Source organism: Vagococcus sp. 211, from assembly GCF_056322705.1.
Genome location: NZ_CM150475.1, coordinates 865,070 through 980,412 on the forward strand (window position 1 = coordinate 865,070; position 115,343 = coordinate 980,412).

Annotated in this window: 112 protein-coding genes and 5 pseudogenes (2 of these 117 running past the window's edge); 93 read left to right on the top strand and 24 right to left on the bottom strand. The window is 36.5% G+C overall.

Annotated elements, in window-relative coordinates:
• On the bottom strand, window positions 1-198 hold the start of the coding sequence (gene yidC / locus ACVWM0_RS04305; RefSeq protein ID WP_476473396.1) for a membrane protein insertase YidC. Its footprint begins 744 nt before the window's first position; only the first 198 of its 942 coding nucleotides appear in the window; it begins with the start codon at window positions 196-198; its stop codon lies off the left edge, out of view.
• Between the two features lie 88 nt (window positions 199-286).
• Window positions 287-559 (bottom strand): acylphosphatase, encoded by a 273-nt coding sequence (locus ACVWM0_RS04310; protein ID WP_476473397.1) that lies wholly within the window; start codon window positions 557-559, stop codon window positions 287-289.
• 85 nt (window positions 560-644) lie between these two features.
• Between ACVWM0_RS04310 and ACVWM0_RS04315 the strand changes: the two genes are divergently transcribed.
• From ACVWM0_RS04315 to ACVWM0_RS04420, 22 genes are all read left to right on the top strand, one after another.
• Complete coding sequence (locus ACVWM0_RS04315) at window positions 645-1,406, top strand: TrmH family RNA methyltransferase (protein WP_476473398.1); 762 nt, start codon at window positions 645-647, stop codon at window positions 1,404-1,406.
• 120 nt (window positions 1,407-1,526) lie between these two features.
• Window positions 1,527-2,030, top strand: coding sequence for an HD domain-containing protein (locus ACVWM0_RS04320; RefSeq protein ID WP_476473399.1), 504 nt, complete (start codon window positions 1,527-1,529; stop codon window positions 2,028-2,030).
• A gap of 76 nt (window positions 2,031-2,106) precedes the next feature.
• A complete protein-coding gene (locus tag ACVWM0_RS04325) occupies window positions 2,107-2,439 on the top strand; it encodes a winged helix-turn-helix transcriptional regulator (RefSeq protein WP_476473400.1) in 333 nt (110 codons plus the stop codon).
• Between the two features lie 308 nt (window positions 2,440-2,747).
• Window positions 2,748-3,794, top strand: a complete 1,047-nt coding sequence (gene pheS / locus ACVWM0_RS04330; protein WP_476473401.1) for a phenylalanine--tRNA ligase subunit alpha — start codon at window positions 2,748-2,750, stop codon at window positions 3,792-3,794.
• 4 nt (window positions 3,795-3,798) lie between these two features.
• Complete coding sequence (pheT, locus tag ACVWM0_RS04335) at window positions 3,799-6,213, top strand: phenylalanine--tRNA ligase subunit beta (RefSeq protein ID WP_476473402.1); 2,415 nt, start codon at window positions 3,799-3,801, stop codon at window positions 6,211-6,213.
• Between the two features lie 71 nt (window positions 6,214-6,284).
• The gene (locus ACVWM0_RS04340; protein ID WP_476473403.1) at window positions 6,285-6,689 is read left to right on the top strand and encodes a hypothetical protein; all 405 of its coding nucleotides are present in this window, start codon (window positions 6,285-6,287) and stop codon (window positions 6,687-6,689) included.
• Between the two features lie 13 nt (window positions 6,690-6,702).
• Entirely contained in the window at window positions 6,703-7,449 is a 747-nt protein-coding gene (locus ACVWM0_RS04345; protein WP_476473404.1) for an NADPH-dependent oxidoreductase, read from the top strand.
• 36 nt (window positions 7,450-7,485) lie between these two features.
• Complete coding sequence (locus tag ACVWM0_RS04350; protein ID WP_476473405.1) at window positions 7,486-8,394, top strand: YitT family protein; 909 nt, start codon at window positions 7,486-7,488, stop codon at window positions 8,392-8,394.
• Window positions 8,395-8,616: 222 nt separating this feature from the next.
• Window positions 8,617-9,057 carry a MarR family winged helix-turn-helix transcriptional regulator gene (locus tag ACVWM0_RS04355; RefSeq protein ID WP_476473406.1) on the top strand — a complete coding sequence of 147 codons (441 nt, stop codon included), beginning with the start codon at window positions 8,617-8,619 and terminating at the stop codon, window positions 9,055-9,057.
• A gap of 27 nt (window positions 9,058-9,084) precedes the next feature.
• Entirely contained in the window at window positions 9,085-10,062 is a 978-nt protein-coding gene (locus tag ACVWM0_RS04360; protein ID WP_476473407.1) for a beta-ketoacyl-ACP synthase III, read from the top strand.
• Window positions 10,063-10,082: 20 nt separating this feature from the next.
• Window positions 10,083-10,328: an acyl carrier protein gene (locus ACVWM0_RS04365; protein ID WP_476473408.1), complete on the top strand. Its 246-nt coding sequence runs from the start codon at window positions 10,083-10,085 to the stop codon at window positions 10,326-10,328.
• 74 nt (window positions 10,329-10,402) lie between these two features.
• Window positions 10,403-11,365, top strand: coding sequence for an enoyl-[acyl-carrier-protein] reductase FabK (fabK, locus tag ACVWM0_RS04370; RefSeq protein ID WP_476473409.1), 963 nt, complete (start codon window positions 10,403-10,405; stop codon window positions 11,363-11,365).
• Window positions 11,366-11,377: 12 nt separating this feature from the next.
• The gene (gene fabD, locus ACVWM0_RS04375; protein WP_476473410.1) at window positions 11,378-12,319 is read left to right on the top strand and encodes an ACP S-malonyltransferase; all 942 of its coding nucleotides are present in this window, start codon (window positions 11,378-11,380) and stop codon (window positions 12,317-12,319) included.
• A 5-nt stretch (window positions 12,320-12,324) separates the two neighbouring features.
• Complete coding sequence (gene fabG, locus ACVWM0_RS04380; protein WP_476473411.1) at window positions 12,325-13,059, top strand: 3-oxoacyl-[acyl-carrier-protein] reductase; 735 nt, start codon at window positions 12,325-12,327, stop codon at window positions 13,057-13,059.
• 11 nt (window positions 13,060-13,070) lie between these two features.
• Window positions 13,071-14,315 (top strand): beta-ketoacyl-ACP synthase II, encoded by a 1,245-nt coding sequence (fabF, locus tag ACVWM0_RS04385; protein ID WP_476473412.1) that lies wholly within the window; start codon window positions 13,071-13,073, stop codon window positions 14,313-14,315.
• Window positions 14,312-14,779: an acetyl-CoA carboxylase biotin carboxyl carrier protein gene (gene accB, locus ACVWM0_RS04390; RefSeq protein ID WP_476473413.1), complete on the top strand. Its 468-nt coding sequence runs from the start codon at window positions 14,312-14,314 to the stop codon at window positions 14,777-14,779. The genes fabF and accB overlap by 4 nt, the downstream gene beginning before the upstream one ends.
• A 10-nt stretch (window positions 14,780-14,789) precedes the next feature.
• On the top strand, window positions 14,790-15,224 hold the full coding sequence (gene fabZ / locus ACVWM0_RS04395) for a 3-hydroxyacyl-ACP dehydratase FabZ (protein WP_476473414.1): 435 nt from the start codon (window positions 14,790-14,792) through the stop codon (window positions 15,222-15,224).
• Window positions 15,225-15,229: 5 nt separating this feature from the next.
• A complete protein-coding gene (locus ACVWM0_RS04400; RefSeq protein ID WP_476473415.1) occupies window positions 15,230-16,588 on the top strand; it encodes an acetyl-CoA carboxylase biotin carboxylase subunit in 1,359 nt (452 codons plus the stop codon).
• Window positions 16,589-16,608: 20 nt separating this feature from the next.
• Entirely contained in the window at window positions 16,609-17,496 is an 888-nt protein-coding gene (accD, locus tag ACVWM0_RS04405; RefSeq protein WP_476473416.1) for an acetyl-CoA carboxylase, carboxyltransferase subunit beta, read from the top strand.
• The gene (gene accA / locus ACVWM0_RS04410; RefSeq protein WP_476473417.1) at window positions 17,474-18,262 is read left to right on the top strand and encodes an acetyl-CoA carboxylase carboxyl transferase subunit alpha; all 789 of its coding nucleotides are present in this window, start codon (window positions 17,474-17,476) and stop codon (window positions 18,260-18,262) included. The genes accD and accA overlap by 23 nt, the downstream gene beginning before the upstream one ends.
• Window positions 18,263-18,367: 105 nt before the next feature.
• Window positions 18,368-18,706: a metal-sulfur cluster assembly factor gene (locus ACVWM0_RS04415; protein WP_476473418.1), complete on the top strand. Its 339-nt coding sequence runs from the start codon at window positions 18,368-18,370 to the stop codon at window positions 18,704-18,706.
• 283 nt (window positions 18,707-18,989) lie between these two features.
• On the top strand, window positions 18,990-20,024 hold the full coding sequence (locus tag ACVWM0_RS04420) for a DUF1002 domain-containing protein (protein ID WP_476473419.1): 1,035 nt from the start codon (window positions 18,990-18,992) through the stop codon (window positions 20,022-20,024).
• A 41-nt stretch (window positions 20,025-20,065) separates the two neighbouring features.
• On the opposite strand, the gene ACVWM0_RS04425 is transcribed toward ACVWM0_RS04420, so the two are convergent.
• The 3 genes from ACVWM0_RS04425 to ACVWM0_RS04435 form a co-directional block, all read right to left on the bottom strand.
• A complete protein-coding gene (locus ACVWM0_RS04425; RefSeq protein WP_476473420.1) occupies window positions 20,066-20,881 on the bottom strand; it encodes a carbohydrate ABC transporter permease in 816 nt (271 codons plus the stop codon).
• Entirely contained in the window at window positions 20,878-21,768 is an 891-nt protein-coding gene (locus tag ACVWM0_RS04430) for a carbohydrate ABC transporter permease (protein WP_476473421.1), read from the bottom strand. The genes ACVWM0_RS04425 and ACVWM0_RS04430 overlap by 4 nt, the downstream gene beginning before the upstream one ends.
• Window positions 21,769-21,836: 68 nt before the next feature.
• On the bottom strand, window positions 21,837-23,135 hold the full coding sequence (locus ACVWM0_RS04435; RefSeq protein ID WP_476473422.1) for an ABC transporter substrate-binding protein: 1,299 nt from the start codon (window positions 23,133-23,135) through the stop codon (window positions 21,837-21,839).
• Between the two features lie 567 nt (window positions 23,136-23,702).
• On the opposite strand from ACVWM0_RS04435, the gene ACVWM0_RS04440 reads away from it, so the two are divergent.
• Both ACVWM0_RS04440 and ACVWM0_RS04445 read left to right on the top strand, forming a co-directional pair.
• On the top strand, window positions 23,703-26,042 hold the full coding sequence (locus tag ACVWM0_RS04440) for a WxL domain-containing protein (RefSeq protein WP_476473423.1): 2,340 nt from the start codon (window positions 23,703-23,705) through the stop codon (window positions 26,040-26,042).
• Window positions 26,043-26,113: 71 nt separating this feature from the next.
• Window positions 26,114-27,214: a WxLIP family cell surface protein gene (locus tag ACVWM0_RS04445; RefSeq protein WP_476473424.1), complete on the top strand. Its 1,101-nt coding sequence runs from the start codon at window positions 26,114-26,116 to the stop codon at window positions 27,212-27,214.
• Window positions 27,215-27,395: 181 nt separating this feature from the next.
• Here the strand turns inward: ACVWM0_RS04445 and ACVWM0_RS04450 are convergent, their stop codons facing one another.
• From ACVWM0_RS04450 to ACVWM0_RS04460, 3 genes are read right to left on the bottom strand one after another with little or no spacing between them, the layout of a single operon-like run.
• A complete protein-coding gene (locus ACVWM0_RS04450) occupies window positions 27,396-28,583 on the bottom strand; it encodes a hypothetical protein (RefSeq protein ID WP_476473425.1) in 1,188 nt (395 codons plus the stop codon).
• A 13-nt stretch (window positions 28,584-28,596) separates the two neighbouring features.
• Entirely contained in the window at window positions 28,597-29,484 is an 888-nt protein-coding gene (locus ACVWM0_RS04455; RefSeq protein WP_476473426.1) for an ATP-binding cassette domain-containing protein, read from the bottom strand.
• Entirely contained in the window at window positions 29,474-29,869 is a 396-nt protein-coding gene (locus tag ACVWM0_RS04460) for a GntR family transcriptional regulator (protein ID WP_476473428.1), read from the bottom strand. Before ACVWM0_RS04460 ends, ACVWM0_RS04455 begins: the two co-directional genes overlap by 11 nt.
• 211 nt (window positions 29,870-30,080) lie before the next feature.
• On the opposite strand from ACVWM0_RS04460, the gene ACVWM0_RS04465 reads away from it, so the two are divergent.
• The gene (locus ACVWM0_RS04465) at window positions 30,081-31,517 is read left to right on the top strand and encodes an NCS2 family permease (RefSeq protein ID WP_476473429.1); all 1,437 of its coding nucleotides are present in this window, start codon (window positions 30,081-30,083) and stop codon (window positions 31,515-31,517) included.
• A gap of 302 nt (window positions 31,518-31,819) precedes the next feature.
• Window positions 31,820-33,037 (top strand): multidrug efflux MFS transporter, encoded by a 1,218-nt coding sequence (locus ACVWM0_RS04470; protein WP_476473430.1) that lies wholly within the window; start codon window positions 31,820-31,822, stop codon window positions 33,035-33,037.
• A gap of 26 nt (window positions 33,038-33,063) precedes the next feature.
• Here ACVWM0_RS04470 and ACVWM0_RS04475 read toward each other — a convergent pair whose 3' ends face one another.
• On the bottom strand, window positions 33,064-33,255 hold the full coding sequence (locus ACVWM0_RS04475) for a YjzD family protein (RefSeq protein ID WP_476473659.1): 192 nt from the start codon (window positions 33,253-33,255) through the stop codon (window positions 33,064-33,066).
• Between the two features lie 143 nt (window positions 33,256-33,398).
• On the opposite strand from ACVWM0_RS04475, the gene dnaE reads away from it, so the two are divergent.
• From dnaE to fur, 7 genes are all read left to right on the top strand, one after another.
• Window positions 33,399-36,731: a DNA polymerase III subunit alpha gene (gene dnaE / locus ACVWM0_RS04480; protein ID WP_476473431.1), complete on the top strand. Its 3,333-nt coding sequence runs from the start codon at window positions 33,399-33,401 to the stop codon at window positions 36,729-36,731.
• A gap of 199 nt (window positions 36,732-36,930) precedes the next feature.
• On the top strand, window positions 36,931-37,893 hold the full coding sequence (gene pfkA / locus ACVWM0_RS04485) for a 6-phosphofructokinase (RefSeq protein ID WP_476473432.1): 963 nt from the start codon (window positions 36,931-36,933) through the stop codon (window positions 37,891-37,893).
• Window positions 37,894-37,954: 61 nt separating this feature from the next.
• On the top strand, window positions 37,955-39,709 hold the full coding sequence (gene pyk, locus ACVWM0_RS04490) for a pyruvate kinase (RefSeq protein WP_476473433.1): 1,755 nt from the start codon (window positions 37,955-37,957) through the stop codon (window positions 39,707-39,709).
• A gap of 141 nt (window positions 39,710-39,850) precedes the next feature.
• Window positions 39,851-41,029, top strand: coding sequence for an MFS transporter (locus ACVWM0_RS04495; protein WP_476473434.1), 1,179 nt, complete (start codon window positions 39,851-39,853; stop codon window positions 41,027-41,029).
• Between the two features lie 57 nt (window positions 41,030-41,086).
• Window positions 41,087-41,632: a GNAT family N-acetyltransferase gene (locus ACVWM0_RS04500; protein WP_476473435.1), complete on the top strand. Its 546-nt coding sequence runs from the start codon at window positions 41,087-41,089 to the stop codon at window positions 41,630-41,632.
• A 55-nt stretch (window positions 41,633-41,687) separates the two neighbouring features.
• Window positions 41,688-42,629: a CvfB family protein gene (locus ACVWM0_RS04505; RefSeq protein WP_476473660.1), complete on the top strand. Its 942-nt coding sequence runs from the start codon at window positions 41,688-41,690 to the stop codon at window positions 42,627-42,629.
• Between the two features lie 110 nt (window positions 42,630-42,739).
• The gene (gene fur / locus ACVWM0_RS04510) at window positions 42,740-43,195 is read left to right on the top strand and encodes a ferric iron uptake transcriptional regulator (protein ID WP_476473436.1); all 456 of its coding nucleotides are present in this window, start codon (window positions 42,740-42,742) and stop codon (window positions 43,193-43,195) included.
• A gap of 51 nt (window positions 43,196-43,246) precedes the next feature.
• On the opposite strand, the gene ACVWM0_RS04515 is transcribed toward fur, so the two are convergent.
• From ACVWM0_RS04515 to ACVWM0_RS04530, 4 genes are all read right to left on the bottom strand, one after another.
• Entirely contained in the window at window positions 43,247-43,801 is a 555-nt protein-coding gene (locus tag ACVWM0_RS04515) for a cadmium resistance transporter (protein ID WP_476473437.1), read from the bottom strand.
• Window positions 43,802-43,828: 27 nt separating this feature from the next.
• Window positions 43,829-44,458: an MBL fold metallo-hydrolase gene (locus ACVWM0_RS04520; protein ID WP_476473438.1), complete on the bottom strand. Its 630-nt coding sequence runs from the start codon at window positions 44,456-44,458 to the stop codon at window positions 43,829-43,831.
• A gap of 64 nt (window positions 44,459-44,522) precedes the next feature.
• On the bottom strand, window positions 44,523-45,272 hold the full coding sequence (locus tag ACVWM0_RS04525; protein WP_476473439.1) for a MerR family transcriptional regulator: 750 nt from the start codon (window positions 45,270-45,272) through the stop codon (window positions 44,523-44,525).
• 100 nt (window positions 45,273-45,372) lie between these two features.
• Window positions 45,373-45,723, bottom strand: a complete 351-nt coding sequence (locus ACVWM0_RS04530; RefSeq protein ID WP_476473440.1) for a winged helix-turn-helix transcriptional regulator — start codon at window positions 45,721-45,723, stop codon at window positions 45,373-45,375.
• A 203-nt stretch (window positions 45,724-45,926) separates the two neighbouring features.
• Between ACVWM0_RS04530 and ACVWM0_RS04535 the strand changes: the two genes are divergently transcribed.
• From ACVWM0_RS04535 to ACVWM0_RS04545, 3 genes are all read left to right on the top strand, one after another.
• A complete protein-coding gene (locus tag ACVWM0_RS04535; RefSeq protein WP_476473441.1) occupies window positions 45,927-47,045 on the top strand; it encodes an S-(hydroxymethyl)glutathione dehydrogenase/class III alcohol dehydrogenase in 1,119 nt (372 codons plus the stop codon).
• Complete coding sequence (gene fghA / locus ACVWM0_RS04540) at window positions 47,045-47,884, top strand: S-formylglutathione hydrolase (RefSeq protein WP_476473442.1); 840 nt, start codon at window positions 47,045-47,047, stop codon at window positions 47,882-47,884. The genes ACVWM0_RS04535 and fghA overlap by 1 nt, the downstream gene beginning before the upstream one ends.
• Before the next feature lie 308 nt (window positions 47,885-48,192).
• On the top strand, window positions 48,193-49,542 hold the full coding sequence (locus tag ACVWM0_RS04545; RefSeq protein WP_476473443.1) for a hypothetical protein: 1,350 nt from the start codon (window positions 48,193-48,195) through the stop codon (window positions 49,540-49,542).
• A gap of 1 nt (window position 49,543) precedes the next feature.
• Here the strand turns inward: ACVWM0_RS04545 and ACVWM0_RS04550 are convergent, their stop codons facing one another.
• Both ACVWM0_RS04550 and ACVWM0_RS04555 read right to left on the bottom strand, forming a co-directional pair.
• Window positions 49,544-50,116 (bottom strand): hypothetical protein, encoded by a 573-nt coding sequence (locus ACVWM0_RS04550; protein WP_476473444.1) that lies wholly within the window; start codon window positions 50,114-50,116, stop codon window positions 49,544-49,546.
• A 79-nt stretch (window positions 50,117-50,195) separates the two neighbouring features.
• On the bottom strand, window positions 50,196-50,828 hold the full coding sequence (locus ACVWM0_RS04555) for a histidine phosphatase family protein (RefSeq protein WP_476473445.1): 633 nt from the start codon (window positions 50,826-50,828) through the stop codon (window positions 50,196-50,198).
• Window positions 50,829-51,118: 290 nt separating this feature from the next.
• Here ACVWM0_RS04555 and rpsB point away from each other — a divergent pair, with 290 nt between their 5' ends.
• The 16 genes and pseudogenes from rpsB (at window position 51,119) to rbfA (ending at window position 68,501) form a co-directional block, all read left to right on the top strand.
• Window positions 51,119-51,898, top strand: coding sequence for a 30S ribosomal protein S2 (gene rpsB, locus ACVWM0_RS04560; RefSeq protein WP_476473446.1), 780 nt, complete (start codon window positions 51,119-51,121; stop codon window positions 51,896-51,898).
• Between the two features lie 143 nt (window positions 51,899-52,041).
• A complete protein-coding gene (gene tsf / locus ACVWM0_RS04565; protein ID WP_476473447.1) occupies window positions 52,042-52,923 on the top strand; it encodes a translation elongation factor Ts in 882 nt (293 codons plus the stop codon).
• 120 nt (window positions 52,924-53,043) lie between these two features.
• Window positions 53,044-53,766: a UMP kinase gene (gene pyrH, locus ACVWM0_RS04570; protein ID WP_476473448.1), complete on the top strand. Its 723-nt coding sequence runs from the start codon at window positions 53,044-53,046 to the stop codon at window positions 53,764-53,766.
• Window positions 53,767-53,768: 2 nt separating this feature from the next.
• A complete protein-coding gene (gene frr / locus ACVWM0_RS04575) occupies window positions 53,769-54,326 on the top strand; it encodes a ribosome recycling factor (protein WP_476473449.1) in 558 nt (185 codons plus the stop codon).
• Window positions 54,327-54,483: 157 nt separating this feature from the next.
• Complete coding sequence (locus ACVWM0_RS04580) at window positions 54,484-55,260, top strand: isoprenyl transferase (RefSeq protein ID WP_476473450.1); 777 nt, start codon at window positions 54,484-54,486, stop codon at window positions 55,258-55,260.
• 14 nt (window positions 55,261-55,274) lie between these two features.
• Complete coding sequence (locus tag ACVWM0_RS04585) at window positions 55,275-56,063, top strand: phosphatidate cytidylyltransferase (RefSeq protein ID WP_476473451.1); 789 nt, start codon at window positions 55,275-55,277, stop codon at window positions 56,061-56,063.
• Window positions 56,064-56,086: 23 nt separating this feature from the next.
• Window positions 56,087-57,367 carry an RIP metalloprotease RseP gene (gene rseP / locus ACVWM0_RS04590; protein ID WP_476473452.1) on the top strand — a complete coding sequence of 427 codons (1,281 nt, stop codon included), beginning with the start codon at window positions 56,087-56,089 and terminating at the stop codon, window positions 57,365-57,367.
• A 15-nt stretch (window positions 57,368-57,382) separates the two neighbouring features.
• Window positions 57,383-59,071, top strand: a complete 1,689-nt coding sequence (locus tag ACVWM0_RS04595) for a proline--tRNA ligase (RefSeq protein ID WP_476473453.1) — start codon at window positions 57,383-57,385, stop codon at window positions 59,069-59,071.
• Window positions 59,072-59,150: 79 nt separating this feature from the next.
• The gene (locus ACVWM0_RS04600; RefSeq protein WP_476473454.1) at window positions 59,151-63,482 is read left to right on the top strand and encodes a PolC-type DNA polymerase III; all 4,332 of its coding nucleotides are present in this window, start codon (window positions 59,151-59,153) and stop codon (window positions 63,480-63,482) included.
• 145 nt (window positions 63,483-63,627) lie between these two features.
• On the top strand, window positions 63,628-64,101 hold the full coding sequence (rimP, locus tag ACVWM0_RS04605; protein ID WP_476473455.1) for a ribosome maturation factor RimP: 474 nt from the start codon (window positions 63,628-63,630) through the stop codon (window positions 64,099-64,101).
• A 19-nt stretch (window positions 64,102-64,120) separates the two neighbouring features.
• The gene (gene nusA, locus ACVWM0_RS04610) at window positions 64,121-65,260 is read left to right on the top strand and encodes a transcription termination factor NusA (protein WP_476473456.1); all 1,140 of its coding nucleotides are present in this window, start codon (window positions 64,121-64,123) and stop codon (window positions 65,258-65,260) included.
• A gap of 18 nt (window positions 65,261-65,278) precedes the next feature.
• On the top strand, window positions 65,279-65,575 hold the full coding sequence (gene rnpM / locus ACVWM0_RS04615) for an RNase P modulator RnpM (RefSeq protein WP_476473457.1): 297 nt from the start codon (window positions 65,279-65,281) through the stop codon (window positions 65,573-65,575).
• The gene (locus tag ACVWM0_RS04620; protein ID WP_476473458.1) at window positions 65,568-65,873 is read left to right on the top strand and encodes a YlxQ-related RNA-binding protein; all 306 of its coding nucleotides are present in this window, start codon (window positions 65,568-65,570) and stop codon (window positions 65,871-65,873) included. The genes rnpM and ACVWM0_RS04620 overlap by 8 nt, the downstream gene beginning before the upstream one ends.
• 12 nt (window positions 65,874-65,885) lie before the next feature.
• Window positions 65,886-65,994 (top strand): annotated as a pseudogene (locus ACVWM0_RS04625) (translation initiation factor IF-2 N-terminal domain-containing protein); the annotation flags it as partial.
• 194 nt (window positions 65,995-66,188) lie between these two features.
• Window positions 66,189-68,132: pseudogene (gene infB, locus ACVWM0_RS04630) on the top strand (translation initiation factor IF-2); the annotation flags it as partial.
• Between the two features lie 21 nt (window positions 68,133-68,153).
• Window positions 68,154-68,501, top strand: coding sequence for a 30S ribosome-binding factor RbfA (rbfA, locus tag ACVWM0_RS04635; protein ID WP_476473459.1), 348 nt, complete (start codon window positions 68,154-68,156; stop codon window positions 68,499-68,501).
• A 58-nt stretch (window positions 68,502-68,559) separates the two neighbouring features.
• On the opposite strand, the gene ACVWM0_RS04640 is transcribed toward rbfA, so the two are convergent.
• The 3 genes from ACVWM0_RS04640 to ACVWM0_RS04650 form a co-directional block, all read right to left on the bottom strand.
• On the bottom strand, window positions 68,560-69,987 hold the full coding sequence (locus tag ACVWM0_RS04640) for an HTH domain-containing protein (RefSeq protein WP_476473460.1): 1,428 nt from the start codon (window positions 69,985-69,987) through the stop codon (window positions 68,560-68,562).
• Window positions 69,988-70,246: 259 nt separating this feature from the next.
• Window positions 70,247-70,906 carry an amino acid ABC transporter permease gene (locus ACVWM0_RS04645; protein ID WP_476473461.1) on the bottom strand — a complete coding sequence of 220 codons (660 nt, stop codon included), beginning with the start codon at window positions 70,904-70,906 and terminating at the stop codon, window positions 70,247-70,249.
• Window positions 70,907-70,908: 2 nt separating this feature from the next.
• Complete coding sequence (locus ACVWM0_RS04650) at window positions 70,909-71,733, bottom strand: transporter substrate-binding domain-containing protein (protein ID WP_476473462.1); 825 nt, start codon at window positions 71,731-71,733, stop codon at window positions 70,909-70,911.
• Window positions 71,734-71,987: 254 nt separating this feature from the next.
• Here ACVWM0_RS04650 and truB point away from each other — a divergent pair, with 254 nt between their 5' ends.
• The 30 genes from truB to rplS all read left to right on the top strand — a co-directional run bounded on the left by truB (window position 71,988) and on the right by rplS (window position 103,460).
• Window positions 71,988-72,905 (top strand): tRNA pseudouridine(55) synthase TruB, encoded by a 918-nt coding sequence (truB, locus tag ACVWM0_RS04655; RefSeq protein WP_476473463.1) that lies wholly within the window; start codon window positions 71,988-71,990, stop codon window positions 72,903-72,905.
• 14 nt (window positions 72,906-72,919) lie between these two features.
• The gene (gene ribF, locus ACVWM0_RS04660) at window positions 72,920-73,858 is read left to right on the top strand and encodes a riboflavin biosynthesis protein RibF (protein ID WP_476473464.1); all 939 of its coding nucleotides are present in this window, start codon (window positions 72,920-72,922) and stop codon (window positions 73,856-73,858) included.
• A gap of 11 nt (window positions 73,859-73,869) precedes the next feature.
• A complete protein-coding gene (gene hemW / locus ACVWM0_RS04665; protein ID WP_476473465.1) occupies window positions 73,870-75,006 on the top strand; it encodes a radical SAM family heme chaperone HemW in 1,137 nt (378 codons plus the stop codon).
• 171 nt (window positions 75,007-75,177) lie between these two features.
• The gene (gene hrcA / locus ACVWM0_RS04670; protein ID WP_476473661.1) at window positions 75,178-76,212 is read left to right on the top strand and encodes a heat-inducible transcriptional repressor HrcA; all 1,035 of its coding nucleotides are present in this window, start codon (window positions 75,178-75,180) and stop codon (window positions 76,210-76,212) included.
• Window positions 76,213-76,242: 30 nt separating this feature from the next.
• Window positions 76,243-76,776: a nucleotide exchange factor GrpE gene (gene grpE / locus ACVWM0_RS04675; protein ID WP_476473662.1), complete on the top strand. Its 534-nt coding sequence runs from the start codon at window positions 76,243-76,245 to the stop codon at window positions 76,774-76,776.
• 48 nt (window positions 76,777-76,824) lie between these two features.
• Window positions 76,825-78,648 carry a molecular chaperone DnaK gene (dnaK, locus tag ACVWM0_RS04680; protein ID WP_476473466.1) on the top strand — a complete coding sequence of 608 codons (1,824 nt, stop codon included), beginning with the start codon at window positions 76,825-76,827 and terminating at the stop codon, window positions 78,646-78,648.
• A gap of 153 nt (window positions 78,649-78,801) precedes the next feature.
• Complete coding sequence (gene dnaJ / locus ACVWM0_RS04685; RefSeq protein WP_476473467.1) at window positions 78,802-79,953, top strand: molecular chaperone DnaJ; 1,152 nt, start codon at window positions 78,802-78,804, stop codon at window positions 79,951-79,953.
• 130 nt (window positions 79,954-80,083) lie between these two features.
• Window positions 80,084-81,034: a metal ABC transporter substrate-binding protein gene (locus tag ACVWM0_RS04690; RefSeq protein ID WP_476473468.1), complete on the top strand. Its 951-nt coding sequence runs from the start codon at window positions 80,084-80,086 to the stop codon at window positions 81,032-81,034.
• A 68-nt stretch (window positions 81,035-81,102) separates the two neighbouring features.
• The gene (locus ACVWM0_RS04695) at window positions 81,103-82,002 is read left to right on the top strand and encodes a DMT family transporter (protein WP_476473469.1); all 900 of its coding nucleotides are present in this window, start codon (window positions 81,103-81,105) and stop codon (window positions 82,000-82,002) included.
• Window positions 82,003-82,110: 108 nt separating this feature from the next.
• Window positions 82,111-83,544 carry an NADP-dependent phosphogluconate dehydrogenase gene (gndA, locus tag ACVWM0_RS04700; protein ID WP_476473470.1) on the top strand — a complete coding sequence of 478 codons (1,434 nt, stop codon included), beginning with the start codon at window positions 82,111-82,113 and terminating at the stop codon, window positions 83,542-83,544.
• Between the two features lie 127 nt (window positions 83,545-83,671).
• Window positions 83,672-85,384, top strand: coding sequence for an ABC transporter ATP-binding protein (locus ACVWM0_RS04705; protein WP_476473471.1), 1,713 nt, complete (start codon window positions 83,672-83,674; stop codon window positions 85,382-85,384).
• Window positions 85,385-85,386: 2 nt separating this feature from the next.
• Window positions 85,387-87,162 (top strand): ABC transporter ATP-binding protein, encoded by a 1,776-nt coding sequence (locus ACVWM0_RS04710; RefSeq protein WP_476473472.1) that lies wholly within the window; start codon window positions 85,387-85,389, stop codon window positions 87,160-87,162.
• 158 nt (window positions 87,163-87,320) lie between these two features.
• Complete coding sequence (locus ACVWM0_RS04715; RefSeq protein ID WP_476473473.1) at window positions 87,321-88,010, top strand: response regulator transcription factor; 690 nt, start codon at window positions 87,321-87,323, stop codon at window positions 88,008-88,010.
• On the top strand, window positions 88,010-89,536 hold the full coding sequence (locus ACVWM0_RS04720; protein WP_476473474.1) for a HAMP domain-containing sensor histidine kinase: 1,527 nt from the start codon (window positions 88,010-88,012) through the stop codon (window positions 89,534-89,536). Before ACVWM0_RS04715 ends, ACVWM0_RS04720 begins: the two co-directional genes overlap by 1 nt.
• Window positions 89,537-89,676: 140 nt before the next feature.
• Complete coding sequence (locus ACVWM0_RS04725) at window positions 89,677-89,994, top strand: putative DNA-binding protein (RefSeq protein WP_476473663.1); 318 nt, start codon at window positions 89,677-89,679, stop codon at window positions 89,992-89,994.
• A 12-nt stretch (window positions 89,995-90,006) separates the two neighbouring features.
• Window positions 90,007-91,440 carry a signal recognition particle protein gene (ffh, locus tag ACVWM0_RS04730; protein ID WP_476473475.1) on the top strand — a complete coding sequence of 478 codons (1,434 nt, stop codon included), beginning with the start codon at window positions 90,007-90,009 and terminating at the stop codon, window positions 91,438-91,440.
• Window positions 91,441-91,495: 55 nt separating this feature from the next.
• Window positions 91,496-92,038: a P-loop NTPase family protein gene (locus ACVWM0_RS04735; RefSeq protein ID WP_476473476.1), complete on the top strand. Its 543-nt coding sequence runs from the start codon at window positions 91,496-91,498 to the stop codon at window positions 92,036-92,038.
• Window positions 92,039-92,142: 104 nt separating this feature from the next.
• Window positions 92,143-93,588, top strand: coding sequence for an amidase (locus ACVWM0_RS04740; RefSeq protein WP_476473477.1), 1,446 nt, complete (start codon window positions 92,143-92,145; stop codon window positions 93,586-93,588).
• A 92-nt stretch (window positions 93,589-93,680) separates the two neighbouring features.
• Window positions 93,681-94,793 (top strand): hypothetical protein, encoded by a 1,113-nt coding sequence (locus ACVWM0_RS04745; protein ID WP_476473478.1) that lies wholly within the window; start codon window positions 93,681-93,683, stop codon window positions 94,791-94,793.
• Window positions 94,793-95,953, top strand: a complete 1,161-nt coding sequence (locus ACVWM0_RS04750) for a hypothetical protein (protein ID WP_476473479.1) — start codon at window positions 94,793-94,795, stop codon at window positions 95,951-95,953. Before ACVWM0_RS04745 ends, ACVWM0_RS04750 begins: the two co-directional genes overlap by 1 nt.
• Before the next feature lie 2 nt (window positions 95,954-95,955).
• Window positions 95,956-96,846: an ATP-binding cassette domain-containing protein gene (locus ACVWM0_RS04755; protein WP_476473480.1), complete on the top strand. Its 891-nt coding sequence runs from the start codon at window positions 95,956-95,958 to the stop codon at window positions 96,844-96,846.
• 91 nt (window positions 96,847-96,937) lie between these two features.
• The gene (rpsP, locus tag ACVWM0_RS04760; protein WP_476473481.1) at window positions 96,938-97,213 is read left to right on the top strand and encodes a 30S ribosomal protein S16; all 276 of its coding nucleotides are present in this window, start codon (window positions 96,938-96,940) and stop codon (window positions 97,211-97,213) included.
• Window positions 97,214-97,229: 16 nt separating this feature from the next.
• Window positions 97,230-97,475: a KH domain-containing protein gene (locus ACVWM0_RS04765; protein ID WP_476473482.1), complete on the top strand. Its 246-nt coding sequence runs from the start codon at window positions 97,230-97,232 to the stop codon at window positions 97,473-97,475.
• Between the two features lie 165 nt (window positions 97,476-97,640).
• Window positions 97,641-98,498, top strand: coding sequence for an SAM hydrolase/SAM-dependent halogenase family protein (locus tag ACVWM0_RS04770; protein ID WP_476473483.1), 858 nt, complete (start codon window positions 97,641-97,643; stop codon window positions 98,496-98,498).
• A gap of 15 nt (window positions 98,499-98,513) precedes the next feature.
• Entirely contained in the window at window positions 98,514-99,065 is a 552-nt protein-coding gene (locus tag ACVWM0_RS04775) for an ECF-type riboflavin transporter substrate-binding protein (RefSeq protein WP_476473484.1), read from the top strand.
• 58 nt (window positions 99,066-99,123) lie between these two features.
• Complete coding sequence (locus tag ACVWM0_RS04780; RefSeq protein ID WP_476473485.1) at window positions 99,124-100,830, top strand: energy-coupling factor transporter ATPase; 1,707 nt, start codon at window positions 99,124-99,126, stop codon at window positions 100,828-100,830.
• A complete protein-coding gene (locus ACVWM0_RS04785; RefSeq protein ID WP_476473486.1) occupies window positions 100,827-101,660 on the top strand; it encodes an energy-coupling factor transporter transmembrane component T family protein in 834 nt (277 codons plus the stop codon). Before ACVWM0_RS04780 ends, ACVWM0_RS04785 begins: the two co-directional genes overlap by 4 nt.
• A 66-nt stretch (window positions 101,661-101,726) precedes the next feature.
• On the top strand, window positions 101,727-102,257 hold the full coding sequence (gene rimM, locus ACVWM0_RS04790) for a ribosome maturation factor RimM (protein WP_476473487.1): 531 nt from the start codon (window positions 101,727-101,729) through the stop codon (window positions 102,255-102,257).
• Window positions 102,247-102,993: a tRNA (guanosine(37)-N1)-methyltransferase TrmD gene (gene trmD / locus ACVWM0_RS04795; protein WP_476473664.1), complete on the top strand. Its 747-nt coding sequence runs from the start codon at window positions 102,247-102,249 to the stop codon at window positions 102,991-102,993. Before rimM ends, trmD begins: the two co-directional genes overlap by 11 nt.
• A 119-nt stretch (window positions 102,994-103,112) precedes the next feature.
• Window positions 103,113-103,460: a 50S ribosomal protein L19 gene (rplS, locus tag ACVWM0_RS04800; protein WP_476473488.1), complete on the top strand. Its 348-nt coding sequence runs from the start codon at window positions 103,113-103,115 to the stop codon at window positions 103,458-103,460.
• 123 nt (window positions 103,461-103,583) lie between these two features.
• Here rplS and ACVWM0_RS04805 read toward each other — a convergent pair whose 3' ends face one another.
• The 4 genes from ACVWM0_RS04805 to ACVWM0_RS04820 form a co-directional block, all read right to left on the bottom strand.
• Window positions 103,584-104,714, bottom strand: a complete 1,131-nt coding sequence (locus ACVWM0_RS04805; protein ID WP_476473489.1) for a tyrosine-type recombinase/integrase — start codon at window positions 104,712-104,714, stop codon at window positions 103,584-103,586.
• A 339-nt stretch (window positions 104,715-105,053) separates the two neighbouring features.
• Entirely contained in the window at window positions 105,054-106,340 is a 1,287-nt protein-coding gene (locus ACVWM0_RS04810) for a hypothetical protein (RefSeq protein WP_476473490.1), read from the bottom strand.
• Window positions 106,341-106,557: 217 nt separating this feature from the next.
• Window positions 106,558-106,827: an ImmA/IrrE family metallo-endopeptidase gene (locus ACVWM0_RS04815; RefSeq protein ID WP_476473491.1), complete on the bottom strand. Its 270-nt coding sequence runs from the start codon at window positions 106,825-106,827 to the stop codon at window positions 106,558-106,560.
• A gap of 13 nt (window positions 106,828-106,840) precedes the next feature.
• The gene (locus ACVWM0_RS04820) at window positions 106,841-107,152 is read right to left on the bottom strand and encodes a helix-turn-helix domain-containing protein (RefSeq protein WP_476473492.1); all 312 of its coding nucleotides are present in this window, start codon (window positions 107,150-107,152) and stop codon (window positions 106,841-106,843) included.
• A gap of 290 nt (window positions 107,153-107,442) precedes the next feature.
• Between ACVWM0_RS04820 and ACVWM0_RS04825 the strand changes: the two genes are divergently transcribed.
• Window positions 107,443-107,655, top strand: a complete 213-nt coding sequence (locus ACVWM0_RS04825) for a hypothetical protein (RefSeq protein ID WP_476471743.1) — start codon at window positions 107,443-107,445, stop codon at window positions 107,653-107,655.
• An 88-nt stretch (window positions 107,656-107,743) separates the two neighbouring features.
• On the opposite strand, the gene ACVWM0_RS04830 is transcribed toward ACVWM0_RS04825, so the two are convergent.
• Window positions 107,744-108,145 (bottom strand): hypothetical protein, encoded by a 402-nt coding sequence (locus ACVWM0_RS04830; RefSeq protein ID WP_476473493.1) that lies wholly within the window; start codon window positions 108,143-108,145, stop codon window positions 107,744-107,746.
• A gap of 84 nt (window positions 108,146-108,229) precedes the next feature.
• Between ACVWM0_RS04830 and ACVWM0_RS04835 the strand changes: the two genes are divergently transcribed.
• The 4 genes and pseudogenes from ACVWM0_RS04835 (at window position 108,230) to ACVWM0_RS04850 (ending at window position 110,331) form a co-directional block, all read left to right on the top strand.
• Window positions 108,230-108,418 (top strand): hypothetical protein, encoded by a 189-nt coding sequence (locus ACVWM0_RS04835; protein WP_476473494.1) that lies wholly within the window; start codon window positions 108,230-108,232, stop codon window positions 108,416-108,418.
• Entirely contained in the window at window positions 108,406-108,573 is a 168-nt protein-coding gene (locus ACVWM0_RS04840; RefSeq protein ID WP_476473495.1) for a hypothetical protein, read from the top strand. The genes ACVWM0_RS04835 and ACVWM0_RS04840 overlap by 13 nt, the downstream gene beginning before the upstream one ends.
• Window positions 108,574-108,671: 98 nt before the next feature.
• Window positions 108,672-110,170, top strand: a pseudogene (locus tag ACVWM0_RS04845) (DEAD/DEAH box helicase); the annotation flags it as partial.
• Window positions 110,171-110,172: 2 nt separating this feature from the next.
• Window positions 110,173-110,331, top strand: a complete 159-nt coding sequence (locus ACVWM0_RS04850) for a hypothetical protein (RefSeq protein ID WP_476473496.1) — start codon at window positions 110,173-110,175, stop codon at window positions 110,329-110,331.
• Here the strand turns inward: ACVWM0_RS04850 and ACVWM0_RS04855 are convergent.
• The gene (locus ACVWM0_RS04855; RefSeq protein WP_476473497.1) at window positions 110,321-112,012 is read right to left on the bottom strand and encodes an ATP-dependent nuclease; all 1,692 of its coding nucleotides are present in this window, start codon (window positions 112,010-112,012) and stop codon (window positions 110,321-110,323) included. The genes ACVWM0_RS04850 and ACVWM0_RS04855 overlap by 11 nt on opposite strands.
• A gap of 55 nt (window positions 112,013-112,067) precedes the next feature.
• On the opposite strand from ACVWM0_RS04855, the pseudogene ACVWM0_RS04860 reads away from it, so the two are divergent.
• The 6 genes and pseudogenes from ACVWM0_RS04860 to ACVWM0_RS04885 form a co-directional block, all read left to right on the top strand.
• Window positions 112,068-113,639: pseudogene (locus ACVWM0_RS04860) on the top strand (AAA family ATPase); the annotation flags it as partial.
• 320 nt (window positions 113,640-113,959) lie between these two features.
• Window positions 113,960-114,103 carry a hypothetical protein gene (locus ACVWM0_RS04865; RefSeq protein WP_476473498.1) on the top strand — a complete coding sequence of 48 codons (144 nt, stop codon included), beginning with the start codon at window positions 113,960-113,962 and terminating at the stop codon, window positions 114,101-114,103.
• Between the two features lie 144 nt (window positions 114,104-114,247).
• Window positions 114,248-114,382 (top strand): hypothetical protein, encoded by a 135-nt coding sequence (locus ACVWM0_RS04870; RefSeq protein ID WP_476473499.1) that lies wholly within the window; start codon window positions 114,248-114,250, stop codon window positions 114,380-114,382.
• A gap of 28 nt (window positions 114,383-114,410) precedes the next feature.
• A pseudogene (locus tag ACVWM0_RS04875) lies at window positions 114,411-114,629 on the top strand (hypothetical protein); the annotation flags it as partial.
• A 16-nt stretch (window positions 114,630-114,645) separates the two neighbouring features.
• Window positions 114,646-114,786 carry a hypothetical protein gene (locus ACVWM0_RS04880; RefSeq protein WP_476473500.1) on the top strand — a complete coding sequence of 47 codons (141 nt, stop codon included), beginning with the start codon at window positions 114,646-114,648 and terminating at the stop codon, window positions 114,784-114,786.
• On the top strand, window positions 114,734-115,343 hold the 5' portion of the coding sequence (locus ACVWM0_RS04885) for a peptidoglycan amidohydrolase family protein (RefSeq protein WP_476473501.1). Its footprint extends 53 nt past the window's final position; only the first 610 of its 663 coding nucleotides appear in the window; it begins with the start codon at window positions 114,734-114,736; the stop codon falls past the right edge of the window. The genes ACVWM0_RS04880 and ACVWM0_RS04885 overlap by 53 nt, the downstream gene beginning before the upstream one ends.

Sequence of the window (115,343 nt, forward strand, 5' to 3'; positions counted from 1 at the left end):
GATAATCGCTAAACCAAAGTCTAATCCTAAATCAACAGCTAAGTAAGTAATAAGGTTACCCATAGGTTTGACAAGGAGGTTGTACATAAAGCCTTCACCTGTTGGAACACCTGAACTATCTGTTTTAACACATCCCGATAAAAATAATAACAAGCTGAACAAACCAGATGTTATAATCCACTTCTTTAATTTTTTCATTATTTTCTTCCTTTACATTAATATAGACAAGGATAACTATATCGAATAATTCCCCTTTTATCAATTAAAATCATAAAAAATTAATTATTTAATAAGTAATATCAAAGGAAGAAGATTCTTTGATATCAGGCTCCCAATCAATCTCTAAATGCTCGACTTTCCCCATTGGGCTTGGAGAAGCTTTGACACGTTTAATAAAGCGTAAGAGGTTGCCTTCTTCCCCCATAGCTTCTATATAAACACTCCCATTGGCTTGGTTTTTGACGCTTCCTGTGATGTGTAAGTCATCAGCTAGAATTTTTGTGGTAAAACGAAAGCCGACACCTTGTACTTTTCCTGTGACAATCATTGCTACTTTCATAATTATCCCTCAATTCACTTGTTTTTTATCATTATACAATGCTATTCTTGTTAAAGACAAATATGAAGAAATGATGGAGGACATCATGAAAGCGATCGAATCATTACAAAACCCAACTATAAAAGGCATCAAAAAATTACATAGAAAAAAATACCGTGACTTAGAGCAGTGCTATATAATAGAAGGAGAGCATTTAGTCGAAGAGGCTGTGGCCAATGGCGTGACCTTTAAATACTTAATGCTTAGAGAATCAGAAGTGGATAGTTACCAATCTTTCATTGACTACGTGGGGGAAGAGGCGTCTTATAGTGTAACGGATGGTATTTTGAAGAGCTTGTCTCAACTACCCAACCAACAAGATGTGTTAGGGGTTGTTTACAAAAAAGAAGCGGTCGAAATGGCTAAGGACCCAGGGAATTATCTCTTATTGGATAATGTACAAGACCCAGGGAATGTAGGAACCATGATTAGAACAGCTGACGCGGCTGGCTTCACACACGTCATACTTGGATCAGGCTGTGCGGATATTTATAGTTCCAAGGTCTTGCGTTCTATGCAAGGGAGTCAATATCACTTAATCATTGAAGAGAAGCCACTATTGGAAACAATAGAACAACTTAAACAACAAAACTATCTCATTATAGGAACAGAATTAAATGAAGAAGCGAAACATTTCAAAGAGGTGACAGTACCAGGGGCTTATGCGCTAGTTATGGGGAATGAAGGCCAAGGGGTTTCCAGAGACGTCTTGGAGGCAACGGATGTCAACACCTACATTCCTATTTTAGGTCAAGCAGAATCCCTCAATGTAGGCATTGCTGCAGGTATCTTAATGTTTAGTTTATAATTCTTAAAAACATATTAAGCCTGTTCGTGTGAGTGGCGTCTAGAGCAAACTCGTGTTAAAATAAAATAACTATCATTTTATAAACAAAATGATCATACTTTTTTGAAAGAATGTGAACCCGTGAAGATAAATTGGCAAGATAATCAAGAATATATGGCACTTGTAGCGGACTTAATGGCAACGGAAGATGTTCAGAGCCTGAGTGCTTTTAAACAACATCATTACTCAGACAGACTGTCTCATTCCATTAATGTTTCTTATCGTAGTTTCTTATTAGCTAAAAAATGGCGTGGTGACACTCGTGCAACGGCTAGAGCAGGCTTATTGCATGATTTATTTCATTATGATTGGCGTTTAGAAAAAATGGGAGAAGGAACACATGCTTATGTCCATCCTCGGGTGGCTTTGAGAAATGCTCGTAAATTAACAGATATTTCTCCTTTAGAAGAGGACATCATCGTTAAACACATGTTTGGTGCCACTATAGCACCACCACGATACAAAGAGAGCTACATTGTTACGTTAGTAGACAAGTATTGTGCGTGTGAGGAAGTTGTTGTTCCAATCTATAATAAATTTAAATTAAAAGCCACTAGTTACTTAGTTGGCGCAAAGATGGGATAAGTCGACATACTAGAATTGGTCGACTTTTTCCCTTATACTTATAGTATCAAGGTACAAAAATGAGTGGGGTGATGATATGGATTCGTGCAAAGAACGACAATTTCAACTTTGTCCCAAGTTCGAGAAAACATTCGACATACTAGGAAAAAAATGGAATGGCTTAATTATCGATGTATTACTAGAAGATGGTGCCCAGCGATTTGTGGAAATAGCCAACAAAATACCTGATGTTAGTGACCGAGTATTAGTGGAAAGATTGAAAGAATTAGAAGAAAAAGGCATTGTTAGCCGTGACGTTTATGGAGAAGAAGCTAAGAGAATAGAGTATTCTTTAACACATAAAGGTCAAGATTTAAAAGCGGTGATGAAAGAAATTCAAACCTGGGGTGACAAGTGGTTGGAAGTTTAGTTTGCTTTTTAATAAGTAATCTTGTAAACTTTAGGTAATATAGCAAAAGCGTTATAGGAAACAAGTACCTTATACAGAGCTTGAACAGGAAATTCTGCCTTAGACTGAAAGCAGATCAAGGGACTGGTGAGAGAAATTCACTTCCTTAGTTGTTTATGGCAACATAAACCGGTGAGTAACATCGTTATCAATTCGAGAGTATGAAGGTATTTAGGTATCTTTATAAATTAGGATGGTACCGCGAGACATCGTTCCTTTATATAAGGAATGGTGTCTTTTTATTTTGATGTCAGAAAGGAAAGAAAACAATGTCTTTAAAAGAAACATTAGAGAAATTAAAACATGATACAATCCAAAAGATAGAGTCAACACAAAACTTAGATGCATTAAATGAGATTCGTGTCCAAATTTTAGGTAAAAAAGGATCGATGACAGAAGTATTAAGAGGGATGAAAGATTTAGATCCAGAGATGCGCCCTGTGGTTGGTAGTTTTGCCAATGAAATCAGAGATCATTTAACCGGCCAATTAGAAACGAAAAAAGTAGAATTAGAAGAAGCTGCTATGGATGCAGCACTTGCTAAAGAAACCATTGATGTGACGTTACCTGGTAAAACTGTAAACAAAGGAACAGCACATATTTTAACGCAAATTATGGAAGAAATTGAAGATATCTTTATTGGTATGGGGTATCAAGTTATTGAGGGGTATGAAGTAGAGCAAGATCATTATAATTTTGAACGTATGAACTTACCAAAAGATCACCCAGCAAGAGACATGCAAGATTCATTTTATATAACAGATGAGGTACTGTTAAGAACCCATACTTCTCCAATTCAAGCAAGAACGTTAGAAAAACATGATTTTTCTAAAGGACCATTACGTATGATTAGTCCAGGTAAAGTCTTCCGTCGTGACAATGATGACGCAACGCATAGTCATCAATTCCATCAAATAGAAGGTCTTGTAGTGGATGAGAACATTACAATGGCCGACTTAAAAGGAACCCTTGAAGTACTAATGAAAAAAATGTTTGGTGAAGAGCGAAACATTCGTTTGCGCCCAAGCTACTTCCCATTTACCGAACCATCTGTAGAGGTAGATATTAGCTGTTTCAAATGTGGTGGAGATGGATGTAACGTATGTAAACAAACAGGATGGATTGAAATTCTTGGTGCTGGTATTGTCCATCCAAGCGTTTTGGAAATGTCAGGAATTGATGCAACCAAATACAGTGGCTTTGCTTTTGGTTTAGGACCAGATCGTGTGGCAATGTTACGTTACGGTGTGAATGATATTCGTTATTTCTATCAAAATGACACACGTTTTATTGAACAATTTAAGGTAAAGGGGTAGACAGATGTTAGTATCGTATAAATGGATTAAAGAACTGATTGATATAGAAGATATTTCACCTGATGTATTGGCTGATAAAATGTCACGCTCAGGTATTGAAGTAGAAGATGTAGTTGTACCACAAGATGGTTTGAAAAAAATTGTGGTAGGAGACGTAAAAGAATGTGTTCCTCATCCAGATAGTGATCATTTATCTATCTGCCAAATCGATGTTGGAGAAGAAGAACTTTACCAAATCGTTTGTGGTGCGCCAAACATAACGGATGGTAAAAAAGTTATTGTTGCATTACCTAATTCTCGCATTACAGGGAATGTTAAAATTAAAAAAGGGAAAATGCGTGGTGAGGCATCTCTAGGTATGGTTTGTGCCTTACAAGAATTAGGATACGCGGATAGCGTTGTACCTAAAGCTTATGCTGAAGGGATTTATTTCATGCCAGAAGACGCAACACCTGGGACCCCTGTTTTTGATTACTTAGATATGGATGATGCCATTATTGAATTATCTGTTACTCCTAACCGCGCCGATGCACTAAGTATGCGTGGTGTGGCTCATGAAATTGGTGCTATCTATGGAAAAGTTCCACATTTTCCTACAAAAGAATTAGTAGAAGATGCTGATTCAGCTATCAAAGATTACGTAACGGTTTCTGTTACAGACAAAGAAGACGTACCAACATACCGTATGCGTGTGATAAAAGACGTCACAGTGAAAGAAAGCCCGTTATGGTTACAAACCAAATTAATGAACTCAGGCATTCGTCCAATCAATAATGTGGTGGATGTGACGAACTATACCTTATTATTATTTGGCCAACCCCAACATGCCTTTGATTATGATAAATTAGCAAACAAAACCATTGAAACTCGTCGTGCAGTAGAAGGTGAAACTTTAGTAACCTTAGATGGTGAAGAGCGAACATTATCCACATCAAACATTGTCATCACAGATGGCACGTCACCAATTGCCTTAGCAGGTGTAATGGGCGGAGCGTCAACAGAAATAACAGATACGACAACAACCGTGGCTTTAGAAACAGCTTTATTTGACGCTGTAACAACACGTCGCACAGCTCGTAAATTTGGTTTGAGCAGTGAATCAAGTAAACGTTTTGAGCGAGGCATTAACGTAGCAACCATAGAAGAAGCAAGTGCTTACGCTGCAGCGATGATTGCTGAATTAGGTGAAGGTGTGGTTGTAACTGGTGAAGTAGTGAGCAACGAGATCGATGCAACACATGTGGAAGTTTCTATTACATTAGATAGAATTAACCATATTCTGGGAACAGAATTAAGCATTGAAACAGTTAACGCTATCTTCGATGACTTAGGTTTCGGGTACGCAGAAGAAGCAGGAACTTACACGGTATCAGTCCCACCTAGACGTTGGGATATTTCAATTGAAGCAGATTTAGTAGAAGAAGTAGCGCGTATCTATGGTTATGATAATTTACCTTCTACGTTACCAAGTGGCGAGGCGTTGCCAGGACACTTAACGCCAACCCAAGCGTTGACTCGTCATTTACGACAACATCTACAAGGGTGTGGTTTGGATGAAGCCATTAGCTATGCCTTAACAACAGAAGAATTAGCGACTCGCTTCATTAAAGAACCAAAAGACGTTGTGACATTAGACTGGCCAATGAGTGAGGAGCGTTCTGTTTTACGTCAAAACTTAGTGAGTGGCTTGTTAGCTAACATTAACTACAATATTGCGCGTAAGAACAAAGACGTGGCCTTTTATGAAATTGGCAATATCTTTGAAAAAACAACGGATGTGTTACCAAATGAAGTGAAACATGTGGCCATGGCTATTACTGGCTTATGGAAACAAAATGACTGGTTAGGTACAACGGAAGCTGTTGATTTTTATACGTTGAAAGGAATACTAGACAGTACATTGGATGAATTAGGTTTACTATCTGATACGGTTTATGCACCAACAAATGATTTAGTTGATATGCATCCAGGTAGAACAGCCAACGTTGTGATTAAAGATCAATTGGTTGGTTTTATTGGACAAGTTCATCCTGTCGTAGCGAAAGACTTAGACATCAATGATACTTATGTGTGTGAACTAGATTTAGCGTTATTGTTATCACTGGTAGAACCATCAATGACCTTTGTAGAAGTGGGCAAATACCCATCAATCAAACGTGATATGGCCTTACTAGCAGATGTAACAGTTTCAAATCAAGACATTGTAACAGTTATAGAAGAAAACGCTGGTAAATTCTTATCGGATATTCATTTATTTGACTTGTTCCAAGGTGAAAAATTAGGTTCTGGTAAAAAATCGCTAGCATATTCATTGGTATTCCAAAATAATGAAGCGACACTAGTTGATGAAGAGGTAACAAAAGCCGTGACTAAAATTACTGAAGCACTTAAAGAACAACTAAGTATTGAAGTAAGATAATTAGTAAAAGGCTTTGTTCTTGGAACAAAGTCTTTTCTTTTAGTCTTTTTGGTAGAAAAATGAGGGATAGTATGAAAAGGTCAAAAAACTTACAGGATAAGTTTATGCAAAGAATGTCTACAAGATATGGCGTGTGGGATAAACTAAATCAACATTTATTCGGACTTTTACTGATAGGTTTACTCATTGGTTTATTTGTTCCTATGGGATATGGTACCTTACTGTTAGTCATCCCACTTATCATGCTATATGTTCGTTTTTTTTCCAAGAATAAAGAGAAAAGATACCAAGAAAATAGAGCATATCAGTCTTTCATAAGACCGTTGACGTATCAATTGGATAAGTGGCGTTATAGAAAAGTTTATAAATTTGTCACTTGCCATAGCTGTCAGCAAAAATTACGGGTTCCAAGAAACAAAGGGCAATTAAAAGTGACTTGTCCCACGTGTCATACTATACATAATATAAAATCGTAAAGGGGATCCTACTATGAATGAAACAATCCGTACACAATTAAACCACAGAAGTATTCGCAAGTTTAAACAAGATGCTGTGCCACAAGAGATTATTACGCAGTTAGTCGATGTTGCAAGACACACTGCAACGAGTAATTTTATGCAATCATATAGTATCATTGGTATTAGCGATAAGGAGAAAATGACTGAACTTTCTCTTATTTGCCAACAACCTTACGTTGCCCAAGCGAGTCATATTTTTTTATTTGTAGCAGATCAGTATCGTAATGAAAAAATTGCTGAATCACAAGGTCAAGAAACAAGTGTCTTACAAAACATGGACCGTTTTATGATAGCTATGACAGACGCAAGTCTTGCGATTCAAAATGTTAACGTCGCAGCGGAAAGTCTCGGATTAGGGACGGTCTTTTTAGGAAGTGTTCTAAATGATGCGCCAGCGGTTGTTGATTTATTTAATTTACCTAAAATGACGTTTCCAATTTTAGGATTAGCCGTTGGATATCCTGACCAAGAACCACAGTTAAAACCACGTTTACCACAGTCATTAATGTATTTTGATAATAGTTACCCAGATGTTTTACCGTTAACAGAAGAATTAACTAAGTATGATAATGACGTGACACAATATTATGATTTAAGAGATGCTAACACGCGCGTGGATTCTTTTACGAAGCAAATTACTGATGGTATGAACCGTAAAATGCCAAAAAGATTAAATGTGTTAAAAGATATTCAGGCTCAAGGTCTGATTCAAGAATAACACGTCACACATTAGAGTATGAAGGGGGCAGTGAGGATGGGGAACATCACTCAAGCGTATAAGAAGAATGAGTTTATCAAAAAAGTAGCAATTATTATCCTTGCAGGGCTAGCCATTTCTGTGGCATTAAATATGTTTTTAATCCCTGCTAATGTGTTCTCGGCTGGTGTTAATGGCATTTCTCAACTGCTTTCCAGTGTCTTATTCATGCTATTTGGCATTCATGTGGATACAGGATTATTAATCTTTTTATTAAATATTCCAATTGCAGTATTGGGGTGGAAAAAATTAGGTAAAGCCGCAACGATTTACAGCTTAGTAACTGTATTGTCAGTCACGTTGATGACATTGATTATACCGATTCAAGAGGTGACAGATAACCCTATCCTAAATGGTGTGACGGGTGGTGTTTTAACAGGTCTAGCAGTGGGGTTAACCATGAAATATGGGTTTAGTACCGGTGGCATGGATATTGTTGCTTTAGTGATTGCCAAAACAACGGGTCGTACCGTGGGCTCTCTTATGTTTGGTATTAACTTACTGATTATTTTAGCAGCTGGCTTTATTTTTAGCTGGGAATCTGCTCTGTTTACCATTGTGTCGATTTATTGTACAACACAAGTGGTTGATAACATTCATACGAGTCATCAGAAAGTTACAGCTTTCGTTATGACGTCTGAAACAGAAGAAGCCATTGAAGCGATCCAAAGAGAATTGGTTCGTGGGATGACATTGCTCCCAGGGACAGGGGTTTATTCGAGAAAAGATATGTCGATTATTATGATTGTTATTACTCGTTATGAGTTGTATACCTTAGAACAGGCAGTGTATGACGTCGATTCAAATGCCTTTATTAATGTGTTACCAACTCAAAGTGTTATGGGACGATTTTTTAATGAAGATGATCAAAAAAAATTAAGAGAAGCCTTAAAAGAGAGCGAATAGCTCTCTTTTTTTTATTTTATAAAAGCTTTAATATCAAGGTTTTAGACGTGTTTAAATATCTTTTGTTATTAAAAAGATAAAAAAAGCTTGCAATTATATTTGCTAGCCCATATACTTTGATTATCAAATCATTTGATTATCAAACTATTTAATCCCGTTGCATTTTTATTTTTTTACCCATATACTTTGATTATCAAAGAAAATGTGAAGGTGGCATTAAACATGGACAAACAGACCAATTTAGTTAATGCCCAGCTGGTAAAAGTCTTTAACGATATTTTAGCGATTGAGGAAACAGAACTGAAAAAAAGTGATTTTTCAGATCTATCAATCAAAGAAATGCATACGATTGAGGCTATAGGTATGGGTAAAAGTAAAACAACAGGTGAGGTAGCCAAAGACTTATCTATTACGGTAGGGACATTAACGGTGGCTATTAATAATTTAGTCAAAAAAGGATATGTCGACCGAGTGAGAAGCGAAACAGATCGCCGCGTGGTGAGATTAAAGTTAACCAACCGTGGACGTTTGTTTTACAGATCACATCAACATTTCCACAAACAAATGGTTGAGGCAGCTTTATCAGATATGGCGATTGATGAGCAACACGCATTAGTCAAAGGTCTGCAAAGCTTGCATGAGTTTTTACAGAAATACTACTAAGAAGCAACAATAAGGAGTTATGAAGGCATGGGAATGTATCCTCAGATTACAAAAGTAGCAAAATATGTCCCTGATAATTCTGTATCAAACCATGACTTATCACAACTGCTTGATACGTCAGATGACTGGGTATTTTCTCGGACAGGTATCAAATCAAGACATATCAGCTTAAAAGAAACAACCAGTGATATGGGGATTGAGGTTGCCAAAAAGTTAATGGCTGACAAGGATGTATTGTCTTTGGATTTCATTATTGTAGCAACCATGACCAGTGATTATGCGACACCCTCTACGGCGTGTCTGATACAAGGAGCAATTGGTGCAAAAAATGCGTTTGCTTTTGATGTGAGTGCTGCGTGCTCTGGTTTTATTAGTGCCCTTTCCACCGCTGAAACTTTTTTATCAAGTGGGAAATACAAGACAGGTATCGTGATTGGTGCCGAAACCATGTCAAACATATTGGATTGGACCGATCGAAGTACCGCTGTTCTTTTTGGCGATGGTGCTGCGGGAGTCTTATTGGAAACAAAAGCGAGTACGCCAAGATTTTTAGACGAATATTTAGAATCAGATGGCACACGATTTATGTCTTTAAGAGCCAATCAACTTGCGCCAAAAACGCCTTTTAAAGAGGCGATGGAAGATGTAGTAATAGGGTTAGAAATGGAAGGGAAACAAATTTTTGACTTTGGTTTAAGAGATGTTTCTAAAAACATAACGACGCTATTGACTAGAGAGGCAAATCAAGAGGTATCTCTGGATTATGTCTTGGCTCATCAAGCCAACGTTCGCATATTAGATGCGATTGCTAAAAAAACGAAATTACCAAGAGAGAAGTTCTTATCAAACGTTGCCAGTCACGGTAATACATCTGCCGCATCCATCCCTCTGCTTTTAGCAGATAGTGTTGAGAATGGTACTCTTGTATTAAACAGTGGGCAAACAGTCCTCATGGTGGGATTTGGTGGAGGATTAACTTTAGGTAGTTTACTAATAACATTATAAAATTATTGGAGGAAATTAACATGACAACATTTGAAAAAATTCAGGAAATTATCGTAGATCAATTAGGGAAAGAAGAAGATGAGGTACAATTAACAACTAACTTCAGAGATGATTTAGAAGCAGATAGTTTAGACTTATTCCAAATCTTAAACGATATTGAGGATGCTTTTGAAGACTCAGACGTTAAAATTGAAACAGACGAAGGCTTAACAACCGTTCAAGATTTAGTAACATTCGTTGACAAACAAATAGCAGCAAACAAATAAAAAATAGAAAATAGCTATAAAGCCCTCGTGCTTTCTTAGCTATTTTTTTAAAAGGAATTTGAAAGGATGAAACAATGAACTCTTCAAGAATATGCGAGATGTTAGACATTGACTACCCAATTTTTCAGGGAGCAATGGCATGGGTGGCAGAGGAACAGTTAGCAAGTGCTGTCTCAAATGCAGGAGGTCTAGGCTTAATCGCTTCAGGACACGCACCAAAAGAAGTAATTAAAGAAAAAATAGACAATGCTCGTCGAATGACTGATAAAACATTTGGTGTGAATATTATGTTAATGTCTCCTTTTGTGGAGGATATCGTTGATTTGGTCATCGAAGAACGAGTAAAAGTCATTACTACAGGAGCAGGCTCTCCTGGGAAGTACATGAAGCGTTTTAAAGAAGCGGGAATTACAGTTATTCCAGTGGTTGCCTCTGTTGCCGTCGCTAGAAGAATGGAAAAAGAAGGAGCAGATGCGGTAGTTGTTGAGGGGATGGAAGGTGGCGGTCACATTGGGAAATCGACCACGATGACGCTAGTCCCCCAAGTAGTTGATGCTGTATCGATTCCAGTGATTGCTGCGGGTGGTATTGGAGACGGGCGTGGTGTTGCTGCAGCTTTAATGCTTGGAGCAGAAGCAGTCCAACTTGGCACTCGTTTCTTAGTCTCAACAGAATCGATTGCTCATGATAACTTCAAAGCAAAAGTAGTGAAAGCCAAGGACATTGACACGGTTGTTACAGGACTCCTAACAGGGCATCCTGTTCGTGGGTTACGTAATCGTTTAACCAAAACGTTTGAAAAAGCAGAAAGAGAAGAGGGTGGGAAAGAGAACCCGAACTTTGATCGCTTAGAGGATTTAGGAAAAGGGGCTTTGAAAAAAGCTGTTATAGATGGTGATATTAAAGATAGTTCAATGATGTCTGGTCAAATTGCAGGATTGATCAAGACGAGTGAACAGTCTTGTCATGATATCATTCAAGAGTTAGTAACAGAAACACGCAGTGTGCTAGAAACAAGAACACAGGCTTGGATATAGAGGAGTTATCTTATGAAGATTGCATTTGTATTTAGTGGCCAAGGCTCTCAGTACCAAGGCATGGGCCGAGAATTATTTGATTATTCAGATAATTATAAACAGAACATTGAAGAATCATCTAAGGCTTTGGGTATTGATTTAAAAGAGCTAATGTTTGAAGAGAACGAACAGTTGGATCAAACAGAATACACGCAGCCAGCTATTTTAGCTATGAGCTTAGCCACATCAGAATTAATTAAAGAGGAATGTGGCATTCAACCTGAGATGGTGGCAGGACTTAGTTTAGGCGAATATACCTCTTTGGTGGAATCTGGCTGGTTAAGGAAAGTAGACTGCCTACCTCTAGTTAGAGCTAGGGGCAAATTTATGGAAGAAGCTGTTCCTAATAATGAAGGAAGTATGGCAGCTATCATGGGATTGCCTCGTGAGTTGGTAGATAAGGTGTGCGGTGGTATTACCTTAGGATTTGTAGCTGTGGCCAATTATAATATGCCTCAGCAACAAGTCATTTCAGGAGACAGGTTAGCTGTTGAAGCTGCATGTGAGGAATTAAAACAGGCAGGAGCGAAACGAATCATTCCATTGAACGTCAGTGGTCCTTTTCATACACCTCTACTTCAACCCGCAAAAGAGAAGCTCCGCCCATTATTAGAACAAACAAAGGTTCATAGTGGACATCTCCCACTCGTTAGTAATGTCACAGGACAATTGCTTGAATCAAAGACGGATCTTGTAGCTCATTTATGCCAACAGATTGTGTCACCTGTTTACTGGGAAGACTCAGTAAAAGAGATGATTGCTCTAGGTATTGATGTTTTTATTGAAGTGGGGCCTGGTAGAGCATTAACTGGATTTATCAAAAAAATTGATAAATCAGTGACGGTATTAAACGTGGAAGATTTGAAATCATTGCAGAAATTAAAGGTATTTTTAAAAGAAAACGAGGTGTCTTAAAAAGTATGTTAGAAAATAAAACAGTGGTCATTACAGGTAGTTCACGAGGCATCGGTAAAGCATTAGCTATTGCCTTTGCTAAAGAAGGGGCTAATATTGTTTTAAATGCTAGAAAGCCTGTTCCAACAGAATTGATTGATGAATTGGAGGGGTACGGTGCTAAAACATTAGTTGTTCTAGGAGACATTCAACATCTAGAAGAAGCAAAAACACTCATCCATTCAGCGAAAGAAACGTTTGGTTCAGTGGATGTTTTGATTAATAATGCCGGCATCACCAAAGATGGTTTAATCATGCGAATGAGTGAGACAGATTTTGATGATGTGATTAACGTTAATCTAAAAGGAACGTTCAATACGATTCAACAAGCATCATCTATTATGTTGAAACAAAAAGAAGGAACGATTATTAACTTAGCCAGTGTTGTTGGTCTGACAGGTAACGCCGGTCAAGGGAATTACGCGGCAAGTAAAGCAGGCGTTGTAGGCTTAACAAAATCCGTGGCCAGAGAACTTGCATCACGCGGCATTACATGTAATGCGATTGCTCCAGGTTTTATTGAAACAGATATGACAGATGTCTTAAGCGACAAAGTAAAAGAACTAACACTGTCTCAGATACCGCTAAAAAAATTAGGACAAGTAGAAGATATTGCCCGTACGGCTATCTTTTTAGCAACAAATAAATACATTACAGGTCAAGTCATTAATGTTGATGGCGGCATGGTAATGAACGGATAGGGAGGCAAATCATGAAACGCGTAGTAATTACAGGAATCGGCGCTGTGACACCTTTAGGTAACACAGCTGAGGAATTCATGACTAATATTTTACAAGGTAAGAACGGGATTGCACCGATCACTCATTTTGATGCGAGTGAGACGGGAATCACAGTAGCTGCTGAAGTGAAAGAATTCGATCCAACCCTTTATATGGAAAAAAAAGAAGTTAAAAGAATGGATAAATTTTCTGTTTATGGCATTGCTGCAGCTAAACAAGCGATGGAAGACAGCGGTCTAGATGATACCAATATGGATCGTGACCGTTTAGGTGTGATGGTTAGTTCAGGGATTGGTGGAATGGAGACCATTCAAAATCAAGTGATTCGTATGTCCCAAAAAGGACCTAAACGAGTAGCGCCTTTCTTTGTTCCTATGGCAATTGGTAATATGGCTGCAGGGAATATCGCGATTAAAGTGGGAGCTAGAGGGATTTGTACGTCTGTTGTAACAGCCTGTGCTTCAGCAACGAATGCGATTGGGGAAGCGTTTAGAAATATTAAACATGGCTATTCAGATGCTATTTTAGCAGGAGGAGCAGAAGCAACGATTTGTGAAATTGGTATTTCAGGTTTTGCTTCTTTAACAGCGCTTTCTCCAGAGCCAGATCCGATGAAGGCATCCGTTCCTTTTGATAAGAACCGTAGTGGTTTTGTTATGGGTGAGGGAAGTGGTGTGTTGGTACTAGAAGAATTAGAACATGCGATGAACCGTGGAGCGAAGATTTATGCTGAAGTGGTAGGTTATGGGTCTAACTGTGACGCGCATCACATCACGAGTCCTAATCCAGATGGTTCTGGTGCAGGTAAATGCATGCTACAAGCCATGAATGAAGCTGGAATAACGCCAAGAGATGTGGACTACATTAATGCGCATGGAACAAGTACTCCAACTAATGATGGTGCTGAAACCACAGCGATTAAGTATGCCATGAAAGAAGAGGCTAAAACAGTCGCTATTTCTAGTACTAAAAGTATGGTGGGTCATTTACTAGGAGCTGCAGGAGCTGTAGAAGCGCTAGCCTGTATTGCGGCTTTACAACAAGATACGATCCCACCAACGATAGGTTTAACAGAGCCAGATTCAGCGTGTGATTTAGATTATACACCCTTAACAGCCGTTAAACGTCCTGTGGAGTATACATTAAGTAATTCTCTTGGGTTTGGGGGGCATAATGCAGTCATCTGCCTTAAAAAATGGCGAGGTGACCAAGCATGACAATTGAAGAACTACAAGGTCTAATGACTCAATTTGAAGATAGTAGTATCAGAGAGTTGCAAGTGAGTTTAGAGGGTGTTCAGTTGGTTTTAAGTAAGAACGAGGCACCGATTGTTGCAACGTCAGCTACAGCTGAACAAGCAGTAAGGACTGAAAAAGTAATCCCTGTAACAGAGGAATCAACCTATGAACTATCTGAAGGAGAGCCTTCTAAAGAAAGTATATCAGAAGGAAAAACGATTGACTCACCGATTGTTGGCGTTATCTATACTGCCAGTGAACCAGGTGCTCCTCCTTTTAAACAAGTAGGGGACAAAGTGGAAATTGGCGAACGTTTATGTATTGTTGAAGCAATGAAAATCATGAACGATATTACAAGCGATGTATCAGGTACTATTACCGAAATATTAATTAACAACGAAGAAGTGGTTGACTTTGGTCAGCCGTTATTCAGAGTTGTCTAGGAGGATAATAATGCAATTAAATGTACAAGAAATCATGGAAATCATTCCAAACCGCTACCCAATCATGATGGTAGATAAAGTAACTGAATTAGAACCAGGAAAATACGTTAAAGCCATCAAAAATGTGACGTATAACGAGCACTTTTTCCCAGGCCATTTCCCAGGTGAACCTGTGATGCCAGGCGTTCTTATTTTAGAAGCGTTAGCTCAAACAGGATCAATACCTTTACTAAAAAGTGAAGAATTTCAAGGTCAAACAGGTTATTTAGGTGGTATTGACAAAGTGAAGTTCCGTCAAAAAGTAGTGCCTGGTGACGTGTTAGTCATGGAAATGGAAATCATCAAACAAAAAGGAAATATTGGCGTTGGTAAAGCCACTGCCTCTGTTGAAGGGAAAAAAGTGTGTGAGGCTTTAATGACGTTTATTATTGGGGCAGGAGCGTAGACCATATGTTTGAAAAAGTTTTAATTGCCAATCGTGGAGAAATTGCTGTACGAATCATTCGAGCTTGCCGAGAACTTGGCGTTAAAACAGTCGCTGTGTTCTCAGAAGCTGACAGAGAAGCGTTACACGTGCAAATGGCAGATGAAGCCATTTGTGTGGGTCCTGCTAGAGCGACAGACTCTTATTTGAACATGCAAAATGTTCTTAGTGCGGCCGTTGTGACGGGAGCTGAAGCTATCCATCCGGGCTTTGGTTTTTTAGCTGAGAACAGTTTGTTCGCAGAAATGTGCGAAGAGTGTCACATTACATTTATCGGACCAAAAGCCAAAACCATTGATGATATGGGGAATAAAATCAATGCTAGAAAGCTGATGATAGACGCTGGTGTCCCGGTGATTCCAGGTTCTGATGGTGAGGTCTCTGATTTAGAGGAAGCTAAACGTATTGCTAGTAGTATAGGCTATCCTTTGATGCTTAAAGCTGCAGCTGGTGGTGGTGGAAAAGGAATTAGAAAAGTCCTTGTGGAAGCTGACTTATCTTCTCAGTTCCACTCGGCTCAGCAAGAAGCCTTGCAAGCCTTTGGTGATGGTCAGATGTACATTGAAAAAATTATCTATCCAGCCAAACACATTGAAGTCCAAATATTAGGTGATGCTTTCGGTCATGTGATTCATTTAGGTGAAAGAGATTGTTCTTTGCAACGTAGTAATCAAAAAGTGCTAGAAGAAGCCCCTGCCATTACGCTAACACCTGACTTGCGACGAGATATGGGAGAGGCTTCGCTAAAAGCTGCCCACGCAGTAGGCTATGAAAACGCAGGAACGATTGAGTTTTTAGTTGATGCAGATAATCAGTTTTATTTTATGGAAATGAATACAAGGATCCAAGTGGAGCACCCTGTGACAGAGATGATTACAGGTGTGGATATTGTCAAATGGCAATTGAAAATTGCATCTGGTATCCCACTTTCTATCAGACAAGAAGACGTTGTCTTAACAGGTCATGCCATAGAGTGCCGAATCAATGCGGAAAATCCTAATTTTAATTTTGCACCGAGCCCAGGAACGATTACTAACTTATTGTTACCTGGTGGAGGATTAGGTTTAAGGGTTGATAGTGCGATGTATTGCGGGTATACCATCCCGCCTTTTTACGATTCGATGATTGCTAAAGTCATTGTGCATGGTGCCAATAGAATTGAAGCCTTGCAAAAAATGCAACGGGCTTTAGGTGAATTAGTCACAGAAGGCGTCGTGACAAACCAAGATTTCCAACTAGACTTGATTACAGATGAGACGATTATTAAAGGGAACTATGATACTAGTTTTTTACAAGAGGTATTCTTACCTCAATGGCAAAAATAAATGAGTAAAGGAGGAGAGATATGGGACTTTTTAAAAAAAGAGAATATATTCGTATCACTCCACCACAGAAGCAACAAGCACCGCGGGAGGTGACAAGTTCTCCTGTGGTCCCTGATGGAATGTTTGAACAATGCCCAAGTTGTAAAAAGCAACTTCACCGGAAGGAATTAGGCAAAGAGAGAACGTGTCATCATTGTGGGTATGGTTTTAGAATTGATGCAAGAGAACGATTGAATATGATCGTAGATTGGGATTCCTTTACTGAATGGGATAGAGAGGTCGTCTCCACAAACCCAATCGATTATCCTGATTATGAAGAGAAAATAAGGCAAGCCCAAGAAAAAACAGGGCTCAATGAGGCGGTTGTCACAGGTACGGCTCAGATTAAAGGGCAATCAGTGGTGATTGGTGTCATGGATAGCCGTTTTATCATGGGAAGTATGAGTCAAGCTGTGGGTGAAAAAATTACTCGAGCTTTTGAAGAAGCCACAAACCAAGGACTACCAGTGGTTATGTTCACGGCATCAGGAGGGGCTCGGATGCAAGAAGGGATACTGTCTTTAATGCAAATGGCCAAAATTTCTGGGGCGGTTAAACGTCACAGTGATAGGGGCTTACTGTATATTACCGTTTTGACAGATCCTACAACAGGTGGAGTGACAGCGAGCTTTGCGATGCAAGGAGACGTTATTTTAGCTGAACCACAGACCTTAATTGGGTTTGCAGGCAGACGAGTGATTGAACAAACCATTCGTCAAACGTTACCCGATGATTTTCAAAAAGCAGAATTTCTATTAGAACACGGCTTTGTTGATCGCATCGTCCCTCGGAACGAATTACGCAAACAAATTGGGTTACTATTAGCTTTACATGATAGAGGAGGTGTTGTGGATGAAACGCGCGAATGACATTGTCAAACTAGCGAGAGAGGCCACGCGACCTACATCAAGAGAGATGATAGAGACCATGGTTGATCATTTTTTTGAGTGTCACGGTGACCGATATTATGGGGATGACGCTGCTGTTGTCGGAGGGGTTGGTTTTTTAAAAGGGATGCCTGTTACGATTATTGGGATTCAAAAAGGTAAGACCTTAGAAGAAAACATCGAAACAAAGTTTGGTTCCCCAAGTCCAGAAGGCTACCGAAAAGCCCTGAGACTGATGAAACAAGCCGAAAAATTTAACCGACCTGTTATCACGCTTATTAATACCCCTGGAGCTTACTGTGGCATTGAAGCAGAAGAACGTGGGGAAGGGGAAGCGATTGCTCGTAACCTGTATGAAATGAGCCGATTAACAGTACCGACGCTCTCTATTTTTACAGGAGAGGGTGGAAGTGGTGGTGCCCTGGCCTTGGCTGTGACAGATAGGGTGTGGATGTTAGAACATAGTATCTATTCTATTTTATCACCAGAAGGGTTTGCTTCTATTTTATGGAAAGATAGTTCTAGGGCAGAAGAGGCAGCAGAGGTGATGAAACTTACCCCAACGGATTTATATGAGTTAGGGATCATCGAAAAAATCATTCCAGAAACGAAAGGCAATAAACCGTTGCCTTGGTCAATTATTTTAGAAAATATGGCACAGGAAAGTTATGACACCTTATGTCAATTAAAACAGATGCCAGCAGATAAATTAACGGACCAGCGTTACCAACGTTTTAGAGCATTTTAGTTACTTAAAATGCTTTTTTGTCGTGTCCTTTAAATGAGAACGTCTTCTCATTTACAAATGCATCATTTTTGGTTATGATAAATATGATTGAGAGGAGTGTTACGTGTGAGCGAACAAAAATGGTCAGACGAAAAATTAGCAAGTGTTCAAGAAGAGATTATTAACTGTTTAGAAACAGTAATTGACCCAGAATTAGGTGTTGATATTGTTAACTTAGGTTTGATTTATGAAATTGATTTTCAAGAATCAGGTTACTGTGAAGTTAAAATGACCTTAACAACAATGGGATGTCCCTTAGCGGATGTTATCACTGAAAACATACATGAAGCCTTAAAAGATGTAGAAGAAGTCAAAGAAATTGAAGTGAAACTTGTTTGGTATCCAGCATGGACAACTGATAGAATGAGCAGATATGCAAGAATTGCTTTAGGACTTAGAGGCTAGGTTATAGCTGTTGCTGGCAGTGTTTCAACAGTCATTTTATGTAAATATAGACAACAAGTAGGAAGTCCAACCGTTTTAATGTTTTGGAATGATTATCTGACTTGTTGAGCAACTAGACTTGCTTGCCTTTTAAATTTAAAAGGTGAGGAGGTCTTTTATTTTTAAATAACAAATCAGTCATTACTTAAAAATTCATAAACTCATGCTTGAGTAGGATGAAAAAAGGGAACAAGATGGTTATAATAGAACCATCTTTAAATATGAGTCATGATAGGAGATAACAATGAAAAAAATGAATAAATTAATTGTAGCCACACTAAGTTTAGCGTTCTTAACAACAGGTGGCGTTGTATATGGAGCTGAAAAAGCGAAGGATGAAGGTTGGGATGTGCCGAACATCGCCTTAGGTAATGGGTTGACACCAGCCGAACAAGAGCAAACCAAAGAGATCTTGATGAAAGATGCGTCTAATGTTCCTGCTTTAAAAGGAACGGATATGACAAAAAATAACATTTTTATCGTAGATGGGGACGATTTAGTTAAATACGTGACAGATGTTCCGGAATTTACACCTTCTTCTAAAGCTTATTCAAGTGCTTTTATCACGAGAACAAAAAAAGATTCAGGTGTGACGGTGGATATTGTGACACCGCAAAATATTACGTCTCGTACGGAAGCCATGTATCGTTCTGCGGCGATTACAAGTGGTGTGTACGATGCTTATATTAGAATTGCAAGCGTTCGTACCATGGACGGGAGTGGCGCCTTAGCAGGTATTTACAAAATATACGATGAAGTAGATCCAGCGGCGAATGCAGAAGTGCAACAAGAGCGTGACGAAAAACGTGAAGTCGCTCAAGAGCAAATGCAAGTGGTCTCTGCTATTGATAATGAGAACCAAGGAAAAGACAATTATTCTTCAGAAAACATCTTAGTAATGCTTGCAGACATTCAGTTAGAGCTTCAAAAAATCAATGAGAAATTAGCTACTATGTCTAAAGAAGAAGTGGGCACTGAAGTTGAAAAAGTAGTCGATGAGCAAATTGAAAAAAATGGGTTAACGGAATCCATGACACCAGAACTTCGAGGGCAAGTAGTGAATAACATGATTAACTTTACTCAGACACAAGGGATTAATGATAAAGAAATGACGGAACAATTGTCTAACTTTAAAGACGATCTTGTTAAGAATGGGAAAGAATTTAAAGACAGTTTATTATCAGATGAGAACGTAGAAAAAGCTAAAAAAGGCTTGTCAGGTTTTTGGCAAGCTGTGAAAGAGTTCTTTACCAATCTTTTTAGTAAAAATAATGAATAAATGTGAAAATCCCCTTAGACGACAGTCTTAAGGGGATTTCTTTATTTAACGGAACCTAACATACCTGCGACAAAGTATTTTTGTAAAGCGAAAAAGACAAAGGCAGTAGGTAAGGTAGCGATGACAATCACTAGCATCGTCAATCCGTAATCAGGTGTATAACTTGACCCTAAGTTTGAGATAAGTAGTGGGAGTGTTTGTTTATTAGGTGATTGCAACACGATAAGTGGCCATAAGTAGTTGTTCCAACTATTCATGAATGTGATAATCATCGCAGCTGCATAGGTTGTTTTCATCGTTGGAACATATATTTTAAAGAATAAGCCGATTTCTGATAACCCATCAATCCGACCAGCTTCTAATAAAGACTTAGGAAACATCTTGGTGTTCTGTCTAAAAAAGAAAATCAAAAAGGCGGTTGATAGGAAAGGCAAAATAGCGGCACCAATAGTATCTACTCCAACGAATGGGAAGACAACAGATAATTGACCGAACATTTTGAACAGGGGAATCATGATGGTTGCAAACGGAATCATCATTGATAAAAGTAAAATATTAAAGATAATATCTTTTCCCTTACTTCGGTGAATCTCAAAGCCGTAACCCGCTAAGGAGGCAATTGTAATAGAGATTAGGGTCTGTAGAAAGGAAACTTTGGCACTGTTCCACATTGCTTGCCCTAAATCATAAGATTGAGTCACGCTTTTGAAGTTTTCAATTAAGTGGGTACCAGGCGTTAAGCTTCCTTTAATAATATCTACAGAGCTGTTAGTCGCGCTCACTAATAAGAAATAAAAGGGAAAACCAAAAATGATAACAGATAAAGCTAAAAATAAATAAGTTCCGAATTTTTTCATTCTTCTTTTCCTCCTACTTTAAATTGAATAATAGAGAAGAAGATAACAAGTACCACAATAGCGTAAGAAACTGCTGCTGCATAACCAAAGTCTGGAGTGTATTTAAAGGACAGGTTATAAATGTATTGTGAGATGGTCGTTGTCGCATTACCTGGTCCACCTTGTGTTAAGTTCATAGGTTCATCAAATAATTGGAGAGTCCCGATGGTTGATGTAACAGATGAAAAGAGAATCACAGGTTTTAATAGTGGAATCGTAATATTAAAAAATTGCTTAACAGGACCCGCGCCATCGATAGTCGAGGCTTCATAAATTTCAGGATCGATGTTTTGTAAAGCGGACAAGAAGAAAATCATATTGAACCCTGTCCAACGCCACGTAATGGCGATAATAATCACCACTTTTGACCAAAATGGGCTAGATAAAAAGGCGATAGGTTCACTCATTAAATGTAAGTTCATCAATAAATGATTAATAATGCCGTCGTTAGCGAAAAGGTATTTAAAAACAATCGAATAAGCAACCAGAGACGTAATCGCCGGCAGAAAGACTACGGTTCTAAAAACACCTTTAAATTTTACTGTGGCATTGTTTAAAATAACTGAAAATAAAATGGATAATGTCACCATAATCGGTACTTGAAAGAGTAGAAAGATAATGGTGTTTTTTGTTGCGGCAATAAAGGTTGGGTCTTTGAATAATCGGATATAATTATCCAAACCCACATAGCTTAAATTGTTTCCAGATCCAGATTTAAAGGACATAAGAAGAGATTGAAACATAGGATAAAAGTAAAAGGCAGTGATAAGAGTGGTTGGGATAAGTACAAATAGCCAACCAACGATGTCTTGTTTTCTTTTAGTGCTGCTGATATTCCTTTTTTTCATGGGTTTTATACACCTCTTGTATCAAAATGTAGCTACTTCGTCAGATGGCGAAGTAGCTATAATTATTGTTATTTAACTTGTGTTTCTGCTGTTTTTTGAGCATCTTTCATGACAGCGTTAATGTCTTTTCCGCTTAAGAAGTCTTGTAATGCATTGTTACCAATGTCTCCAAATGCGTAAGTGTTTTTACCAAAGTTCACTGCTGGGATTTCGGTTGCCCAATTAGAGAAGTCAGTGTACACTGTTTGTCCGCCGAAGAAGTCATCTTTCGCTTTATAGGCTTCACCAGAAGAGGCTGGTTCGTAAGAACCTAGGGCACCAACTTCTTTGATTAAACGTTGGTAGAATTCTTGATCTTTACCAAAGGTTTCAGAAATAAATTTAGCCGCTTCTTCTTTTCCATCTACATTAAGTACGTAGAAAGAAGAACCACCTAAGTTTGAAGCATTTGTTGCGCCTTTTACATCCGCTTGTCTTGGGAAAGGTTTAACCACCCATTCGCCTGCTTGATCTGCTTCTGCTTTAACAGACGGTGTGATCCAGTTACCGTTTAAAGTAGTCGCAACTTTTCCGTCATTAAAATTAGACAGCATTTGATCCCACCCGTTATGAGTAATCATCACGCCTTCATCTAACATTTTTTTCATTAGTTCAAAGGCGTTAATCAAAGATTCATTGTTTTCGAAGTTTGGCGTAGCTCCATCTTCAAGGGTATACCAACTACCACTTGATTGCATAATAGCTCTAACAAGGCCTGTATCGTTTAAGTCCGTTGAAAACATTGGTAAGCCTGTTTTTTCTTTGACTTGTTTACCTAGTGTAATAAATTCTTCCCATGTAATATTTTCAAAGTCATCTACTGTTAATCCTGCTTTTTCGATGATTGGTTTTCTTAGGAAGAGCCCTGTTACGCCTGTGTCAAAGGGAATCGCGTAGTTCACGTTATCCGTTGATGTTGCTTCGATTTTATAGGGGATGAAATCTGAAGCTGTAATGAAATCTGTTAATGGAAAGAAAGCATCAGGAAAAGCATCTAAAAAGCTTTTCGCACGGTAATCTTCAATGAGAACAAGGTTCGGTAACCCTTTCATATTGCCGGAACTTAACCCAGTATTTAATTTTTGGACAATATCGTCTTGTGCGTTTTCAATCACGTTTAATTTAAAATCCTTGTTTTCTTTTTGATACGTTTCTTCTGCTAGTTCAAGAGCAGCAATGTTGAACTTAGGATCCCAAGCCCAAGCGGTTACTTCACCTTCTGATGTTTTGTCTGTGTTTTGCGTGTCCTCTTTTGATTGATTACCACAAGCAGCAAGCATCATTACTGCAGATGTCCCTACTAATAGTTTTAATAATGTCTTTTTCATTATAAAAACGCCTCCTAATTTTTTATATGTTACTCACTATAAGTGAGAAAATACCGAAAGTGATGTAGTCAAAAGCATTGTATATATTGATTATAAAAAATAACTAAATATAATAAATAAAAAAGTAGAAAATACCTTAATATAAGCGGTTACATGCAACCGTTATCAGTTTAACTTAATAATAAAATAAAAACAACAGCGAGGCGTAATATTCTTGAAAAGTTATGTTTAAAGGACTTTATATAAACTTTTTTATCATAATAACTCCTATTTGAGAGTGTCTAAAGTCATAGATGTTCGTTTGTTTAAAATGATTAATTGGTTATAAAATGAAAATAATACTGTGACGAATGTAGTAATCAAGTGAGGTTGTTAGGAAAGCGCAATCATATAATGAAATGACTTTGAATAAAAACGAATATTAAAAGTAATAAAAACTTTTAATGGTCGTGTTTTAATATCTGTACATTAAATAACAAATATGATTGAATTTTACTTTATCCATACAAATACGTTACGTGTGTATGCTATAATCTTTGTGTATTAACAATAAAAGGAGAGAATAGAATGAAACGTAGAACATGGGGGACAGCGGTTGTTACTTTAGCATCTAGTATGTTAATGTTTACAGTGGTTACTAATGCTGAAACAGCATCAGATAAGGCACCGGAGATTCAACCGAAAGAAAGTAATGGAATGAAAGTGTTGTTTGATAACACACATGCTCAAACAGCTGGCGCAGCAGATTGGGTCATTGATGGCGCTTTCTCTGATTTTGGAGAAGATTTAGCGAGCAGAGGCTATTTTGTTAAAGAACTTAGAAAAGAGACACCTATTACATTAGAAGATTTAAAAGAATATAATGTATTTGTTGTACCAGAAGCGAACGTTCCTTACAAAGTATCAGAACAACAAGCCATTGAAGAGTATGTGTCTCAAGGGGGAGCTATTTTCTATATTTCGGATCATTATAATGCAGATCGAAATAAAAATAGAATCGACGCAAGTGAAGCGTTTAACGGCTATCGACGTGGGGCTTTTGAAGATATGACAAAGGACATGAATGAGGACGAAAAAAACTCTGAAGCGATGCAAGGGGTTAAAAGTAGTGATTGGTTAAATGAAACATTTGGTGTTCGTTTTAGATATAATGGATTGGATAACATTCCAGTAGGTAGCAAGTGGATTAAAGAAGATGCTTTTAACATTTTAGATGGTGTTAATGGTGTTGGCTTACATGCAGGATCAACCATTGCTATTATGGATCCAACCATTGCTAAAGGATTAATCTATCCACCAGAAGGATTAACTTCAGCAGTTAATAAATGGAAACCTGCTGTTGATGAAGGTGTTTATGATGGTGGTGGTGTTGCTGAAGGTGCTTACGTTGCTATCAGTAAAAAAGGAAAAGGGAAAGCTGCTTTTGTAGGTGATACTTCTATGGTTGAAGATGCTTCTCCTAAGTACATGAGAGATGAAAATGGGAAAGCTAAAAGAACATACGATGGCTACAAAGAGCAAGATGATGCTAAAGTGTTAACCCAATTAATTGATTGGTTAAGTAATCAAGAAGATTATGACACTTTTGATAAAATGGGCATTCAACTTTCTTCTAAAACAGTCTTGAAAGATTGGGAAGAACCAGCGAAAAGTACAGAACCTCAAAAAGAACCATGGTCAGCACCTGCGGCACACTATAAGTGGTACGACAGTTCTACTTTTGCATCAGGAAGCTTTGGTTCTAAAGAAGCGCCAGCAGCTCAAATAAGTACAAGTGTTAGTTATGAAGCGACTCCTGAAGCAGGTAAAACGAACGTGGCGACCATTAAAATGTCTGGTTTGAAACCAAACGAAACAAAAGAAGGTTACCGTTTAGGTGTTTACACGCCAATCGCTCAACATGGCTTTACACAAGGTTCACAAGTAGGTAAAGTAAGCATCGGTTCAGCAGAATTACCTAAAGATATTGGTTATTCTAATCGTTTTGCTGTAACAGCAGATGCTAAAGGTAACGCGGAGCAACAAGTAGCCTTCTTTGTTGAAAATGATGGAACATACAATATTCGTATTCAGTTTAATAAAGATAATATTCTAACAGAATCACTTGTTATTGAACCGGCAGGATCAGTTAAACCAACCGACCCAACGGAACCTGAGACACCGAATACTGGAAATGAAAAAGAAGCGTCTTACAATGTTAAAGGACAAATTTCCTTTGAAGCAAACGACGACATTGTTAAACCGGTAGACCCAGAAAATCCAGACCAAGAGTTAACCCCAGTTAACCCAGATGGCTCGATTAACGAAGGGACAGCTGGAGGCTTGTTGTCTGTGGATTACGCATCAAGTTTCTCATTTGGTAAACAGCAAGTGGATACTAAAAATCGTCTATACGGGGCAGAAGCGCAACGATTTAAAGACAGTGATGTGCTAAGAGGTAATTATATCCAAGTGACAGATAAACGTGGCACGCAATCTGGTTGGGTATTAAGTGTTGTACAAAATGAGCAATTCAAAACAGTTAAAAACCAAGAGTTATTAGGAGCTAAACTGTACTTAGGGAATGGTGCATTAAATTCACCTTCTATGCTAGAGGAAGGGTTTAATCCTGTTGTAACACCTGAGCAATTAGTTAAAGCTTTAGCTATTAAAGAGAACAATGTTTCTGGTGGATTAGAATTAATCCCAGGTCAAAGCAGTATTGTTATGACTGCCAATCAAGGAAAAGGTATGGGAACATGGACGTTGTCTTATGGACAAAGTAAAGATGGAAACATCGGCCTAATTGGTGCCAATGATCCGTTGAAATCTTCAGTTATTTTATCGGTGCCAAGTACGGCAAACCCATTACCTACAAAATATGAAACGGTATTAACATATCGTCTATCTATGGTCCCAGCGCCATAAAATAAGTACGAAAGATGAGAAACGAAGATATCTTTGTTTCTCATTCTTTTATAAGGAGATATGATACAAGAATGAAAGCACTAAAAAGAATAGTAGGAATAATTTTATTTATCGGGATGCTGAGTAGTTTTCCTGTAAATACTAAGGCAAATGAAGTGGGTTTTTCAGTTGAGCCGATTTTACCTAAGAATCAAATTGATCGTAATAAAGGGTACTTTCACTTGTTGTTAGACCAGGGGGAAAAACAAACCTTGGAGATTAAGGTGAAGAATTTTACAAAGGAGCCATTAAATCTAACCCTTTGGTCCTCTAATGCTAAGACGAATATGAATGGCATTGTTGATTACAGTAATAGAGTGGAACCTGATGATCCGTCTTTGTTGTACCCCTTAACGAAGAGTATCAAAGCTCCAAATAAAATTGAAATGAAGCCAGAATCCGAGGAGATATTAAAGGTAGAGGTTGAGATGCCAGATGTTCCTTTAGATGGTGTGATGGCAGGTGGATTGACAATTGAGGAAGCTAAAACCGGATCAACTGAGGCACCCACCTTAGATACCACGATAAAAAATAAATTTTCTTATGTTGTCGCGATGTTACTCCAACAAGAGTCAGTTGTTGAGGTTACACCAGAGGTATCGTTGAGTAAGGTTTACATGAGTCAGATTAACACGAAAAATGCAGTAGTTGGGGATATTACAAATCTGTCCAGTGTGTTCTTGAACAACGTCACAATTAAAACGCGTATTATTGAAGAAAAAACACAAGAGGTTGTTTTTTCTTCTGAAGTGGAGAGTAAGCAGATAGCGCCCAATTCTACCATGAAGTATCCTACTTTTTTGAATGGTAAAAAAATAAAAGCAGGTAGTTATGTGTATCAAGGAGAAATGTCAGGGGTTGCTTCTGACGATGATGAGCGACTCAGTTGGGCATTAGAAACGCCTTTTACTATAGAAAAAGAAGAAGCTTCTAATTTGAATAAAACAGGAACAGATTCAGAGACTGAGAAGAATGAACGAGGTATGACTGGCCCTTGGTTGTGGCTGATTTTAGCGCTTAATCTTCTATTTATTGTAGGTGTTGTTAGCTATTTAGTTTATAGAAGAAGAAAAAAACAACAAAAGAAGAAGAAAAAGAGAAAAAAGAAAAAGAAAGTTAATAAAAAAGCCTAATCTCTTAAGATTAGGCTTTTTTCCCCATTGAGTCACTATTAAAAGTCATCCCTTACCATCAATAGATGCCCAGGCTAGATTTTTGTGATACTAGCCTTAATAAATGTATCTGTAACTAGTATAAAACTAATTTAAAAAACGTACAAATAAAAAGTGTTGATTTTTAAAAAAAGTGATGCATTTAGTATGATAAAGAAAGGAAAGGTACTTTCTTACGTATTAATAAGTGTGTTGATAAGAAGCAAATACTCATAATAAAAACAATTTTGGTTATGAGTTGGAAGTTTTCTCCGAAAGTTAAGGTTTCCTCAGGAGCTATCAGTAGCAACGTGTTATTGATGTTAAAGACGATAAAAAGGTATGCATTTAACAGTAGTTGAAAAGGGGTATCGATCTTTGGTAAAAGTAAAAAACGATTGCTATTCTCTAATGATAATTGCTGAAAGACTTTGCTGCCAAGAAAACAGGTTAAGATGACTAAACTGAGCATAACTCCCCATTCAAGTATGCTGACTTTTTCTATAGAGGTCTGCAAGACAGGCATGATTCGATCGAAAGAATTTCCTATGATAACAGGAGATTCTTCCATGGGTTCAAAATAGCTAATACTAAATTGGATGTTCTGTAAGAATGATTTAAATGTAAAATAAATACTAGTCAGTAGAATGGCCCCTGATACCCATTCTCCAATAATCATTCCTAAGAAGTAACTGAGAGTAAAACTAGTTAGGATAGCTAGTAGCCCAGTCAAGGTGGACAAGATATGTTGTCCTAAGCTAATGTTTAGAAAATGACTCGGAATGAGCAATCTAAAAGCAATGAGAGAGCTCATTTTAGCTATGAAAAGAGTGGTGAAAAGACTACCTCCGATTAGTAGCAGTTTGTACCAATAAATCTCTGTTCGCTTAAACTTACTTGAAAATAAGAAAGAATTAAAGTGTGAATGTAAATCGAACAAGGCTAAAAAGAACCCGGTTAAACTAAACAAAATAAAAAACAGAAAAAAACGTTCGTTATAATGTTCGTAAGCGTTGTAAGGAAGTTGGGTAGACTTGTTTTTGCTGTTAAATACCGTTAACAAGTTTTCTCTGTACTCAGAGAATTCATTCGTATAGACTGTTTTTTCTTTACTTAAATCATAATATAGGAATACTTTTCCTTGCTGTTCATCTTCGAAATCGTAAGATTCTTCGATGCTTTTATTAAAGTCCTCGAGACCTTCTTCAGAATTTAAATAATGTGAACTCTGGTGCCAACTATTAATGTTATTCAATGTGGCATAGGCATAGAATCCTACGATAAATATCATTAATCCAATTAAAATTCGCTTGTATCTAGTAAAAAGTAATGTGAAAAGGGGACGATTCATTGTTTTTTACTCCTTAATAGAAGAGTTGATAATCAAGCTCTTCTGTGAAATTAGCTGCAAAAAGATCTTCTAAATTAACGGAAAGTTCTTCAAAGAGAACAGGTTCTAAATCGCAAATACGTTGATGGAAATCATCGGTCATATTGTCTATGATTAATATTAAAACACGTCCTTGAACCTGAATAATCTTAGCTTCCTCTTTGATAAAATGTGGTACTTGTTTTTTCTTTAATACGAGTTGATATTTACGGGTTGTGTCTCGTAAACGCGTTAAATCATACTCTTTAATGATGGTGTTTTTATGTAAAATTAAAGCCCGGTCCACAATCAGTTCTAACTCAGATAGATTGTGAGAAGAAATCAGAACGCTGTATTGATGGATGCTGACCTCATTTAAAACAAGTTGAATGACTTGTTTTCGAACGATGATGTCTAAACCATCAAAGGGCTCATCGAGTAAATAATATCTAGCATTGGTTGAAAAGGCTAGAATCATTTTAAAGAGAGCCTGCATCCCTTTAGAGTAAGCAGAGATGCGTTTTTTTGGGTCTAGATGATGTTTCAATAGAAGGCTGTTGAATTTTTCTGTGTCGAACGTGCTATAAAGTTGTTGGTACAAGACGCTCACTGATTCAGGCGTTTGGTTTGCTAAAATGTTAAAGTGTTCATCTAAATAAAAAAGTTGTTCTCTAACATCCGGGTTATCTTCTAAGGGTTGTGAATTAATGGTAATAGAACCGCTCTCTTTTTTATAAATGTTGTGAATGACACGAAAGAGAGTAGTCTTACCTGCCCCGTTTCGTCCGAATAGACCGATGATTTCACCTGGTTTAAGTTCAAAGGAAATATCATCTAATACAGGATAATCATCAATGGTCTTGTATAATTTATCAATCTTCATAGTCAACCTCCTTCATCGCTTCGTAGTGTTGATGTACCCAGTTAATTAACGTGATTTCTTCAATATTCTCAAAAAAAGCCTCAGTGAGTAATGCGTCTAACTGTTCTTTCATTTTAGTCGCTACTTGAGGATTAGTGGTTTGTTTTCTTTCTATTTTTTTGATAAAGGTGCCGCTGCCGTGAACGGTGATAATTAGTTTTTCTTTTTCTAATTCTTGATAAGCTCTCGTGACGATGTTGGGATTTATCATCAGTTGGTTCGCCAGTTCTCTAATAGAAGGTAACCGGTCGCCGGCCTGTAATGTTCCAGTCATCATTCGTGTTTTGACAGAGTGAATCAATTGATTATGTAGTGGTTCGGTACTATTTCGGTTAATATCAAACACATGCCTTGTTCCTCTCTTGTATTAATCTATTACTATTAATTGTAATTAGTCCGGTGATGGATGTCAATTAAACTTAAAACACGAACAATAGTAGTTATTTTTATTGGAAAATACAGATTTTTGTTGTATTTGTATTATCTATCTCGTATACTTTGTATTGAGATAGATAAACACGAACATAAAATGGAAAACAAAGGTGGAACAATAAGAAATGGAAAAGTTTTTTAAGTTAAAAGAGAACGGTACAACGGTATCAACAGAAATTATGGCGGGGATTACAACGTTTTTTGCAATGAGTTATATTTTATTTGTTAATCCCAGTATTTTGTCCTTATCCGGCATGCCTTTTCAAGCAGTCTTTTTAGCAACAATCATTAGTGCAGCAGTAGGAACACTGATCATGGGATTGTTCGCAAATGTTCCTTACGCACAAGCACCAGGAATGGGCTTGAATGCCTTTTTTACATTTACAGTTGTTATGGGTCTAGGTTATACGTGGGAACAGGCTTTAGCGATGGTATTCATATGTGGTATTATCAATATTATTATTACCGTTACGAAATTTAGAAAATTAATTATTCAGTCTATCCCAGAAAGTTTACAACACGCTATTGGTGGTGGTATCGGGATTTTTGTTGCCTATGTTGGGATTAAAAATGCTGGGTTCTTACAATTTATTTCAGATGAGCATACAATTGTTGATGCTGTCGTTGATGGAGATAAAGTAGTTAATGTGGTTTCTAATGGAGGGATTGTCCCTGGTCTGGCTAACTTTAATAATCCAGCTATTCTTTTGGCAGTTATTGGTCTTATTATTACAACGATATTAGTTGTGTTAGAAGTTAAAGGGGCTATTTTGATTGGGATTATGGTGACGTCAGTGATTGCTATTCCTATGGGAGTAGTTGATCTAGGTACAGTTAACTTCCAAGAAAATTCTTTAGGCAATTCATTTAAAGAATTAGGGACAACTTTTGGTGCTGCTTTTGGACCGAATGGGATGCCCTCATTATTTGCAGATGCTTCTAAGATACCTCAAGTATTGTTAACCATTCTAGCTTTTAGTTTATCTGATATTTTTGATACGATTGGGACTTTTATTGGCACAGGTAGACGAACAGGAATCTTTACACAAGAAGACGAGTTAGCTGTTGCTGAGAGTCGTGGGGTTAAATCTAAGATGGATAAAGCCTTGTTTTCAGATGCAATAGCAACAACAGTAGGGGCTATTTTTGGGACATCTAATGTGACAACCTTTGTAGAAAGTTCAGCAGGAATTGCCGCTGGGGGTCGAACAGGACTAACTTCAGTCGTTGTGGCAATCATGTTCTTGTTAAGTAGCTTCTTATCACCAATTGTCGGTATTGTACCAGCGCAGGCGACAGCCCCAGCTTTAATCATTGTAGGTATCATGATGATGGCCTCGTTTAAAGAGATTGAGTGGACAAATTTAGAAGAAGCGATTCCTGCATTCTTTACATCTATTTTTATGGGCTTATGTTATAGTATTTCTTATGGAATTGCTGTTGGTTTTATCTTCTATGTGATCTTGAAAGTTGTTAAAGGCAAATCAAAAGAGATTTCACCTGTTTTATGGGTGGTAACAGGGTTGTTTATTATTAATTTTATTATGTTAGCTTTGATGTAATCAAACAAAGGCGCGTCACTCTATTTTTAGTGTGGCGCGCCTTTTAAGGTGTATGTGTAGATAATATTGGTTCTTTGTAGTAGTATTTAAGGATAAGTAAACAAATGGAGAGGGATACATATGGAAAGTTCGAGTAATGAGAGTAGTTTGTCAGATGACGTACCTGATTGTTCAAAAACTGATTTCAGATATTATCTTAATTACCAATCGGTAACGTTCAACCGTGCTAAGTCACGGTCTACGACTTCGTTCGATTATTCATATCCGTTGTGATGCTGAATGAATATGAGAGAGGGAAAAAGATGGAAGTAGATTGGAAAAAGAATATGTATATTGCGTGGATTGGGTGTTTTTTTACAGGCGCGAGTTTTAGTTTAGTAATGCCCTTTATACCGATATACATTGAGCAATTAGGAGCGCCACAAAATAAGATTGAGTTTTATTCAGGTTTATCAATTAGTTTAACGGCACTTTCTGCAGCGATTGTAGCTCCTTTATGGGGGAATTTAGCTGATAGAAAGGGCCGTAAGTTAATGATGATTAGAGCCTCATTAGGTATGGCAATTACTATGGGATCGTTAGCTTTTGTTCCTAATGTGTTTTGGTTGTTAGTGATGCGTTTTTTAAACGGCATACTGGCAGGTTATATTCCCAATGCCACAGCGATGGTAGCTTCTCAAGCACCGATTGAGAAAAATGGATGGGCATTAGGTACATTAGCGACAGGCGGGGTAGCAGGTACCTTGATAGGTCCTTCCTTGGGAGGTTTTTTAGCCCAAACAGTTGGGATTGAAAATGTGTTTATCGTGACAGGAGCGATATTAGTCGTGACGACACTATTGACGATTTTCTTTATTAAAGAAGATTTCAAGCCTGTTGAGAGGAAGAATATGATTTCGACAAAAGAAGTCTTTAAGAAGGTTGAACAGCCAGGCGTATTATTCGGTTTGTTTTTAACCACTCTAATTTTACAAATTGGTATGACAAGTATTAGTCCAATACTCACTCTTTATATCAGAGAACTGGGGGGTGAAATGGCTAATATATTGTTTATTAGTGGATTAATTGTATCTGTTGCAGGTGTATCGACGGTGCTATCATCACCTTTTTTAGGTAAGATTGGTGATAAATTTGGTAATCAGAGGGTATTACTTGGTGGTTTGATTTTATCTGTGCTATGTATCTATCCAATGTCGATGGTGCAAACGCCTTTTCAATTAGGTGTTTTACGTTTCATGATGGGCTTTTCAACAGGGGCTTTGATGCCGTCTGTTAATGCTTTAATTAGCAAGTTAGCACCTGTAGAAGGGATGAGTCGTATCTTTAGTTTTAATCAAATGTCAACTAACTTAGGTCAAGTTGCAGGTCCTATGATAGGTTCTGTTGTAGCGAATGCTTCGGGATATCGCTCTGTTTTCGTAGCAACCAGTTGTTTGATAGTGATGAATATTGTGATTACACTGGTAAATTTTAGAGGAAGATTGTCAATCAAACCTCTTATAAAAAACAAAAAAAGCTAGAAGGTTGTCCCTTCTAGCTTTTTTATTTAATTGTTTTTAGCTTTATTATCTTTTTTAGGCAATGCGACCTCACCAATAATCATGATTAGTACGCCTGCAATTAAAGAAACGATGGTTGTTTTAGTAAAGTCATAAGAACCTTGTGTTAATGAACCACCGATGTAACCTACTACTTGACCTAAAACAAATGTCCACATTAGAACAACTAATTTACCCATCATCTGCCACCTCTTTTCATCTTTCAGTTTATCAAGGTTAAAAGAAAAAGTAAAGACAAACCTAGTGTTATTTAAAAGCTGTTTGTGAATAAAAAGTAAATTCAGTATGATATAATAGAATTATCAAATAGTGGGGGGATGACATGCAGTTAGGACAATTACAAAGCTTAACATCTTACTCTTTGTTAGGAAGTACTAATAAAATACCCGAGTTAGTAGCCACAGCCAAACAATATGGCTATCAAGCGTTAGGAATTACTGATATTAATGGGATGTATGGTGTTATTGAATTTTATCAAACATGTGTAAACGAGGGAATTAAACCTTTAATTGGCTTAACGCTTAACTACCATTCGCGGTACAATGAATCGCCTAATAATCGTATTGTCCTGTTAGCCAAAAATTTAGAGGGATATCACAATCTTATCCATTTATCTACGTTAAAAATGGAAACAGAATCTGATAGACGCTCGTTTTATTTGGATGATGTGTCAGATTATTTTTCTGGGTTGGTTGCCATCTTACCCTGGTATCAACATGAGATGAGTCATGTTAACCCGTTAGAAAATGAAAAAATAACTACCATCGTAGAGGATTTAAAAGGCTTGTTTCAAGAAAATGATATGTATTTGGGGATTGCTCAATCAGAAGGGGAAGAATTACTGGTAGAGCAACACAAAGAATGGTCGAGAGCCTATGATATTCCTCTAATAGCTTGCCAAGATGTGAGATACCTTCTGCCGAATGATGATTTCGCAGTCCGAGTGTTGCGGTACATTGATGAAGGAAAAACGTTAGACATAGGTCTAGAACAAGTGACAGGACAGAGATATTTACTCACTAAGGAAAGTTTCGAACAGCGTTTTGTTGAGTCTGGTTTGGCAGAAGCTTTAATGAATAATGAAGCATTGATTCAAAAAATAAATGTTGAGATACCTTTAAACCAGACTTTATTACCGGAATATCCATTGCCACAGCATGTGACCAGCGAAACAAAACTAAGAGAACTGTGCTATCAAGGGTTGGATAAACTTTTTCCTGAAGTAACCGACACATATGTCTCGCGTTTAGAGATGGAATTAGAAGTTATTCACGAGATGGGCTATGATGATTATTTCCTGATTGTATGGGACGTTATGTTGTATGCTAAGAACGAAAACATTGTGACAGCCTGTCGAGGTTCAGCAGCTGGATCTTTAGTCTCTTATGTTTTAGGTATTACCAATGTGGATCCGATTGCTTATGATTTGTTGTTTGAGAGATTCTTAAACAAAGAGCGCTATACCATGCCTGATATTGATATGGATATTCCAGATAATAAGCGAGACCAAGTGCTTCAATACGTGAATCAGAAATATGGACACAACAGGGTAGCTCAGATTGCTACTTTTGGAACATTGGCCGCTAAAATGGCATTAAGAGATGTTGGGCGTGTGTTTGGCTTATCTCAAAGTGAAGCTAATAATTGGTCGGATGCCATTCCTAATACATTAAAAATCACATTGGACGAAGCGTACCGGTCATCAAATAAATTACGAGAACTTGTCAATTATTCTCAAAAAAACACGTTATTGTTTGAGACAGCAAAAAAAATAGAAGGGTTACCACGCCATGTCTCTACTCATGCTGCTGGAGTGGTCATTAGTGACCAAGATTTAACTCAGTTGATACCACTACAACCAGGGTCTAATGGAATTCCTTTGACTCAGTTTGCTATGAAAGAAGTCGAGGATGTTGGCTTACTTAAGATGGATTTTTTAGGTTTAAGAAATTTGTCTATTATAGGAAATACTTTGGACATGATTGCGTATCATTACGGAGAAACCATTAAATTAGAAGATATTCCACTCAATGATGATCAAACGTTAGAATTATTCCGACGTGGAGACACTGTGGGGGTTTTCCAGTTTGAATCAGCAGGTATCAAAAATGTATTAAAAAAATTAAAACCGACGTCAATTGAAGACATTGCTTCAGTTAACGCGCTGTACCGACCAGGACCGATGCAAAACATTGATCTATTTATCGCTAGAAAACATGGTGAATCAAAGATTGAATACCCTCATAATGATTTAAAACCAATATTAGACCAGACTTACGGTATTATGGTTTATCAGGAACAAATTATGAAGGTTGCTTCATTGATGGCTGGATTTTCTTTAGGGGAAGCCGACATATTACGGCGTGCTATCAGTAAGAAAGAAAAAGGTGTTCTAGATCGTGAACGGCAACATTTTATTTCGGGATCAATGGCTCAGGGGTATACAGAGTCTGTTGCAAATGAAGTTTATGATTATATTGAACACTTTGCGAATTACGGGTTTAACCGTTCGCATGCGGTAGTGTATTCAGTGATTGCTTACCAAATGGCGTATTTAAAAGTTCATTACCCAACAGCCTTTTTCACAGCATTGCTTCATTCTGTGAGACATAACTTGGTTAAGATTAAAGAATACGTAGCTGAAGCGAGACGATACGGAGTTGTGGTGACACCTCCGGATATTAACAAAAGTGATTATAGCTTTACTATGAAAAAAGGGACGATTTTATTTGGTTTTTCAGCTCTTAAAGGGGTTCGTCGGGATTTTATTCAAAATATTTTGACGACGCGCAAAACAGATGGGAATTATAAATCCCTCGAGAACTTTTTGATTCGAATTGATGGAAAGTGGCTCAAAGAAAGCAATATCTTACCCTTAATTTATATAGGGGCATTTGACGGGCTTCACGGTAATAGGAAACAGTTAGTTATTGATTTGGATGGACTTATTCGAAACATTGAATATAGTGCGGGTAGCTTAGATCTGCTTGATATTTTGAGTTTAAAAAAAGAAACAGTGCCAGATTATTCCGTGAATGATAAATTAAATCAAGAAGTGGAATATCTAGGGACGTATTTATCAGGGCACCCGGTGGACTCTTACGCTCACCTATTGACAGGTCGAAACATTACAGCCATTTCAGATTTAGTTGAGAATCAAGTGGGTACGCTACTTTGCTATGTAATCAGCATCAAAAAAATCAGGACTAAAAAAGGGGATTCTATGGCCTTTTTAAAAGTGAATGATGCCAGTGGCGAGATGGACATTACCTTGTTCCCAAAATTATATCGACACGTAGTAGGACAATTAAAAGAAAATAGTGTTGTGATGATTGAAGGTAAGGTGGAAAAAAGTAAGTACAATCAAACGTTACAAGTCATTGCTAATACCGTAGAGTTAGCCGATAATGTGTCCAAAATTGAAGTATTGCCTACCTGTTTCATAAAAATTGATCCAGATACCAATAATCACGATAGTCTGTTACAATTAAGAGGGGTTTTGAATCAGTATAAAGGGCCGCAAAAAGTTGTGTTAGTTTACACAAAAGAGAAAGAGAGACTCCTTTTAGACGAGGTCGATTGGGTTTATGAAAATGATGAATTGAAAGAACGTGTGGAAAATTTATTAGGATTAGGTTCTATTGTTTTCAGGTAAAAAGCATTAATATAGGCATTTTGGAAGAATGAAACTAAAAATAATGATAAATAAAAATGATTTTCATAATTTTTTCATTAATTTTTATAGATATTGAAAGACTTTTAACAAAAAAAATGGTAAAATTAATTTTGAATTTAAGTATTTTATACATAATTTAAAATAGTTTTAGATAATTTAGTTGAGGTGGGATAAACTTATGAAACGCATCGCTATATTAACAAGTGGGGGAGACGCCCCTGGAATGAACGCTGCCGTTAGAGCAGTGACTCGTAAAGCAATTCATGAAGGTATGGAAGTATATGGAATCAATTACGGATATGCCGGTTTAGTCGCAGGAGATATTACTAAGTTAGAAGTTCCAGATGTAGGGGATATTATTCAACGTGGTGGAACATTCCTTTATTCTGCGCGTTATCCAGAGTTCGCTACAGAAGAAGGACAATTAAAAGGGATTGAACAATTGAAAAAATTCGGTATTGAAGGATTAGTCGTTGTTGGTGGAGATGGCTCATACCATGGAGCCTTAGCGTTAACTAAACGTGGTTTTCCAGCTATTGGTGTTCCGGGGACGATTGATAATGATATTCCTGCAACAGACTTTACGATTGGGTTTGATACTGCGATTAACACAGTGGTTGATGCCGTCGATAGAATTCGAGATACAGCAACATCCCATGTCCGCACATTTATTATTGAAGTGATGGGACGTGACGCAGGAGACATCGCTCTATGGGCAGGTGTCGCAGGTGGAGCGGATGACATTATTATTCCAGAGCACGAATTTGATATGTCTTCAGTGGCGAAAAGAATCAGTGAAGGTCGTGACCGTGGTAAAAAACATTGTCTGATTATTTTAGCTGAAGGTGTTATGCCAGGACATGAATTTGCTGATAAGTTATCTGAGTACGGTGATTTCCATGCTCGTGTATCTGTGCTAGGTCATATTGTGCGTGGTGGTACGCCCACAGCAAGAGATAGAGTACTTGCAAGTAAATTTGGCTCTTATGCTGTTGATTTACTTAAAGAAGGCCGCGGTGGTTTATGTGTTGGCTTGGTTAATAATCAATTAGTAGCTTCAGATATAATTGAAGTGTTAGAAACTAAAAAACATACACCCGACTTGAGTTTATATGATTTGAATCATCAAATTTCTTTCTAATTTCTAAATTATTGAATTACCAATTATAGATAATATTAAATAACACAGGGAGCGTTTAATAATGAAAAAAACAAAAATCGTTTGTACTATTGGGCCAGCAAGTGAAACTGTTGATACTCTAGTAGAGTTAATGAATTCAGGAATGAACGTAGCACGTTTAAACTTTTCACATGGAGATTTTGACGAGCATGGTGCTAGAATTAAAAATATTAGAGAAGCTGCAAAAATTACTGGTAAAACAATTGCTATCTTATTAGATACGAAAGGTCCTGAAATTCGTACGAATGATATGAAAGACGGCCGTGTTGAACTTTCTAAAGGGCAAGTTGTTCGTATTTCAATGACACCTGTCGAAGGAACAAAAGAAAAATTCTCAGTGACTTATCCAGAATTAATCAACGACGTGGTTGTTGGTAATCATATTCTTTTAGATGATGGATTAATTGACTTAGAAGTACTAGAAATTGATACAGCGAACAATGAATTGGTAACAAAAGTCTTGAACGAAGGTGTTCTTAAAAACAAAAAAGGTGTCAACGTTCCTAATGTAAGCATTAATTTACCTGGGATTACAGAGAAAGATGCTGCAGATATTCGTTTTGGTATTGAGAATAATGTGGATTTCATCGCCGCAAGTTTTGTTAGAAGACCGAGTGATGTGTTAGAAATTACAAAGATTTTAGAAGAAGAAAATGCAACAGATATTCAAATTATTTCAAAAATTGAAAACCAAGAAGGTATCGATAATTTAGATGATATTTTAACGGTATCTGCTGGACTAATGGTAGCTCGTGGAGACATGGGTGTTGAGATTCCTACAGAGGATGTACCTATTGTTCAAAAAGAAATGATTAAAAAATGTAATGCATTAGGTAAACCAGTTATTACGGCAACCCAAATGCTAGATTCAATGCAACACAATCCTCGTCCGACAAGAGCGGAAGCGAGTGATGTGGCTAACGCAATTTATGACGGAACAGATGCTATTATGTTATCAGGTGAAACGGCTGCAGGGGAATATCCTGTAGAAGCTGTTCAAACAATGCACAACATTGCTGTTCGTACTGAAGGAGTTTTAATTGATCGTGATGCTTACGCGTTAAAACTTTATAAAAAAGCAGATATGACAGAATCAATTGGTCAAGCAGTTGGCCATACGGCTAAAAACTTAGGTATTTCTACTATTGTGGCAGCAACTGATTCAGGACATACTGCTCGAATGATTGCTAAATATCGTCCGAAAGCTCATATTGTTGCTGTAACATTCAGTGATAAAAAAGCAAGAAGCTTATCATTAACTTGGGGCGTTTTCCCAGTTGTTTCTGAAAAACCAGAATCAACAGATGATATGTTCCAATTAGCAACGAAAGTATCAAAAGATACTGGTTTTGCAAAAGATGGGGACTTAGTAATCATTACTGCAGGCGTTCCTGTAGGTGAAAAAGGTACGACAAACCTAATGAAAATTCAATTAATCGGTTCTAAATTATGTGGTGGTCAAGGGATTGGTAATGATCCAGTTGTTTCTCGCTCAGTTGTGGCAAAAAGTGCGGAAGAAGCAACCAATCAAATGACTGAAGGCGCGATTTTAGTTGTGAAAACAACAGACCGTGACTACATGCCAGCTATTCAAAAAGCATCAGGATTAATTGTTGAAGAAGGTGGATTAACTTCTCATGCTGCCGTTGTGGCGATTGCAGAAGGAATTCCCGTTATCGTAGGTGTTGAGAATGCAACTGATTTAATAGCAAATGATATTATTATGACACTAGATCCTAGACAAGGTGTTGTCTACGAAGGAGAAACAGCGTTTTAATGATGATATAGACGTTCATAAAGAAGAAGGGATTTTATCCCTTTTTCTTTTTTTAATGAGCTTATAAAGAAAATTTTAAAAAATATCTAGAATAAAAAAATGAGATAGTGTAAAATTGTGTGATATGGAAGGAGGGGCAAAATGAAAATTGAAATAAAAAATAGGAATAAAATGCTCTATTTAGCTATTTTAAACTTATTTTTAGTATTCTTGGGTGTTGGTTTGGTCATTCCAGTTATGCCGACGTTAAAAGAATCAATGCATTTATCTGGTGCCACAATGGGAATGTTAATATCTGTTTTTGCGATTACTCAGTTAATCATGTCTCCAATAGCGGGGCATTTATCTGATAAAATAGGAAGAAAAAAGATTATTGCGACAGGGATGTTTATTTTCTCGGTATCAGAGTTAATTTTTGGTTTAGGCCATACGGTGGAGTGGTTGTATTTTTCTAGGGCTTTAGGAGGGATATCGGCCGCATTGATTATGCCGTCTGTAACCGCTTATGTAGCTGACGTTACAACATTTGAAGAACGACCAAAAGCGATGGGGCTTGTATCTGCTGCGATTAGTGGTGGGTTTATTATCGGACCAGGTGTTGGTGGATTTATTGCGCATTTTGGTATGCGTGTGCCTTTTTTTGCGGCCGCTTTTTTAGCGTTAATTGGTTGTATTTTAGCTATTATTGTCTTGGAAGAACCAGAGAAACAATTGGTTCATGGCCAAGTAGCAGCTAAAGGCTCAGTAATGGATATTTTACGTAATCCAGTCTTTACGTTTCCATTTATTGTTATTTTGATTTCTTCATTTGGCTTACAAGCCTTCGAATCAATTTATAGCATCATGGCAACGATTAATTTTGGTTTTACAACAACTGAAATTGCCATGATTATCACAGTAAGTGGTGTATTAGCCTTGATCTGCCAAGTGGTCTTTTTTGATAGCATTATCAAGATGATTGGTGAAGTCGGGTTGATTCGTATTTCATTCTTTGCTAGTGCCATTTTTATCGGAGTGATTGCTTTTACGAGAAATAAGTGGGTTGTTGTCATGTGTACATTCGTGGTCTTTTTAGCTTTTGACTTACTAAGACCAGCGATTACGACTTATTTATCGAAACATGCAGGAAATAGACAAGGAACAGTAAATGGTTTGAATTCAACCTTTACTAGTTTCGGTAACATCTTGGGACCAATGGCGTCTGGTATGTTATTTGATATTAATCATTTTTATCCATACTATGTTTCTGCTGTGGTACTATTGATTACGAGCTTTTTATCTCTTTTATGGAAAAAAGAAACCAGTGAATCAACTGTTTAAGAAGGTTAATAACCTTCTTTTTTTATTTTGACTAAAATGATGTAAGGTAGGGATGACATGGACATACGACGAATTGAGTGTTTGGAAATGATGGACATATACGATAGGTATCTGCTAAATGATTTTCCAAAAGAAGAACGTAAAACAAAACAGCAATTGGTAGAATTATACCAAGAAGGACGTTATGAAGCATATGTTATGGAAGAAGAAGGAATGCTTAGAGCTTATGCTTTCTTTTTTGATATTACGACTAAGGTCCAAGTATTAGATTATTTTGCAGTAACGTCTACTAAAAGAGGCCAAGGTTACGGAGGTAAGATGTTATCATGGATCATTGAGGAGAAGAAAGAGACATCTCTTATATTAGAATGTGAAGATCCAGCTTTTGCTGAGGATGCCATTAAGAAGGTTGAGCAAGAAAGGCGCATCGCTTTTTATTTAAGGCAGGGACTAGTGCTTAGCTCTGTGAAAGTTGAAGTGGTAGGTGTTCATTATGTCTTGTTATTTTTCAATGAAGACCAAGTGAATGCCTCGTTTCAACAAGAGCTGGAAGAGACGTATAAAAATTTTAATAAGCAGTTAAATAGTCACGATAGACAGTGATAGAAGCCCCTGTTTTATGGTATACTAAATTGAATTTGAAAGGATGACGGATATGATAAATAATTTACTAGGGTCAACTTGGAGCGGGTTGATTATGGATGAAAATGATAAATATTATTTTGTGCAAAAAGAAGGAACGACTTTCCACTTGAACAAAGAAGAGGGGGAGCACAAATTAGGTGATATGGTTGAAGGGTTTGCTTATGAGAACCAAAAGGGTAAATATGCCTTCACGACCCATATTCCTACCATTAGTAAAGAAACCTATGGCTATGCGGAAGTGATTGCAACACGTAAAGATTTGGGTGCTTTTGTTGATATTGGTTTGCCTGATAAAGAAATCGTAGTTTCTCTAGATGAATTACCAGCAATGAAAGAATTATGGCCTCGAAAGGGAGACCGTTTGTACGTTAAATTAATGACCGATGAAAAAGATCGTCTGTGGGCAACGTTAGCGGAAGATGTTGAGTTTTTAGCAATGTCTAAGGCTGGAACGAAAGAATTAATGCATAATAAAGATGTGATTGGTACGGTTTACCGTTTGAAATTAGTTGGAACGTTCTTAATTACAGAGGACAACTACATCGGATTTGTTCACCCATCAGAACGTTTTGTTGAACCAAGACTTGGTGAAGTAGTTAATGGTCGTGTTATTGGCGTTAGGCCAGATGGCATGTTGAACTTATCGTTAAAACCAAGAGCACATGAGGTAATCTCGTCAGATGCACAAATGATTTTAACTATGTTAAGCCGTTCAGCTGATAAAATGATGCCTTTTGGTGATAAATCATCACCTGAAGACATTAAGAGAACCTTTGCAATCAGTAAAGGACAATTTAAACGTGCATTGGGCTCTTTAATGAAAGAAGGCTACATCGAGCAAAGAGATGGTGGAACGTTCTTGATTAAGGAATTAGTGGAAGAAAAAGAAGAAGAAGCGGCTGTTTTAGACGAGGAACTGATAGCTGACACTGTTGAAAAAAACGACGAGGAGTAATTGAGAATAGGATTGCTTTTAAGATGAAACTAAATTATAATTAATATAATATAAAAACTTACTATTTTTATTTAATTATAATAATTATAAAGAAGGAGTTAGTAGATCTTATGTCCAATCATATTACTTCTTTAAATCGTATAAAAAAACAACTCCATGAGGCTCGTTATAAATTAACCCCACAAAGAGAATCTATTTTGTTAGTGTTATTAGAAAATGAAAAAGATCATTTGTCAGCAGAAGAAATCTATATGTTAGTGAAGCTTAAAACACCAGAGATTGGGTTGGCGACAGTCTATAGAACCCTCGAGATGTTAACTGATTTAAAAATACTTGATAAAATTAGTTTTAATGATGGTTTAGCCAGGTATGACTTGAGGAAAGAAGGCGCTAAGCACTTTCATCATCATTTACTCTGTTTAGAGTGTGGTGATATTGAAGAGGTGGAAGATGACTTATTAGGTGAGGTAGAGAAATTAATTGAAACAGATTATTTTTTCCTTGTAAAAGATCATCGACTGACTTTCCATGGCGTGTGTCAAAAATGTCAAAAACTAAAGAAATAAGAACAAAAGCACGGTACAGAGCATAATCTGTATCGTGCTTTTTTATTTACTTTAAAAAATAATAGATAGACCAATACAACATAGGATGATGGGGATTAATAAAGAAGAGTGTTTTTGGATAATAGATGTTATATAAGGTACTGTGCTCAAATAATAACCGATTAAACACCACATGCCAATAAAAATAATAAATAGTCCTAGCACACTTATTAATTGAGACATTGGATAGCCACTGAAAATAGAAAGATAAATACTGAAATTATCTCCACCATTGCTAATAGTCAATAAGCTGATACCTATGATTGTTGTAGGTAATACTGGAGGTGTGTATGCTACCTTTTGAGATTTTAATTGTAATACGAGAGAATAGCCGCCAATGATTAATGGAATAAATCCGAGCAAATGGAGAGGGATATAAACAGAATGAGAGAAACTTAAGATAGAAAAAATACTTAGGCCAAGCAAAGTAAGCAAGCCTAAGTATTGTCCTATAACTATTTTGTAGTATTTGTTTCTTTCCAATAACGTAAATAATGCCGTTAAAAGGAATAAATCGTCCAAATTAGTAGTGATAAAAGCGAGGACAGTCATTAAAAAAAGAGTCATAGATACCACCTTTATCTTTTATATGAGCTAGTTAAAAAAGGGATTCGTTCTTTTTTCTTTTCCTATCGTTGTTGGTTCTCTGTGGCCAGGATAGGCAGCGAATTCTTCGGGCAAGGTAAATAACTCTTCTTGAATACTTTTGATTAATGTTGGTCCATCCCCAAATGGTAAGTCAGTTCGACCGATACTACCGCTAAATAAAGCATCTCCTGTGACAACAAAGTCATCAAAAACAAAGCTTACGCTTCCAGGGGAGTGTCCAGGTGTAGGGACAACTTTAAAAGTCATGCCACCAATCGTGTATGTCTTGTAATTTTCAAATTCAAATTCAGCTGGCGCACAAACAATGTCGCCCATGTCGCTATGGTGCATTAATCCTGAGAAGTTAAGGCGAGGATCCACTAGCCATTCTTTTTCAATCGGACTAATATATACTGGCAAGTTGAATTCATTTCTAACCTGTTCCAATGCACCAATGTGGTCATAATGGGCATGGGTAATTAAAATGGCTTCAGGCGTTGTTCCTGTTTCTTTTACCAAAGAGATGATTTTTTCAGCATCATTTCCTGGGTCTACAATAAGTAAAGATGTATCGTTATAAATAAGGTAACAGTTTTCTTCAATCTGACCGGTAATAATCTGTTTAACTTGTATCATAATATAACCTCCTATATTCAAGGATAATTATAGCTAAAATTAGGTAGAAAGACAACGCATTAGTTTAGCAAGTGTAATGTTGAATAATCTGTACTAACAGAGGTGTGATAGGTTCTTTTGCTTTTGAGTCGTAATAGTCTGCAAACCGTTGATCGGATAAATACATGTGGCTAAGCCCGTTATGCATAGCTTTGTCATAGTGCCCCCAATGAGCAGTTAGCCATTGTTTATGGCATGTATAAATAAGAGAAGCTGTGTCAGAGGGAATATCAGGGCGTAGTAAGAGTGATTGGATCATCGTGGCTTCTAAGTTTTCTAACTCATTCATTTCTTTCTGAGTTAAAGACAAGTACGCTTGTTCAGATTTATTTAAAGTGACTTCATCGTATCTTCCAATTAATTCTTCTCCGTACATTCGTTGATTTTCAGCTAATTTGTCCTTTTTGAAGGCATGGAATTTTTCTTCAGGTGTCATAAATGTCTCTCCTTTTAACTCTTTTAATGTGTGTTCCATTAAGTTCACAATCCCATTCAGTTGTTCCTGTTTTTTAAGTAGTAGTTGGTAGTGTGTGAGGTACAACTCTTCCTTCGATAGGGTTGTGTCATGAATGATAGATTGAATCTCTTTTAATGGAAACCCTAATTCTTTTAAAAAAAGAATATGTTGCAGTGTGTCTAAATTTTCAGTGTCATAGATTCTGTAATTATTAGCCCCGATTGCTTTTGGGATTAGCAGCCCAATCCCATGGTAATACCTTAGAGTACGAGGAGTAATACCGGTTAGATTAGCCACTTCTTGTATACTATATGTCATATTTTTCACCTCTATGACTTAGTTTATACTATGACGTAAGGTCACAGTCAAGGTAAACAAAAAGAACCCATGTAGATGCGTTCTTTTTGTCTAATGAGATTTAATTTTTATCTTGTTGTGAGGCAACGGTGTCCCAAAAACTATCTCCCCAATCACAAATTCCTTGAACAATTCCAGATAGACTTTTACCGATATCTGTTAATTCGTATTCTACTTTTGGAGGGACGATAGGATGGACATATCGTGTAATGAGCTGATCTCGTTCTAGTTCTCTGAGTTGTCTAATAAGCATTCGCTGATTGATGTCAGGAAGCATTTTCTCGATTTCACTTAGTCGTAGGACCGGTTGTTGTAAAAAGCACCAGACAAGAGCGACTTTGTGTTTTCCGCCGATGATGTACATTGCTAGGTCTTTGGTGCTTTTAAAATCCTTGTCATTATAATGATACATAGCTTCTCCTCTCATTCTTTTTCTTTCTCATATTATAGAACGAAACAGGTCAAGGGTAAAGAAATATCAATAGTGACGAAATTGTCAGTATTGAAAAGATAGGTAGGGAGTATATAATGAAATCAGAAACGAGGATAAGATGTATCCCAACAAAGATCTAATGACTCTTTATAATGTCTATTAGGAAGAAAGAAGGAAAACAAATGAAAAGTAAAGCAGCTGTAGCATTTGAACCAGGAAAACCGTTAGAAATCGTAGAAATCGATGTAGCAGATCCAAAAGCAAAGGAAGTCATGGTAAAAATTCTCTATACTTCTGTTTGTCATACAGATGCTTTTACCTTATCAGGTGAGGATCCAGAAGGCGTATTTCCAGCAGTCTTAGGTCACGAAGGTGCAGGAGTGGTTGTTAAAGTAGGAGAAGATGTGACGTCTGTTGCCGTAGGGGACCATGTTATTCCTTTGTATACAGCAGAATGTGGCGAATGTAAATTCTGTCTATCAGGCAAAACTAATTTATGTTCTGCTGTACGTGAGACACAAGGAAAAGGTGTCATGCCTGATGGAACGACGCGTTTTTCTTATAAAGGAGAGCCGATCTATCATTATATGGGAACAAGTACATTCAGTGAATACACGGTTGTGAATGAAATCAACTTAGTTAAGATTGATGAAGAAGCACCCTTAGATAAAGTCGCTCTATTCGGATGCGGTGTGACAACTGGTTTAGGAGCTGTAGAAAACACAGCCAAAGTAGAAGAAGGTTCGATTACAGCGGTCTTTGGTTTAGGAGCGATTGGACTTGCTGTTATTCAAGGGTTGAAAAAAGCCAACGCGAAACAAATTATTGCGATTGATACTAACCCAGAGAAATGGGAACTAGCTAAAAAAATGGGAGCAACTGATTTTGTTAACCCGAAAGATTATGACCGCCCAATCCAAGAAGTCTTAGTGGAAATGACAGATGGTGGTGTTGATTACAGTTTTGAATGTATCGGAAATGTTGAAGTCATGCGATCAGCTCTAGAAGCATGCCACAAGGGTTGGGGAGAAAGTATTATTATCGGTGTAGCTGGTGCAGGAAAAGAAATTCACACTCGTCCTTTCCAATTAGTAACAGGACGTGTATGGCGCGGATCAGCCTTTGGTGGTGTAAAAGGACGTACTCAGTTACCAGGTATGGTTGAGGATTATATGAAGGGGAATATTGATTTAGATTCATTTATTACCCATCATCTAGATTTTGATCAAATCAATGAGTCTTTTGATTTATTGCACCGTGGAGAGTCGATTCGTACTATTTTAACGTATGGTGATAACTAATGACAGTCGAACTTATTGAAACACATCAGTCATTTGGTGGAAAACAAATGAAATACCGTCACTATTCACAAGTGCTTCAGTGTGATATGGTCTTCAGTCTGTTTCTACCAAAAACAGAAACAGAAGAGATACCAGTATCTCTAGTATGGTGGCTAGCTGGTCTAACGTGTACAGATGATAATTTTAGCCAAAAAGGGGCGTTTCAGAAATACGCTACAGAGCAACAGTTAGCTTTTGTCATGCCTGATACTTCTCCAAGAGGGGAAGCAGCAGATAGTGAGGCTTGGGATTTGGGGCAGGGAGCAGGGTTTTATTTGAATGCCACCCAAGAACCATGGACGAAGCATTATAGAATGTACGATTATTTAACGGAAGAACTACCAGGAATTGTTCATAGCCTAATACCATACTTTTCTGGTAAAGAGAGTGTGATGGGACACTCTATGGGAGGGCATGGTGCGTTAATTCTAGGCCTAAAAAACCCAGACCGATTTTCAGCTATCTCTGCGTTTGCTCCTATTACAAACCCTATCAATGTTCCTTGGGGACAAAAAGCGTTCACGGCTTATTTAGGGGATAATCAATCGACTTGGAAACAGTGGGATGCGACAGAAATAATGAAAACCACCTCAGTAACTCATCCACCTATCTTGATTACACAAGGGACGGAGGATAACTTCTATGAGGTTCAATTGAAAGAAGAGGCTTTCTTAGCAGCGGCCAAAGAAACAAAGGGTCAGGTAGTATTTGACAAAGAAGAAGGATACGATCATAGCTATTTTACGATTGCCACATTCATTGAAAAACATATCCTGTTCCATAAAAATAGCTTGAACTAATAAGAAGGAAAGTAGGAAGTCACTAGGCGTATTGCCAGTGACTTTTTATTTGCTTTGATTTACAAGATAAACGTTATGTTGTGTCGGAATGTCTTGATAGTTATTGAACGCCGTGTGATAGGTACTCGCTACTAATTGTTAGTGTGTTAATGCTTGTTATTCTTTTTGAGTAGTTAAGTTAATGGGTTAAAAAAATATAACCGTCTAATTAATATGAAACAAATTGGCCTATCAGACGTTGACTAGACCTTGTGATAAGAGGTATTCTTAAGTAGAAGCACAGCATGTTGTTTAAAAGGAGGAGTAGCATGGAACGTTTGAAACAATCTGCGTCCTATTTATCGTTTGTTCCAGATGTGTTAACGAATGCTATGAATTTATTCCCGATTCTTTTATTTACTCATTTGTTTACAGAAAGTAGAGACAGAGTTTGGTGGATTATTCCGTTATTATTATATTATGGTTTTAAAACGATGATTTTATTTTTATTTCGATTCACTCATGTTTCCACACGGCGCTTGTTGGCGGGATCTATTTATTTAGGTATTATCGGTGTCATAATAGGTAGTTTTAGTGAGAGGTCTTTACTTTTAGCTTCGTTATCTGGTGTGTTATTAGGTGTTTGTTCAGGTACCTTGTTTCCTAGTTATTTGACCATTAAATGTCATGAAAGCTATTTTGGTCAAACTCAGCCAAAAAAGGAATCTGTCTTATCTTTAGGGTATGCCACACTGTTGTTTTTTGGTTTGTTCAAGGCTATTAATCACTCTTTAACGACAGGATTTTTGTACTTAGTTCCTCACTTGGTGATATTAGCGATTATTGTCTCTTTTTATCCTGATTATGTCTGGGAAGGCAATGAAGACTATCCGAGTTATTCCGTACCAGATACGTGGGCTATCTTTTTCATTGGTTTTTTAACTATTTTAATTTTAAAAGGTGGAAAGAAAGTAGGGAGTGCCTTATTGTTGCCTAGTTTTTTTACATTCCTTATTTTATCCTTACTGGCGTATGGACTCTTTATATGGCGAGTCAAACCAACCCGATATGTTTCTCTCTTGCCAACAAAGTTAATTATCTTTAAAGGAATGTTAACGAATTTTATTTTAGTGTTTTGTACTTTTCATCAGACCTTAATTCATGGGCGTATCGCCTTATATATTGTTTACTTCAGTTACTTGGTAGCGTTGATTCTAGCACCTATAATTCAAAATAGGGTAAAAAAATATTATCCGCGATTAACTCCTGAAAGGTTGAGTTATTCCTTGCTGTTCATAAGCTTTATATTGCTCCTAAACGATCGGAGTTTTTATGTAGGAGTGTTCTTGTTAAGTGTGGGGTCTTCTCAGTTCAATCAGTTGCTTAACCGGTATGTCTATAACCATTCTGATTTACCAAGGGATATTCGGCTAATAAGTAAGTATCGATTGAATAATATTGGGAGTATTTTACAACAAGTCATGATGATGGGATTGCTAGGACTAGTTAGTTTAGTTGATCCTAAATTATCTATTGGTCGCTTGTTTTATGATTACAGTTATCATATTATTCAAGAAAACAAATCTCCTGATTTATTTATTGCTAAAATAGGCTTGTTACTTTTCTTTTCAATTAGTTTGTTTTATCTGAAAAAAGAATATAAAAAGAACCTCTCTTAGACTACAAGAAAGGTTCTTTTTTGTTTTTTAATGGCATCACAGCTAGGTTAATGCTCGTAGCTATGAAGTAGATACCTAATAAAATGCTTGCGCTTAGAGGCATAATAGACGTAGGTATAAACAACAAAATAGCAGCTAGGATAGAGATGCCGTATAAAAAGATCAAACTAAGACCTAGTTTTTCATTTTTTATTGGATGGGCTAGTTGGCATAACAAATGAGGTATCACATCGATTAAACACCAAATGCCGATAAGGTAATGCATCCAAATATCAGAAGAAAAGCCGCTGAAGACAATGATTAATCCATGAATAATACCAAAAATAGCCGTATAGAAAAACACATTTTTAAGAGCGGGTACAGGTATTGTTTCGTGGGTTTGATAAAAAATATTGAAATTTAAAAACCCTTTTAGAATCGCGACAAGTCCGACTAATATAATGAAATCTTTGACGGATGCTTGGTAATTATATAGTAAAGATAACCCGGAAAAAAGCATGATAAACCCGATAAGGTAATAATGCCAATCAAATTTATCTACCATATCAACCATAAATTTAAATTTTTTAGACAACAGAAACACTCCTTGTTAAAGTAAACAACTTAGATATATTATCATATTATCTCGTTAAATGCATCCTTATTAACGGGGCTTATTTTATGTGGTTAGTGTTATTCCAATCTGTAATAGAATAACAAGGTTCTGATGAGTCATTCAAAGTAGAAACTAATGTAGTGATACTTGTGTTATCTAATAATTTGCCACTGCGTATCTCCGCCACTGATGAACCGTTTAATGTTTTAAGAATGGTTTGTAGTGTTAATCCATGAGAAACAATCAGAATTGTATCATCTGGATATGTTGTTGCTAATGCATCAAAAACAGATAACGTTCTAGTGATTAATGCCTTGAAGGTTTCCCCACCAAACGCGCTAGGATCATAGAGGTGAGGGGCATGAACTAAGTTTTGAAATTCAGGATAGTCATAATAATCTGATTCAGGATGCCCGTCCCAATCACCAAATTCCATTTCTCTAAGGTCGTCAATGGTTTCTATTGGGGTTGACGAACCGTGTGCTTTTAATAGTAACTTTGCAGTATCCTGTGCTCGTTTTTGTGGACTAACGAAGACTTTGTCAAAAGAGATGCTTTGTAAAAAGGCACCAGCTAATGCTGCTGTTTGTTGCCCTTCAGGTAATAAAGGGGAATCTGCTAACCCACCTTGAAAGACGTGTTGTTTGTTGTATTCAGTTTTGCCGTGACGGACACAATAAAAAGTTGTCATAATTGAATATCTCCTTTATAGATAAGATAATGACAGTATATAAAATCTACCTCTTTTTGTAAAAGTTTCACGTTAAAAAAGGACAATATTCTTAGATGAATAAAAAGTAAGTGAAAAGAAGTTGCAATTATTTCTAAGGTATTATATAATGTTTGAGGCTAAAGGTTTAACCTTTGGTACAAATAAACTAAATCACATCTGTTGCATATTTTTTATGAGTTGCTGTATTCTTTACAGTCCATAAGAGAGCTTGAAAGCATCAGAGAGGTTAAAACAGGAGGAAACAAAACATGGCAGTAATCTCAATGAAACAATTATTAGAAGCCGGTGTACACTTTGGTCACCAAACACGTCGCTGGAACCCAAAAATGAAGAAATATATCTTCACAGAAAGAAACGGCATCTACATTATTGATTTACAAAAAACAGTTAAATTAGTAGACGTAGCTTACGATTACATGAAAAACGTTGCTGAAGAAGGCGGAGTTGCATTATTCGTAGGTACTAAAAAACAAGCTCAAGAAGCTATTAAAGATGAAGCTATCCGCTCTGGTCAATACTATGTAAACCACCGTTGGTTAGGTGGAACTTTAACTAACTGGGATACTATCCAAAAACGTATCGCTCGCTTAAAACAAATCAACGTTATGGAAGAAAACGGTACATTCGAAGTACTTCCTAAAAAAGAAGTTTCAGGCTTAATGAAAGAACGCGAACGTTTAGAAAAATTCTTAGGCGGTATCGCTGATATGCCAAGAATTCCAGATGTAATGTTCATCGTTGACCCTCGTAAAGAACGTATTGCTGTTCAAGAGGCTCATAAATTAAATATTCCAATCGTTGCTATGGTTGATACTAACTGTGATCCAGATGAGATCGATGTTGTTATTCCATCAAACGATGACGCAATCCGCGCCGTTAAATTAATCTCTTCTAAAATGGCTGATGCATTTATCGAAGGCCGTCAAGGTGAAGATGAAATCGCTGAAGAAACATTTGCAGAGCAAGCAACTGAAGAAACACCTTCAATCGAAGAAATCGTTGAAGTTGTTGAAGGAAAAAACGCTTAATTATTAGAAATTAACGAATAAGTATATAATGGGCTGTCTTAGGCTGCAGGGTCAAAGGTGAACAAAGTAGCCACCGACTTTGTTGGCTTAAGATAGCTATTTCTTTAGAAAAAAACAAACCGAAATATGGGAGGAATTTTTAAATGACTAAAATTAGTGCTTCTATGGTAAAAGAATTACGTGAATTAACAGGTGTTGGAATGATGGATGCTAAACGTGCTTTAGTTGAAGTTGATGGCGACATGGAAAAAGCAATTGATTTATTAAGAGAAAAAGGTATGGCTAAAGCTGGTAAGAAAAACGACCGTATCGCTGCTGAAGGATTAGCAAACGTATACGTAAGTGGTAACACTGCAGCTATCGTAGAAATCAACTCTGAAACTGACTTCGTTGCTAAAAACGAGTTATTCCAAAACTTAGTTAAAGATACTGCTAAATTAGTAGCTGAAAACAAACCAGCAACTATGGAAGAAGCTTTGGCTTTAACGACAGAAAGTGGTAAAACACTTGAAGAAACAATTATTGAAGCAACAACAGTAATTGGTGAAAAAATTAGCTTCCGTCGTTTCGAAATTGCTGAAAAAGAAGACAACGCTGTATTTGGCGGATACTTACACATGGGTGGACGTATCGCTGTTCTTACAACATTAGATGGAACAACTGATGAGCAAGCTGCTAAAGACGTTGCTATGCACGTTGCAGCTATCAACCCTCGTTACGTAACAAAAGACCAAGTATCACAAGATGAATTAGATCATGAGAAAAAAGTTCTTACTGAGCAAGCTTTAAATGAAGGTAAACCAGAAAATATCGTTGAAAAAATGGTAGCTGGACGTATGAGCAAATTCTTAGCTGAAATTTGTTTAGTTGACCAACCATTTGTTAAAGATCCAGATATGACTGTTGAAAAATTTGTTGCTTCTAAAGGTGGAAAAGTAAGCAGCTTCGTACGTTTTGAAGTTGGAGAAGGCATGGAAAAACGCCAAGAAAACTTTGCTGACGAAGTTAAGAGCCAAATGAGCTAACAATTAACAATTTAGGGACGCATTTATTAGCAATGATATAATGCGCTCCTTTTTTTTAGACTAAAATGACCAGAAATATGTTAAAATAAGCATATGGACAAGTAAACGGAGGTAAAGAAGATGGTTGAACCTAAATATCGTCGTGTATTACTAAAAGTGAGTGGAGAAGCTTTAGCTGGAGATAAAGGCTTTGGAATTAACCCTCCAGTAGTAAATCAATTAGTAAAAGAAATTCAAGAAATTCATCAATTAGGTGTAGAAATTGCCATCGTTGTTGGTGGAGGTAATATTTGGAGAGGTAACGTAGGTGCTGAAATGGGCATGGAACGTTCTCAAGCCGATTACATGGGAATGTTAGCAACGGTTATGAATGGGCTAGCATTACAAGATACACTTGAAAATTTAGGTGTTCCAACAAGAGTTCAAACATCTATCGAAATGAGACAGATTGCTGAACCTTATATCCGTCGTCGTGCAACAAGACATTTAGAAAAAGGTCGTGTCGTTATTTTTGCTGGTGGAACAGGTAATCCTTATTTCACAACAGATACAACCGCTGCTTTAAGAGCTGTAGAAATTGGTGCAGACGTAATCTTAATGGCTAAAAACAATGTAGATGGTGTTTATTCAGCAGATCCTAAATTGGATGCATCTGCTACTAAGTTTACAGAGTTAACGCATTTAGATGTTATTTCTAAAGGTTTGTCAGTAATGGATTCAACAGCAAGTAGTTTGAGTATGGATAACGATATTCCGTTAGTTGTCTTTAATATGAATGAATCAGGAAACATAAAACGAGTTTGTTTAGGTGAACAAATCGGAACAACTGTAAGGGGGAAATAATCATGCAACAAATGATCTTAACAGATGCTAAAGATAAAATGTCGAAATCAGAAGAGAGTTTACGCAGAGAATTAGGTCAAATTAGAGCGGGTCGTGCTAATGCAAGCTTACTTGACCGTATCACTGTTGAATATTATGGTGTACCAACACCCTTAAATCAAATGTCTTCAATTACTATCCCTGAAGCACGTGTTTTAATGGTAACACCTTTTGATAAAACAATTATTCCAGAAATTGAAAAAGCATTAATGATGAGTGATATTGGTATCAGTCCATCAAGTGACGGTTCTGTTATCCGTTTAGTGATTCCATCATTAACAGAAGAACGCAGAAAACAATTAGCAAAAGAAGTTGGTAAATTTGGCGAGAACGCTAAAGTTGCTGTACGTAATATTCGTCGTGATGCTATTGATGAATTGAAAAAGCTAGAAAAAGACAAAGAAATTTCTGAAGACGAATTAAGAACGCTTGAAAAAGAAGTGCAAGGTTTAACAGATGAAAGTACTAAAAATGTCGATGCGATTGTCGCTGAAAAAGAAGAAGAACTTTTAGAAGTTTAATCAAAAAAAGTCGTGGAAATTCCACGACTTTTCTTATTTGTATTATGTTTTTCTTAAAAAAAAGAGAAAATATTTTTTTGTATAGGTTTTTTTGATGGCTTTTGCTACAATGGACTAGGTAGTTTATAAATCTCAAGTCTTTTTTAGGAGGCTTTATATGTTTAATTTTTTTAATAAAGCAGTGGAAACCGAAGAAATCTTATTTGATTCTTCAAAACCTATTCCGTCGCATGTCGCGATAATAATGGATGGGAATGGTCGTTGGGCCCAAAGAAAAATGCTTCCTAGGATAGCAGGTCATAAGGAAGGAATGAATAATGTTAAAACGATTACGACCCACGCAAGTCGCTTAGGTGTCGAAGTTCTAACATTGTATGCCTTTTCTACAGAAAACTGGAAACGTCCTAAAGACGAAGTTAATTTCTTAATGAAATTACCAGTCGATTTCTTCGATGTTTTTGTTCCTGATCTCATTAAAGAAAATATTAAAGTGAATGTTATGGGGTATGATGAATTTTTACCAAAACATACACAAAAGGCTGTAGCAGACGCGATTGAACAAACGAAAGATAACACAGGAATGGTGCTCAATTTTGCCTTGAATTATGGGGGACGGGCAGAAATCTTAACTGCGGTAAATCAAATTATTGCTGATACACAAGAAGGAGAATTACAAGGAGAAGTGGATGAAGATACTTTTTCTTCCTATCTTATGACGAATAGTTTAGGAGCAGAATTAAGAGATCCTGACTTATTAATTCGTACAAGTGGCGAGGAAAGAATCAGTAATTTCTTACTTTGGCAAATTGCGTACAGTGAATTATTTTTTACTAAGCGTTACTGGCCAGATTTTTCTGTTTCTGATTTTAATGAAGCAATTGGTTCTTATCAAGCGAGAAACCGTCGATATGGTGGTTTGAAAAAAACTAAATAAGGAGTAGATGGAGGATGAAACAACGTGTTATAACGGGTGCTGTAGCCTTACTATTTTTTATTCCCATGATTATACTAGGCGGCATTCCCTTACAGTTAGTAGCAGCGGCATTAGCTGGTATTGGTGTGTTTGAATTATTTCGAATGAAAGGCTTACCTATTAAAAGTGCTGAAACAGTCCTAGCGATTGTAGCTGCAATCTTTTTAGTATTACCTAAAGAATCATGGTTTAATTTTTTGCCTGAACAAATGGACAACATGAGCTTGTTTTATGTAGTGGTGATGATTATTATGACGTTACCAGTATTTTCTAAAAATACTTACACTTTTGATAGAGCAGCATTTCCTGTGTTAGTCAGTTTGTATGTAGGGTATGGTTTTCAAAATTTTGTCTCTGCTAGACAGGCTGGTATTGATGTCTTAATGTATGCTTTGTTTGTTGTTTGGGCGACGGACATTGGAGCGTATATGTTAGGGATGAAATTTGGTCAACGTAAGTTAGCCCCGCATATTTCACCTAATAAATCTATTGAAGGCTCTTTAGGAGGTATCCTAAGTGCCGTGGTTGTAGGAGCTGTGTATTGCCTAGTGTTCCCTATGCCGTATAATGTAGGACTAATGATGTTATTAACCATTATTTTTTCTATTTTTGGTCAAATGGGAGATTTGGTGGAATCTGCCTATAAGAGACATTATGGTGTGAAAGATTCTGGGAAGATATTGCCAGGACATGGTGGTATTTTAGATCGATTTGACAGCATGTTATTTGTTTTTCCGATTATGCATTTTGTTGGTTTATTTTAAACAAAATTAGAGAGGAACATTAAATGAAAACAATACTTACGTTTATTTTTGTTTTTGGTCTTATTGTATTAGTGCATGAATTTGGTCACTTTATCTTTGCTAAGCGAGGTGGCATTTTAGTTCGTGAGTTTTCAATAGGGATGGGACCAAAATTATTTTATCATCGTAAAAACGGGACAACTTACACGATTAGATTATTACCTATTGGTGGTTATGTCCGAATGGCTGGCCTTGGTGATGAGGAAATGGAATTAGCGCCAGGTACACCCTTGTCCCTCGTTCTAGATGATAAAGGACAGGTTATTAAGATCAATCCCTCGAAAAAAGTACAAATTCCTAATAGTATTCCTGTAGAATTAATTTCTTATGATTTAGAAAAGGAGTTAGTAATAAAAGGGTATGAAAATGGTGATGAGAGCTTAGAAAAAATCTACAACGTTGATTCTGAAGCAACTATTATCGAGGAAGATGGGATTGAAACACAAATTGCACCGATTGATAAGCAATTTCAATCTGCTTCTCTTGGTCGTCGGTTGATGACTAACTTTGCAGGACCTTTAAATAATTTTATTTTAGCTTTGGTATTATTTACCATTGTTGCTTTTTTAAGAGGCGGAACGTATGTCCCTAACACAGATAGTGTAATTGGTGGCGTGGTTGAAAGTAGTGTCGCTGATAAAGCAGGGATCAAGCCTGGGGATAGAATTATTGAAGTGAATGGTAAAAAAACACCCAGCTTTAAAGAAATGTCTGGTGAGATTGGGCCCAATTTAAACAAAGAAATCTCAATCAAAGTAGAACATAAAGATGGGAAAGTAGAAGAAAGTATGATTACGCCAGAAAAAAATGAAGCTAATCCTGGGCAAGGGATGATTGGTGTTCAGATGGCTTCGGAATTTAAGCCTCTTGGATTCGTTGATAAGCTAAAATTAGGTGTAACAGATACTGTGGTAAATTCCCTTGGTATATTTAGAGCTCTGGGTGATTTATTTACAGGATTTAGTTTGAATAAATTGGGTGGTCCTGTGATGATTTTTAAATTATCAGAAGAAGTATCCCATAGTGGTATCATTGCGATATTATCATTTACAGCAATGCTATCCGTTAACTTAGGAATTATGAATTTAATTCCTTTGCCAGGATTAGATGGTGGTAAAATTGTCCTGAATTTATTTGAAGCTGTACGAGGAAAACCATTGAGTCAAGAAAAAGAAGTCATTATCACGATGATTGGGGTTGTCGTGTTAGTAGTATTAATGGTAGCTGTAACCTGGAATGATATACAGCGATTCTTTATTCGTTAAAAAGGAGGAAAAATAATGAAACAATCAAAATTATTTATGCCAACACTAAGAGAAGTTCCTAGTGAAGCAGAAGTTATCAGTCATAAAATGTTATTAAGAGGTGGATATATCCGTCAAGTATCAAGTGGATACTATACGTATTTACCACTTGCTTATAAAGTAATTCATAAATTAGAAGCCATTATGCGTGAGGAATTCGACGCGATTGATGCGAACGAAATGTTAGTACCAGCTGTAATTCCAGCAGAATTATGGAAAGAGAGTGGCCGTTACCATACCTATGGGGATGGATTGATGAAATTAAACGAAGATTTCATTTTAGGGCCAACGCATGAAGAGACATTTACAGATTTAATAAGAAATGATATTAAGTCATACAAAAAATTACCAATGTATTTATACCAAATACAATCTAAATACCGCAATGAAAAACGTCCTCGTTTTGGATTATTACGTGGCCGTGAATTCATTATGAAAGATGCTTACTCTTTCCATGCAACAGAAGAAAGTTTAGATGAAGGCTTTAAAGATTTTGAAAAAGCATATGTCTCTATTTTTGAACGATGCGGTTTAGAGTTTAGAATGATCATCGGTGATGGTGGTGCTATGGGAAGCAATGACTCTAAAGAATTCATGGGGATTTCAGCAATTGGTGAAGATACGGTTGTTTATTCTGACGAGAGTGATTATGCAGCTAACTTAGAGATGGCAACAAGCCTTTACACAGGTAAAAAATCACATGAAACACCATTAGAGCCAGAGAAAGTATCAACACCTGATGTTCATACAATCGAAGAATTAACTAACTTTTTAGAAATTGACGCAGATAAAACAATTAAATCTCGTTTATTTATGAGTGATGGTAAAGCAGTTCTTGTCTTAGTTCGTGGAGATCATGAAGTGAATGAAGTGAAAGTGAAGAACTATTTACAATCTGATTTCTTTGAAGTAGCAACAGATGAAGAAGCAGAAGAGTTTATCGGAGCTAACTTTGGTTCTATTGGACCAGTTGGACTGAGAGAAGATATTACTATTTTATCTGATTTATATGTACAAGATATGACAAACGCTGTTGTTGGTGGCAACGAAAATGATTACCATATCATAAATGTTACGCCAGAAAAAGACTTCGTATCTAGTGCATATGTTGATGTCAAAATGGTGGAAGAAGGGGAAGTATCTCCTGATGGTCAAGGTTTCTTGAAATTCGCTAGAGGAATTGAACTAGGTCATATCTTTAAACTTGGTACATTCTACAGTGAATCAATGGGAGCGAAAGTGTTAGATGAGAATGGTCGCGAAATCCCTGTTCAAATGGGATGTTATGGTATTGGTGTCAGTCGTTTATTGGCTGCAATTGCTGAGCAAAACGCTGATGAAGATGGTATCAACTGGCCAAGTGTTATTGCACCATTTGATGTACATATTATTCCAATTAACGCTAAAGATGAGGTTCAGTGGCAATTAGTAACTGAGCTAGAAAAAGAAATGGAAAGTCATGGACTAGATGTATTAGTAGATGACCGAAAAGAACGTCCAGGTGTTAAATTTAAAGATGCTGATTTAGTCGGTGCACCATTTAGAATTACAGTAGGTAAAAAAGCAGACGAAGGCATTGTAGAAGTTAAAATTAAGAAAACGGATGAAATGTTAGAAGTCAGACGTGAAGACTTAAGAGAAACACTAAGCATCTTAAATAAATAATCACTAAAGGGTCACTAGCAAACCTTTTGCTAAGGGCCCTTTTTCGTGTACAATAGTGAAGAAGGAAAGGAGCTTTTACATGAGTCCTCAAGACATATTTAAACAATTAATGAAACAAATTGATATGGAAGAAGTTTCTCAGACTGATGCTTTATTACAAAGTGGTCAAGTTGAAACCGTTAAAGTGCATAAAAAAAGTAGAACATGGGAGTTTCATTTACTCTTTAAAGATATTTTACCTTTTTCTCTCTACACAGAATTATGGCAAAAAATAACTTTAGCATTTAAAGATATTGCCAACGTAGAAATGGTCATTAAAACAACCCATTCTGAGGTGACAGATCCATTGTTACAAGATTATTGGACGAAGGCTTTATCTAATGAAACATGTGCCACGCCAGTAGTAAGACAAACCATAGCAAAGCAGGCTCCTTTTATTAAAGAGCAACGTGTGATATTACCGGTAGAAAACGAAGCAATGATTCAATATTTGGAGCAACAATATCTACCAGTCATTTCAAAACAGTTTGAATTGTTTGGTTTTCCTACATTTAAGATTCATCCAGAGTTAGATGAAGGTAAAGCAAAGGAAGTCAGACAAGCTTTTGAAGAACGACAACAAGAGCAAACAGAAATGTTAATGAAACAAGCAGCAGAAGCGATAGAAAAAAATGAAGAATTGAAACAAAAACAAAAAGACGACGTTCCAAAATTAGAAGGCCCTGTACAATTAGGCCGTTCTATTCCTCCAGAAGAACCCATTATGTCAATGGTTGAAGTAGAAGATGAAGAACGACGAGTGACTCTTGAGGGGTATGTTTTTTCAAAAGAAGTCAGAGATCTACGTTCCGGACGTAAAATTTTAATCTTAAAAATAACAGATTACACCTCTTCCTTTTCGGTTAAAAAATTCTCGAATAATGACAAAGATGTGGCGGTCTTTGAAGCCATTCAAGAAGGAAGTTGGTTAAGAGTTCGCGGGAGTATTCAAGAAGATACTTTCATGAGAGATCTGGTAATGAATTGTCAGGATTTAATAGAGATTAAGAAAAGCCCTAGAAAAGATACCGCTCCTGAGGGGCAAAAACGAGTAGAACTTCATATGCATACTAATATGAGTGCGATGGATGCCACAAGCGGTGCGACAGAATTAGTAGCACAAGCTGGGAAATGGGGATTGCCTGCTGTAGCAATCACAGATCACGCGGGGGCACAGTCATTTCCAGATGCTTACCACGCAGGGCAAAAGCATGGTGTTAAAGTATTATTTGGTGTGGAAGCTAATGTTGTAGATGATGGCGTTCCTATTGCTTATAATGAAAAGCATGTTAATTTATCAGATGCAACTTATGTTGTGTTTGACGTTGAGACAACAGGATTGTCTGCGGTCTATGATACGATTATTGAATTGTCTGCAGTTAAAATGAACAAAGGAAACATTGTTGATACGTTTGAACAATTCATTGATCCAGGTCACCCGTTATCAGAAACGACGATTAATTTGACTGGGATTACAGATGATATGGTAAGAGGTTCTAAGAGTGAAAAAGAAGTTTTAAGTATGTTCAAAGAATTTTGTGAAGATGATATTTTAGTGGCCCATAATGCAAGTTTTGATATGGGGTTCTTAAACACTTCTTATAGTAAATACGATATGCCTGATGCACCAAATCCGGTGATTGATACATTAGAACTGTCTCGGTTATTGCATCCGGAAATGAAGTCACATCGTCTAAATACCTTAGCTAAGAAATACAACATTAATTTGGAACAGCATCATAGAGCGATATACGATTCTGAAGCGACAGGCCATTTGTGTTGGATTTTCCTGAAAAAAGCACAGGAAGATTTTGAAGTCCTTCACCATGATGAATTAAATCAACACATTGGTGAAGGAGATGCTTATAAACGCGCGCGTCCTTTCCATGTGACTATTTTAGCCCAAACCCAGGCAGGATTGAAAAATTTATTTAAATTAATATCTATGTCAAATATTGATTACTATTATAGAGTACCAAGAATCCCTCGTTCTCAATTAACCAAACTAAGAGAAGGGTTGTTGATTGGTTCTGCTTGTAGTAAAGGCGAAATTTTCGAGGCAATGATGCAAAAAGGAAAAGAAGAAGCCAAAAAACGAGCTAAATTTTATGATTATATTGAGATCATGCCAAAACCGGTATACGCGCCATTAATTGAAGCTGAATTAGTTAAAAACACTCATGACTTAGAGGACATTATCCAAAACTTGGTTAAAATTGGTGATGAATTAGGGAAACCTGTTGTTGCCACAGGGAATGTTCATTATTTAAATGAAGAAGATGCGATTTATCGTAAGATACTGGTTAACTCGATGGGGGGAGCGAACCCGTTAAACCGCCACTCCTTACCTGAGGTTCATTTTAGAACGACAGATGAGATGTTAACTGAGTTTCAGTTTTTAGGTAAAGAGCTTGCAAAAAAAGTAGTAGTAGATAATACGAATAAAATTGCTGATATGTGTGATGAGGTCGTACCGGTCAAAACAGATCTGTATACACCAAAAATTGAAGGTTCAGAAGATGAGATTACAAAGCTAAGCTATGACGAGGCGCATCGATTGTATGGGCCTGATTTACCAGACATTGTAGAGAAACGCATTCAAAAAGAGTTGAAGAGTATTAATGGTAATGGTTTCTCTGTTATCTATTTGATTTCTCAAAAATTGGTACATAAGAGTTTACAAGATGGTTATCTCGTTGGATCTCGTGGTTCTGTTGGTTCGAGTTTTGTGGCAACCATGACAGGGATTACAGAAGTTAACCCCTTACCACCTCATTACTGTTGTCCTGAGTGTCAGTATTCAGAATTCTTTGAAGATGGTAGTTATGGTTCGGGGTTTGATTTACCTGAAAAAGAATGTCCTAAGTGCGGGCATCGATTGTCTAAAGATGGACACGACATTCCTTTTGAGACTTTCTTAGGTTTCCACGGAGATAAGGTTCCAGATATTGATCTGAACTTCTCTGGAGCATATCAAGCGCAAGCCCATAACTATACGAAGGTGTTATTCGGTGAGGAATATGTGTACCGTGCTGGAACCATAGGAACCGTTGCTGATAAAACCGCTTATGGTTTTGTTAAAGGCTACGAGCGTGACAATAATTATAATTTTAGAGCAGCGGAAATTGACCGATTAGCCAAAGGTTCTACAGGAGTAAAACGTTCCACAGGACAGCATCCGGGGGGAATAATTGTTATTCCTGATTATATGGATGTGTATGACTTTACACCGATTCAATTTCCAGCTGATGATTTAAATGCAGAGTGGAAAACGACCCATTTTGATTTCCATTCGATTCATGATAATGTATTAAAACTCGATATATTAGGACATGATGATCCCACGGTAATCAGGATGCTACAGGATTTATCTGGTATAGATCCTAAAACCATTCCAACAGATGATCCAGAAGTAATGAAAATATTTTCTGGTCCGGAAGTATTAGGTGTAACAGAAGATAAGATTTTCTCTAAAACAGGAACCTTAGGCATTCCTGAGTTTGGGACTAGGTTCGTTCGAGGGATGCTGGAACAAACCAAACCAACGACCTTTGCGGAGCTTTTACAAATTTCAGGATTGTCTCACGGGACGGATGTTTGGTTAGGAAATGCGGAAGAATTAATCCGCAAAGGGGAAGCCTCTCTTGCTAAAGTTATCGGCTGTCGTGATGATATCATGGTATATCTCATGCATGCAGGATTAGAAGATGGCATGGCATTCAAGATTATGGAAAGTGTTCGTAAAGGAAAAGGGATACCAGATGATTGGCAAGCAGAGATGCGAGGTAACAATGTTCCTGAGTGGTACATTGATTCGTGTTTAAAAATCAAGTACATGTTCCCTAAAGCCCATGCGGCAGCATATGTATTGATGGCCTTGCGTGTGGCTTATTTCAAAGTGCATTTCCCAATACTCTACTATACAGCTTATTTCTCTGTTCGTGCCGATGATTTTGATATTGTCGCCATGTCTCAAGGGAAAGATGCGGTTAAAGCAAGAATGAAAGAGATTATGGACAAGGGTCTAGAAGCCTCAACAAAAGAAAAAAACTTGTTGACTGTATTAGAGATTGCAAACGAAATGCTGGAACGTGGCTTTAAATTTGGGATGATTGATTTATATAAATCAGACGCTGAAAACTTCGTGATTGATGGGGATACATTAATAGCGCCTTTTCGCTCGGTTCCAAGTTTAGGAGCCAATGTGGCCAAGCAAATAGTCAAAGCCCGGGAAGAGACAAAATTCTTATCTAAAGAAGATTTAGCCAATCGAGGGAAAGTTTCTAAAACGTTAATTGAGTATATGACAGAGAATGGCGTTTTGGATGATTTACCTGATGAAAACCAATTATCTTTGTTTGATATGTTTTAATGGATAGGGGCAGAAGATAAGATTAATTGAAGTATGCTATAAAATATGTTAGAATGACTAATGTAGGATATCTGTAGAGAGAGTGAGCGCAAAACGCTCACTCTTTTTGATGAATTTCTCAAGACTTTAAAGGAGGCGATTTAATTTGGCAAGTGTGGTCGAGGTCGTAACAGAAATGGTTGACCCTATAGTTGAAAAATATGACTTTGAATTAGTTGATGTTGAATACGTTAAAGAAGGAAAAAATTGGTTTTTACGAATTTTTGTCGATAAAGTAGGAGGCATTGATATCAACGAGTGTGCGATTGTGAGCGAAGAACTAGGTGAAAAATTAGATACGATTGATCCAGATCCGATTCCACATGCGTATTTTTTAGAAGTATCTTCTCCTGGCGCTGAACGCCCTTTAAAGAAAGAAGAAGATTATGAAAAGGCCATAAATCAATACATTAACGTGTCATTTTATCAAGCAGTTGAAGGTGAGAAACAGTTTCAAGGTTTCTTGAAATCTTACGATAAAGACACTGTGACGCTTCTTGTAAAAATTAAGACACGTGAAAAAGAAATGGTTTTTGAAAGAAAAAATATAGCAAAAGCGAGACTAGCTATTCAATTTTAATTGTGGAGGTAAATAAATCATGAATAAAGAAATGTTAGGTGCTCTAGATGCACTGGAACGAGAAAAAGGCATTTCAAAACAAATAGTGATTGAAGCGCTAGACGCAGCGATGATATCAGCTTACAAAAGACACTATGGTCAAGCTCAAAACGTGGAAGTAGAGTTTGATGAGAAAAAAGGCGACGTTCATATTTACTCAGTCAAAGAAGTAACGGACGAAGTCATGGATTCACAATTAGAAGTCAGTTTAAAAGAAGCTCAACAAGTTAACCCAGCTTACGAAGTCGGTGACATGATTCGTTTTGAAGTAACACCAAAAGATTTTGGTCGTATTGCTGCTCAAACAGCGAAACAAGTTATCTTACAACGAGTAAGAGAAGCTGAACGCTCAATTATCTATAACGAGTTTAGCGCTTATGAAAATGAAATCATGCAAGGGATTGTTGAAAGACAAGACCGTCGCTATATTTACGTTAACCTAGGTAAAATTGAAGCGGTATTATCTAAACAAGACCAAATTCCAAACGAAGTGTATGAACCACATGACCGTATCAAGGTTTATATTTGGAAAGTAGAAAACACATCAAAAGGCCCTCAAGTCTACGTAAGTCGTAGTCATCCAGACTTGTTGAAACGCCTGTTTGAACAAGAAATACCTGAAGTATACGATGGTGAAGTAGAAATCGTAAGTATCGCCAGAGAAGCAGGGGACCGTGCTAAGGTTGCTGTTAAATCAGAAAACCCAGACATTGATCCTGTAGGAACGTGTGTCGGTCAAAAAGGCCAACGTGTTCAATCGATTGTTAACGAATTAAAAGGCGAAAACATGGATATCGTAGAGTGGAATGAAGACCCAGCAGTGTTTATTGCTAATGCTTTGAATCCAGCTCAAGTTGTAGATGTTATCTTTGATGAAAGTCAAAGAGCTTGTACGGTTGTCGTTCCTGATTTCCAATTATCATTAGCTATTGGTAAACGTGGTCAAAATGCCCGTTTAGCTGCTAAATTAACTGGATTCAAGATTGATATCAAACCTGAATCAGAAATGAAAGCACAAGAAACGACTTTAGTAGAAGAAGCGATTGTGGCAGACGTGGAAGAAGAAGAAATGATTGATTTAGCAACAATTGCAACAGATATCGTTGAAGACGAGGAATAATTCTAGGGGGCAACATGGATGAAACAAAGAAAAATTCCTATGCGTAAATGCGTTGTTTCAAATGAAATGAAACCTAAAAAAGATATGTTACGTGTTGTACGTTCTAAAGAAGGCGTTGTTTCTATTGACCCGACAGGAAAACTACCAGGTAGAGGGGCGTACCTTTCTATTGAACCTGAAGTTGTCCAAAAAAGTTGGAACAAACAAATATTAGACAAAGTCTTAGAATGCAAACTTGATGATGCATTTTATCAAGAATTATTAGACTTTGTGACCCATCAAAAAGCAAGAAGAGAGCTATTCGGTCATGAATAATGAACAACGATTTTTAAATTTATTAGGCATTGCAATGCGAGCTGGTAAACTAATTTCAGGTGAAGAAACAACGCTTAATAGCGTGAGAAGTAATAAAGTGAATTTAGTAATAGTAGCAAGCGACGTGAGTCAAAACACAGAGAAAAAAATGAGAGACAAGTGTGGCTCTTATGAGACACCAATCATTGTAGCATTTAATAAAATGGAATTAAGTCATGCAATTGGTAAAAGCCGAGCAATCATAGGGGTTTGTGACGCTGGATTCTCTCGAAAGTTGAGTGACTTAATGAAAGAGTAGGACGGTGATGACATGAGTAAGAAGAGAGTTTATGAACTAGCCAAGGAACTAGACGTGCCAAGTAAAGATTTAGTTGAAAAAGCACAAAAATTGGGAATTGATGTGAAAAATCACATGAGTACATTATCTGAAGACAATGTCAAACAAATCAAAGGTGTGGAGACCAAACCCAATACATCTCATCAAAAAGATACGAAACAAACACCCCAGCATTCTGCCCAAAAAGCAGAAAATAAGGCAAACAGTAAGGATAATCATGTGAATAAACAACAATCAAACCAACCAAAAGCAGCTCCAGCTAAAGGAGCAACGTCTAACCAAGGACAAAAACCAGCAGGAAATCAAGCCGCTGGACAAAACAAACCAGGTGGACAACAAAAACGCAATAACTTTAACCCGAATAATCCAAACAACCGTTATAAAAAAAATAACCGTCGTGGTAAGAAAAAACATCAACCAACGAACAAACCAGCTGTACCACCACGTAAATTTAAAGAGCTACCAGAAGTCTTAGTTTATACTGAAGGTATGAACGTTGCGGATATTTCTAAAAAAATCTACCGTGAACCAGCAGAAATTATCAAAAAGTTATTTATGTTAGGTGTAATGGTTAATCAAAACCAAGCCTTAGATAAAGATACTATTGAAATTTTAGCAGCTGACTATGGTATTTCTGCTGAAGAAAAAATTCAAGAAGATGTAGCTGATATTGATAAATTCTTCGAAGTAGAAGTAGAAGATCCAGATGCATTAGTAACAAGACCACCTGTTGTAACGATTATGGGACACGTTGACCATGGTAAAACAACATTATTAGATACATTGCGTCATACAAAAGTATCTTTAGGTGAAGCTGGGGGAATTACACAACATATTGGTGCTTACCAAATTGATGTGGATAATAAACCTATTACATTCTTAGATACACCTGGACATGCGGCCTTTACAAGCATGCGTGCACGTGGTGCAAGTATCACGGATATCACTATCTTAGTGGTAGCAGCAGACGATGGTGTTATGCCTCAAACCGTTGAAGCGATTAACCATGCTAAAGCAGCTGAAGTTCCAATTATCGTAGCAGTGAATAAAATTGATAAACCAACAGCTAACCCAGATCGCGTTATGCAAGAATTAAGTGAACATGGATTAGTTCCTGAAGCTTGGGGTGGAGATACTATCTTCGTACCAATCTCAGCTAAATTTGGTGAAAACATTGAAGAATTATTGGAAATGATTTTACTTGTTTCTGAAGTAGAAGACTTAAAAGCTAATCCAGATCAACAAGCTATCGGTACTGTTATTGAAGCACGTTTAGATAAGAGTAAAGGACCTATTGTTACTTTGTTAGTTCAAAATGGAACATTACGCGTTGGAGACCCAATCGTTGTAGGTAATACTCATGGACGTGTTCGTGTGATGACAAATGATATCGGTCGTCGTGATAAAGAAGCTGGACCAGCAGCGCCAGTAGAGATTACAGGTCTGAACGACGTGCCTCAAGCAGGAGATCGTTTTGTAACCTTTAAAGATGAAAAAACAGCACGTGTTGCTGGTGAAGAACGTGCTAAGCGTGCGTTATTAGAGCAACGTTCTGTCAGCAGCCGTGTGACATTAGATAACTTATTTGAAAGCTTGAAAGACGGCGAAATGAAAGAAGTTAATGTTATCATTAAAGCTGACGTTCAAGGTTCTGCAGAAGCTTTAGCAGCAAGTTTAAATAAAATTGATGTTGAAGGTGTTCGTGTTAAAATCGTCCATTCAGCAGTTGGTGCGATTAACGAAAGTGACATTACATTAGCTTCAGCAAGTAACGCTATCGTGGTAGGATTTAACGTTCGTCCAACAACTCAAGCAAGAACACAAGCGGAAGAAGAACAAGTAGACATTCGTTTACACCGTATTATCTACAAAGTAATCGAAGAAATTGAAACAGCAATGAAAGGGATGCTTGACCCTGAATTTGTTGAGAAAATTACAGGTCAAATGATTGTTCGTGAAACAATTACTGTTTCTAAAGTAGGGACTATTGCTGGTTGTTACGTAACAGAAGGCTTCATTCGTCGTGATAGTGGTGTTCGTTTGATTCGTGATGGTATTGTTATCCATGATGGTACACTAGCGAGTCTAAAACGCTTCAAAGATGATGCCAAAGAAGTTAAATTAGGCTTTGAGTGTGGAGCAACAATTGAAAACTACAATGATGTTAAGATTGATGACGTTATTGAAGGGTTCATTATGGAAGAAGTAAAACGTAAATAATCGTTTTTAGGAGGCGGAATCATGGCTAATTATCGTGATAGACGTGTTGCCCAAGAAATCTTAAGAGAAGTAAATGATATCTTGAAAAAGAAAGTACGTGATCCTCGCGTAGCATTAGTGAATATTACTGAAGTTAACGTTACTGGTGATCTACAACAAGCTACTATTTACTACAGTCTTTTATCAGATAAAGCATCTGATAAAGAAAAAGCTCAAACAGGTTTAGATAAAGCATCAGGTCTGATTCGAAAAGAGTTAGGTAGTCGCTTAAGTATTTATAAGACGCCAGAAATTATCTTTGAGCGTGATAGCTCAGTAGAATATGGTAGTCATATTGATCAACTACTCAACAAATTAAATAGAGATTAATCAAAAAACAGATAAATTCAATGGAATTTATCTGTTTTTTTGTCTATTTCTTACATGTTTAGATAGTATTTAGTAAGTCTTTAATATTCTGAGCGTTGCTTTCAGTGGGAAAATCATTAATTAATAAACACATGTGTTCTTTTGCAACTGTTGCGGAATTTGTCACAAGGATATTAAAGGCTTCTATGTTTGTCTCTGAAAGTTGGTTTTTAGAAATGCATGTAAAGTCACTTTTAGCGCTTGGTGCTAAATGTAAATGAGCTGCTACGGTTTTAGCCATGAAGCGAGCGTGTTTTTCAGAATGATTGCTGATGATTAAGACTTGCTTATTTAATCGTGTATTAATTAGTTCTGGAAAATTAATCATCAACTGATACGTAATAAAACTAATATGAGGAACGAAATCCACATAGGTTAATTTACTGAGTTGTTGCGTCATTTTTAAAACATTGTGATACAAGGAAGGATTGATGAGTTTTGTTTCTTCTGCAAAAAAATCAAACCTACTATAGAAAAAATGCAAAGGAATATGATAGACTTTATCATTAAAATAAATATCTTCGATAAAGGATGAAATGACTTTTAATTCATGATCATAATTAAAGATACGCATTTTTTGTAACCAACATTCTAATAACTCTTCTATTTTAAAAGCAATGTTGTAATCGGATTTGATGGCTGATGTTTTGGCTCTCTGCCCTAAAATAGCGCCTTCAATATTAGGGATAGCAGCTACTTCAGACACATTAAATAATTGCTTAAACTCGGTTAACTCATTTTTATCAGGTGCAGCATAATGAATAGGAATGATGGCATTTTCTAATAAGAAGCCTTCTTTAGCACGCAAGATAGAAACAAAATAAAAAACCATCCCATAATATAGGTGCAGCTCCGTTATTGTTAATTTTGCATGTTTAAATAAGCGTGTGACCCGGCCACGTAACCAAGCAGTTTGTTCACCGGTCATGAAACCAAGGTTATTATAGCCACAGATATCAACAAAAAAAATAGTTGTAAATCGGCGTATATGTAGTTCGTCTTCAGAGTATAAAAAATAAGAAGACATATTGCGTTCAATGGATATGTTGTATTTAGATAGGGCTGCATTTATTTTTGGGATGTATCGGTATAAGGTGGAACGGCTGACGTGTAAACGATCAGCGTAGTCGTTGAGTGTTTCGTAAGGATAAAACATAAGAACACGTAAAAATTTGATAGGGATGGAGTCTAGTAGTATTTGAGATTGTATCTTGATAAACGTACTAACGGATATATTCGTTGCTTTGATACCTAAACTATAAGAAGTTTGGATATCAACAATGTCTCCCCAGGAGTCTTTAATGAATTTTAAATCATCATTGACTGTTTTCTCGGATACACCTAAGCTATCTGAAATATTCTTTGGTGTTACCCATTCCTTCTCTTGAAGGAGTATTTTTAAAATATTGATTAATCGTTGGGAAGAAACGTCTAGAGTATGTATCATATTACATCGCTTCTTTCTTATATTAATAGTTTTATAAATTATACGTAATTTAATATATACTATAAAAAAAACAAAGTAAACATCAGTTGTAATAATTACGCTTTATAAAAATGATGATAAATAAAAAGAGGGTTTATTGGTGTTGTTATATCCCTTTTTTGTTCCTGAAGTTAAAAAAATAAGACTATAAACACCAAAAATGAATTAAATGATGGATATAGTCTTTATTTGCATATCGATGTGTAATCACACGTGTTATTTAATTGTTGAAAGCAACTTTTTGTTCTAAGTACTGTTGTAACTTTTCGATTAGGATACAAATAACCCAGTAAATCAATGCGACTAAAACATACATCGTCATGAAATCAAATTCTCGACCACCAACAATCTTTGCCCGTTGAAAAATATCAGGTACGGTAATCATGGCTGCAAGAGAGGAGCCTTTAATGATATCCATAGCGACATTGGATAGGGATGGAATAGCAATTCTAAGAGATTGTGGCAGAATAATATGGAACATGGTTCCTGTAAATGACCAACCTAATGCTTTTGCTGCTTCCCATTGTCCAGAATCAACGCCTTTGATTGCTCCTCGGTAAATCTCAGAGAGAAAGGCGCTACTTGTCATACTAAAGCAAATAATTGCTGCGGTTACTGGGGGCAACTGAATGGGCATCCCGAAGTAGAGTAAAAACAACAGTACAATAGCAGGAGTACCTCTTAAAAAAGAGACATACAGTCGGAGTAAGTGTTTGATAATAGGAACCTCTTTTATTTGAATGACTGCTATGACCAATCCGATGATATTGCCAATAATAAAAGCACTGAGACTAATGATTAAAGTATAAGGTAGACCTTTCAATATGTAAGGAATCGACTCTATAAGTAAAGAAAGATTGATACTTGGTATATAAGTCATAGTTATTTATCTTCTAATTTAATTTCAGTGTCTACTTTAACATCTGGTTCAACGGATACATCTGTCCCAAAGTAAGTATTAGAGATAGAAGCAATTGTGCCATCTTTTTTCATTTCTTCCAGTACTTTATTCACTTCTTCTAGTGTTTTTTTGTTTGATTTCTTGAATAAAAAGCCACTATGTTCTGCGTTAAAATAAACGCCTTCTAAAATCTTAACAGGAATATCAGGCATAGCATTGATCGACATTTTTTGTAAATAGTAATCATTTAAAATCACGTCAGTTCGTCCATTAGCAACATCTGTTAGGTATTGATCATTCGTCGCATTATCGTAACTTACTAATTCCGCTCCGTATTGTTCCGCAATTTGCATGTAGTTTGTGACAGCTTCACCTGCAGATTTTTTTCCTTTTAAATCTTCGATCTTTTCGATACCAGAGTTATCACTTTTGCGAACGATCATACTACCAAATGAGTATTTCAAAGGTACTGATAAAGCAAATGAGTCCGCTCTTTTTTCGTTTAAAGTGAAGTCACTTGCCGCAAAATCAACGGTTTCATTTTGGACAGAAGCTAACATACCATCTACGTTTAGTTCTTTATATTTTACTTCTTTTCCCATCCGTTTGGCCATTTCATTGATGATATCAACATCGTAACCAGTTAGTTCATTTTTATCGTTGTGGTATGATGCTGGGAAAAGCGTTCCAGGTGTTGCAACGACCAATACTCTGCTTTCTTTTGTTTCAACTTTTTCTTTCCCGCAGGCTACGCCTGTAAATAATACGGCCATAAGAATGGCGCTAGCTAATAATTTTCTTTTCATTAATGTTCCTCCTAGTTGTCAAATCTCATTGATTATAAATGACAGATGTTACAAATTAAAAGTTTTCGAGAAAGTTAAAGGCAAACATCACAAAGAAAAGATAGCGAAACTCAACAATATCAATCAAAAATTTTAAAAAGTCTAAATAAATGAGAACAATTTTGTATTTATTATGTCTTCTCCTTTTTATTTTTTGTCAATCTTATCTATGCTATAATATATGAATGATTAGATATAGATGGGGGATTTAAAAGATGGAAGGAATCATTCCGTTATGGAAGCCAAGAGGTCTGACGAGCCATGATTGCGTCTTTAAATTAAGAAAAATATTACACACTAAAAAAGTGGGGCATAGTGGGACTCTTGATCCAGATGTGGATGGTGTGTTACCTATTTGTGTAGGAAAAGCAACGAAGGTGGTCGAGTACTTACAAGATTCTCGTAAAGTGTACGAAGGTGAAATGGTATTAGGCTTTTCCACAGAAACAGAAGATGCTAGTGGAGAAGTTGTGGCCATTTCTCCCGTTAAAGAAGCAATCACAGAAGAAGAAATTGATGCTATGATGGCCTCTTTTATTGGAGAAATCACACAAATACCTCCGATGTATTCAGCGGTTAAAGTGAATGGTCGTAGATTGTATGATTACGCAAGAGCAGGAGAAACCGTGGAAAGACCGATACGTAAAGCGGATATCTATGATTTTGTCAGAACATCGACACCTGTATATGATGAAGAAACACAGACACAACGTTGGCGATTCAGAGTAGATTGTGGCAAGGGAACGTATGTGAGAACCTTAGCTGTGGATACAGGGAAACAATTAGGCTTTGAAGCCCATATGTCTGAATTAACTCGCACGGAAAGTGGCGGTTTTACATCAAAAGAGGCGATTACGTTGGAACAAGTAGCAGAATGGATGGAAAAAGAACAGCAAGAGGCTTTTTTATACCCATTAGAGCGTGGTATTTCGATGTTTCAAACGTACGACTTAACTGAGGATGAATACAGCATCATTCGAAACGGTCCCGTCTTAGCTATTGATTACTTTAAAACCCTAAGCTTTGATGAGCCTGTTGCTTTGTTTTTTAATCAAAAGATTGTTAGTATTTATGGTGTACATCCGACTAAAAGTGGCAACATTAAACCAATGAAAGTATTCCGAAACGATTAAAGGAGATTTTAACTATGAACGTTATTCATATACATCACCCCTATGAGGTAGAACAAATACCTAAAGACGAAGTAGCTTTAGTTTTAGGTTTTTTTGATGGTGTGCATCGAGGGCATCAAAAAGTAATTTTAACAGCGAAAGAAGAAGCCGATAAACGTGGCTTGAAATTAGCTGTTATGACGTTTAACCATCATCCATCTGTGGTCTTCCAAAAGATTGACCACACTAAGATGAAGTACATAACAACGGTTGAGCAAAAAGAGCAGCGTATGGCTAAGTTAGGAGTAGACTTTTTATATGTGGTGGAGTTTACTTCTTCTTTTGCGAGCCTAACACCTCAAGCCTTTGTGGACCAATATATTGTAGGTCTAAATGCCAAAGTAGCAGTGGCAGGCTTTGATTATACTTACGGTAAAGCAGATGTTGCCAATATGGAGAATTTACCTAAGTATGGACAAGACCGATTCCAAGTTATTGAAGTACCAAAGCAAACAGAAGAAGCCTTGAAAATTAGCTCCACAAATATTAGAGAAATGATGGGGTCTGGAAAAATGGAAGAGGCTAATCATTTCTTAGGTTATACTTATGAAGTCTCCGGTGTCGTGGTTCATGGTGATAAGCGAGGACGCACACTGGGATATCCTACAGCTAATATTAAAATTGACCAACAGTCTCTTTTACCTAAAAAAGGGGTCTATGCTGTTAAATTACTTGTGGATAATACCTGGCATTATGGTATGGCTCAAATTGGCCATAATATTACATTTGAAAGTAATCGTCCAATGACCATCGAAGTTAATATTCTAGATTTTGATCAAGATATTTATGGCGAGTACGTTACTGTCCAATGGTGTCATTATTTAAGAGATGAGTTAAAATTTACTGGAATAGAAGGGTTAATTACTCAGCTTGATTTAGATGAAGTGGAAACGAGAGAGTATTTTAACAAATAAGGAGGAGCCATATGACATCAGCATACATACATATCCCTTTTTGTGAGCATATTTGTTTTTATTGTGATTTTAACAAAGTGTTTATAGAGGGACAGCCTGTTGACGAATACATTCAAGCATTAATTAAAGAAATTCAGTTAACAACCAAAAAATATCCTGCTGAAAAGATGGATACTTTGTATATTGGTGGTGGTACCCCAACGTCGTTATCGGCGGAACAACTAGATGTCTTATTGGCAGGGATTAGAGAGAACCTTCCTTTTGATGACCACAATGAATTTACAGTGGAAGCTAACCCAGGAGATTTAACCTTGGATAAACTAAATGTTTTAAAAAATTACGGGGTTAACCGAGTCTCTATGGGCGTTCAGTCTTTTGATGACCGTTTATTGAAGAAAATAGGGCGTAAACACACAGCCCAAGATGTATTTGACACAATGAAGATTTTTGAAAAAGCTCAGTTTGATAATATTAGTATTGATTTGATTTTTGCTCTACCTAATCAAACAATGGAAAGTTTTGATGACACACTGGACAAAGCTTTGGCCTTAGATCTGCCTCATTATTCACTGTATTCATTAATTTTAGAAAATAAAACCATGTTTTATAATTGGGCCAGACAAGGCCGATTGCATTTACCTGGTATTGATGTTGAAGGGGATATGTTTGAGCGTGCCATTGAACGAATGACAGCTGCGGGTAAAATTCAATACGAAGTAAGTAACTTTGCTGAACCAGGTAAAGAAAGTAAACATAATATTGTTTATTGGAATAATGAGCATTATTATGGTCTAGGTGCAGGAGCAAGTGGTTATTTAGGGAATATTCGGTATAAAAACCACGGTCCTATTCAACATTACTTAGAGCCATTAAGGAAAAATGAATTGCCTACTATTAAGATAGAAGAATTAACAGTTGAGAATCAAATGGAAGAAGAAATGTTTTTAGGGTTGCGTAAAATGGAAGGTATCTCTATTTCTCATTTTGAAGAAAAATTCAATCGAGGATTTGATCAAGTGTATGGTCAGATTGTGACGGAGTTAATTCAAGAACAGATGTTAAAACGTCAATCTGACCGTTTAATGTTAACGGATAAAGGATTGATTTTAGGTAATAACGTGTTTGAGCGTTTTTTAATAGAGAAGTAAAAACAAGAGAGAACAAGGGTTTTCTCTTGTTTTTTCGTTATTTTTAGCACTCTTGAACGAAGACTGCTAAAAAAGTGAGGCTTTTGGTTGACAAAGAATTCTATTCTTGATATATTAATACATGTAGTTAGCACTTGATTTAAACGAGTGCTAAAGAAAAAGGTGATGAAGGTGTTAAGTGAAAGACAAATTGAGATATTTAGCTTACTCGTTAAGTTATATACTGACACAGGTCTTCCAGTTGGCTCAGCAACCTTAAAAAATCAGGGAATTAATGCAAGTTCAGCAACCATTCGAAACGATTTATCTAAGTTGGAAGAACTTGGTTTGATTGAAAAAATGCATTCATCCTCTGGTCGTATTCCGTCAGCTAAGGGATACAGGTATTATGTTGATCATTTGATGAAACCTGACAAAGTTTCTAGCAACGAGTTACATCAAATACGTCAGTCTCTAGACAGACGTTATAATGCGACCAATGAGATTATAGAAGTCTCAGCAAAAATTCTATCCGAATTAACTAGTTATACTGCTTTTTCTTTAGGACCAGAGGTGAAGGAACGGAAATTAACCGGTTTTAGAATTGTTCCGCTAAATAACAGTCAGCTGATGGCTATTATTATAACGGATCAAGGTTACGTAGAGAGCCAAGTGTTTTCGATTCCAGAGAGTATTACCTCAGAGGATATTGAGAAGATGACACGGATTATCAACGACCGATTGGTGGGAGAGAATTTATTAACCGTGTATCATAAACTTAGAACTGAGATACCACTCGTCCTTCAGAAGTATTTTAATAATTCGGCTAATGTTTTATACTTGTTTGAAGAAGTATTCAATCAAGCTTTTGATGATCAGATTTATGTGAGCGGTGGAATGAATTTATTAAATTCTGATGTTGTTACTAACGTGAGTGAATTTAAGTCAGTGTATTCTTTATTGAGTGACACTGAAAAACTAACACAGCTCTTGTTGCCAGATCATTCGGGCATTGGTATTAGAATTGGAGACGAATTGAATCATGAGTTGTTAGAAAATATGAGCCTGATGACGGCCACATATGAGATAGCAGATCATGGTAAAGGTTTAATTGCCTTACTAGGTCCAACGAGTATGTCCTATTCAAGGGTGCAGGGATTACTTAATGTGTTTACAGAAGAGTTATCAGGACATCTGAATTTGTACTACCGAGGATTGAATCATTAATGAAGAGAGGGGTCTTGTGACGTGAAAGATATGGATAAAGAGTTAAATGAAGAATCTGTCGTTGTTGAAGAAGAGACAATCGAAGAAACAACGGAAGAAGCAGTAGCAGAACCAACTGAAGTAGAGCGCTTAACGAGTGAGTTGAGTGACATGGAGGACAAGTTCCTTCGTGCTCAAGCTGAGATTGCGAACATGCGCAATCGTAACAAAAAAGAGCGTGAGGATGCTTCGAAATATCGTGCCCAAGATCTAGCCAAAGAATTATTGGCTCCATTAGATAACTTAGATCGTGCCCTACAAATTGAAACAACAGATGAGCATGGTGAAAGCATGAAAAAAGGAATCGAAATGGTTCGTGAAAGCATGATTCACGCATTGAAACAAGCTGGTATTGTTGAGATTGAATCAATGGGTAATCAATTTGATCCCAATTTACATCAAGCTGTTCAAACAGTCCCTCAAGAAGAAGGACAACAATCAGATGAAATCGTACAAGTGTTACAAAAAGGATACATTTTACATGACCGTATTCTTAGACCAGCAATGGTTGTCGTAGCACAATAAAAATTAAAATTAAAAACATACTATATAGATTAAAGGAGAAATTCAATTATGAGTAAAATTATCGGTATTGACTTAGGAACTACTAACTCTGCAGTGTCAGTTTTAGAAGGTGGAGAAGCAAAAATCATCACAAACCCAGAAGGTAACCGTACAACACCATCCGTTGTATCATTTAAAAATGGTGAAATCCAAGTTGGTGAAGTAGCGAAACGTCAAGCAGTAACGAACCCAGATACAATTGGTTCAATTAAACGCCATATTGGTGAAGCTGGATATAAAACAGAAATTGATGGAAAATCTTACACACCACAAGAAATCTCAGCAATGATCTTACAATACTTAAAAGGTTTCGCTGAAGATTACTTAGGCGAAAAAGTAGACAAAGCTGTTATTACAGTCCCTGCTTACTTCAACGATGCTCAACGCCAAGCAACAAAAGACGCTGGTAAAATCGCTGGTTTAGAAGTAGAACGTATTGTTAACGAGCCAACTGCAGCAGCTTTAGCATACGGTTTAGACAAAACAGATAAAGAAGAAAAAGTATTAGTATTTGACCTTGGTGGTGGTACTTTTGACGTATCTATCCTTGAATTAGGTGATGGCGTATTCGACGTATTATCTACAGCAGGTGATAACAACCTTGGTGGGGATGACTTTGATGAAAAAATCATTGCTTATTTAGTAGAAGAATTCAAAAAAGAAAACGGCATTGATTTATCTAAAGATAAAATGGCTGTTCAACGTTTGAAAGACGCAGCAGAAAAAGCTAAAAAAGATTTATCAGGTGTATCAAGCACTCAAATCAGCTTACCATTTATTACAGCTGGTGAAGCAGGACCTCTACATTTAGAGTTAGCATTAACTCGCGCTAAATTTGATGAATTAACGCAAGATTTAGTAGAAAGAACTAAAATTCCTGTACGCCAAGCAATTAAAGACGCAGGCGTATCAGCATCAGAAATCGACGAAATTATCTTAGTTGGTGGATCTACTCGTATTCCTGCAGTTGTAGAAGCTGTAAGAAAAGAAGTTAACAAAGAACCAAATAAATCAGTTAACCCGGATGAAGTTGTAGCAATGGGAGCAGCTATCCAAGGTGGCGTTATCAGTGGTGATGTGAAAGATGTTGTCTTATTAGACGTAACACCATTATCATTAGGTATTGAAACAATGGGTTCTGTGTTCACTAAATTAATTGACCGTAACACAACGATTCCAACAAGTAAATCACAAGTATTCTCTACAGCAGCTGATAACCAACCAGCAGTAGATATTCACGTATTACAAGGTGAGCGTCCAATGGCTTCAGATAACAAAACATTAGGTCGTTTCCAATTAACAGATATTCCAGCAGCACCTCGTGGTATTCCACAAATCGAAGTAACCTTTGATATTGATAAAAACGGTATCGTTAACGTAAGTGCTAAAGATTTAGGAACACAAAAAGAACAAACCATTACAATTAAATCATCATCAGGTTTATCTGACGAAGATATCGAAAACATGGTGAAAGAAGCGGAAGCAAACGCAGAAGCGGATAAAGAACGTAAAGAAGAAGCTGACTTACGTAATGATGTAGATGCTTTATTATTCTCAGTTGATAAAACATTAGCTGAATTAGAAGGTAAAGTAGATGCTGAAGATGTTAAAAAAGCAGAAGAAGCAAGAGATGAATTGAAAGCAGCAGTTGAAGCGAATAACTTAGAAGATATGAAAGTGAAACGCGATGCTTTGAATGAAATCGTACAAAACTTAACAGTTAAATTATACGAACAAGCAGCAGCACAACAAGCAGAAGCTAACCCAGAAGCAGCAGCAGGTGGAGCAGACGACGTTGTCGATGCAGACTTTGAAGAAATTAACGAAGACTAAACCAAATGAATTGAATCAACTATTTTGAAAAAGCCAAAGCAGTGTGCTTTTGGCTTTTTCATTCGTATAAAACAGATTAAGAAGATAGTATTTCTTAATTCTTAATTCTGTGATATGATTTAAACGATTATAGGAAGAATGGAGGATAAACCAATGGCTAAAAGAGATTATTATGAAGTCTTGGGAGTATCTAAGACAGCGAACGACGATGAAATAAAAAAAGCCTATCGAAAATTATCCAAAAAATACCATCCAGATATTAACAAAGAAGCAGATGCAGAAGATAAGTTCAAAGAAGTAACAGAAGCATTTGAGATATTAAGCGATTCTCAAAAACGAGCAGCTTATGACCAATATGGACATTCTAGTACTGATCCTAATTTTGGAGCAGGTGGATTCAGCGGTGGTTTTGAAGGATTCGGCGGCGGATTTGAAGATATATTTGAATCGTTCTTTGGTGGTGGCGGAGGTTCTAGAAATGCTAACCCAAATGCTCCTCGACAAGGATCAGATTTACAATATACACTTGATTTAACCTTTAATGAAGCTATTTTTGGCTTAGAAAAAAATATTCGTTTTAACAGAGAAGACGAATGTGTCACGTGTCATGGTAGTGGTGCTAAACCTGGAACACAACCAGAAACATGTCAAAAATGTCATGGTGCTGGAACAATCAATGTGGAACGTCAAACACCGTTAGGTCGCATGATGAGTCGTCAAACCTGTGATGAGTGTCAAGGTTCTGGTAAAATTATTAAAGATAAATGTAGTACATGTTCTGGTGCAGGACGTATGGTTAAGAACCATGCAGTTAAAGTAACCGTACCAGCAGGTGTTGAAGACGGACAACAAATGCGTTTGTCAGGTCAAGGAGAAGCTGGTTATAACGGAGGTCCTTATGGGGATCTATACGTTGTCTTTAAAGTAGAAGACAGCCCTATTTTTGAAAGGGAAGGATCAGAGATTTACTATACTGAATCTATTAACTTTGGACAAGCTGCTTTGGGGGATGAAATTGAAGTACCGACAGTACATGGTCGAGTGAAATTGAAGATTCCAGCTGGGACTCAAACAGGAACAACTTTCCGCTTGAAAGGAAAAGGAGCTCCTAGACTACGTGGCGCTGGTAACGGAGATCAACAAGTGACGGTGACTGTAGAAACGCCAACTAACTTGAACGATGGGCAACGTGAAGCTTTAAGAAGTTTCTTAGAAGCTAGTGGTTCAAAAAAAATCATTGAACAAGAAGAAGGTTTCTTTGATAAAATGAAAGATGCTTTTTCAACAGGGAAAAAGAAAAAATAGCATAACCGATAAAAGGGATAAAGACGTAGTATGTCTTTATCTTCTTTTTTTGTGATAAAAAGGTTGCAATAGGGAGTAAATCATTGTATCATCTAAATGGTAATCATTACGGTTTGAAGAGAGGGAAATAATGAAAAAAATAAAATTATTGGGCTTAATTATGGCCTCAACGCTTCTATTGATAGGATGTGGTAAGGCGGTTGAAAAGACGGAACAGCAAGACGGGCCGTTGAAAGTAGTGACGACTTTTTATCCTATGTATGACTTTACAACTCAAGTTGCAAAAGAACATGCTGATGTATCGATGTTAATTGATGGGGGGGTAGAACCTCATGATTATGAGCCTAGTGCTAAAGACATGGCTAAGATACAAGATGCTGATGTGTTTATTTATAATTCGAAAGAAATGGAAACATGGGTAGAGGCTGTTTTAGCTAGTATTGATCAGTCTAACGTTGTTGTGGTAGAAGCCAGTGATGGAATTGATTTACTTGATTCACAAGAACATGATCACGAGGCAGAGGATGAACATGAAGGTCACGAAGAACATGACCACGGGGCGCATGATCCTCATGTGTGGCTAAGTCCCGTTTTAGCTCAGCAAGAAGTATCGACTATAACAGAAGCCTTGATTAAAGCAGATGAGACCAACCAAGTAAGTTATGAAGAAAACAGTCGCTTGTATAAAGATGAATTGAGCGCATTGGACCAAGAATATCAAGAAATGGCTAATGAGGCAACGTTCAAGACATTTGTCACACAGCACGCTGCTTTTAGTTACTTAGCTCATGAGTATGGTTTAGAACAGGTTTCTATATCTGGGATTAATCCTGATCAAGAGCCAACACCTAAAGAGTTGAAGCACATTGAAGACACGGTTAATGAGAAACAGATCACTTATATTTATACGGAATCTTCAGCAACACCTAAAATAGCGAAGACAATTAGTGATGCAACAGGAGCAAAACTACTGACTTTAAACCCAATGGAATCATTGCCAAAAGGACAACGTGAAAAAGGTGAAAACTATTTGACCGTTATGCGTGAAAATATGCTAAACTTAAAAAAATCAATAAAGTAAACTCTAGTTTATACTAGGGTTTTTATTGTATTTATTTATAGATAGAGTAAAAGGGGATGTCGTATAGGATGAAACATCATAGTTCTAAGTCAATTGGGATTGTCTTAGCCATTACAGGGTCATTATTTTGGGGAGCTTCTGGCGTGATTGCGCAGTTTTTAATGACCACTAAACAAGTAGAAACAAGTTGGTTAGTAGGAGTGAGAATCTTTTTTGCTGGTATTATTATGATTGTTATTGCCAGTTTAAAGTATAAAAAAGAGGTGTTAGCACCTATTAAAAATAAAAAAGAATTGTTTACTTTATTTATTTTTAGTTTATTTGGTGTGAACGCGTTGCAGTTCTCTTTCTTCAAAGCGATTGCGACGAGTAACGCGGCAACAGCAACGATATTGCAGTACCTATCACCTATTTTTTTAGTGGTCTTTTTTATTTTTGAATCAAAAAAAATACCAAGTAAGCTGACAGTAGTGAGTATTCTTTTGTCTCTGTTAGGAATTATTCTACTGGTGACAGGTGGAGATATTAGCACATTATCTATTTCTACGGAAGGCTTAATTTGGGGCTTGTTAGCAGGGTTCTTTGGGGCTTTTTATATTGTTCAACCGAGAGCCTTATTAAAAAAATATGGCACATTATTGGTCATTGGATGGGGCATGTTAATGGGTGGCGGTATGTTACAAATTTTCTATCCTTTTTGGCATGAAGCACCTAATATGGATATGGCGACTTTATCAGGTGTAGGATTTATTGTTATTTTTGGTACGATTTTATCGTACATGTGTTTATTAAAAAGTACGAATTATATTCCTGCTCAATATGCTAGTTTATTAACATCATTTGAACCTTTAAGCTCAGCTGTCTTATCTGTTTTGTTTCTTGGTGTGAGCTTGTCTAAGGTAGAATTAACTAGTATTGCCGTGATTATATTGGCAGTCTTTCTACTCTCTCGAGCAGAGGATCTATAAAAACTTTCAAAAAAGTTTCAATTATTTTAATTTGAGGTAAAATAGGCTATAATGGTAAAGGAATTCATTTTAAATGAGTCGTTTTAAGATAATAATGGAGGTAACTAAATGTCTAAACAGCAAATCGGCGTTGTCGGAATGGCCGTCATGGGTAAAAATTTAGCATTAAATATTGAAAGTAGAGGGTATTCTGTTTCTATTTTTAACCGAACTGCGTCAAAAACAGAAGAAGTCGTTTCAGAAAATCCAGATAAAAAATTAGTGGCAACTTACTCAGTGGAAGAATTTGTAGCATCTTTAGAAAAACCACGTCGTATCATGTTAATGGTACAAGCAGGGAAAGCCACAGATTTAACCATTCAAAATTTACTGCCTCACTTAGATAAAGGTGATGTGTTAATTGATGGGGGAAATACTTTCTTTGAAGATACTATTCGTCGTAATGAAGAATTAGCCAATTCAGGGATTAACTTCATTGGAACGGGTGTATCTGGTGGAGAAGAAGGCGCACTTAAAGGCCCTTCAATGATGCCAGGTGGACAAAAAGAAGCCTATGAATTAGTGAAACCTATTTTTGAGCAGATTGCTGCTAAAGCCGAAGAAGATGGGCAACCTTGTGTGACGTACATTGGACCAAATGGTGCAGGTCATTATGTCAAAATGGTACATAATGGTATCGAATATGGAGACATGCAATTAATTGCTGAGTCTTATGACTTATTAACACGTGTCTTAGGCTTATCTGTTTCTGAAGTAGCGGATATTTTTGCTGATTGGAATTCAGGCGAATTAGATAGCTATTTAATGGAAATTACGTCTGATATTTTAACTCGTAAAGATGACTTAGGTACAGGGTTGCCGATTGTTGATGTTATACTAGACGCTGCAGGTAACAAGGGCACAGGTAAATGGACAAGCCAAAGTGCATTAGACTTGGGTACACCGTTACCTTTAATTACAGAATCAGTCTTTGCCCGTTATATTTCTGCATTAAAGGATGAACGTGTTGAAGCTAGCACAGTTATTCCTGTGAGACCTATTCCAACTTTTGAAGGAAACAGAGAAGAATACGTTGAGAAAATTCGTCAAGCTCTTTACTTCAGTAAAATCATGAGCTATGCTCAAGGGTTTGCTCAAATGCGTACAGCCAGTGAAGAAAACGAATGGGACTTGAACTACGGTGAGATTGCTAAAATCTTTAGAGCCGGTTGTATTATTCGTGCTCGTTTCTTACAAAAGATTACAGATGCTTATGACCGTGAGCCTAACATTAAAAACTTACTATTAGATGAGTATTTCTTAGCAATCACTAATGAGTACCAACAATCGGTTCGTGATGTTGTTTCTCTTGCTGTACAAGCAGGTGTACCAACGCCAACTTTCTCATCAGCCATTGCTTATTACGACTCATATCGTACAGCAGATTTACCTGCTAACATTATTCAAGCACAAAGAGATTACTTTGGGGCACATACTTACTTAAGAAAAGACCGTGATGGTGTCTTCCATTACGATTGGTATGGTAAAAAAGACAACAAATAGATAGGAAAAAATCATGTTGATTCTTCAGCATGATTTTTTATTCTTACGAGTGACATCCTTTGCAAAATATTTTATATTTGTTTATGATATTCCTCGGATGTATTTAGGAAAGAAAGAAGGTAAATATATGGGACTTCTGTTACAAAAAGTAAAAGGACAGAAAAAATTAGTAGTAGTATCATTTTTGATGACGTGTATCATGGTTACCTCTCAATTATGGCAACCAAAACTGTTACAACGAGTGATGACATCGATTATGACAGAAGACAATGCTGAAATGAAAAAAGTAGGAATAACATTAATTATTGTAGCTATTTTTGGCTTAATTGCTGGAGTGTTGAACACGATTATTGCAGCGAAGGTCTCTCAAGAAGTCGCTTCAGAATTACGTTCTGACGGCTTCAAAAAAATTCAAACCTTTTCATTCAGTAACATTGAAAAGTATTCAACCAGTAACCTGGTTGTCCGTTTAACCAACGATGTGACACAAGTTCAAAACATTGTCATGATGACGTTACAATCTATTTTAAGAATACCTATTATGTTTGTAGGTAGTTTTATTTTAGCTATGATGACATTGCCTCAATTATGGTGGGTCATTATTTTATTAGTGATCTTGGTAGTATTAACCGTGATGTCTATTTTTGGTATGATGGGCAAGCATTTTGCTAAAATTCAAGGTTACATTGAAAAAGTTAACAGTATTGCTAAGGAAAATTTGATGGGAATACGTGTGGTGAAATCATTTGTTCAAGAAGAAAATGAAACCAAACGCTTTACCAAAATTTCAGATAAATTAGCGAAACATACGATTGCGGTGGGGAACTTATTTTCTATTATGATCCCAACCTTTATGTTAATTTCTAGTTTAGCTATTGTTACCTCTATTTATTTTGCAGCAGATTTGGCAACGACTGATTTAGAAGTGATTGGCGCGATTGTGTCATTTATGAACTATTTGATGCAAATTATGATGAGTATCATTATTGGCGGTATGATGATGATGATGGCTTCAAGAGGATTCATTTCATTAGCGCGTTTGAATGAAGTATTAGAAACAGAAGCAGATATTACTTTTGAAGGGCATAATGTTGTAGAAAATGGGACAGTGACATTTGACAATGTGTCTTTCACTTACCAAGACGATGACCAACCCACATTGAAAAATATTTCCTTTGAAGTGGCCCATGGTCAAATGGTTGGTGTTGTTGGAGCTACAGGTGCTGGTAAATCAACCCTTGCTCAAATGATTCCTAGGATGTATGACCCAACAGAAGGTCGTATTCTCATTGATGGCAAAGAATTAACGTCGATATCAAAAGAAAATTTACGTGAGAGTGTAGCGATTGTCTTACAACGTGCGATTCTTTTTTCTGGTACGATTGCAGATAACTTGAAACAAGGAGACAAATCAGCGGGAGAATCAGAAATGAAGCGTGCTTCTGATATTGCGCAAGCAAGTGAGTTTATTGAACGTCAAATGGATAACTATTATAGCGTGGTGGAAGAACGTGGCTCTAACTTCTCTGGTGGACAAAAACAACGTTTATCGATTACACGAGGTGTGATTGGTGACCCTAAAATACTGATCCTAGATGATAGTACTAGTGCGTTAGATGCAAAATCTGAAAAATTAGTAAAAGAAGCATTAGCAAAAGAGTTGAGCAGTACAACGACATTTATTATTGCTCAAAAAATATCTTCTGTGATTCAAGCGGATAACATTTTAGTTCTAGATGAAGGCCGACTGGTGGCTCAAGGAACACATAAAGAGTTACTTGAAACAAGTGACGTGTACCGTGAAATCTATGAAACACAGAAAGCGAAGGAGGTTGAATAAACATGGAACAAAATAAAAATAGTGTGGCGTCATTCTTTTGGCGATATTTAAGAGTTTATAAATTACAATTGTTTGTTATTGTTGTTGCCATCATTTTCTCAACCTACTTACAAGTCAAAGCTCCTCAGTATACAGGGAAAGCAATTGAAGAATTAGCAAAATATGCAGGGACTTATTTTGCAACACAACAAGCAGACAAGACGCCCTTTGTTAGCGTTATTAAGTTATTGATTGGTTTATATGTGTTGAACTGGATATCCATGTTTATTCAAAATATGTTAATGTCTTTTGTGACAGGGAATTCAACGAATAACATGAGAATTGATTTGTTCAAAAAATTAGAACGTATCAACATTAAATTCTTTGATACCCATCAAGATGGTGAGATTTTATCTCGTTTCACTAGCGATTTAGACAATATTTCTAATACAATGAACCAAGCGTTAATTCAAGTGTTAACGAATGTTTCCATGATGATTGGTGTTTTATTCATGATGTTCAGAGAAAATGTCCAAATGTCTCTAGCTACATTGGCTATTTCTCCTTTAGCTATCATTGTTGCTGTTGTGATTATTAAACAAGCCGAGAAAAATGTGGGCGTTCAGCAAGAAAACATTGGTAAACTAAATGGTTACATTGATGAAAAAATATCAGGTCAAAAAGTGATTATCACGAATGGCTTGGAAGAAGAAACCATCGAAGGTTTTGAAGTATTAAATGAAGAAGTTAAAAAAGCGACTTTCAAAGGGCAAGTCTTTTCTGGTCTCTTGTTCCCAACTATGCAAGGTATTTCAATTTTAAATACCGCGATTGTCATTATAGCTGGTGGCTTTTTAGTGTTAAATGGTAGTGGTGATAAAGCAGCCGGTCTAGGTTTAATTGTTATGTTTATTCAATATTCTCAGCAATTTTATATGCCGTTGACTCAGATTTCCTCTCAATTTAGCATGTTACAGTTAGCCTTTACAGGGGCAAAACGTCTGAATGAGATTTTTGATGTAGAAGATGAATACGAAAAAGAAAGCGTCACTGATATTGATGGTATCCATGATACGGTTTCTCTAGAACATGTGGACTTTTCATATGAACCAGGTAAACCAATCTTGAAAGACATTAATATTACAGCGAATAGAGGACAGATGGTGGCTCTTGTTGGACCTACAGGCTCTGGTAAGACAACGGTCATGAATCTATTGAATCGTTTCTATAATGTTGATGGTGGGAGTATAAAATTAGACGGAAAAGATGTTCAAGACATCTCACTGGCTAGCTTGCGTTCTCATATTGGTATCGTTTTACAAGACTCAGTGATATTCTCAGGAACCATCCGAGACAATTTAGTATTCGGTAAGCCAGATGCCTCAGAAGAAGAAATGATTCTCGCAGCGAAACAGGCTAATATCCATGACTTCATTATGAGTTTAGATGAGGGATACGATACCCAAGTGAACGATGAGAACAGTGTGTTCAGTGTGGGGCAAAAACAATTAATCAGTATAGCGAGAACGATCATTACTGATCCTTCACTTCTAATACTAGATGAAGCAACAAGTAATGTAGACACAGTAACAGAAAGTCGTATTCAAAAAGCAATGGAAAACATTATTAGTGGAAGAACTAGTTTTGTAATTGCTCACCGATTAAAAACAATTTTAAATGCGGATTACATTGTAGTATTAAATCAAGGTGAAATAATTGAAGAAGGTACTCATGAAGAATTAATCGAGCAACAAGGATTTTATGCAGAATTATATCAAAATCAATTTGTTTTTGAATAGAAAAAAGGAAACTAAAGAGGAAACTCTTTAGTTTTTTTCAATTTTATGCCTGTTTTTCAATAATAAGCGGTCAGAGTGATAGATTTTTATGCCGTTTATCGTTATAATGATTCATGGTAGTTAGAATTAAAAGTAACTAAGAAAGGCATGTGTATTGTATGTCAAATAATATTTTAATAATAGAAGATGAAAAGAATTTAGCTCGCTTCGTGGAGTTGGAGTTAAAGCACGAAGGGTATGCAACAGAAGTACATTATAATGGACGTACAGGTTTAGAGGCTGCCTTAACTGGAGAATGGGATGCTATTCTTTTAGATTTAATGTTACCTGAGTTGAATGGTTTGGAAGTGTGTCGCCGTATTCGTCAAGTGAAGAATACTCCGATTATCATGATGACAGCCAGAGATTCAGTGATTGACCGCGTATCAGGTTTGGATCATGGCGCAGATGATTATATCGTGAAACCATTTGCCATTGAAGAATTACTCGCAAGATTACGAGCATTGTTACGCCGAATTGATATTGAAGGTGACAAGAATATCACGAAACAAACAACGATTACTTACCGAGATTTAATGATTGAAAAAGAAAACCGAGTGGTACGTCGTGGAGATGAAATCATTGAATTAACAAAACGCGAGTATGAGTTGTTATTGATATTGATGGAAAACATTAACGTCGTATTATCAAGAGATGTTCTATTAAACAAGGTATGGGGCTATGAAATCGAAGTAGAAACTAACGTTGTGGATGTTTATATTCGTTACTTAAGAAATAAAATTGATATACCAGGGGAAGACAGCTACATTCAAACAGTTCGTGGTACTGGTTATGTTATGAGGTCGTAATGAAACCATTTGATAATATTGATCTACCCAAGCGATTTACGTGGAATTCTATAACGTTTAAGTGGGCTATTTTAACCTCACTGGCTATTTCAATGTTGTTTACGGTCTTTGCGATTGTTACGTATCAAACCACATCTAATGTCATGATAGAGCAAGAACGGACTAATTTTGATCGGACGATGAATGAAGTCACTGGTCGTCTGTCTCGTGCGAAAGATGAATTAACTTTGAGCAATACGGTTTTTTATTTAAAAGAGTCTTCAGGAGAATATGTTGGGGATAGTTACTATGATCGACATTCGATTGAAACAAGTTTGATGCAGTTAAACAGTTTTATTTCAGAATTGTCTAAGCCGGAATTGAATGCTAAAGTGTATGGATTGGATGGTAACCTACTTTTTGAAACAAAAAGTTTGTATCTACCTTTTGATGTGAAAGACCAAAAGAATATTTCGGTTCAATCGCATAATAATATTTCAGGATTAATGGTGACAAAGCCAATTTATTCTAATTTCACAGGTAAAAAAATAGGCTATGCTCAAGGGTTTTATGAATTGACGAGCTATTATAATGTCAGAACACAGATTCTGAATATACTTCTAATATTAGAAGTGGTCGGTTTGTTAGTCAGTCTAGTCATAAGTTATCTCTTGTCTAGCTACTTTACCAGTCCTCTAAGAAAAATGGCCAGTATGTTGAATAGCATTGAAGAGGCGCCAAAGACAGGGATGCGTATGCCTGTGCCTAAGTCAAATGATGAAATCGCAGACCTTGCTAATGCTTTTAATGATATGTTAGAGCGAATGCAACGGTTCATATCCCAGCAACAACAGTTTGTTGAAGATGTATCTCATGAACTTAGAACGCCTGTCGCAGTGATTGAAGGTCATATTAATTTGTTAAATCGTTGGGGAAAAGACGACCCAGAAGTATTAGAAGAATCCCTCAATGCATCGTCCCAAGAAATCACACGAATGAAAAGTCTGGTCCAAGAGATGCTTGATTTGTCTCGTGCAGAGCAGTCAGAGTTTTTATATCAAGACAAAGAATCCAATGCAAGAGATGTTGTCTCAACGACTGTAGGTAATTTCCAAATGTTGTATCCTGAATTTATTTTTAATTTAGATGATGACTTAGGAAAGTACCCAGATGTGAAAATGTACCGCAATCATTTCGAACAAGTGTTGATTATTTTACTAGATAACGCAGTGAAGTATTCAACGGATAGAAAGGAAATATTGATTTCTGCCTCAACCTCTCTAAAACATGTGGAAGTAATGGTTCAAGATTTTGGAGAAGGTATGACAAAAGAAAACTTAAAAAATATTTTTAATCGTTTTTATCGTATTGATAAAGCGCGCGCAAGACACACTGGAGGAAACGGATTAGGATTATCCATCGCTCAACAGCTAGTTGAGAATTATAATGGAACCATTTCTGTCACTAGTTACCCTGGTCAAGGGAGCTCGTTTACTTTTAGGATACCTTTGGTCAATAAAGATATAACTGAAACATCAAGTGATTAGAGGCCTCAAATACTGATTTGAGGCTTTTTCTGATGAAATGACTAAAAAAGTAAGAACAGGTATGTTATAATGTTCGAGTAATATGCAATCATCTTAAACGTTAGAGGAGGGGTAAAATGGAGATTGAAAAAACGAATCGCATGAATGCCTTATTTGAATTTTATTCAACGCTTTTAACTGAAAAACAGATGAATTATATTGAGTTATACTATGCGGATGATTATTCTCTTGCAGAAATTGGTGAAGATTATGATGTGAGTCGACAAGCAGTGTATGACAATATTAAACGAACTGAAAAATTACTTGAAACCTATGAGAAGAAATTACATTTGTATTCTAACTATGTGGTCCGTGGAGAGTTGATCAAAGAAATCAAAGAGCTTCTTAAAGAAGAAGAGATAGCTAACCCGCGAGTAATCGAGTTATTAGATAAAATTCAAGAGATTGAAGAAGAGTAGGAGAAGAAGAACATGGCATTTGAGAGTTTAACAGATCGCTTACAGGTAGCGATGAGTAAATTAAAGAAAAAAGGCACGGTGAAAGAAGAAGACGTAAAAGAAATGATGCGAGAGATTCGCCTTGCATTATTAGAAGCGGATGTTAACTTACAAGTTGTCCGTGGTTTTACTAAAAGTGTTGGTGAACGTGCCGTTGGAATTGAGATTTTAGAATCATTAAACCCAACCCAACAAATTGTTAAAATAGTAGATGAAGAATTAACGAAAGTCTTGGGATCAGAATCTGTTGAATTGAATCGCTCTAAAAAAATACCAACCGTTGTGATGATGGTTGGTTTACAGGGTGCGGGTAAAACAACTTTTGTAGGTAAGTTATCGAACTACCTTAAAAAGAATGAAAAAGCACGTCCCTTACTTATCGCAGGAGATGTGTACCGTCCGGCGGCGATTGACCAATTAAAAGTGATTGGTAATCAGCTAGATATTCCTGTTTTTGATATGGGCACAGACACAGACCCAGTAGAGATTGTAAAACGTGGACTAGAACAAGCAAAAGAAAATAAAAATGACATTGTCTTTATTGATACGGCAGGTCGTTTACATATTGATGAAGCCTTAATGGGTGAATTAAAACGCATTAAAGAATTTGCAGAGCCTGATGAAATTCTATTAACAGTTGATGCCATGACAGGGCAAGATGCTGTGACGGTTGCTCAAAGTTTTGATGAGCAATTAGATATTACAGGGGTTGTCTTAACTAAATTAGATGGTGATTCTCGTGGGGGTGCGGCACTATCGATTAGAGCCATCACTGGTAAACCAATTAAATTTATCGGTACAGGTGAAAAATTAACAGATGTGGAAGTTTTCCATCCAGACCGTATGTCTAGCCGTATCTTAGGTATGGGTGACATGTTAACCTTAATTGAAAAAGCGCAACGTGATTTTGATGATGAAAAAGCAGAAGAATTAGCACAAAAAATGCGTGAAAATAGCTTTGATTTTAATGATTTCATTGAACAATTGGACCAGGTAATGGATATGGGACCTTTAGAGGACATTATCAAAATGATTCCAGGGATGAATAATGTACCAGGACTTGAAAATTTACAAGTGGATCCAAAAGATGTAGCACGTAAAAAAGCCATTGTTTTCTCTATGACGCCAAGTGAACGTGCTAATCCTGATTCTCTAACGCCAAGTCGTCGTCGTCGTATTGCTGCCGGTTCTGGTAACTCAGTGGTTGAAGTGAATCGGATGATCAAACAGTTCAATGAGTCACGTAAAATGATGCAACAAATGAGTAAAGGTAGTATGCCAGCCGGTTTAGAAAACATGATGGGTAACGGTGTTCAAGGTAAATTAGGTAAAATGGCCATGAACAAAATGATGAAGAAAAACAAGAAAAAAATGAAGAAAAATAAAAAAAATAAGAAAAAGAAATAAACGATAAGCCTTAATTGGCTTCTCGTTTTTTCTTTATATAGGACAGGAGATTAAGATGAAAATAGCTATTTTAGGTTATAGTGGCAGTGGGAAATCTACTTTAGCTCGGAGGCTATCTATCCAACACCACTTGCCCTTGCTTCATTTAGACCAAGTTCAATTTAATGCCAATTGGGAGCTGAAGGATCGAACAGAGGCTAAGCAGCTAGTAAAGGATGTTATGACGACAGAGTCTGATTGGGTTATCGATGGCAATTATAGTGAGTTCTATCAAGAAGAACGGTTAAAAGAAGCGGATGTTATTCTTTATTTTAAATTCAGTGCTTGGCGTTGTTTGGTGAGAGTGCTAAAGAGGTACTGGTTAAATAGAGGTCAAACAAGACAAGACGCAGCCCCAGGATGTATTGAATCTCTTAATCTGCCTTTCATTTGGTGGGTGCTTTTTGAAGGAAGAAAACCAAGTAGGCAACGTTATTATAAAAAGACATTACTACCTTATGAAGACAAACTGATTGTCTTAAAAAGACCCGGTGATGTCACACGCTATTTAGCTTCACAAAAAAACAACTTTGTTTTAAAATACAGAGAAAACGCTTGAATATCATGGGTTTAAAAGAAGAAATCAGTTTATGAGAGGCATCCTCTTCTCTTTTTTTCTAAATCGGGCTAGAGTAGAGTCAAACATATCTAGGAGGTAATAAAATGAAAGATGCAACATTTTATGCAGAACAGGTTAAATTAGGAGAGGTATCACCCAAGGAACTCATCTTTGATTTTGTGAAAAAAGCAGAACAAGAAAAGGAACTAAACGCGTTTGTTGAGTTAGACCCATTATCAGCTTTAGAGGAGCTCTCTAATGCTTCGGACGTAAAAAAAGACAGTCCTTTTTTTGGTGTGCCTTTTCCATTAAAGGACTTGGGACAAGGGAAGGCTGGGTGGTTACAAACATCAGGTTCTCGGTTATTCACAGAATTTCAAGCCTTTGAAACAAGCAATTATACAAAAGCGGTGGAACGAGCAGGTTTTATTCCTTTAGGTATTACTGCCGCGCCAGAGTTTGGTTTTAAAAATGTGACAGATCCAAGTTCTCATGGTGTTACTCGAAATGCATGGAACCCTAAGCATCATGCTGGAGGAAGTAGTGGAGGAGCCGCTTCTGTTGTGGCATCTGGTATTTCTCCTATTGCTGGAGCAAGTGACGGTGGGGGATCTATTCGTATTCCTGCTAGCTTTTCAGGTTTATTAGGTCTAAAGCCTAGCCGTGGGAACATCGTCACAGGACCAAGTAGTTGGAGGGATTGGCAAGGGGCTTCTGTTAACTTTATTTTAGGTGTTTCTGTTAGAGATGCTAGGTCTATGTTAAAGGTATTAGAACCAACGCATCAAATTTCCCCTTTTTCTCAACCCAAAGAAACACCCGTATCTATGTCACGACCTTTAAGGGTGGCTCTTTGTCTGGATTCTCCAGTGGGTAATGTGGTAAGCGATGAGGCGAAACAAGGGGTCAAAGATGCCGCGCTATTCTTAGAAAGCCAAGGGCATATTATTGAAGAAGTGCCTTATCCAATTGATGGTCATCAACTCATTAGAAGTTATTACCAAATGAATGGTGGAGAGACGGCCAACATGATTCAACACATTTCTCTAGGAGTAGGTAGAGAATTGACGCAAGAGGACATGGAACCTATGTCTTGGACGATTTATCAATATGGTAAGACTCTCTCTGCCGCTGACTATGTGGCATCATTAGAGAGCTGGGACCAGGCGGCGAATACAATGGAACGCTTATTCCAGCATTACGATTTATTCTTATCTCCAACTGCTACCACAACGGCACCTTTAGTGACAGAGGATTTACAAAGTGATAGTATCCGCCATCAAATGAGTCATGCCGATGAATTCAATCAAAAAGAGTTAGGAGATTTAGTATATGGTATGTTTGAAAAGAGTTTGTGGCTAACGCCTTATACTCAGTTATCTAATCTAACAGGCCAACCAGCGATTAGTTTACCAACTCATGTGACTAAAGAAGGATTGCCAATTGGTGTTCAGTTGATGGCAGCTAAAGGACAAGATCGATTCTTATTAGATGTAGCAGAGTTATTTGAGGTCAATCAACGTTTTATTTTACCTAAAGTTTATCGATAAAAAACAAAAAAACGCGTAGGCGTTTTTTTTGTGCTTATTTTAAGATGAGAATGATATAATAGAAGTATTATATTTCCATGAGGAGGTGTGTCGTGATAGAAAAATTAAGAGGCCAGAGCCGTGGTGTGCAAAGAGTCATGCTTTTAGGTTTATTTTTCTGCGTTACCTTATTCTTTTTTATTGGGACTAAACAGGCGTGGTGGTCATCTTTCAGAGTCGATAATAGTAATGAGCGGAGACAAATTGATACGAGTCTTTACCGATATCAGAATGTGGACCCGACTCAGTCAAGTGAAGCCGCTGATAGCTATAAAAATTTAGTGAAACAGCAATCATTGCTAGCTAGACTAGAGAATGCGTATGTGTTTGAACAACCAGAAAAATATCATCAATTGCGAATTGAGCTAAATGACACAAGGCTTAGTTTGATTGAAACAGAGGACTATGATCTATTAAAAGAGCAACAGCCAGCCATAGGAACCTTGATAAAAGAGCGTATCCGGTTAAGGCATATCAGAGATGATGTGATTATCTCTCCTCTAGATATGACGGATTGGCTCCTCCAATTGCTTCGTTTTATCGGTATGTTGTGGGTCCCTATCTGTGTGTTTTTAACGTCTCGTATCTTAGAAGATGAGTTATCCCATCCAAGTGTCAACAAAGGAGTCCCTAAGCGATTCCATCAGAAAGTGCTAACTAAGTGGCAAGAAATAGGTTACTCTCTTGTCATGAGTGTTCTTTTAGTAGGAGGGACGGTCTGCGTGTTAAGTACCTTATTTGGTCAGGGGATAGGAGGATTAGGCCGGATAGATGTTCTATTTATGGCAACACCTCAAGAAATTCCTAGCTATTTTACTGTTCTGATCTACTTGGTTTATTTTTTCTTGTTATATACGTTTGTTTTTTTATGTTCTGTTGTTTTGAATGGCCTTACGCGCCAATTTTATATGACGCTTTTTATTGAATTGTTCGTTTATAGCTTGGTATGGTTGATTCCTAAAGAAAATTTTCCTAAGAGTTTGTCATTCCTACAAGTGTTTCATCCAACTTCGGTCTTAGAAGGTCGCTTTATTATGGCGAGTAGAGGTGGAGAATGGAACGGAATAACAGGGATGCTTTTACTTATCGTGGGGATAGGGGTGCTAATTGTTCTCATCCAAATGCTTCAATTGGAGGATAAGGTTTGGAAAGGAGGAAGAGGCTAATGAAAGCATTATTTGTTTATGAATCACGTACTTTTTTTCATAACAAGAAGACTTGGTCTGTTTATTTTCTCTTATTGTTTCTTAGTCTGTTTTATTGGTTGAATACTGAGAGTAATTATGAACCGATTGAGAAAGCATCTTTACCAGAAATTGAAGCGAGGTATCTTGATTCAAAAGCTTTTTTAGACCAATTAGTCATAGATGAGTGGTCTCATCCCTCAACAGTTGAAGCGTCTGTGGTTTTTCCGCCAATTAATAAGTTGGATAAGGCGAGAGTCGAGGCTCTAAAAAAAGAAGACTACGTGGCTTATGCGCAGGCTACGAAAGAAGCGTATCAAGTGACACCGTATCCTATTAGTCCATTGTATTATAAGAATGGGAACCTATACCCTTATCTTGACCAATATTTGACCTATGAAGCACTAGATATTAAAATGGGTCATTATGTTTTGATGACCAAAGAATTAACGCTCCCTATTTTAAACGACCAAACAGCCCTACAAGGATTAGTTAGAAGCACAGAGAAGATCTTGCCTCTTATTTTTATCATAGTAGCTAGTTTGTTTTCATTGGATCTCTTTAATCATAATAGAAGGCATCGAAGTCTTCACTTAGGTGTCCCCTTATCTTTAGGGAAGCAGACTTTTGTTAAAGGGTGTGTCGCATTATTAGGCACGATACTAGCTGTTATACCGTTGTCAGCAGGGTTTATAGGACTAGGTATAAACAAAGGGTTTGGTTATCTTTCTTTGCCTGTGGGGATTAATAACATTCAAGATTATCATTCTTTTGGTATGACTATTGGCGAATTTTTAGTGAGAGCAAGCGGACTTATCCTTTTATTTGTTGTCTTCATTATTGGTATAAACCTTCTACTTAATTTATGGGTAAGCCATGATTACACGTTACTTTTTATAACACTCACGGGATTATCAACAGAGTTATTATATGTTAACCGAGTGGGGTATGGCGAGTTCCATCCTATCCAATGGTATCCAGTTAGTTACTTACAAGTTGGTCAGATTATCACAGGATACAGAGGGCATGCTTGGGTAACGCCATGGGTGACGTACCAACAAGGTGTTATCGTGTTAAGCTTATGCGTTGTCATGGTTATGTTACTGCTCGTTATAGGGACGCGAATGAAAGGGAGGATGTAAAGATGCTAGAATTAAAAGATGTCAGTGTGACATTTAAAAAGAACCGAGTGTTAAATGCTGTAACTGAAACCTTCTACCCAGGAGATGTCGTTGGGCTAGTTGCTCCAAACGGCACAGGAAAAAGTACACTACTGAATGTTTTAATGAATCATGTTCCTTCTGATGAAGGGGAGGTAGTTCTTAAAGGTAACATGCGGTATAGACGGCCTAAAGATAAAGTCGCTATCCACCAAGTGATGAGTATGATGCCTGATCAAGCTGATCTATACGATGATATGAGTGGTTTTGAACACTTAAAGATGTATCAGAGGTTATGGAACAACCGACAAATAGACCTAGTGGAACTTGTGGAGGCATTGAATATGGGGCATTATGTGAAAAAAAAGGTTGGGACTTACTCCTTAGAGATGCGTCAACGCCTCTGTTTTGCGATGCAAATAGGGATTGATACAGAAGTAATGCTGATGGATGAAGTGATGAATGGCCTTGATCCAGATAATGTCACGCTTATTTCAGAGATGATTCAGCAGAAGCAACAAGAAGGAAAAATTATTATTATAGCCTCTCATTTACTAGAAAATTTAGAAGAATATGCGTCAAAAATTTATTTTTTAGTCGATGGCAAGCTTTCTTTATTTGTGGACAAACAGAAAGGTTACGAGAATGACGTTCCTTTCATTAAAGTAGCACATCCTTCTGAAAATCTCGCAAAAGAACTGGCTAAATGCGGAGAGATGATATGGTTGACGCCTACTAGATTACTCCTTAGTGGCTCTGATAGAGAGGTAACGAAGGCTTTAATCACTGATTTTTTTCTGAAAGAACAACGCTCCTTCTCCTACGGAATACTGAGTTTGTCCGACGCATATCAACTTATTTTCAAAAAAAAATAGCCTGTAAAGAAAAAACACTTTACAACACTCTGAAAACCTGTTAAACTATGTTTTGTGATTAAGAAACAAAGAAATATGGAGGTGCCAATAAATGGCAGTTAAAATTCGTTTAAAACGCATGGGTTCTAAAAAGAAACCTTTTTACCGTATGGTAGTAGCAGATTCTCGTTCACCTCGTGATGGACGTTATATTGAAGTTGTAGGTACTTACAACCCATTATTAGATCCTGCACAAGTAACAGTAAAAGAAGAAGTAATCTTAGATTGGTTATCAAAAGGTGCTCAACCTTCTGATACAGTTCGTAACATTTTATCTCGTGAAGGCATTATGCAAAAACATCACGAAGCTAAATACACAAAAAAATAATAAGGTGGGGTATTGAATGACTGATGTAAGAGATTTGGTTTTAACCATTGTTCGTCCGTTAGTTAGTCAGCCTGACCAAATCCATTTAGAGATTGAAGAATCTGAACGCTACATGGAGTATAACTTAACGGTTGCTCCTGAGGATATCGGACGCATCATTGGCAAGCAAGGTCGTGTTGCGAAAGCAATTAGAACCATTGTTTACAGTGTTAGAACAAGTGAACCTAAAAGAGTTAGATTGAATATTCTAGATGGTAATTAAGAACGCTCAAGTTTACTTGAGGGTTCTTTTTTGTTTGAACTGATTCCCATATAATTAAAAGACGAACAATGTGGTCAAAAAACTTCGTAATAATACCTGTTATGATTGATATTATGAGAGTTAATGATATGATATGACTATAATATATGGGAAAGAGGTTAGAAGATGAGTAATTATTTAGTTTTACAAACAGATTTTGGTTTAGTAGATGGTGCTGTGAGTGCCATGTATGGTGTGGCATATACGGTTAATCCTGATATTCACATTGAAAATTTAACCCATGATATTCCACCCTACGATATTTGGGTAGCCTCTTATCGTTTGTATCAAACGGTTAAGTATTGGCCAAAAGGGACTGTGTTTGTTTCTGTTGTGGACCCAGGTGTGGGAAGTGACCGCAAAAGCATCGTTGCTAAAACCTTATCAGGGCACTATATCATTACACCCGATAACGGCTCGTTAACGCATATTGCTCATTATGATGGTCTAGAATCTGTTCGACTGATAGATGAAGTGAGATCACGTCTACCTCATTCAGAAGAAAGTCATACCTTTCATGGTAGAGATGTCTATGCATACAATGGGGCTCGATTAGCCAGTGGAGAAGTGACCTTTGAGGCGTTAGGAGCAGAGCTTCCTGTTTCGAGCATTGAGAGTCTTGATATGACAGATTCAGTAATTGAAGAGACGATTATGAAAGGAAGTATCGATGTTTTAGATGTTCGTTTTGGTTCGCTTTGGACAAATATCTCCTCGAAATTATTAAAAGAACTAGATGTCCAACATGGGGATCATTTGATGGTAACGATTTATCATTTAGATAAAAAAGTGTATCAAAATATTATGGCTTTTGCTAAGTCCTTTGCGGATGTTAACATTGGGGAACCTTTGGTATATGTTAACTCTTTAGTGAACTTGGGCGTGGCCGTGAATCAAGATTCTTTTTCTGATTTATATAATATTGGTACAGGAAATGATTGGTCCATTCATATTAGAAAAGCACCTAAAGTTATTTACGAGTAAAAAGGAGAAGAAAACATGAAAAAAGAAATGAGTGTTAAAGACATTGTTGCTATTGGTATAGGAGCAGCTGTTTTTGTTATTTTGTTTAAATTTATTGCATTACCTTCAGGGATTCCAAATACAGAGATTCAAGTAGCTTATGGGTTTTTAGCCTTAATGGGGGCTTTGTTTGGTCCGATTCCTGCCGCTCTGATTGGTTTCATTGGCCATACAATCAAAGATTTTACAACGTATGGTTCAGCTTGGTGGACGTGGATTGTCTGTTCAGGATTAATGGGTCTTATCTTTGGTGTTATTGGTAAAAAGATTCCTTTAGAAGAGGGGATTTTTACAAAAGGACAAATGATTCGTTTTAATGTCTCACAAGTTATCGCAAATGCGGTAATTTGGGGATTGGTTGCACCGACACTTGATGTTATAATTAATGCTGAACCAGCGAACAAAGTCTACACGCAAGGTGTTCTAAGTTTAATTGTTAACTCTGTCGCCGTTGGTGTAGTAGGAACCTTATTAATGAAGGCTTATGCTTCTTCTAGAACAGGAAAAGGAAGCCTATCTAAAGATTAAAATAATAGGAAAACCGGATCAGTGTATTCGGTTTTCTTTCAGTTAAAGGAGGGCATTTATGAAGAGTTCAATGATATCATTTGAGAATTTTTCTTTTCAATATGACAGTCAGGCTGAGCCGACTTTAAAAAACATTCATCTCGACATTACTCCAGGAGAGAAAATCGTCATAGTAGGACCTAGTGGTAGTGGTAAATCTACGTTGGGGCAATGTATCAACGGGCTAATACCTAATATTTATAAGGGAGAGATCCAAGGCAGTGCTTATATAAATGGTCATCGTATAGAAGAGACCTCTTTGTTTGATATGTCTTTTACTGTAGGGACAGTTTTGCAAGATACGGACGGGCAATTTATAGGACTTACTGTTGGAGAAGATATTGCTTTTTCCAAAGAAAATGATGAGATGCCGACAAAAGAAATGCATCAAGTGGTAGATAAATGGTTAAAAGCGGTGGACTTAACCACTATTAAGCATCATAGACCACAAGATTTATCCGGCGGTCAAAAGCAACGTGTGTCTATGGCTGGGGTATTAGTAGATGAGGTCCCTATCTTATTATTCGATGAACCTCTTGCTAATTTGGACCCTCATGCAGGGTTAGAGGCAATGGAGCTGATAGATAATTTGCATCAGCAGACGAATGCGACGGTCATTATTATAGAGCATCGCTTAGAGGATGTTTTACACATACCGATGGACCGAATCATTGTGATAAATGAAGGCGAAATTTTGGCTGATGGTACACCAGACGAGTTATTAAAGACCGATGTGTTTCAAAAAAATGGCATCAGGGAACCTTTGTACCTAACCGGGATGAAATACGCGGGAATCCCTACGCATCAGCTGTCAGGGTTGTCTCACTTAGCTCAGCTTAATCCAGATGACCTTGCACCTAGCATACAAGAGTGGCTAAATAAAACCGATGTGGAAGAAATAGAAACGCATCCTCCAACTAAATTGGTGTTGAACCAACTTAATTATCAATATGGACGGACAGGTAAAAAAGTCCTAGATAATGTGTCGTTAACCTTTAATGAAGGTGAGATGATTAGCATTGTAGGTAAGAATGGTGCAGGGAAATCAACGCTTGCTAAGGCCATGTGTGGCTTCATCGATGCGACAGGTGATAAAAAGTGGGAAGGCACTTCCATGAATCAGTCTTCGATTAAAGAAATAGCGGATGTCATTGGGTATGTGATGCAAAATCCTAATCAAATGATTTCTCAAAAAATGATTGTAGATGAAGTTGGGTTAGGTTTAGTGTTAAGAGGTGTCCCACAAGAAGAAATTCAAGAGAGAGTCAGTCACATATTAAAAGTATGTGGTCTGTATCCCTTTAGGAATTGGCCGATTTCAGCCCTTAGTTATGGCCAAAAAAAACGTGTAACTATTGCATCTATTTTAGTATTAGAGCCAAAAATGATTATTTTAGATGAGCCCACTGCTGGACAAGACTTTAAACATTATACTGAAATTATGAGTTTCTTAGAAGAGATTAATAAGTTAGGTATTATTGTTGTGATGATTACCCATGACATGCACCTTATGTTGGAGTATACTAATCGCTCCATTGTACTAAATGAAGGGAAAGTGGTTGCAGATATGTCTCCTATTGACTTATTGACCAACCCGAATCTTATCGAAGCCTCTTCGCTGAGAGAGACAAGTTTGTTCCAATTTGCCAAGCATTTAAAATTAGAAGACCCTGTTGCTTTTGTTAGAACATTTACCTTATACGATAGGGAGGTACGACATTCATGAGTGAACACCAAATGTTAGGTTATATTCCAAATGATAGCGTGGTTCACCGATTGAACGGGACAACTAAGCTTGCTGTCTTATTAATTTTGTCTGTGGCATGTATGACGACATACGATACTCGTTTCTTATTGGGAGTGAGTATCTCATCGATTCTTGTTTTCTTTGTCTCCAAAATTAAGTGGTCAGAGATTTCTTTTGTTGTGAACTTCATTGTCATTTTTTCTGTGCTGAATATTGTGGCTGTTTATGTGTTTTCTCCAGAATACGGAACCCAAATTTACGGTAGTCGGACCGTAATATTTGAAGGAATTGGCCGTTTTACTTTGACACAAGAACAATTATTTTATGAGTTTAATTTAATATTGAAGTACATTAGCACAGTTCCTTTTGTTTTGATTTTTTTATTAACAACGAATCCTAGTGCATTTGCTTCGAGTTTGAATAAATTAGGAGTGAATTATAAAGTCTGCTATTCAGTAGCTTTAGCGATTCGTTATATTCCAGATATTCAAGAGACGTATTTTGATATCTCAGCTTCGCAACAGGCTAGAGGGTTTGAAATGAGTCGAAAAGCACCGCTGAAACAAAGAGCAAAAGGGGTCATTCAGATTGTATTTCCTCTCATTTTATCAAGTTTAGACAGAATTGATACAGTCAGCACAGCGATGGAATTACGTCGTTTCGGTAAAAATAAAAAACGAACGTGGTACTCGGAACAACCATTTACACCATTAGATTTTATCGTTATAATCATAGCGATAGCACTTTTAGTTTTAAGCTTTGTTTTAATTAAACTTAACGGGAGCCGTTTTTATAATCCGTTTATTTAAAGCTTATGACAAGGCACCAATGAAGATGTTAACTAACGCATAGGAAGATAAAGTGAGGGAACGAGTTTGACAGAATATTTAAATGTAGGAAAAATTGTAAATACACAAGGCATTCGAGGAGAAGTTCGAGTGATTTCTCAAACAGATTTTTGGGAAGAACGCTACAAAGTAGGAAACACGTTAATGCTGTTTCAAGAAGGTAAAAAACCATTACCATTAGTAGTTAAAAGCCATCGTAAACATAAGAATTTTGATATTTTAAGTTTTGAAAATCATCCAAACATCAATGATGTTGAAAAATACAGAGATGGTATACTAAGAATAGATAAAAATGACACACAATCCCTAGAAGAAAACGCTTTTTATTATCATGAAATTTTAGGCTTAGAAGTCATTGATGAGAATGACAAAGTGTTAGGTAAAATTAAAGAGATATTATCTCCTGGAGCCAATGATGTTTGGGTAATTAAAAGTCCCATCCAAGGAAAAAAAGATATCTTGATTCCTTATATTGAATCTGTGGTACTAAAAGTTGATTTAGAAGCAGGTAAAGTATTTGTCGAGATTCCAGAAGGGTTGATAGATGATGAGGATTGATGTGTTAACTTTGTTCCCTAGAATGTTTGAGGGACCGATGGAGGAATCAATTATTGGGAAGGCATTAGACAAAGAATTATTAGAAATGAACGTCTGGAATTTCCGTGACTTTTCAACGAACAAACATCAACAAGTGGATGATTATCCGTATGGTGGGGGAGCAGGTATGCTTCTTAAAGTTCAGCCCATTCATGATGGATTGAAACAAATAAAAGAACAAACACAAGGAAAGAAACAGCGAGTTGTTTTATTAGATCCTGCAGGTAAAAAGTTTGATCAAACCATGGCAGAATCTTTCGCTGAAGAAGAAAGTCTTGTTTTTATTTGTGGGCACTATGAAGGTTATGACGAGCGCATTCGCTCACTGGTAACAGATGAAGTGTCTCTTGGAGATTATGTCTTAACAGGTGGAGAACTGGGAGCTATGGTTATGATTGATGCCACTGTCAGATTACTACCAGAAGTGTTAGGAAATGATGAATCTGCTAAAGGCGATTCTCATTCGACAGGGTTACTAGAACATCCTCAGTACACGCGTCCAGCAGAGTATGAAGGCATGGAAGTTCCTAGCGTCTTGACCAATGGTAATCATAAATTGATTGCTGAGTGGCAGCTAAAAGAATCCCTTCGACGTACTTATTTAAGACGTCCTGATATGTTAGAAACAGTAGAAATGACCAAAGAAATGGAAAAATTATTATCAGAAGTAAAAAGTGAAGAAGATGGTAAGGAATAACCCTTTACATCACTTTGTATTTATGATAATATAATTTGGTGAGTGATAATCACTCATCTATTACAACATTCCGCTATACAGATGATATATGAGTGTTCTAGAATAAGGAGAATGTGGAAATGAATCCATTAATAGAAGAAATTACAAAAGAACAATTACGTTCTGACATCCCAGCTTTCAGACCTGGTGATACAGTACGTGTACACGCAAAAGTTGTAGAGGGTACTCGTGAGCGTATCCAGTTATTCGAAGGTGTTGTAATCAAACGCCGTGGAGCTGGAATCAGCGAAACTTATACAGTACGTAAAATCTCTGGTGGCGTTGGTGTTGAACGTACGTTCCCAATCCACACACCACGTGTTGCTCAAATCGAAGTTGTACGTTACGGTAAAGTACGTCGTGCTAAATTATACTACTTACGTGCATTACATGGTAAAGCAGCTAGAATTAAAGAAATCCGTCGTTAATAATTGTAATATTAACACATTTGAACCCTTGGTATTCAAGGGTTCTTTTTTTGTGCTCTGTTATTTATTTGTTGTTGAATATTCGCTGAAAATCGACAGGTACGCAAAAAGGTTCAATAAAAGTTAAAGTAGTTCAATCTCTTCTTTTAGCTTATCCCGAACGTTTTTAGTTACATGTAAGTAAATCGTTTCTGTTATCTTGCTATTTTCATGGCCAACTCTGTCTTGGATAGCGTACAAAGGAACGTTCAATTCTGCCAGTTTAGAAATATGAGTATGTCTAAAAATATGACTGCTTAATTTTTTGTTGATCTCCGTCTTTGGTTGAACATAGGACCTCAAAAAAGTATTGATTGCTGTCATCTGAAGAGGAGTTCCTTTAGTCGTAGAGAAAATAAAAGAGCTTCCATTCAATTTGCTAAGTGCACAAGCTTCTTTATAAACGGCTATAGATTTTTGTGATAGGTCTACGTTACGCATACCAGCTTGAGTTTTAGTCATATTCGTTTTAACTTGTTCTTCGATGGTTTTACCGTGGTAATCTAAAGTACCACTCACTATCGCTATATTTTTATCAGGGCTTAAAATCACATCATCCATTTGCATTCCTATAGCTTCCCCAGCTCTAAAGCCATTTAGGTATAACCATTGAAAGAGAAGAGAGTACATCCGGTTTTTATCATTTGTAATGTCGATAACTTGTTTGTATTCATCGTCTTCTAAAAACGATTCCTCTATATTATTATAATCATTTCTTTTATAAACCAGTTCGACTCTATCCATAGGCGTCTTAGTGATATACCCGTTATTAACTGCGAACTTGAATATTTGTGCTACTCGGCTTTTCATAATCTTTACGTATTTGTTCGATAAATTTTCTTCGTATAGTAGCTTATCAAACGTTTTATTTAGTAAGATGTAATCAATCTTAGCTATTTTAATATCCTCATCTAAGTATTTACTGAAGGTATTGAGTGAATTCTTAGCAGAATAGGATGTGCTATTTCTTACTTGTTGCTGGTAACGATTAAACCATTCTTCTCTGACTTCTTTAAACGTAATCGTTTTATTTATATTAGTAACGGTATTTGTTTTTTCTTTGATTTTATTTTCTAATATGTTTCTTGCTTCGTTTTGCGTGGAAATAGATTTCCCTTTTAAAGTAACTGATACACGCTTTTCTTTTTCTGTGTAAGGATCTATATACCGCTCTATATATTTGTACTTTCCTTTGTCTAATTTTTTTATCCACATTTGTATTTGCCTCCTACTTCTAGTAAAATAGGGTATAGAAAAGAAGCCTATTTACTAGGTGATTTTTTTGTTAAGCACTCCTCGGACCGGCAAGTTAGAGGGAGTGCTTATTTTTATCTTGAAAAAGATTAGGGTATGCTATATATTTAGGGTGTGATAAGTTGGTTACCGTTTATTAAAAGAAAGGAATGACTAAAATGATTAGACATGCACAAAAAGTTAACGGTCTATTATTGTCTGTAGCATTGTTGTCAATTATATCAAAATTATTAGTATTCCTATTCAGCGTTGATTATCTTTTAATTTTGGGCCTTTTGTTTATTATATATAATATTTTTATTAAGATTGATTATTCTCTTGATTCAAAATCTTTCTTTGCGTTTCGTGTGTTATATCGTTTCCAATAGTTTTATATCTAATATCCATCTGTTGTAAAGATATTTGTTGTTCCTTTGTAGGAGCTTCAACAGGATTTGAACTGTAAGTCTTAGTTTCTTTTTCAGTTGAATTAGTAAAGATCTCAGGAACATCAATTATTGCGTTGGTGTTCTTTTTTTGTTGCAAATCTAATTCTTTTTCCTCAACAGATAACTCAACTAGCTTAGCTTCAGCCTCCTCTTTTCTAATTTTAGCCTCAGAGCTTCTGTTTTCAAAGTCTCTTCTTCTTTTTGAGCCAGGAACTAAAAAGGAAAGAGGTCCATGAGTTTTAAATTTAACGCCTCTTATATCTATGTCAGATTCAGCGAATAACAAACCAAATATAATTGCAATCTTGTCCCAATTCTCAATAGCTGTTTCTAGTATAATTTTACCAGGAGATTGAACATCTGTTTTTTGATATAAATTATCTGCATCCTCTTTAGCGTTAGAATGAATAACTTGTTGGTAGTTTAACCATTGTGTTGATGTAATATCTTGCTTTGTAGTAACGTCTATCTTAAGATGCAGCTTATCTTTGTACTGATAAGAACTAGATAAAATAGGATTAATTTCATCTGAAAAGCTCGAAATGTCAAAAATTGCTTTATGTCCATTTTGTATCCACATCAATTTGGGGGGTAATTCATTAAGAGAGATTTCTTTTAACCAAGCAATCCTTCTTTTTTTATCATAATTGGAAATAGAATACTCATAGTTGTCACCAAAATACTCGTGGCTAATATCTTGATCGAAAACATCCGAAATAATTATTCCAATAAGAAATGCGTTTGAGCTTCTATGAGGCACAAAGACATAATCTCCAATAGCCATCTCTTCGATAAAAGAAAAAGCTTTATAAGAAGCTATAGTACTGCTTCTTTTTACATTTTCTAAAGTATCTGCTTGTTCCGATTTGGTTTGTTTCATAAATTCATCATTCTTTTTAACTAAATCAATATAAAGGTTGTTGAATAATATTTTGTATCTCTCTTTAAGAATATCGGCAGAAGCTTTATATTTGTCTTCAATTTCTCTAAGTGTGTCTAAAGTCATTTCATTATCACCAATAGCGATAAAGTTATTAATTTTAAAGTCATTAAAAAATTCAGCTTTTTGGCTAGCTCTGACAAACCAATACTTAGTATTATCCGGTATAATTAAAAAATCCATTTCTACATTATTTTCTACAATCTTACTATAATTCATATGCACTCCTCCATTATGATATACTTTTATTGGAGATACATGTTATTTCTATTAGCCATTACTCAAACTTGTCGGGGAGAGTATGGCTTTTTTTATCCGAAATTTAACATGGACTCTTTAACGCAATCTTCAAGGTGGCTAGATATCTTATAATACTCCATAAACTTCACCACGTTTAATTCCTCTTTTTCCATATCATACTCATTCAAATAGACCTCTAAAAGAATATCTCATTAGCTTCACGTTCAAGCTTGTTACGACTAGAGCTAGTCGCGTTATAGTAAGCAGCGTAATCCTCATGCTTTTTAATACAGTGGCCAAGCTCATGAGATATTTCAAATTCAGAGTTATCTTCTATAAGCTTGTTGCTTAGAATAATAGCTTTCTCGTCAGCAAAGTACATTCCACTTCTATCCATATCTGTAAAAATTAAATCCAAACCTAACTCATTTACAATCCTCATCAAATGATCGTTCACTTCATACATTCAATCACTCACTTTACGTGTTCTCTGAAGCTCTTTTAGCAGCTAAAACAGATTTTAAAAACTCTACTTCTTCATCAGAGACAGGCTCACCATCAAAAGCGAAAACACCGTGTTTCTCAGCTAAAGAAGTTTTATCCTCGCGTCCTAATAAATAATCAACAGACACATCGAAGTAATCTGCTACTTTTTCTAAATCAACTGCTTTGGGATCAGTAGCTTTCCAACGATAAAATAAATTTTCGCTGAAACCTAACTCTACAGCAACTTCTTTCATACTTTTGTTCCGTTTGTTAGCTAATGATTTTATTCTATCGAATAGCGTCATATCAGTATTCCTCCATCTAAAACAAACAATAAGTATACAAAATTATAAACCTAGGTTGGATTAAGTGTAAGTTTGTATTGTTATTTGTTTGTAAGTTAATTTGATAGAAAAAAGCAAACTAAAAAAACCATAATATCAAACGGTTTGACGACGATTTTAGTAGTATTAATGGTTTTTTTGGCTTATTTAACTATACCTTTATAGTATACGAACGTATACAAATAGTCAATAGTTTTATACGATTTTACTATCATTTTAACTTACTATCATAAAGATATAGGAGTTGTGACATGTCGGAAATTGATAATGGCAGAGAGCTAGTTAGGAAGTTCATGGAAGAAAACAAAGTCTCTGAACAAGACTTAGCTAGTGCTTATGGTAAAAGTCGCGTGTGGGTGCAGAGAGCGCTTAAGGGGAAAGATAAAGGTCCAGCGGTGAACTTGTTCATCTTAACTATCATAAGAGATTACAAGCTACGGGAGCCGGTAAATAAAGAGGGGTAGATATGAGTATTGAAAATATATACAAGTTATTCCTGATTTGGTTATCAGATAACAAGCATAAGGTTTAGGAGGGATGAAGATGTATAAATTAGGCTAATAGGTATTTCAAGTATTCATTAAGTTTACTGGTATGGAAGATAGATCCGTCAGTATTGATAATTGTTTTATTATCCATAGATTTTAAAGTGTTTAAAGGTAAATGAATGTATTTTTCGGTAAATTGGTTATCTTCTTTTGAAATAAAACTTATTGTAATATCTTCATCGGACCGCATGATCCAAATCACATTATTTCCAAGTTCAATATTGATAGTATTAGCTTCTTCTGAAATAAAACCCACATTCATTTTCATGTCGATATCTTTAGATATTTTAGATTCTAATGTTTTGTAGTATTCGTATATTTCATGTATGACAGGTATTAATAATTTATCTTTGTCTGTTTTGGAATATTTGGTATTAACAGCTTGAATAAAATCATTTTGATTCATATTTTTTCACCACCTTATCAGTTATTTCAGCAGACGACTTACTGATAAATATAGTATATCAAAAAATAAACAAAAAAGGAGTAAATGTTCAGGAATAAAAAAGCATTAAGCATCTTATCACATTGTTGGATATTCATTATTACAGTGACGTTAACGATGACTGTATATGATTCAAAAAATTGGTGGTTGTTGTTCTTATCGATGGCATTCTTATTTATCACAGTCGGTATCGTTGAGACGTTAGGAGAGAAGGTGCCAAAATGGAAGCAGTAGTAATGACATCAACTGAAAATTATTTCTTTGACCACAATATCCAAGTGTGGAGTACCAAGACCACATCTAAATATGTTTATTATAGTACTCATGATGGCCAATACATTGTCACTCAATCATTAAATTGTCTTACCGCTATTGAAGAAATAGTTTGACCAATTTTAAAATCTTCACAAGTATAGTGAATTATTACATAGTTTATTCTGTTTGAGTCAATTTACTTTAGCTCTGAAAGTGCATTTTTTCTCAATTCGTATTACCTACAGGGACTGGAAAAACAATTGTTTTCAGTAAGGTAATCGAGGACCGTGTGAGATTGGGCGAGAGAATTCTCGTCCTTGCTCATAGGGGTGAACTATTAGATCAAGCTTCTGAAAAATTAGAGAAGTCTACAGGACTTAGAACATCATTAGAAAAAGCAGAAAATACAAGCTTAGGAAGTTTTTTTCGTGTGGTAGTAGGGTCTGTTCAAACGCTGCAACGTGAAAAACGTTTGAGTCAATTCCCACCTGATTATTTTGACACGATTGTTATTGATGAAGCTCATCATTGTATCAGTGATGGCTATCAACGGGTATTAAAATACTTTGAGTTCGCTAATGTATTAGGTGTAACAGCAACACTGGACCGTGGAGACATGAAGAACCTAGGCTCTTACTTCGAATCATTGGCGTATGAATATAAACTACCTGAGGCAATTAGAAGTGGTTTCTTATCACCAATCAAAGCATTAACATTACCATTACAAATAGACTTATCTAGCGTGAGTCAACAAGCAGGGGACTTTAAAACAAGAGATTTAGGTACAGCATTAGATCCTTATCTCGAATCAATTGCAAATGAAATGGTTGAACATTGTAAGGACAAAAAGACAGTAGTGTTCTTACCGTTAGTAGCAACAAGTCAAAAATTCAAAGATTTATTAAATGAAAAAGGCTTTAGAGCTGCAGAAGTGAATGGAGAAAGTAAGGACAGAGCTGAGATATTAGAGGACTTCGATAATAATAAGTACAACGTTCTATGTAACTCAATGTTATTACCGGAAGGTTGGGACTGTCCAAGCGTCGATTGTGTTGTAGTTCTTAGACCTACTAAAGTACGTTCGTTATATTCTCAAATGGTTGGGCGAGGTACCCGACTGTTTCCAGGTAAGGATCACTTATTATTATTAGATTTTCTGTGGCACACGGAACGTCATGAGCTATGTCACCCAGCACATTTAATTACTGGTAGTGATGAAGTAGCTAAGAAGATGACAGAGAACGTTGAGGAATCAGAATCACCATTAGATATCATGGAACAAGTGGATCAAGCAGAAAAAGATGTCGTTTCAGAAAGAGAAGAAGCATTAGCGAAACAACTAGGAGAAATGAAACGTAGAAAGAAAAAACTTGTAGACCCACTTCAATTTGAAATGAGCATACAAGCAGAAGATTTATCTAGCTATGTCCCAGCATTCGGATGGGAGATGGGACCACCGACAGATAAACAAGTGAAGGCATTAGAAAACTTGGCATCCTTCCCGATGAAATAGACAACGCAGGGAAAGCTACCAAGTTATTAGAAAGATTAGATAAACGACGTACTGATGGACTAACTACTCCGAAACAAATTCGTTTCTTGGAACAAAGAGGGTTCCAACATGTCGGGACATGGCAATTTGAAACCGCACGTAAATTAATAGATAGAATAGCCGGCAATGGTTGGAGAGTTCCAACAGGTATTAATCCAGCTACTTATGGAGGAGATTGACAATGGAAATATTTTTAGTTGTGAAACAATCAATATCAGGTTGGAATTGTATAAATATAGTTGCATATAAATCTAAAAAATTTGCAGAAGAGTATATAGACAAGCAATTAAATCAAGAACAATATCTATATCGTATAGAAAAAATAAAATTTATCGAGTAATCATACCAAGTTTTTCTGGATGTTCAAACCATTTTTTCATATCATAAACAAACTTCCAAACATTATCATCAGATGGTTTAATGTAACCTTCTAAGTTGGGATTCATACCCATATTTTCAAATTTTGTAGTGAGCCAGTAATTACCGTGACCATGTGCCTCTATTTCAGGTAACCAAGATTCAAGTTCGCCACATGGAACTACAAATAATCCATATTGTGTTAAGTCATTAATGAAACTATTTGCAAGTTCAAAATAATCAGGACTAGATTGAAGATAATGTATCCCTTTAGTTTTTAATTCGGGTTTTTCTTCGTATTGTGATTTAACTTGTCTTTTCTTACTAGCTAATGATTCGTGCATGACTGAAGGTATACCAACTGATGAAAGATAATCTGTAAACATTTTCCCGTTATCTTTTATCATATCAAAATCAATAATTGAAATTGTAGGTATTCCTATATCTCTTAATAGTTTTGTAATCCATCCTACAGTTTGTTTATTTTGAGCATTAATAAATAGGCAGTCATCAATTGCCCATTCTGGCTTGTATTCTTTTAATCTATAATTTATTTCTTGGTAAAAAGCTCTATCTGAATCTGATTCAGTTACGACAACGTTTTTATAGAAAATACCATTTAATACATTTGTAGATCGGAGAAGTGGGTTTAAAGTGAGGTTTTTCAAAACATTCCCATCTATGGGTGTTGCTGTAGAAATACCATTTTGATATGTGAGTCTAATTAAATTCATATCAATATTTTTTTCCATACATCCCATTAAAAAATCAGCACTGTGGGTTGTGATAAAAATTTTTTTATTTAAGGTTTGAGAAATCTCACAGATGACAGAACCAAGTTTTTTAGATAGAGGAGGATGTAAGAAAGCTTCTGGTTCGTCAATAAGAAGTATTTCACTGTTATTAGATAAAATCTCAGAAATAGTTCCAATATAAGCTTTTATACCATCACTAATTTCGTTTGTTCCCATACAGGTTCTAAAAAAATCTTGTGCATCTGGTTTTAGCGAAAGTTCTAAGCTAGGGTCGATATCAGTGTCAGATAGTGCAAATCGAGCAAACTGCCCAGATGGATAAATTATTAAGTATTTTTTGAATGCATCATAAATATATTTTTTTAGTAAATAAAATTTATCTAGATTATTTATGTACCAAGTGATAATTGATTGATCTTTTTCGGAATAACCATTTTTTAAAGTGCTTAATGAGATTTCTTCATCTTCAAAAGAACTTAGACGTGTAACTCCATTTAAAAGTTTAGTTTGATGGGATAGAACGTATCTTAAGCTGTCGGCTCCTGAAGTTAAATCTCCTGTAGTCAAATCACTAAGAATGGATTCATATGTGTAATCTTTCTCAAAAGGTTCATTCACGTTAGTTGAATACGAATTTTTAGAATTAAATTGATAAGAACCGTTGTAGGGCTCAAAAAATATATTTTGATTTATTAATTTTTTAGCAGCTAATTCATCTATTTTATTAAACTGAATAAAATCTATAATTTTATTGTTGTTTTCTTTACCAGAAAGAAAATAATATAGTTCTCTTAAAAATAATGATTTCCCTGAATTATTGGCTCCAACTAGAACATTTACATTTTTAATGTCGATTTCTAATTTATCGTGTTCAGTTCTGCCAAATTTTAAATTAATTTTATTTATCATAAAATAACTCCTTTTATTTTTATTTTAATTATACCAAAGAAAGTAGGTGATACCACTGGATAATAAATTTGATTTAACTGAACTACTGGAATATGTAGATCCTAGCACCCTGGGATATCAAGATTGGGTGAATGTCGGAATGGCATTAAAACAAGAAGGTTACGACGCATCTGTTTGGGATGAGTGGAGCCGTAACGACTCAAGATATCATGATGGAGAGTGCTTTAAAAAATGGGATTCGTTCCAGGGAAATGGGGCACCAGTCACAGGAGCGACTATCACGCAACTTGCTAAAGACAGCGGTTGGAAAAGTAGTTGGTCAGATGATACGACATTCCTTGATTGGAATGATAGCTTCATACCAACAGACGTTGATAAAGGGTACAAGTTAGTTAATACAGATTGGATTCTTGGCCAAGAAATTGCAGAGCCGAAGTTTTGGAATCCATCTCAACAAGTCATTGATTATTTAGAAGCAGTATTTTATCCAGGAGACATCATTGGATATGTAAACGATGGTTATCTTCATACAAATGGTGATATTGAAAAATGGATTCCTAAGAGTTCAGGCGTTTATACGAAAACAGCAGGAGACATCATTCAAGGTTTAAGAAATTGTAACGGAGATATTGGGGCGGTAATGGGAGACCCGAATATTAACAGTGGGGCATGGATTCGATTTAATCCGTTAGATGGGGAAGGTGTTAAAAATACCAACGTTGTAGATTTTAAATACGCATTAGTCGAATCAGACAACATGAGTATTGAGCAACAGAATGAAATTATTAGGGAATTAGAATTACCAGTTGTCGCATTATCTTACAGTGGGAGTAAGAGCATTCATGCAATTGTGAAAGTGGATGCGGTAAATTATCTTCAGTACCAGGAGAGAGTAGATTATCTTTATAAGATAGTAGAAAAGAACGGTCTTAAAGTAGATAAGCAGAATAAGAACCCATCTCGATTAACTCGTTTACCTGGATTTGAACGTAATGGGAAGAAACAATTCTTAATTGATACGCATATCGGTAAACATTCTTGGGAAGAATCGGAAGAGTACATTGAGGATATGAACGATAATCTTCCTGATCCAGAAAACTTGGAAGATTTATTCCAACAAAAAATTGAATTAGCACCTGAATTAATAAAAGGGGTATTAAGACAGGGGCATAAAATGTTAATCGCTGGTCCAAGTAAAGCCGGTAAATCTTTTTCATTAATTCAATTGGCCATAGCGATTGCTGAAGGTCGTGAATGGTTCGGACTATCATGTCAAAAGGGAAAAGTATTATATGTCAATTTAGAGCTTGATGAAAAGTCTGCCAAAATGAGATTTATTGAAATTTACAATAAATTAAATCAAGGGCATGACCATGTTTCTAATATTGATATATGGAACTTAAGAGGGAAGACGAGTCCAATGGACAAACTAGCACCTAAGTTAATCCGTAGAGCACAAAAACAAAATTACATAGCCGTAATAATTGACCCAATATATAAAGTATTAACTGGTGATGAAAATAGCGCGCATGAGATGGCCAATTTTACAAATCAGTTCGATAAGATAGCAACGGAATTAAATTGTGCTGTTATCTATTGTCACCATCATTCAAACAATTATTTAGGTGTTCAAGCAGCAATTAAAAAATTTGATAAAGAACAATCAATTTCACTCAACGCAATAAATAAAGGTATAAACGCTTATGAAGAATTTTTTGATGGTGTTCACTCGAATGATAATGGTTACAAATCTTTAGCAAATCAAATTGTAGATTGTTTAAATAATACATAAATAACTAGATTAACGTCTATTTATTTTATCTACAAAGCGGTGATATAAATAAAACTTTAAAAACATGAATATTTTTTGCTTTACTACGTCACTTTAGTGTAAAATAGTTTAATTAATATAATAATGGAGATGATCTTATGTGGGGAAACTGGAATATGAATAACAATAGTAGTCAACAGCAAGCGATAGTTAGACAAAGAGAAGAGAGTGATAGACTTCAAAGAGAGCAGATTGAAAAAAATAAAGCTAGAAAAGTAAAAGAAGAAAAAGAGGTTGCTGAGGTAAAAGAAAAAGAATAAATAGCTTAGAGATTAGAATTCTAGTCTCTTTTTATTTTATCCAAAAATAAGAAAAGGTGGTAGCTATGATTATGAGTGATGAATTATTAACTCGTGAGATCCTTCAACGTCTGACAAGAATTGAAGAAAATACGAAAGGTATTAATGAAGCAACAGACAAAAAATGATGAAGCTATTAAAGAAATCGAAGTCAATAATAAGTGGTCATGGGGATTTATTATCAGTCTCGGACTTACTAGTATCGGCTATTTTTTTACTAATATTCTAGGAGGGAAATAATACGGACGGATTACAAGAAGCATTATTAAATTTAACAACAATTCTTATCACTGCCGCAATAGGTGTTGTATCAGCTAAAGCGACACAATACTTTACAGAAAAAGGTATATTAGCAAAGTTTGAAGCGAGAAGACGTGCTAGAAAACTGTTAGAAACTCAAGAGATTATCATTTCAGATTCAGAGTTAGACAGTTTAATTGAAGCAGCAGTTAGTGGATTTAATCAAGGATATCAAGATAATAAATAAAATTAGGAGTGATAAAATGACGAGAATTAACATTGAAACATCAATAGGGTTTATGGATGGTTTAAGACAACGAGGTATTAGATACTCAATGACAGGATCTCGTGATGCTTCTGACGGTACTGGTGATTGTTCAGGTACTATTTGTTCGTTCTATTGAGAAAACTGGAGCTAGTAGACCGGCGTGGCTATACAACACTGATTCAATGCATGCTTGGTTAGTTCAAAATGGATATAAACTAATTGCAGATAACAAAAATTGGTTAGCTAAGCGTGGTGATATTGTCATTTTTGGTAAAAAAGGAGCGTCAGATGGTGTGGCAGGTCATGTGGTCGAGTTTATCAATAATACTCAAATCATTCACTGTACTTACAAAAATCCACAAATGAATGGTGTTTATATTGATAATGAAGCAACTACCTGTCCTTATTATATGGGATGGTACGCTTACCGTAATGATAATATCGATACAAGCAAACCGATTGACGTACCAGCAACAGCTAAACCGGATAAAGTTGGTTGGTACGCTGAGAAGGGAACCTTTAAATCAAATGCAGGTAATGCTAACATTGCTATCTTAGATAAGGCGATAGATGGAAATGTACTAGGGTGGATTAAGCCTGGTCAAGAAGTTAAGTATGATCAGTTTACTCATACGGGTGGCTATGTTTGGGTAAGACAACCAATAGCTAACGGTAAGTATGGTTTCGTAGCCA

Bases quoted from the DNA above. Each gene is read 5' to 3' on its own strand.
- ACVWM0_RS04310 (WP_476473397.1), bottom strand. From the start codon at position 559: ATGAAAGTAGCAATGATTGTCACAGGAAAAGTACAAGGTGTCGGCTTT.
- ACVWM0_RS04315 (WP_476473398.1), top strand. From the start codon at position 645: ATGAAAGCGATCGAATCATTACAAAACCCAACTATAAAAGGCATCAAA.
- ACVWM0_RS04325 (WP_476473400.1), top strand. From the start codon at position 2,107: ATGGATTCGTGCAAAGAACGACAATTTCAACTTTGTCCCAAGTTCGAG.
- pheS (WP_476473401.1), top strand. From the start codon at position 2,748: ATGTCTTTAAAAGAAACATTAGAGAAATTAAAACATGATACAATCCAA.
- pheT (WP_476473402.1), top strand. From the start codon at position 3,799: ATGTTAGTATCGTATAAATGGATTAAAGAACTGATTGATATAGAAGAT.
- ACVWM0_RS04340 (WP_476473403.1), top strand. From the start codon at position 6,285: ATGAAAAGGTCAAAAAACTTACAGGATAAGTTTATGCAAAGAATGTCT.
- ACVWM0_RS04345 (WP_476473404.1), top strand. From the start codon at position 6,703: ATGAATGAAACAATCCGTACACAATTAAACCACAGAAGTATTCGCAAG.
- ACVWM0_RS04350 (WP_476473405.1), top strand. From the start codon at position 7,486: ATGGGGAACATCACTCAAGCGTATAAGAAGAATGAGTTTATCAAAAAA.
- ACVWM0_RS04355 (WP_476473406.1), top strand. From the start codon at position 8,617: ATGGACAAACAGACCAATTTAGTTAATGCCCAGCTGGTAAAAGTCTTT.
- ACVWM0_RS04360 (WP_476473407.1), top strand. From the start codon at position 9,085: ATGGGAATGTATCCTCAGATTACAAAAGTAGCAAAATATGTCCCTGAT.
- ACVWM0_RS04365 (WP_476473408.1), top strand. From the start codon at position 10,083: ATGACAACATTTGAAAAAATTCAGGAAATTATCGTAGATCAATTAGGG.
- fabK (WP_476473409.1), top strand. From the start codon at position 10,403: ATGAACTCTTCAAGAATATGCGAGATGTTAGACATTGACTACCCAATT.
- fabD (WP_476473410.1), top strand. From the start codon at position 11,378: ATGAAGATTGCATTTGTATTTAGTGGCCAAGGCTCTCAGTACCAAGGC.
- fabG (WP_476473411.1), top strand. From the start codon at position 12,325: ATGTTAGAAAATAAAACAGTGGTCATTACAGGTAGTTCACGAGGCATC.
- fabF (WP_476473412.1), top strand. From the start codon at position 13,071: ATGAAACGCGTAGTAATTACAGGAATCGGCGCTGTGACACCTTTAGGT.
- accB (WP_476473413.1), top strand. From the start codon at position 14,312: ATGACAATTGAAGAACTACAAGGTCTAATGACTCAATTTGAAGATAGT.
- fabZ (WP_476473414.1), top strand. From the start codon at position 14,790: ATGCAATTAAATGTACAAGAAATCATGGAAATCATTCCAAACCGCTAC.
- ACVWM0_RS04400 (WP_476473415.1), top strand. From the start codon at position 15,230: ATGTTTGAAAAAGTTTTAATTGCCAATCGTGGAGAAATTGCTGTACGA.
- accD (WP_476473416.1), top strand. From the start codon at position 16,609: ATGGGACTTTTTAAAAAAAGAGAATATATTCGTATCACTCCACCACAG.
- ACVWM0_RS04420 (WP_476473419.1), top strand. From the start codon at position 18,990: ATGAAAAAAATGAATAAATTAATTGTAGCCACACTAAGTTTAGCGTTC.
- ACVWM0_RS04425 (WP_476473420.1), bottom strand. From the start codon at position 20,881: ATGAAAAAATTCGGAACTTATTTATTTTTAGCTTTATCTGTTATCATT.
- ACVWM0_RS04430 (WP_476473421.1), bottom strand. From the start codon at position 21,768: ATGAAAAAAAGGAATATCAGCAGCACTAAAAGAAAACAAGACATCGTT.
- ACVWM0_RS04435 (WP_476473422.1), bottom strand. From the start codon at position 23,135: ATGAAAAAGACATTATTAAAACTATTAGTAGGGACATCTGCAGTAATG.
- ACVWM0_RS04440 (WP_476473423.1), top strand. From the start codon at position 23,703: ATGAAACGTAGAACATGGGGGACAGCGGTTGTTACTTTAGCATCTAGT.
- ACVWM0_RS04445 (WP_476473424.1), top strand. From the start codon at position 26,114: ATGAAAGCACTAAAAAGAATAGTAGGAATAATTTTATTTATCGGGATG.
- ACVWM0_RS04450 (WP_476473425.1), bottom strand. From the start codon at position 28,583: ATGAATCGTCCCCTTTTCACATTACTTTTTACTAGATACAAGCGAATT.
- ACVWM0_RS04455 (WP_476473426.1), bottom strand. From the start codon at position 29,484: ATGAAGATTGATAAATTATACAAGACCATTGATGATTATCCTGTATTA.
- ACVWM0_RS04465 (WP_476473429.1), top strand. From the start codon at position 30,081: ATGGAAAAGTTTTTTAAGTTAAAAGAGAACGGTACAACGGTATCAACA.
- ACVWM0_RS04470 (WP_476473430.1), top strand. From the start codon at position 31,820: ATGGAAGTAGATTGGAAAAAGAATATGTATATTGCGTGGATTGGGTGT.
- ACVWM0_RS04475 (WP_476473659.1), bottom strand. From the start codon at position 33,255: ATGGGTAAATTAGTTGTTCTAATGTGGACATTTGTTTTAGGTCAAGTA.
- dnaE (WP_476473431.1), top strand. From the start codon at position 33,399: ATGCAGTTAGGACAATTACAAAGCTTAACATCTTACTCTTTGTTAGGA.
- pfkA (WP_476473432.1), top strand. From the start codon at position 36,931: ATGAAACGCATCGCTATATTAACAAGTGGGGGAGACGCCCCTGGAATG.
- pyk (WP_476473433.1), top strand. From the start codon at position 37,955: ATGAAAAAAACAAAAATCGTTTGTACTATTGGGCCAGCAAGTGAAACT.
- ACVWM0_RS04495 (WP_476473434.1), top strand. From the start codon at position 39,851: ATGAAAATTGAAATAAAAAATAGGAATAAAATGCTCTATTTAGCTATT.
- ACVWM0_RS04500 (WP_476473435.1), top strand. From the start codon at position 41,087: ATGGACATACGACGAATTGAGTGTTTGGAAATGATGGACATATACGAT.
- fur (WP_476473436.1), top strand. From the start codon at position 42,740: ATGTCCAATCATATTACTTCTTTAAATCGTATAAAAAAACAACTCCAT.
- ACVWM0_RS04515 (WP_476473437.1), bottom strand. From the start codon at position 43,801: ATGACTCTTTTTTTAATGACTGTCCTCGCTTTTATCACTACTAATTTG.
- ACVWM0_RS04520 (WP_476473438.1), bottom strand. From the start codon at position 44,458: ATGATACAAGTTAAACAGATTATTACCGGTCAGATTGAAGAAAACTGT.
- ACVWM0_RS04525 (WP_476473439.1), bottom strand. From the start codon at position 45,272: ATGACATATAGTATACAAGAAGTGGCTAATCTAACCGGTATTACTCCT.
- ACVWM0_RS04530 (WP_476473440.1), bottom strand. From the start codon at position 45,723: ATGTATCATTATAATGACAAGGATTTTAAAAGCACCAAAGACCTAGCA.
- ACVWM0_RS04535 (WP_476473441.1), top strand. From the start codon at position 45,927: ATGAAAAGTAAAGCAGCTGTAGCATTTGAACCAGGAAAACCGTTAGAA.
- fghA (WP_476473442.1), top strand. From the start codon at position 47,045: ATGACAGTCGAACTTATTGAAACACATCAGTCATTTGGTGGAAAACAA.
- ACVWM0_RS04545 (WP_476473443.1), top strand. From the start codon at position 48,193: ATGGAACGTTTGAAACAATCTGCGTCCTATTTATCGTTTGTTCCAGAT.
- ACVWM0_RS04555 (WP_476473445.1), bottom strand. From the start codon at position 50,828: ATGACAACTTTTTATTGTGTCCGTCACGGCAAAACTGAATACAACAAA.
- rpsB (WP_476473446.1), top strand. From the start codon at position 51,119: ATGGCAGTAATCTCAATGAAACAATTATTAGAAGCCGGTGTACACTTT.
- tsf (WP_476473447.1), top strand. From the start codon at position 52,042: ATGACTAAAATTAGTGCTTCTATGGTAAAAGAATTACGTGAATTAACA.
- pyrH (WP_476473448.1), top strand. From the start codon at position 53,044: ATGGTTGAACCTAAATATCGTCGTGTATTACTAAAAGTGAGTGGAGAA.
- frr (WP_476473449.1), top strand. From the start codon at position 53,769: ATGCAACAAATGATCTTAACAGATGCTAAAGATAAAATGTCGAAATCA.
- ACVWM0_RS04580 (WP_476473450.1), top strand. From the start codon at position 54,484: ATGTTTAATTTTTTTAATAAAGCAGTGGAAACCGAAGAAATCTTATTT.
- ACVWM0_RS04585 (WP_476473451.1), top strand. From the start codon at position 55,275: ATGAAACAACGTGTTATAACGGGTGCTGTAGCCTTACTATTTTTTATT.
- rseP (WP_476473452.1), top strand. From the start codon at position 56,087: ATGAAAACAATACTTACGTTTATTTTTGTTTTTGGTCTTATTGTATTA.
- ACVWM0_RS04595 (WP_476473453.1), top strand. From the start codon at position 57,383: ATGAAACAATCAAAATTATTTATGCCAACACTAAGAGAAGTTCCTAGT.
- ACVWM0_RS04600 (WP_476473454.1), top strand. From the start codon at position 59,151: ATGAGTCCTCAAGACATATTTAAACAATTAATGAAACAAATTGATATG.
- nusA (WP_476473456.1), top strand. From the start codon at position 64,121: ATGAATAAAGAAATGTTAGGTGCTCTAGATGCACTGGAACGAGAAAAA.
- rnpM (WP_476473457.1), top strand. From the start codon at position 65,279: ATGAAACAAAGAAAAATTCCTATGCGTAAATGCGTTGTTTCAAATGAA.
- ACVWM0_RS04620 (WP_476473458.1), top strand. From the start codon at position 65,568: ATGAATAATGAACAACGATTTTTAAATTTATTAGGCATTGCAATGCGA.
- rbfA (WP_476473459.1), top strand. From the start codon at position 68,154: ATGGCTAATTATCGTGATAGACGTGTTGCCCAAGAAATCTTAAGAGAA.
- ACVWM0_RS04640 (WP_476473460.1), bottom strand. From the start codon at position 69,987: ATGATACATACTCTAGACGTTTCTTCCCAACGATTAATCAATATTTTA.
- ACVWM0_RS04645 (WP_476473461.1), bottom strand. From the start codon at position 70,906: ATGACTTATATACCAAGTATCAATCTTTCTTTACTTATAGAGTCGATT.
- ACVWM0_RS04650 (WP_476473462.1), bottom strand. From the start codon at position 71,733: ATGAAAAGAAAATTATTAGCTAGCGCCATTCTTATGGCCGTATTATTT.
- truB (WP_476473463.1), top strand. From the start codon at position 71,988: ATGGAAGGAATCATTCCGTTATGGAAGCCAAGAGGTCTGACGAGCCAT.
- ribF (WP_476473464.1), top strand. From the start codon at position 72,920: ATGAACGTTATTCATATACATCACCCCTATGAGGTAGAACAAATACCT.
- hemW (WP_476473465.1), top strand. From the start codon at position 73,870: ATGACATCAGCATACATACATATCCCTTTTTGTGAGCATATTTGTTTT.
- grpE (WP_476473662.1), top strand. From the start codon at position 76,243: ATGGATAAAGAGTTAAATGAAGAATCTGTCGTTGTTGAAGAAGAGACA.
- dnaK (WP_476473466.1), top strand. From the start codon at position 76,825: ATGAGTAAAATTATCGGTATTGACTTAGGAACTACTAACTCTGCAGTG.
- dnaJ (WP_476473467.1), top strand. From the start codon at position 78,802: ATGGCTAAAAGAGATTATTATGAAGTCTTGGGAGTATCTAAGACAGCG.
- ACVWM0_RS04690 (WP_476473468.1), top strand. From the start codon at position 80,084: ATGAAAAAAATAAAATTATTGGGCTTAATTATGGCCTCAACGCTTCTA.
- ACVWM0_RS04695 (WP_476473469.1), top strand. From the start codon at position 81,103: ATGAAACATCATAGTTCTAAGTCAATTGGGATTGTCTTAGCCATTACA.
- gndA (WP_476473470.1), top strand. From the start codon at position 82,111: ATGTCTAAACAGCAAATCGGCGTTGTCGGAATGGCCGTCATGGGTAAA.
- ACVWM0_RS04705 (WP_476473471.1), top strand. From the start codon at position 83,672: ATGGGACTTCTGTTACAAAAAGTAAAAGGACAGAAAAAATTAGTAGTA.
- ACVWM0_RS04710 (WP_476473472.1), top strand. From the start codon at position 85,387: ATGGAACAAAATAAAAATAGTGTGGCGTCATTCTTTTGGCGATATTTA.
- ACVWM0_RS04715 (WP_476473473.1), top strand. From the start codon at position 87,321: ATGTCAAATAATATTTTAATAATAGAAGATGAAAAGAATTTAGCTCGC.
- ACVWM0_RS04720 (WP_476473474.1), top strand. From the start codon at position 88,010: ATGAAACCATTTGATAATATTGATCTACCCAAGCGATTTACGTGGAAT.
- ACVWM0_RS04725 (WP_476473663.1), top strand. From the start codon at position 89,677: ATGAATGCCTTATTTGAATTTTATTCAACGCTTTTAACTGAAAAACAG.
- ffh (WP_476473475.1), top strand. From the start codon at position 90,007: ATGGCATTTGAGAGTTTAACAGATCGCTTACAGGTAGCGATGAGTAAA.
- ACVWM0_RS04735 (WP_476473476.1), top strand. From the start codon at position 91,496: ATGAAAATAGCTATTTTAGGTTATAGTGGCAGTGGGAAATCTACTTTA.
- ACVWM0_RS04740 (WP_476473477.1), top strand. From the start codon at position 92,143: ATGAAAGATGCAACATTTTATGCAGAACAGGTTAAATTAGGAGAGGTA.
- ACVWM0_RS04750 (WP_476473479.1), top strand. From the start codon at position 94,793: ATGAAAGCATTATTTGTTTATGAATCACGTACTTTTTTTCATAACAAG.
- ACVWM0_RS04755 (WP_476473480.1), top strand. From the start codon at position 95,956: ATGCTAGAATTAAAAGATGTCAGTGTGACATTTAAAAAGAACCGAGTG.
- rpsP (WP_476473481.1), top strand. From the start codon at position 96,938: ATGGCAGTTAAAATTCGTTTAAAACGCATGGGTTCTAAAAAGAAACCT.
- ACVWM0_RS04765 (WP_476473482.1), top strand. From the start codon at position 97,230: ATGACTGATGTAAGAGATTTGGTTTTAACCATTGTTCGTCCGTTAGTT.
- ACVWM0_RS04770 (WP_476473483.1), top strand. From the start codon at position 97,641: ATGAGTAATTATTTAGTTTTACAAACAGATTTTGGTTTAGTAGATGGT.
- ACVWM0_RS04775 (WP_476473484.1), top strand. From the start codon at position 98,514: ATGAAAAAAGAAATGAGTGTTAAAGACATTGTTGCTATTGGTATAGGA.
- ACVWM0_RS04780 (WP_476473485.1), top strand. From the start codon at position 99,124: ATGAAGAGTTCAATGATATCATTTGAGAATTTTTCTTTTCAATATGAC.
- ACVWM0_RS04785 (WP_476473486.1), top strand. From the start codon at position 100,827: ATGAGTGAACACCAAATGTTAGGTTATATTCCAAATGATAGCGTGGTT.
- trmD (WP_476473664.1), top strand. From the start codon at position 102,247: ATGAGGATTGATGTGTTAACTTTGTTCCCTAGAATGTTTGAGGGACCG.
- rplS (WP_476473488.1), top strand. From the start codon at position 103,113: ATGAATCCATTAATAGAAGAAATTACAAAAGAACAATTACGTTCTGAC.
- ACVWM0_RS04805 (WP_476473489.1), bottom strand. From the start codon at position 104,714: ATGTGGATAAAAAAATTAGACAAAGGAAAGTACAAATATATAGAGCGG.
- ACVWM0_RS04810 (WP_476473490.1), bottom strand. From the start codon at position 106,340: ATGAATTATAGTAAGATTGTAGAAAATAATGTAGAAATGGATTTTTTA.
- ACVWM0_RS04815 (WP_476473491.1), bottom strand. From the start codon at position 106,827: ATGTATGAAGTGAACGATCATTTGATGAGGATTGTAAATGAGTTAGGT.
- ACVWM0_RS04820 (WP_476473492.1), bottom strand. From the start codon at position 107,152: ATGACGCTATTCGATAGAATAAAATCATTAGCTAACAAACGGAACAAA.
- ACVWM0_RS04825 (WP_476471743.1), top strand. From the start codon at position 107,443: ATGTCGGAAATTGATAATGGCAGAGAGCTAGTTAGGAAGTTCATGGAA.
- ACVWM0_RS04830 (WP_476473493.1), bottom strand. From the start codon at position 108,145: ATGAATCAAAATGATTTTATTCAAGCTGTTAATACCAAATATTCCAAA.
- ACVWM0_RS04835 (WP_476473494.1), top strand. From the start codon at position 108,230: ATGTTCAGGAATAAAAAAGCATTAAGCATCTTATCACATTGTTGGATA.
- ACVWM0_RS04840 (WP_476473495.1), top strand. From the start codon at position 108,406: ATGGAAGCAGTAGTAATGACATCAACTGAAAATTATTTCTTTGACCAC.
- ACVWM0_RS04850 (WP_476473496.1), top strand. From the start codon at position 110,173: ATGGAAATATTTTTAGTTGTGAAACAATCAATATCAGGTTGGAATTGT.
- ACVWM0_RS04855 (WP_476473497.1), bottom strand. From the start codon at position 112,012: ATGATAAATAAAATTAATTTAAAATTTGGCAGAACTGAACACGATAAA.
- ACVWM0_RS04865 (WP_476473498.1), top strand. From the start codon at position 113,960: ATGAATAACAATAGTAGTCAACAGCAAGCGATAGTTAGACAAAGAGAA.
- ACVWM0_RS04870 (WP_476473499.1), top strand. From the start codon at position 114,248: ATGAAGCAACAGACAAAAAATGATGAAGCTATTAAAGAAATCGAAGTC.
- ACVWM0_RS04880 (WP_476473500.1), top strand. From the start codon at position 114,646: ATGACGAGAATTAACATTGAAACATCAATAGGGTTTATGGATGGTTTA.